The organism is Carboxylicivirga sp. M1479 (genome assembly GCF_007097485.1).
GTDB lineage: Bacteria > Bacteroidota > Bacteroidia > Bacteroidales > Marinilabiliaceae > Carboxylicivirga.
Genome location: NZ_VKDE01000003.1, coordinates 115,343 through 228,381, shown reverse-complemented (window position 1 = coordinate 228,381; position 113,039 = coordinate 115,343). Strand labels below are relative to the sequence as shown.

Sequence of the window (113,039 nt, the reverse complement as noted above, 5' to 3'; positions counted from 1 at the left end):
TGACCTTGATTATAGGGCTTGAAATTGATTTGTTTCATGCTTTTAAGATACTAAATATCAGGCACATGAACAAACTAACTCAGCTGTAATCAATTGATTATGAACGAAAAAAGAGGGAATCCGTTTTTGGACACCCTCATGATATACCTTTTAATAACAACCACAAAGTGGTTGAATCTTAAATGCAATTGCCGTGTACCGAATGGCTTTCAATCATGACATTTATTGTTTCTCACAACAAGCATTCAGTAGCAGACTGATACTTTTTAGGCAAAATGAGCTTTTAATTAGGCAAAATGCCACATAATTCATCTGTTTTTCTTAAAATTACTTTTTGATTGCCTAACTCAAATAATTTAATGTTAATAAACAGTTCAATAGAACGACTTCTTAAGTCTGTTTTAATAGCATGCTTGCTATTAAACTCATGGAATATTGGCGCACAATCACGTGTAGTTGGTGCTTTACCCGATTCATCAATTATATTACAGCATATTTTTATTACCGATGCCCAATTGATCGACAGCCTGATGACTAATGTTGATTCATTGAAAAGTCCCAGTAACATTTCTTTGGCAGAAGCCATGTTTAATCCGGATATTAAACTTATACATGGTGATACGATCAAACTAAAAACAGTTGAGGTTGGTGAACAATATAATTTCATAGAGCGTGACTCATCGAAAATTGTTGATATACACCCCCAGGATTCACCAGACCACAAAGGCTTTACTCTCACAGCCGATGATGGTAATTCAAAAATAACCTTTAAAGGATCAATTCGTCTTAATGGGGCTTACGATTTCAATGGTCTCTCCCATCGAGATCATTTTCAAACCTACAACATTCCTGTGGGTGATGAGGGCCAAGGTGCCCGGTTTTTCATGAGTGGAAATCAAACAAGATTTGGCTTCGAAGCATCTAAAAAAACCGACTTAGGCCCCGTTTCCATACGCCTTGAAAGCGATTTCCTTGGACCATTGTATACCTATCGCATTCGCCATGTTTATGGATCGTTCATGGATGTACTGGCAGGCCAAACATGGTCGGTATTTGGTGATCCTACTTCCATTCCTTGGACCGTTGATTTGGAGGGGCCAAACAGCTCTTTAAGTGAGCGAACAGTTCAGGTAAGATACAGCCGATTAATTAATCAAAATACACGATGGACCATCTCCATTGAATCTCCTCAGCTAGATTTAACAGCCCCGGATAGTCTGCAGGTTACTTTACAGGATTTTCCGGATATTGCGACTCGATTTAAACGACTAACAAACTGGGGACACGTGCAAGTGGCGATGATCTTCAGAAGCATGGCCTACAACACCGACCAAAGTGGATCTTTGGGTTTTGGCGCATTATTGAGTGGTCGATATGAATTTGACGACAATCAGGAACTCCTCTTTCAGGCAGTTGGAGGCAAGGGGATCGCACGCTACATAGGTTCTGTAAACGGGAATGGTTTAGATGTAGTGTACAATCCGATTGAAAACACCTATGATCCCTTAGAGTTATACGGCGGATTTATTTCCTACGGAATCGATTGGAATGATAAGATATTCTCCTATTTCACACCCGGACTTACTTATATGCCACCATATAGCTATCAACCTGATGATACCTTTGTTTTCAGCGGATACTTCTCAGGAAATGTTTTCTGGAATGTCAACCCTGGTATTCGTGTAGGAGGCGAATATTCATTTGGATCACGCATTAACAAGGATGACCAGAAAGGGATCGCCAATCGCATATCGTTCATTGTTTATTACGATTTTTAGATGAATTGCTTTGTTCCGTTCACATCTTCTTTCGATAAGGATCTGTTACCTACTCAACTTACAGATCCGTTTGACAGCAAGGTAAACCCACTTGCTTCGGAAGCAGCCGATAAATTACACAAATTCTTACCCGATAGTACTAAAATGAAAAGTGGTAAGATGTATGGAGTCTTGGTTGTTTATAATTCAAAAAATGAATTGGGTTACCTGGCTGCCTATTCGGGGAATGAATCTAAAAATGATGCAGCCATCAATTTTGTACCACAAGTTTTTGACATTACGAATCCAAATGGTTTCTTCAGATTGGAAGAACAGAAATTAAACTTCATTAATCAGTCCATTAAAAAGCTGACTAGTGCACCTGAATTACAAGCTCTTCAGGAGCAGCTGACAAAGGTAAAGCACGAATCATTAGAGCAGCTTCAAGGTGCCAAAAACAAATTAAAACAGTCTAAAGCAGCAAGAAATAAAAAAAGAGCATCTACCAACGATCAACAAATACTCGATCAGCTTATTAAAGAAAGCCAGACAGAGAAAAGCATTTACAACACTCTAAAAAAAGAATTTAAAGGAAAAATCAAGGAACTGGAAGAGCTAATTGGAGCTTTTCAATCACAAGTGAAAGAACTCAAAAACAAACGCAAAACGAAATCGGCACAAATACAGCAACAACTTTTTGATAGCTATATATTCAGTAATAGTGCGCAAGAAACGAAAAGTGCTATGCAGATTTTCAAAGCCCTAAAAGTAAAGGTACCACCCGCAGGTACAGGTGATTGTTCAGCTCCCAAATTGTTAAACTACGCCTTTAATAATAACCTACAGCCAGTTGCTTTAGCCGAGTTTTGGTGGGGACCATCTCCAAAAACCGAAATACGCAAGCATGGTAATTTTTATCCTCCTTGCAAAAGCAAATGCGAACCCCTCTTAAATTTTATGCTCCAAGGGCTTATTGCAAAAAAAGAAGTCTCTAAACAAAACGACTTACACATTTCCATTCTATACAACGACGACACCTTGGCTATTATCAATAAACCCGCTGGACTACTATCTGTTCCAGGTAAGGAGCTTGAGGAATCGGTGCTCACACAAATGCAAAAGCACTTTACCAAAACAAGTGGGCCTCTAATTGTGCACCGTTTGGACATGGCCACCTCTGGCATAATGATTATTCCCAAAACAAAAGAAGCTCACGAGCATATCCAAAAACAGTTTTTAGCAAAAACAGTAAAAAAGCGTTACATAGCCATACTCAGTGGTCGTCTCAACGAACAAGAAGGTACAATTACACTTCCTTTACGTGTTGATTTGGATGACCGTCCTCGACAGTTAGTTTGTTATAAACATGGTAAAGAGGCCATCACGCATTATAAAGTAATAAACAAAAATGACCTCTTTACACGAATTCACTTCTACCCACAAACAGGGCGTACGCATCAATTACGCTTACATGCAGCGCACCCGATGGGACTTAATACACCAATTGTAGGTGATCCTTTGTATGGTCATACTGATAAGCGCCTCATGCTACATGCCGAACACATCGAGTTTACACACCCGACAAGCCACCAAAGCCTTTCATTTTATTGTGCCCCTGACTTTTAAATCTCCTTTACACCATTTTGTTAAAAACAGTTAGACAATTAGTCGTCACTGTTAAAGTATGTTAGCTCCAATACAATGGCATTATACTTGTATTTCCAAACACAGTATTAACAATTTAAATTAAGAGATATGAGTGATAGAATGAAACTTTTCGTACAAACTTATGGCATTGAAACACCTCTAGAATTGGATGACAACCCTTTTGTTGGTTTAGATGTCGAAGAAATTGGTCAAATAGAAAAACAGTTGCGAAATGAGAACATTCTAAACAACTCGTTTTAAACAAACAATAACATAGTCAGATAATAAGGGGATGCGAAGGCATCCCTTTTTTTGGTACCCAACAATTGGTAACTAGCATGTAGATCGATCAAATAAACTAAGCTGAACAATATTGCACTTATTATTGTAATATTAGCAATAACACCTATTACGTAATAGTACGAACCAATGGCAGAATAGAATAAATCATTAAACCGTTTTAAAATAACGCTATCATTATCGACTATCCGGAAGAAATACTTTGTAACTTACTATCATATAACACATATCTAGATTTTATCGTTCCACAACCCCAAATTCACTAAAAATGAAACCAAGCTATTATTACCTTACATTATTTATTGTCCTCATTACATCCTCAGCATGCGATCATGAACCCACCAAAACATCTAAAGACCCCCTACCATCGTGGAATGAAGGGCCAGTGAAAACATCCATCATACAATTTGTGAAATCCTCGACTCAGCTCACCAACAAAAATTTTATAGAAATAGAAGATCGAATTGCCACTTTTGATAACGATGGTAATTTGTGGTCGGAACAACCCTATTACTTTCAATTAAAATTTGCTATTGATCGCATTATAAACCTGGCTGACCAGCACCCTGAATGGGAAAAGAAATATCCATACAGAGCGGTATTGGAAAATGACATGGATAAACTCATTAGTTTTGGCGAACATGGTTTATTAGAGCTAGTGATGGCTACCCATACAGGCATGAGTACACAAGAATTTAATCATTCGGTTCAGGAATGGCTGCGTAGCAATACGCATCCGCGATTTAAAGTACCGTATAACGAGCTCGTTTATCAGCCCATGTTAGAGCTCATCACCTACCTACAGGCAAATCAATACAAAACATTTATTGTATCTGGAGGTGGTGTTGATTTTATGAGAGTATGGACAGAAGAAGCATACAACATACCGCCCGATCGAGTAATTGGCAGTAGCTTAAAAGCTGAATTTGTGATCGAGAATGGTGAAGTACTAATCAAGAAATTGCCCGCCATTAACTTCATCGACGATAAAGAAGGTAAACCAATAGGGATACATCAATACATTGGCAAGAAACCTGTTTTTGCCTCAGGTAATTCCGATGGCGACCTACAGATGCTTCAATACGCCGCCTCGGGCAATAAGCCAAGTTTTATGCTGTACCTACACCATACCGATTCGATTAGAGAGTGGGCTTATGACCGTGACTCACATATTGGTCGATTGGATAAAGGTTTGGACATGGCCCATAAAGAAGGTTGGGCGGTTATTGACATGGCCAAAGACTGGAAAGTTATCTATCCGTTTCAACTTAAAAAATAAATAATTCATACAGCACTTATGAATACTCTTGACGAAATTAAAAAACTGCAACAACGGATTAACGAGTCCATTATAGGGCAAGCAGATGTTGTTCAAAAAATATTGGTGGTGTTTTTAGCAGATGGCAATTTGTTACTGGAAGGACTCCCCGGACTGGCGAAAACAAGGGCCATCAAAAGCCTTTCAAAAGAACTAAAAGCAAGCTTATCGCGCATCCAGTTCACACCCGATTTATTGCCATCTGACATCACAGGAACAGAAATTTTTCAGCCCGAACTGGAAAATCCCTTTGTTTTTAAGCAAGGGCCAATCTTTGCCAACCTGGTATTGGCCGATGAGATAAACAGAGCACCTGCCAAAGTACAGGCGGCACTGCTCGAAGCAATGGAAGAGCGGCAGGTTACAGTAGCAGGCAAAACTTATCAAATGGAAGATTTGTTCTTGGTGATGGCGACACAAAACCCTGTTGAGCAAGAGGGAACATACCCCTTGCCTGAAGCCCAAATGGATCGTTTTCTAATGAAAATACTGATGGACTATCCAGATAGCGAATCAGAAGAGAAAATATTGGAACTGGTGAGTGCTGAAAGTCGTGGTGAATTTGTCTCGAATGAACCAATATCCCAAGATGTAATTTTTAAAGCACGTGAAGAGATTAGGCAAATTGAGGTTTCAAAAGCGACTCGCAAATACATTGTTGATCTTATTAATGCAACACGAAATGCACATAAATACAGCGATAATCTAAAAACATGGATTGACTATGGTGCGAGCCCAAGAGGAACGATTGCACTTGAAAAATGTGCGCGCGTAATCGCTTGGTTTCATCAACGTAACTATGTAGAACCCGATGATGTGCGAGAAATCATCCATGAGGTGCTGCGTCATCGTTTAATATTAAGTTACGAAGCCAATGCACAACGCATTAGTGCCGACCAGGTAATTGACGAACTACTAAAATCTGTTGCTGTACTTTAAAACATTCAAATGAACCAGTATCCGAAAGAAATAGCCACCAGCCTTGACGAGCTCATGCGTTTGGAGATGCTGCTCAGCGACTTCAGCTTATTACCGCGACAGGCCGTTCATAGTGTTCTGTCGGGTAAGCATGCCTCAAAACTGAGAGGTCGAGGTCTGGACTTTTCGGAAGTACGAAAATATGTGTATGGCGATGATATACGAAACATTGACTGGAAAGTAACAGCTCGAACCAGACAAACCCACACAAAGGTATTTAACGAAGAAAAGGAAAGACCATGTTTTGTGATTCTTGATCAAAGCTCATCGATGTTTTTTGCTTCAGTAGGTTCGGTTAAGTCGGTAGTAGCGGCACAACTGGCTGCCATAAGTGGCTTTAAAGTGCTGAAAGCAGGTGATCGTATTGGTGGTTTGGTTTTTGACGACGATAGTTTTGAAACCATTCAGCCAAAGAGAAGTCGAAAAAACCTGATGCACTTGCTCGAAACAATAGTCATAAAAAATAAAGCATTGCCACAACGACAAAGGGTTCGCCATAAACAAGACATTATTAATAAGGTGCTGTTTAAAGCCAAAAATGTGATTACTCACGATTACGTGGTGGTGGTCATTAGCGATTTCCAACACACCAATGCGCAAGGCATGAAATACCTTAGCTCCATTGCGCAGCACAACGATGTGATAGCCATAATGGTTAATGATAAAATGGAGCAAAAATTACCCGACGTGCCCATATCTGTTTCAGATGGAGAGTACCAGGTAATGGTGAAAAACAAAGAAAAAACACTTCGGAAATTTGAAGATTCAGCAACAGATCAACGCACAAATACCATTGATTACTTCATGAAATACAACATCCCTTTTATGGAGTTTAACACTCACGAGTCATTAATAGAACAAATTAAAAGTGCATTTGGCAAATGATAAACTCTTCAACAACAAACAAGATTGGCGAACTGATGGAGCCAGCTCCTATCCCATTTACTTTAGCTGCCCCAGGCTGGATCAGCTTGCTGTTGTTGGTGCTTTTTATCATTGCGTGCCTGCTTTTCTATAAATTATACCAATACAAGAAAAACAAATATCGCAGAATAGCCATTAAAGAACTCAATGCTCTAAACCTGGAACAATCCCCTTTCAATAAAAATATTTATACCACAGTATCTGTCCTGAAAAGAGTGGCACTTGGTGCATATGGCAGAAAGGGAGCAGTCCTAGATAATGGTACAGAATTTATGAACTACCTCAACTCCAAAACCAAAACAAAGGCCTTTTCAAAGGATGCAGAATTATTCTTTACTAAATACTTATACATCGAAGACGACAGAAAAATACCCTTACAGAATTTAAAACAATTTCATGCCGAGAGTATAAACTGGATAAACAATCATCATGTTTGAATTTGCTAATCAATGGGCTTTTTGGCTCTTACCCTTGCCACTTCTGGCATACTGGTTACTTCCACCAGTGCATTGGCGTGCAGAAGCTTTGATGGTGCCTTTTATCAAACAAGCAGCTGAAGCTACAGGTGATAAATTACGTAAGCGTGCCTGGATTTCGAAGCGTAATTTACTTCAATGGATTATGCTTTTGTTGGTATGGATAGCTTTTATCATCGCCTTTGCAAGACCACAAATTGTGGGGAAGCCAGAAATGAAAGTTAAAACAGCTCGCAGCTTTGTGATTGCTGCTGACATTTCGTTTAGCATGGCCAATCGCGACTGGGTGGTTGAAGGTGAGCGTTACACCCGATGGGAAGGCGTTAAACAAGTATTGGGTGATTTTATAAAAACCCGTGATGGTGATCGTTTAGCTTTAATATTTTTTGGCACCAATGCCTACGTGCAAACTCCCTTAACAACCGAACTAGGCGTTGTTAGTTGGTTTCTAGACGAAACAGATGTTGGTATGGCTGGTCAGATGACCAGTGTGGGAAAAGCCATAGGAATGAGCATGAACCTTTTTGAACAAGACACCATTGAAAATAAGGTGATGCTGTTACTAACCGATGGGCAGGATGGTGGTAAGGGAATAACACCTATTGATGCAGCCTACTTGGCCAAGAGCGACAGCATAAAAATATACACTTTAGGGATAGGCGACCCCACTGCATCAGGCTCAGACCTTGATGAAGTCACATTAAAAAAGATTAGCCAGATTACCGGGGGGAAATACTTTCAGGCCATGGATCAAAAACAGCTAAAGCAAGTCAGTACAGAGTTAGATGCACTGGAACCCATGGAATTTGAGGAAGAGGACTACAAACCCATTACGCACCTCTACTTCTACCCCTTAATAATAGCCATCATGCTTTCCTTTTTGTTGCTAGCCATTCGTATTGTTTCATCCTTATTTAAAAGAGAATAGTATGAATTGGATAGATATCAATACCGAACTTTTTCATTTTATACGCCCACAATGGCTATGGCTTTTTGTACCGCTAGTCATACTCCTTATGTTGCTATGGTTAGGGGGCAAAGACAAACAAAAGTGGAAGCAAAGTATCGCACCTCATCTGCTACCTTACATGCTTGCAAAAAGAAAGCGCCTGGCCTTGATTGCACCTCTAATTGCTTTTACACTGACTACATCACTAATGATAATAGCCGTTGCTGGCCCAACTTGGAAGAAAGTAGAAGTACCAGGAGCCAAGAGCGAGGCCATTCTTCTGATTGCGCTCGACCTGTCGCCATCGATGCTTACCGAGGATGTATCCCCCAACCGTTTGGAGAGGGCCAAATACAAAATACAGGATTTATTTGATGCGAACCCGGGTTCTAAAATAGGATTGATTGCCTTTTCAGGAACAGCGCACCCAGTTGTTACACCTTGCAATGACTATGAACTAATCAATTATCAGCTTAAAGCATTAATACCACAGATAATGCCGCTGCAGGGCACCAACTACAAACATTGTCTGGCGTTAGCCGATACTATTTTAAGCCGAACAGAAGCCCCAAGTACTCTTCTCTTGGTAAGCGATAACATCGAAAAAGAACAAGCTGATCTCTTGATTCAATTTGCTGATGACACCAAAAATAATATTGAAATAATGGCCATGGCATCCATACAAGGCGGCAAGATTCCGGGTCTTCGGAAAGGCACATTTTTTAAAGAGAATGGTGAAACGGTGATATCACGTTTAAATCAAACCGAACTATTTCGATTGCAAAAACACCCAAAGATAAACGTTAACCCATTAACACTAGGGAATGATGATGTTGAAGCAATGGTTAAAAAAAAAAAAAAAAAAAAATCTGGAATACCGTGGCTTGAATGAAGACAGTGAAGAAGAGTGGCTAGAAATGGGCTTTCCACTGCTGTGGGTAGCCTTGCTCATTTTAGTATTGTGGTTTCGAAAAGGTTGGATGATCCANCCCAAAGATAAACGTTAACCCATTAACACTAGGGAATGATGATGTTGAAGCAATGGTTAAAAAAAAAAAAAAAAAAAAATCTGGAATACCGTGGCTTGAATGAAGACAGTGAAGAAGAGTGGCTAGAAATGGGCTTTCCACTGCTGTGGGTAGCCTTGCTCATTTTAGTATTGTGGTTTCGAAAAGGTTGGATGATCCAGTGGTGCATGGCATTGTTCTTCTTATCATCGTGCAACAGTGAAATACACACTTGGGACGATTTATGGTACACTAAAAACTACCAAGGTCAACAGGCGATGACTAATGAACAATACTTTAAAGCATCTGAAAAATTTGAATCCTATCCACACAAAGGTATTGCTTTATATAAAGCGGGTGACTTTGAAGCTGCCATTGAAGTATTTAAGCAAGATACTAACCTGGTATCCTTATATAATTTAAGCCTTGCCTATGCCGCTACGGGTCAAAACCAACAAGCCTCTGAAGCTTTACTACTGGCCCAAGAACTTGATCCAACAAATGATTTGATAAAGCGTGCTCAACAAAAAAACAATAGGGTACTGGCGCAGATCGACTCCATTAATAAACTACAACCCGACTCAGCCATCAGCCTTAATAAAAAGAAAGAAAAAGCAGAGAATCTAGAAGAGCTCAGAGCTAAAAGTAAGGATGAAGAATTAACATCGGATACCGAGGTAAAAGAACTACCCAAGGATGGTAAGCGGGTGACTGATGAACAGGAAACAGGCATTAGAAAGGCTGATGAGATGGAGGCCCCGCCTGAGGATTTTCAAGCTCAGAAAGCGCAAAATGCACAAAATATCTTATTGCGGGAAATTTCTGCCGAGCCGTCGGAATTTTTAAAACGTCGCTTTGAGTACCAAAGAAAAAAATACTTTCCTAACGAAGAACAAGCTAAACAACTATGGTAAAATACGCATTGATAGTTAGTCTTCTAATGGTCTCTTTTGTTAGCAAAGGACAAAACATCAATGCCTTTGCCGTGGCAAAAAGCAACAGGCAGAATGTACTGGTTGAACAAGGCTTAAAAGTAACAGTAACTGTTTACACCAGTACCTGGTTTACGCAACCTCTGCAAATTGAGAACTTGCAAATGGAGGGTGCATTTGTGCAATCATTCAAGCAAACACTTAGTTCAATTCGCTATGTGAACAATAAGAAATATGCCTCTTTAGAATTCTATTACATTGTGTTTCCATACAAGGACGGAGAGATGGAGTTTCCCGCTCTCAATATTATAACCGAAACACCTGCAGAGGGTGATTACAAAGGTCAGCGGGTTACTTTATCAACCAAGCCTTTTAAAATTAAGGTGAAACCAATACCCAAAAACACTGATACCAAACAGTGGTTGGTGGCTAAGAATGCCAGCATCGAAAGCAGGTGGAACAACAAGTTGGATGAGTTAAAAGTGGGTGATGTATTGCAACGTACCATTACCACCCGAGCCCAAGGCACCTTACCATCCTTTATTGAGGAACCACAGCTTGGCGAGGTTGAATTTGGTAATATTTATACTTCTGCACCTAAATACTACGATGAGCGTAATAGCAAGTCGGTCAATGGCAGACGGGTGGACAAGTACTCCTATTTACTTGAGCAGAAGGGTAACTTTACCATACCTGAAATAGAGTTAAGCTGGTACAACCCTTATGTTGGCAAGTTTTACAAGCGTAGCGTTCCAGCTGTGGACATTAGTATATTGCCCAACCCCGACATGGCCAATCTTACTAGCTTAAGAGATTCGCTTAATGCCCTGAATCCCACTCTATCGGAAGAATTATCAACGGCCACATCAGAACCCAACTACAAAAAATGGGGTTTAATTGGTTTTGCCTCCTTACTAGGTTTATTGGCTTTATACATTTTAATCAAAGTAATAGTAAGACTTGTCTCTTCCATCAAAAAACGTCGCATGGCGTACCGTCATAGTGAAGCTTATTTTTTCCGCCAGTTAATGCATCAGAAAAATGAAACAGCTGTTCTTACTACCATTTATCGTTGGTTGGATAACACGGCATTTATTGGCACAAAAACATTAAGAGCTTTTGCCGCAAAAAATAATGTGCTAAAGAACTCCTTATCTGCACTTAAGAAAAATAGATTCTCAAAAGAAACACAACAATCACTGTCGTTAAAACAAATAAAAGCGGAAAGTAAAAAACAAAGGCAAAAGCTAATTGACAGTGGTAATAAAAAGCACGACAAGAGAGGTGCTCTATTAAAGGATATCAACCCTTAGGATTATATTTTTAAAACTGAGCGTTATTTACCCAATTATCCACTCGTCGGCCTCTAGGGAATGCTATATCCACACTCTTGAATCCGATATTTACCCGATTGGGCGCTTCCTTAAGCCGATTGACTACATTATCCAGTCCGTTGATTTCATTTTTACAGCCAATTGGCGGGTTTTTCTGCCTATTGAGAAACTTATTTGGCTTGTTGAGATACATATTTAATCGATTGACGCATTTTATTGCTACAAAAGATAAGGTAATAACCCGATGGACTGCTCCGGCAGGCTTGGGGGATAATAAAATCAAGGGTTCTAGATCGAAGTTAATTTGGATTGGCATCATTTTAAAAAAAAGAGCCCACTTGCTAAACCAAACAAGCAGACTCACAAACGCCAATACCAAACCTATTCTTTTATTTAGCCTTTTAACCCGAGTTCGACATAAAATTTATTGCTCAGATCGCTTATAAATATTAAGTTTCAAGGACTATTTGTGAAGGCATAGCGGGCTATGTCGAACGAATATGACGTAGAAAATCGATGTTTATAAGTGGATACATTCACCTTTTCATTAAATAATCGATCTACTGCTCTAAATTTAATCGCCATAGTTTACTATGCCTCAAAAATTTAGATTGCATATCAATCACTTAATGAAATCTGAGCTGTTAAATTTTAATCGAACTCAGGGTTTTAGTAACTGTTCCAATTCCTTTTTAAGTTTAGGATCTGATGGACGGCGCGAAAAAGCATTATGTATTGTGCCATCCTTATTGATAATGATGTAACGTGGTACACCACGCAACATGTAATCCTTGGCCACCGAGGCTTTAAACCCTTGTGGCGTATTAAGCTGAACTCCGCACAACTGATGCTCTTCTACATAAGCTTTCCACTTCTCCACCTCCTTTTTCTGATCGATGGATAGGGTGATAAACACCATGTCATCGTCATGCAACTCTTGCTCTAACTTTTTTAAATAGGGCATTTCGCTTTTACAAGGTGCGCAACCCAAAAACCAAATATCAAGTAACACAACATTGCCCTTAAAATCGCTCAACTGACGCTTTTCACCAGCAGGCGTATACCCTTCAAAGTTGGCGGCCACACTTCCTTTAGCTATGCTGGCATACTTTTTCTTCAAAGGGTCAAAGTGATCTAAAATTTCCTTACACATAACTCTGGCACCCTCAGTTTTAACTTGCTGAAGCGCCCACTCACCAATCGCATCAATATTATCACGATAATCGTGGTCCAGTAAAAACTCTAAAGAAGAAATAACATAAGCCTCTCGAACTTGCTCTTGCTTTATCTTTTCACAATGTTGATAAATATAGTCATCCACGGTAGCATCAATAAGTCCTTCTTGCTCCATGCGATGAAAAATTGTTCGCAAGGCAGTGTACCAACCTGGTACATTCAGCACCTCTGCCGACTTTACCTCAAATCGCTTTAAAAAAGCATAATAATCGTCACACAAAGCATGTTTCTCATCACCAAACATATCGTTCATACTTGGCGCATTAATTAAATTGTAGTTGTGAGATAGCAACAGACGTTGCTTTTCAAGTTCTTTAAATGACTGGGGCAGCTTCGCTTGCTTTAAGGCCTTGAGTTCATCCCGATAGTTGGCTTGCTCGGCCTCTAACCAATCAGCTGAAAAAGCAGTACTCTCATTTTTCCTTGCTTCCCTTTCTCTGTTCAGGTAAGTACAAATATCAGCGCTTACTCCGTCAAACGAAAATTGATCACCGCTCAAACGAACAGTCAGTGACTCGCCTCGTCGCAAGAATAACTTAGTTGTCTTTCTCTGGGGTGTTAAGGCATGCATGTATGGTGCAAAGTCATCATTAAAACTAATACTTGTATCCGTTAAGGTTGAGATGGTAGCGATTTTTTTTGGCGATCCTATTTTGCTTTTCGACAACATAAAGGATTCAACTGTGGGCTTATCAAAAACAAAGTTAATTGTGGTGGTTTGATTTTGTGAAAAAGCAAGCATAGCCCATGCCAACAAAACAATGGTTGTTAATATCTTATGCATTTGTATCTTTTTTTCAATGTTGTCCTAAATATTTCTATCAATTGGGCTATTCGCCCAAACCCAACTTACTTTTTTAGCTTGATCTAAAAAACTAAGGAAAAAAGATCAAGGCTACTTTTTAAATTACTTTCTTATTTATCTCAAGCTCAAGTGCGGCCGAGTGATTTCCGAATCAAGTTCGGAACTTCTCGGTCTTACTATAGCTTTCGAGAAAACTAAAGTTATTTAAAAGAGAGGCCATAAGGCATGATGCTTAAAAGAACCCCAGTTTCTAGTTAACACTAATAATATACTTAATTTCAATCAGTTCGATTCATATCAATGAAATCGTTTAGGACGCTATTGTTTTTTTTAAACAATTAATTAATCAACTCTTTCAGTCGACTCACTGGTATCATTTCCTTGATCGTGTTCTGGTATATTTTACCTTCCTGATCGTAGTAAATATTCTGTGTGCCAGCCACTACACCAACCACATTACCACAAACATCCATAATGGGTGCACCGCTTGAACCTTTGGCAAACTCTGCTGAAATAGACTGACGAATTTTGCTCGATCCTGGCTTTATGTATTTGCGATTAATATGCCCTTGTGTATAGGTATAAAAACGATGATCGGGGTGACTTATGAGGTTGATGGCCTCGCCACAGCCCAACTCATTACCCAAGGCCAAAGGGTTTAATTTTTTGCCTTTGGTATCAATTTTAAAGATGGCCAAATCGTCGTGCTTGCTGGCAGCCAATACCTCCGTTACTGGGTACATGTTCTGCTCATAATCCATCACATAAAAAGTAATGTAATCATTTGGTTTTGTTGGATCGTAAGATTTAAAAACATGATAATTTGTTACACATATTCCATCTTCTGAAATGGCAAAGGCAGAGGCTGAGCTGATATGATCTTCGGGACAATGTCCACATTTATACATCTTACCAATCATCAAAACACCATTTCTAAAAGTATTATAAAAAGGATAGCCCATCACCTTTTGCATAGATTCCTCTTCCAGGGGCACCTCGCAATGTTTGCTGCTGAGTTGCTTTTTATAGGTATCAGCATCAACGCCCCCATTTTCGCGATACTCAGCCGAGGCCATGCTTTCAAACAACTTCAAACGTTCGTTATCATTAATGGCTTCTTCGGGCGTATACTTTGTTGTTTCTACTTTGGGCGACTTTTGCTGTTGGTGACTTGTTTGACAGGCTGCCAATGCAACATACAAACCTATGAACAATAACTGTTTAGTCATCTTATAAATATTCATCAATTAATTCTTTTAGTTGTGGGTCCGATGGTCGGGGAGCATTTACACTTAATATCTTCCCCTCTTTATCAAATAGCATAAAGCGAGGCACTCCAGAGATTTCGTAATTGTAAATTATATCAGATTCAAAGGCATAATCAGCCAATAATTGAATACCACCTAAATGTTTTTCTATGATAAAAGAAAGCCATTTCTCCCGGTCTTTTTTCTTGTCGATGGAAACACTAATGAAAACAATTTCATCATTGCCCTTATAGGTATTCATAAGTAATTCAAGATGTGGAATTTGAGCTTTGCATGGGGCGCACCAGGTGGCCCAAACATCAACCAAAACCAGTTTACCCTTGTAATCGGATAAAGCATGCATTTTACCCTCTGCATCAGGATAGGTAAAATCAAAGGCGTCGGCACCATGAGCAAACTTCATCACCTCGGCTTGGTATACCTTTAGTTGTTGGCGCTGCACATCGGTCACTATCAGACTGCCATATTGGGTCATTAGCTTATCAAAATACTTTCCTGATATGCGTTGACCAATAATATGGCTGGTTAAATACCGGCCTTTCAGCGTATCATTATCATAGGTGTCGATACTAAATTTTAAATAATCATCTACATCTGCTTTGTTCCAATAAGCAATAAAGCCCGGATACATACTCGAAGCCATAGCTCCTTCTTTGACCTTGAGAATATCAGCCGATGTGTGTTTTCTATCGATAATCTCTTGCAGGTACTTATTCTGCTTTAATACTTGATGAACTTCGGTAGGCACCATTGTAAAGGTGCGCATCCAGTACATATCAAAATCCAGTTGAGCCCTCAATTGCATCAAGTGCTTTAAAGTTCCATCCTTTGTATTTAAACCGTTGACGTAGGTTTGTAAAGCATCGTAATAGGCCTTCACAAGTCCCTCCACATGTTCCACCTCTCTTGTTTTTTGCCATGCTCCATCGAGCACTTCTTTACGTGTCAGGGTCCACTGTTCCTGGTAGGCCAAAGCATCTTGATTGGGCAATGAAGCCGGCACAATCTTTTTATCCCTAATGCTTAGTTTGGCTTTCTGACCGGCTTGCAGGTAAAACTCATCAAACACCGATTTAACATTTGCAGAAGAGCCCAAAGAATAAAAGCCTGTTGATGCATCCTTAATGGTAAACGAAAAGGTACTGTCTGAATCAAACTCAATGAATTCATGCAAAACCAATGCTCCTTCCTGAACTATAAAAAGACCAATACCTTTTGAGCCATCAAATGAACTAACCTTTCCCTCAATTTTAACTTGAGCTTGCATTGAGAAGCTCAGGTAAAGAATGCTTAATGAAAATAATACCTTTTTAAAACACATATAGCACAATTAATAAAGCTGCCTGAAAGTATCTTTGAGCAACGATTACTTTCAGACAGTTTAGATTATTACAAATATTTTTTAATCAACTCATTGGCCTTCTCATCGGAAGGACGAGGTGCGTCGGTTGACACAATGTTACCATCCATATCGATTAGCATAAAACGAGGTATGGCATTGATGCGATAGGCCTCGGCCACATCGGATGCAAAAGCCTTATCGGCCATTAGTTGCACTCCCTGAAGATTCTCTTCCTTTACAAAATCTTTCCATTTTTGCTGATCCTTCATTTTATCAACCGAGATACTTAAGAATGTGACTGGCTGGCCATGGTATTTCTTTTCCAGCTCTTTTAAAGCTGGTATTTGAGATTTACAGGGTCCACACCAGGTAGCCCACACATCAATGTAAACCAAGTTTCCTTTATAATCGGATAACTTGTGCTCCTTACCATTCACATCTTTACCAGCAAAATCAAAAGCTGGTGATCCTTTTTCAAAATCGCGAATGGTCATCTCAAAGGCTTTCAACTCATCCTTTAGATAAGGAGTGCTTAAAAATGGTTCAACCATTGCTTTATAAGCCACATAAGCATCATCGTAAGTTCTGAACTTGCTGACGTTATTAAGCGCATAATACCCTTTTAATAAGTCATTGGGAATATTTTCCATCGCTGCCTTGTTCCAATCAGTTGGCTTATCAGGCAATGACATAACGGCAAACATCGAATATAAACGTACATAATCGTATCCGTTTGGCAATTCTAACAGACGCGCCGATTGCGGTGATTTCTCGTTTAATAGTGTTTCGTAATATTCAGCATAATCCTTACGCTCAGGATGCTTGCCACGAGGTGTATAAATAAAGGTAAGCGCCGATGCATTCATATCTGTTTCAACAAGTAGCTTCATCAATTCGTCAAAGTTGGCATCGCCTGTATTAATCTTTGCTTTAAATGCAGCTGTTTCATCAACATATTTGGGTAAAAGAGGGAAGAAACTAGTGTAGTCAGCCATATTATAACTAAAACCATGAGAGTATGAAAACACAGTATCTACCTTTGTATTCCACTCAGATAAGACATCATTTTTGACACTGTTGCTTGCTAATAACTCATAGGTTCCATCACTAATTTTCACATCTAATTCAACACCATCCTCCAGGTAAAGGCGCTTTAGGTCATGGTCTTTTTTAACACTACGCAAGGCTTTATCCCACACAACATTTAACACATACAAGCCAGCTTTATCAACTGGGTAATTAAAGCCAAAGCGCCCATCGGCACTAATTGTTGTTACCGCCACTTTGGCCGTTTCACCATGTTCTACCTTACACAGGTGTATTTCTTTTCCTTCTTTCTCGCCAATAAACTGACCATTTATTAGGGCATAATTCGATTCTTTTGTGACACACGATGTTAACATTAAGGCAAACAAAGCCACAGCTGTTATGAACTTCATACAGTTACGTTTTAAATATAGGTTGTAAGAAAAGAGCTGATAGCAGAATACTACCAGCTCATAAATAGTATTATTTCTTTACTTCTAAGTCAATAATTTTACCACACACATGTTCGTATTGAGTTGCTATAGAGCCATCAAGATTGACAAAATAAATAGAGCCATTGTTAAGACCCGAATTGTCGTAGGTGCCAACAACAAATTTATCGTCATACTTTGTCCATCCCTCCTGAGTATAATCAAGGTACAGGTAAGAGATATTTTGCCCTGCAGGTAATTCGGCAATCAATGCCGGTGCATCTGCTGGCGCATCATAGTTATATCGGTAAATTTTATTCTCCGATGAAAAATAGAAATATCGTTCGGAGTTGGAATTTACAAACATGGTCTCGTCGGTAATTAATTCAGGTGCCGAAAATACATTTGTTCGTGTTAAAGTATAGGCATTTGTCCATGTTGAGAAATCTAATGCTGCATGCAAAACCACCTCATTTACTACACCATTATTGTCTGTGATAATAAAATGAGTACTAACACCTCCCTGATACATATGTCCACCTGGTTCTGGAGCCATAAAATGACACTTACCTGGTAGTAATAATGGTTCACCATCAATTTCTACTTTATTGATTGCTCCCCAAGAACCAAGCGCATATAGATCACCCGGATCGGTACCATGTAGATAGGCCAAAGCCATCCCCATTTCATCCACATAATCGACATCATCCATCACATCGGGCACGTCAATACCTATATAAGGTTTATAATCACCATAGACTCTTCCGCCTGTGAAATAGTATTTATTATTAACAATTGTAAAAATATCATCACGGGCAGCAAAGTAATTAACAACCATGGACTCTCCAGTATTTTCCTCATGAAAACATTTAAGGGCTGGCCATTTATAATCCATGTTATCAAAATTCATAACCGCACCATAATCCGGCCCATCACTTGTGAACATTACCAAATCAGTTGTAATCCCACTTCTTACACTTTCCATGCAATATGGCTGACCTACTAAGGGCATGCCAGTTAAGGTTTCGTATAAATTATCAATTGTTTTACCATTGTCTCTTACCAAAAACAACTCACTGTTCATATCTTTTTCACATAAAAAGAAGTAACCGTATTGATAAGCATTTTGAACACGTAGCTCAAAATCGTGCGTATAGACAACGCCGGTATTTTTATTCGTTACCTTAAATATGCCGAACAAATCTTTATAAGGTATGGTGTGATCAGCGACGAACTCTAGATTTTTATCCTGAGAAATAATAATTTCGAAATTATCTCGATCACGTGACTCATCGTTATATTCCCAATGGCTCAAACTCCATTCGTATTCATAATCGGCATCAGTCTCGTGCTTAAAGTCTATAACAGGATTTATTATTAGCACATCTTCAAACTTTGTCATGCTATATGATTCTTCAATGCCTGTAATGCCTTGTACTTCATTCAAGTCAAGGTACTCGTAATTGCCTTCATCTTGCAAACAACCACCAAGAGCCATAAGAACAATTGCAGCAAATAATATATATGTCTTCATCTTATTGTTTTTAAAGTTAACGGTATTCAAAATACAAGCGATTACCTTCTTCGTCGTAGGTCGGATTATTTTCGAACCACATGCGTGTTTCTTTAACATAAACATCGCCAGCCGCATAAGGATCAGGAAACCAATTAGGTCCGTCAACACCTGCTATTTCAATGTACTTTTTACACTTTTTCCAATGATAAGGACCAGCATAGTAATGCAGATAATTACCCTCCCAAAATGGAGGAGGAACAAGCAAGTTATCGGTTATGTTTAAGATAAAATGCTGTTGTCCACTAAGTCCTTCTTTAAAATCACCTGATTCATCCAGCTTTATCACCAATCGGCACGTTTTCTCACGTAAACTTTCGTCGCGTTTAAGCACAAGCTCAAAATTGGTTTCCGTTTCATTAGCTGGAAAAACATATTGTGTGCCTAGCGCTTCGTAATGCACTCCCGATTCAGCTGTTGTTTCATCAAGCACTTCACTCACCATATAACTACGGTCGTTAGGACTGGCCACCCCCATTAACTTTAACTTTACCTTAAGCAGTGCCGTATTTGCATCATTAGGCAAAAACATAAAATTAAGATAAAGACTATCAGGCTCTTCATAGGGAAGCTTAAAGTTGAGCGCATTGTATTCGGTATCATATAACATGGGTTCGTTTTCCTCGCACGAAAACAGAACACAAGCCATACACATTGCTAGTATATATTTATATAATTTCATTTTTCTCATCATTTAATTGGTTACACGACCACCAAACTGTATTTCGTTGGCTGGAAATGGCAAGGTATATTTAGCATCGTCCATTGGCAGGTTACTACCATCTGCACCCACTAAAACTGGAAAATTCATACGCTTGTAGAAAAAGAACAATTGTCCTTCGCCATAAAACTCACGCTCATACTCCCTTGACAACTCATCCATAAACGTGACCTCATCAATGGCTTCGTCAAGTACTGAAGTACGACGCTCAGTTTTCATCTCGTTGATTACACGTATGCCATCAACAAGATTTGTTTTGGCCTTGCTCTCGGCAAGAATCAAATACATCTCAGACAATTTAATAAGCGGTAGCACCGGATCCTGATAGCGTTTTGCTTCTTCGTCATCCTTAGGTCGGTTGTATTTTGTCATGAACCGCTTGTCGCCATCCATTGTAGAAACAACTTCAAACCAATATTTAAATCGTATATCATCTCCTTCGTACCAGCTTGCGCTTCGATCAGAACAAATCAGCTCATTAGGGTTGTTAGCATCTGTATGTGCAAAATAATTGCGCGATGTTTCTCCAACTTTTGTGTGATACAAACCCATTATAAGTTCAGGATAAAACACAAAATCTAAATTGCCTAGAATATCACTAGGATTCATCCACTTAAAACGCGCCGATTGAATCACTTCATCAGCATACAAGGCTGCATTGACATAATCTTGTTGATACAGATGCACTCGTGCTAATAAGCCAACGACCGCATAATAATTTAAGTGATTTTCTCGATACGATTCGTTGTCATCAGACGGGTTCATCACCTCATCATCGGCCAACAATTCATAGGCTTTCATCAAGTCATCCTCCACCAAACTCAATGCTTCAATTGTAGTTGATTGCTCTGTTAACTCGATTTTAAATTCATCAACATAAGGAATACCTAAAAACTCAGGATCGCTAATTAAGGGGGCGTTAAACATACGAATCAGGTCGAAATGCAACATCGCCCTAATGGCCAATGCTTCACCTTTGATATAATTGTAATTGTTACCCGAAAATTTAGAGGCATCATCTTCTTCAATAAACTGAATGATATTATTGCAATTGGCAATAACGTTGTAAGCCTTATCCCATACCCCTGAAATAGAATTCTCACTTGCTTCAGCTTCGTAATTATGAAATACCAAATCGATATAACTATGTCCGGTTGGTATATAATAGTTTTGCGCCAAAACATCTAAAAGACTCATGCTTAGCTTATCGCCATACAAATTATTATCACCTAACATTAAATACACACCATTTAATGCATCGTGGTACCCTTCTTCAGATTGGAACAACTCTATTTGATCCACTTCTGATTTTGGTTGAACATCCATCCAATCTTCACATGAAGTTAATGTAAGAACCAAGGCTGTAAATACTATTAATATTTTATTTTTCATGGTCTCCTAATTAAAAATTGGTTTGTAATGAGAATGACACTGAACGGGCAAATGGGTACGACAATCCGCGCTCCATTTTCACTGTTGATATTCTGAATATGTCATTCATATAAACAGATAACTTCATATGGCGAAGACCTATATTTTGCACCAAATTCTGGTTTAAAGTATAGGACACTCTAGCGGAAGCTAGCGACAAAGTGTTTTCATCTTCAACAAATCGAGACGATGCACGAGTAATAGATCTGTCTGCAATGCTTTTATATGGCTTCACATCACCTTCTTGAGTCCAACGCTGCTCTAACACTCTTCTGTCCACATTATTATACAGGTTCGCATTTTCAACACGATCAATAATTGTGTTATTATAAATTTGCCCACCCAAACGGTAGTTAAAAGATAAATTGAAACTGAAGTTGCCTATATCGGTATTGGTTCCAAAGTAACCCTCATACTTAGGCTGGGCTTCACCCACGACTACTTGATCACGAGCATCCCAAGTCATGGTGCTGTTACCGTTACGATCTAAGAAAACCTCTTTACCCGAAACCGGATCAATACCTAATGATCGTACGGCGTAAATCGCATAAATAGATTCACCTTCGTTAAACTGTAAAACTGGAGCTGCGCTAATCATATTGGCCGAATCACCTTCCCGATAAATATTTGATTCTCCACTAGAATCAATCTGATCAGCTACTTCCTTATTCTGGTTCTCAGCTGCTGCTTTGTTATACTCTTTTAGAGCATCTGAAATTTGCTGTATTTCATTAATATTGTGCCTCATATTAGCAAACAAATTCACAAAAATACGACGCTCACTATTTTTATAAACAGTACCACTTAAGTTAACTTCGATCCCTTTATTGAGCACATCGCCCATGTTAGAAGTAAAACTTGAAAAACCGATGGATGGAGCAATAGACACCTGTGTTAATAAATCCTTGGTAGTATCGTAATAATAGTTACCCGACAGCATTAATCGACTATTGAATAAAGCAATATCAATACCTGCATTGCGCTTCATTGTTGTTTGCCATCTCAAATCCTCATTACCCAATGCTTTGATATTTGCACCGTTATTAAAGCGATAATGACGATCGGTAATATATTGATAGGTAGTTAAGGCCTGATAAGCATAGAAGTTATCACCACCTGTTTCACCCACATTCGCCCTCAAACGCACCTCATTGACTTTTGCATTGTCCTTAAAAAACGCTTCGTTGTGAATGTTCCAGCCAATACCTGCTGACCAAAAAGGAGCAGTACGTTGATTCTTTCCAAACTTAGACGAACCATCGATACGTAATGAAGCATCGGCTAAAAAACGATTATCGAAATTATAATTCAAATTAGAGAAAGCACCTGCTAAGCGACTTGTTTCTTCGAATCCACCAGGCGTACTACCTTCTTTAAACTGAGCACCAAAACTAACATGACTCAAGCGATCATTGGCAAAACCTTCAGCCGTGTAATCTTCAAAATCAATGGTTTGCTCTTGGATATTACCGCCAATAACAGCGTTTACAAAGTGTTTGTTTATTTGCTTAAAATAGCTCAACACTAGGTTACCATCTAACAAAAACATCTCTTGATCTCCTACGTAATAGCTTCCTCGCAAGTTAAAATCTTCTTCTGGTGTATTCAAAAACTCAATTGAGTTAGGCGATTTAAAGGTTTCCGACTTATCATTCTGCAACTGAAAAGACACATTACCTTTTAAGCGTAATCCTTCCAAGAGCATCCAGTCAATAGAGAAATTATTGGTCACATTGGTGTATTTACTTCCATTTTCGTTAGATAAATACGTAGCGTCGTAAAGACCTGAATATTGCTCTGGTGTACCATAGTCATCGTTGGTACGTAAAGTCTGGTAATATCGTCCACTCTCATCCTTTAACTTATAGTAAGGGTTCAAACGAGCATAATCAGAAAAATTACCATAAGGTGATTCCGGAGCATCCACACGTGTTACCGTTAAGTGATTTTTAAAGGTCACATTTTTAAAACGATACGAAAGCATACTACCAAGTGCATAACGTTTTCTACCCGATCCTTTCATTACCCCTTTTTCGTCGTTATAATTTCCTTCAAGTGCATAACGGATAACATCATCACCACCTTCAAGAAATAAGGAGTGTTTGTGCGAAAAACTATTTTCAACAGGTTGTGCAATCCAATCGGTGTTAACTCCTGAACGAACAGCTTGGAGGTTTTGATTGTATAATTGATCAAAACGAACTTGCTCATTGTAACTATCACCTGCAGGCTTTTCTGAAGTATAAAGCCCCGCCAAACGTTCAGCCTCAAGTTTTTCTGCAGCGTCTAACAGTTCATAATCCGACAAGTCAGGAGCCGATACCGTTCCATCGAAAGTGTAATTAACGCGTAGCTTCCCTTTTTCAGGTGCTTTGGTTTCAATTACCACCACTCCGTTAGCTGCACGAGAACCATAAATTGCGGTGGCACTCGCATCTTTCAAAATAGTGACCCCAGCAATACGGTTAATATCTAAATCGTATATTTTTTCAATACTCACCTCAAAACCATCTAAAATAAAGGTTGGTTGATTAGGGTTGCTACGGATCTCACTTTCACTTAAACCAGGGAAACTGGCTTTACCTCGCACTTCAATTTCAGGCATACGGTTAGGATTAGATCCAAACTCGTTATTCTCCATAATTTTAAACGATGGGTCAAATACCTGAATGGCCTGTAACACATTTGTATTACTAACTTCTTGCAACTTATCTGCGCTAATTGTGGTAGCTGCACCTGTAAAGCTCTCTTTTGTTTGATTATAATAACCGGTAACCACCACATCACCAATCTCACTCACTTCGGTTTGCAGGGTAACGTTAATTTCCGTTTTACCATCGAGTGCCACCTCTTGATCAACAAAACCAATAAAAGTGTACTTCAGAGTAACCTTAAGATCAGGAACACGCAATTCGTAAGTACCATCGGCACTTGTAATGGTTCCTGTATTGTAATCCAATACAATAATGTTAACACCTGGAACAGGCAGTCCTTGCTCATCAAGCACCTTTCCTTTAACTATTATGGGTTGTTGCTGTATGGCTCTTTGAGCCGGTTTAATAATTATTACCTCATCGCGCACTTCCCATGATAGTCCACTATTGTTTAAACAGGTATTTAAAACTGTTTCAACCGTCACTCCTTCAGCGTCAATTGACACCTGGTCAAGCTCTAAAATCTCTTCATCGTTATAGATAAAGGTAAATTCGCTTTGGTGACTTATGGCTTTGAGCACCTCTTTAACAGAAGCATTCTTTAGCTCCAGCTTCAGCTTAGTCGATTGACTATAGCTTGACGCTGACACTTGCCATAATAACATGAACATCATAAGAAATGATAGTTTCATAATTTTGTAGATTTTGGGTGTACCCCTCCCATCAGGGCACATTAATTCCCGATTTTTTTTCATAGATTTGTAATTGAAGTTATACATACTTGTAACAACTAGCTTGTTACATTTAACAGGAGGTGCTGCAACACTTCCTGTTTTTTTTTATTGATACCGTTCTACTTTAACGGTTGATTCCTGTATATTAAATTGTACTTTTTCGGTTAAGGCTAACATCTCTAATATCTCACTTAAATTCTCATAGCGTTTAATGTCTACACTAAAGTGAAGCTTGCGAATTGCTTGATCGTTATAAACCACATCAACACCGTACCACCGGCTTAAATCGCTCATTATATGAACTAGCTCAGAGCCATCATACACAAAACGACCTTCTTTCCATGCAAGGTATGGATACACATCAACATCACTAAGTTCAACTTCACCATTGTTAACTTGGTAATTGAGTAGTTGTCCCGGCTCCATCAAACGCTCTTTGCCCGATTGAGTATGCCACAATACACTTCCCTCAACTAACACCGATTGATAGCTAGCATCATCAGGGTATGCTCTCACATTAAACTCAGTACCCAATACTTGAATGGCATTGTCATTTGGCAAACTCACTATAAATGGTCTATTCACATCCTTGGCCACTTCAAAAAACACTTCGCCCTCGGCATATACCTCTCGCGTTTCACTGTCAAATGGCTGTTTAAATTTCACCCTACTACCGGCATTCATCCACACTTTTGTTCCATCGGCAAATATAAACTGGTACTCGGCCCGGTTGGGCACCACCACTTCCATCTCCTGAGGCTCAACATTCTTTCGTAGCTTGTATGCTAACTTCCCTTGTGCTATGGTAGCTAAGTGAGTTCCGCTGTTCTTAAGCTCTTGACTGGTGGTATCTGACAGGTGTATTTCTTGCTGTTTATCGATTTTTAAGATGGCGTTAAATTGACCCGGTGATACCGTCTCTACCTTAGCCAATATTAAAGAGCGATCGTTAGGCACCAACACATAAAAAATACTGCTAACAATCAGTCCTAATACTAAAACAGCTGCTACGCGGATAAGTACCTGCCCTAAAGAAATTCTCTTTTTCTTTTGCACCTTGTCGAGTAATGCTGACCAAACCTTATCTTCCTCGAAATTTTTATAAATCTGATAGTCCGCAAAAGCATTGTCGGATTGCTCAAATTGTTGCATAAAAAGTTCGTTACTCTCACTGGCCTTACGCCATGTATCGAGTTCCTGCATCTCACTTTCAGAGGCTTGCCCCTTCAGGTATTTTGCTACTATTTTTGACAGTGTGGAGTTATCCATTTTTTCATCTTCTTACATTATTGACACTTTAAAAATAAAATGGTGTCAGAAAAAGATGAAAAAAATCAGATGTTAAGAATAATAATCAAGGACATGAGGTGTTTTAGCTCATTGCGAAGAATGCCACGAGCCTTTTTCTTGTGCGCTTTTACCATGTCAACAGTTATGCCCAAACGATCGGCAATCTCTTTTTCTCGTAGTTGAGTTAAATAACTTAGTTCAAATATTTCCCGTGTTTTTTCAGGCAACTGTTCTAAACTTTCGCTGAGCTCTTTAAATACTTCGGCTTTAATAATGGCATGTTGCACATCATCTTCCCAATAGTCTTTATCCTTTTCGTGATGTACATATTGCTGACGCACCTTATTACCTCTTATTTGGTTTAAACAACGGGTGCGAACCATGGAGTACATGTAAGCCGGTAATTTTTCAGGCTCTCTAATCTGTAAGTCTTTTTCCCAGATATGAACAAATACATCCTGCACCAGATCTTCTGCTGCGCTTGTGTCTCTCAAGTATTCATAGGCAAATAAACACAGCCCTTTGAAGTAATGCTGATAAATCACCCTATACGATGCTATATCATTACCATCCAAAAATTTAACAATCGTGGTATTTATCTCTCCTGACTTCAAATAGCTACAATTTTCCCCAAGCCTACCGCATTCTAAAACGATGATGCGGTGCGTCAAAAATAGTTTTTTTAAGGAGTATTACAAATTCAGTTAAAACAACAAGATTAAAATTGATAGATATTAAGGTGTTTTTATTACAAGCAAGCTCAAATAAACACTAAAATATTACGTATTGAATTATGTTGTTGCGGTGGTTGTTATAAATAATAGAGAACAAGGTCAGTCTTTCATCGTATAACTACATGTTTACTTTCATTATACGGTACTTCCAAAATGAGACCACTATGCACCTTGCCAAGAATTATCCAACACATATCAAGTAGATAACAAAAATAAAACCTAAATAAACTTGTGTTTAATCCCCGTTGTATTCATCTTTATATAATTCGTTGCTACTAACAGAAAACTTACTCATCAAATCTGGTTTTCATTCTTTGCTCTTTTGCATCTGTGCACTCCTTTTTGATAGCAATGATCACGAAAAACATAAATATGACACTTAACAAACTGCTTGGAATAATAGTGTTACTTATTTTCCCCTCGCTCACTGCTATTTCTCAAGGTGACACTTCACCAAAACTTAAGCTGGGTGGAGCTATTCGCTTTAATTACAATTTATCAGATTGGAAAGATGAACAGGTGACACGAGGTGGCGATTTTGGCTATGATGTTTTTAGGCTCAATGCCAGTGGCAGTTATCAAAAACTAGGTTTTAATGCTGAATATCGCTTCTACTCACCAAGTTTTGGTGGCCATATGCTTAAGCAAGGTTGGATAGAATATATACACAATCAACAATCATCTATCCAATTGGGACTGCAACAGGTACCCTTTGGTTTACAACCCTACAATTCAAATAATTGGTTCTTCAGCATAGCCTACTATGTTGGTTTAGAAGACGACCATGATATGGGAATAAAATGGATAAAATCATTTGATCAGCTACAGCTACATGCAGCTTTCTATAAAAATGCCGAAGAACTCAATTTCGATAACGCATCGGCTATTTCGCCCAACCGTTATTCATACGATGTAGCAGGAAGAAACAAAGAAGTTAATCAGGGAAACATTAAACTCAGTTATAACATCGGGGAGCAGAAATACTCTAGCATAGAAATTTCAGCCATGTACGGTGGTTTATACAACATCATCACGAGCGAAATGGGCAGTCATTCAGCTTCAGCATTGGGCTATCGTTATAATGGTAAAAGGTGGGGACTGAAACTACAAGCTATCACATTTAACAAAAATCCCAATGACTCAGCACAATACAAAGACATCATTGAAATGGCAGCATACGGATCTTCTTATAAAGTAGCAGCTAAGGGGCAAGTATTAAGCTCTTCCGTTTCCTACCAACTACCTATAAAGAGTAGTTTGATTGATCAAATACTATTGTACAATGATTTTTCGTGGTTTAGAAAAACAAAGAATGGGTTTAATGATTCGTACATGAATGTATTAGGATGCATGATAGCAACTGGCCCAATATATACATACATTGACTCAGCTTGGGGAAAGAACCATTCCTGGTTAGGGCCAGAATGGTCCAATGCTTTTGCCGAAGGTACAGACAATGCCCAATGGCATATGCGATTTAATATAAATATTGGTTACTATTTTTAAGATATACAACGATGGATCAAGGATATAAAAGAAGCGATAGAAAAACATTCTTAGGCATAAAAGCCAATGGACCAGTATTTATTACATCATTATTAGTGATTTCAGTCTTGGTGATAACTACCTTACTGGTAGGCAAGCCAATGGAGAAATATTTTTCACAGATACAAACAGCGGTAGCCAATAATGTAGGTTGGTTCTTTATATTGGTGGTGAATGTTCTCTTATTATTTGCCTTGTTTTTAGGCTTTAGTAAGTTTGGTAAAATTCGATTAGGAGGTAAAGATGCTAAGCCCGACTTCTCAAATAAAGGCTGGTTTGCCATGCTTTTTAGTGCGGGCATGGGCATCGGTTTACTTTTTTGGAGTGTTGCGGAACCTATTTTCCATTTTAATGGAAACCCTTTAATTGATAATTCTGATAAAGCAGAGTCAGCAAAAACAGCAATGGGCATAACCTTTCTTCACTGGGGCGTACATGCCTGGGCCATTTATGCCATAGTTGGTGTTGCCTTGGCTTTTTTTACGTTCAACAAAAAACTACCACTAACCATCCGCTCTATTTTCCACCCTCTCCTTGGGAATAAAATTTATGGACCCATTGGCGACACCATAGATATTATATCGGTAATTGCCACCATTTTTGGATTAGCTACTTCCTTGGGCTTTGGTGTTCAACAGGTAAATGCAGGACTTAGCTACCTGTTTAACTTTGAACTGACGACAACCGTTCAAATCGTGTTAATAGTAGTCATTACACTAATGGCAACTTTATCGTTAGTATTGGGCTTAGATAAAGGCATACGACGATTAAGTGAATGGAACATGAGCTTTGCTCTGATACTGCTCTTATTTGTAATTGTAGTAGGCCCTACCGTTTTTATTTTTAAGTCATTTGTCCAAAACATTGGCCATTACCTTAACGAGTTTTTCGAATTGAGTTTCTGGACCGAATCCTACAAAGGCGTTAAAGAAGTGAAGCACTGGCAAAACTCATGGACCGTGTTCTATTGGGCATGGTGGATAGCCTGGTCACCTTTCGTTGGTATTTTTATAGCTCGTATTTCCAAAGGGCGCACGATAAAAGAGTTTATTTTGGGAGTATTGCTAGTACCAACCCTATTAACTTTTATATGGATGTCTGTTTTTGGCGGTAGCGCTCTGTACCAGGAACTTATGGGCAATACAGTTATTACAGAAGCAGTCAATGATAATGTTGCTACGGCCATTTATAAACTGCTGGAACAATACCCCTACTCCTTTCTTTCATCATTGTTAGCAGTTATTATTGTAGCTAGTTTCTTTATCACTTCATCCGACTCTGGCTCCATGGTGGTTGACATGCTCACTTCTGGAGGACGACATGATGCCCCCGTGGGACAAAAGGTATTTTGGGCTTCGATGGAAGGAACAGTTGCGGGTATTTTATTAATTGGAGGCGGCTTAACAGCCCTACAAACGGCATCGATATTAACGGGCTTGCCATTTGCTCTGCTATTAATCGTGTTGTGTTTTAGCTTTTACAAATCGCTCAACTCCTATTACGATGAGCACTACCGAAAAAAATAAAAATGATTAAGAATTGTAGCAAATAAAAAAGGTGATTTTCGTTTGACGAAAATCACCTTTTTGAAGAGAGGTTCCTGGCGGACTCGAACCGCCGTACCTGGTTTTGCAGACCAGTGCCTAACCGCTCGGCCAAGGAACCATTGTCTTTCGGGATGCAAAATAAGCAATAAATTTATTGCTGAGCAAATTTTTATTTCTTCTTTTGCCCATATAATTTCAAGCAATCGGGACAAATACAACCATTGTATTTCTCTCCCAACACTTTAAGATTTTCAGAATTTATTGAATAATCCATACACCAACAGGGTGTTTTTGCATTTGAATGGCAAAAAAACGCTGTTCCGCACCGAGGACACTCTTTTGTAATGACACCTACTACTTCCATTTTATCGGCTAAACGTTACACTCACACATTTCATCTGACCACCCATAGGAGGGTTCATCTTTGATACTTTTACCGTAGCTTTTAACAACTCAGGGAACTTTTGGTAAATACCATCGATGATACGCTTATTTAAATGCTCCAACAAATGTGAGGTTTGCATTATTTGCTCACGCACTATTTCATATACGCTCACATAATTTAAGGCATCACTAATATCATCGGTTTCAGCCGCCACTGTACAATCCGTTTCCAGTGTCACTTTTACCAAAAAACGATTACCCACAACCTGCTCCTCTTTAAAACATCCGTGATAAGCATAAAATTCCATTTCTTCTAGCTCAATCACGCCTACCATTTGCTTTTGGTCCATCACTTAATTGTTTTTTTGGCGAAATTAATCTTTTATCACTGAATCATCAGATTTTTAAGTCGAAAAACACTTACTTTTGTACTTGATGTGCACACATCCTAAAAAAAGTAAGTACAATAAAGATATAATATTAAAGCAGATGGAATTGAACGAAACGCCAAAAACGAATTTCATTCATCAGGAGATTGATAAGGATTTAAGTGAAAATAAAAACGGCGGTGCTGTATTAACACGCTTCCCTCCAGAACCAAATGGATATTTACATATTGGACATGCTAAATCCATCTGCCTGAACTTTGGCCTTGGAAAACATTACAATGGAGGTACCAACCTGCGTTTTGATGACACTAACCCTACCAAAGAAGATACAGAATATGTTGATTCGATAAAGGAAGATGTAAATTGGTTAGGTTTTCAGTGGAAAGATGAACCTAAGTTTACCTCAGACTATTTTGAGCAATTATATCAATGGGCTGTTTTATTTATTAAAAACGGTAAAGCCTATGTTGATGACCAAAGTGCTGAAGAAATAGCTTCACAAAAAGGTACACCAACCACTCCAGGACAGGAAAGTCCGTTTCGTAACCGCAGCGCTGAAGAAAACTTGGACTTATTTGAGCGCATGCGTAAGGGTGAGTTTCAAAATGGAGAACGTGTATTGCGTGCTAAAATTGATATGGCGTCGCCTAACATGCACCTGCGCGATCCTTTGATGTACCGTATTATTCATGCTCATCATCACCGTACAGGTAACGAATGGTGCATTTATCCAATGTACGATTTTGCTCACGGACAAGGTGATTTTAAAGAAGGTATTACTCACTCGGTTTGTACACTTGAATTTGAGGTACACCGACCTTTATACAACTGGTTTTTGGAGCAGATATTGGAATTCCAACCAGAACTCAAAGAACTAGCTCGTCCTCGTCAGATTGAATTTGCCCGCTTAAACCTCAACTACACCGTGATGAGTAAGCGTAAGTTACTTCAATTGGTGGAGCAGGATTATGTAGCAGGATGGGACGACCCACGCATGCCAACCATATCAGGTTATCGTCGCAGAGGTTACACACCTGAGTCGATTCGCAAGTTTGCCGACCAGATAGGTGTTGCCAAACGTGAAAACGTTATTGATGTGGCTTTACTTGAGCACTGCGTTCGTGAAGATTTAAATAAACGTGCTCCGCGTGTATATGCTGTATTGAATCCTGTTAAGGTAATCATCACGAACTTCCCGGAGGGGCAGGTTGAATGGATGGAAGCCATTAACAACCCAGAGGACGAAAGCATGGGTAGCCGTAAATTACCATTTAGTCGCGAAATTTACATTGAACGTGATGACTTTATGGAGAATGCACCACGCAAGTTCTTCCGTATGGATGTGGGACGTGAGGTGCGCCTTAAGAACGCCTACATTGTAAAATGTGAAGACATTAAGAAAGATGAGAACGGTGAAATATCAGAAATTTACTGTACCTACGACCCTGACACAAAAAGTGGCATGGAAGGTAGTAACCGCAAGGTCAAAGGTACTCTTCACTGGGTTAGTATTGAGCATGCCAAAACAGTACAGGTAAAACAATACGATCGTTTATTTATGGACGAAGCACCTGATGGACATAAGGACAAAGATTTTCTTGAGTTCTTAAATCCTAGCTCATTATCGATTATTAATACGGGCTTTATTGAGCCTAACTACAAAGATGCGAGCGCCAATTTTGATGATGGCATTGACCGTTACCAATTTCAACGCTTGGGTTATTTCTGTGTAGATAAGGACACGACTGGTGATCAGGTAATATTTAACCGCACCGTAACATTGAAAGACTCTTGGGCTAAGAAAAAGAAGTAGTCTAAAGCTTAAAATACATGACTAAAAAATCCCGCACCTGTTATGATGCGGGATTTTTTCAATATACCATCGCGCATCAAAGCAAATATTATGGATAAGCCACTTGTATCAGTAATTATTCCATGCTATAATGTGGAATTATATATTGAAGACTGTTTAAACTCCTGTTTAAATCAAACACACAGTAATATCGAGATAATCTGCATCGATAATAACTGTGACGACAAGACCATTTCCATTATTTCAGCTTTTCAAAAGGCTTATCCTCACATTACTTTACTTAAAGAATCAAAGCAAGGTCCTGCTGCTGCCAGAAATAAAGGCATAAAACATGCAAGGGGTGAATGGATACAATTTTTAGATGCAGACGACCTCCTATTTCCCAATAAAATAGAGCATCAATTAGAAAAATCGGTCGATAATGCAGCATTTGTTGCAGGGAGCTGTATATCTCAAAAAACAGATGGCGAAACCTACACACATCCGGTTAGCAATAAACATTTAATCTATAGTTTATATTTCCAATGGCTTGGCAATACTTGTTCCAACTTATACAATGCCAAAACAATTAACAAAACAGTGTTGCAGGATGATAGTTTGCCATTTAGCGAAGAAACAGACTTCATGTTTCAGCTCGTTCAAATAAATGATAAGGTGATTGTTGATGATGAACCTTTAACCATTATACGAGAAAGAAGCACAGGTTCGATTAACAAAGGCGATAAAGCTAACAAATATAAAGGCTATATAGAGGTAAGACTAAAGTTAAGCCAATATCTACAAGTCAATCAACCTGAGTTTTACCACTTAAACAAAACAAAGTTCGATGCCCACATTTTTTCATACATACGCGGATTGGCCCATTATGATTTAAATATGGCGAATATGTATAGACTACAACTAAATATTTCAGCGCCTCCAACATCAACAGTAAAAGAGAAATTATATGCCTTAAGTTTTAAACTATGTGGATTTAAAACGACAGAAACGATGTTAAGCGTCTTAAAATACCTTTTATCCGCTTTTAAAAAGCAGCCATAATTCTTCCCTTATAGTATGCCATAAATCTGGCCGCTTTCCACCCAAATAACTTAGATATGGCACCTACAAACCGACCACTTACACCATACAAAAAATCGCTTCCGCCATTTTCAACACAGCGCTTCATGGCCTCAGAACTCAACTTTCGATGCATTGGATAATAAGCCATTGCATAAAACTTATATTGCGTTGCTATGGCCAGCCTGGCTTCTTTTGAATCACTTTTTTCAAATAGGTATTTCTGCTTTAACTCCGTACTTCTTAGGTTGCTTAAGAACTGCTTCTTACCCATTTTGGCCGATTGATTGTGTCCGTTTACAAAATGGCGATAATAACAATGTACATTCTTGGCCAGAATAATTTCAGAAGCATTTAAACACACTCGTGCAAAAAACTCACCATCTGCATCTTTACACAGCTTCTCATTCCACAGTCCATATTGTTCTATTAACGATCGATTAAGCAACCAGGCATGGCAAGGTATCATTCCAATAAAACCTTGTGCTCCCCATATTGCCGTAAACAACTCCACTGGTTTGCTGGTAGAAAATAAATATGAATCGTTGCAAAACTTCTTATTGATTCCCTCATAAAAGTGAATTGTAGAACAAATAGATGCTGAGTTTGAGCTCTGTGAAATTAATTTAACCTGCGCCTCTATTTTTTGAGAGGACAGTAAATCATCTGCATCTAAGAATTGAATAAATTCACCTGTCGACTGTTTAAATGCAATATTACGTGCAGCTTCCGCACCCTTATGATTCACTTTAATGACTTTTATCCGCTTGTCGTCAATTGACTCTATAATTCGAAGACTGTCATCTGTTGAGCCATCATCTACAACAATAATCTCAAGATTATTATACGTTTGACTAATAAGCGATTTTAGACAATCCCCAACATATAACTCTGCATTATACACGGGAATTATTACCGACACCAGTGGCTGCTTATCTTGATAATTCTGTGACATAAAAAAGCTGTTTGATATACAATATTACACAAATTGCATCATCAAACAGCTCTAAAAAATTTTTATGATCGTTTACCCTATATTCTCAACGGCTGCTTTTACACGCTGTATGGTTTCTTCTCTACCAATCATTTCTGCAATAGTCATAAGATCGGGGCCAAATCCACCTCCGACAAGAGCAAGTCGAAAAGCATTCATCACCAAACCAAAGCCTAATTCTTTGGCTTCAATTTGAGCAGCTATAGTTGCCTTTATATCATCAGCTTTCCAATTCTCTACCTTATCTAATTCTGGAGTTAACTCAGTCATAAAAGCAGGAACATCACCTTTCCAGCGTTTCTTCACAACTTTTGGATCGTATGTAGATGGTGCTTCAAAAAAGAAGGCTGTTTGCTCCCATAATTCACTCACAAAGTTAACACGCTCCTTAACCATGGCAACTGCCTCTTGAACAAAACCATTTCCTATTTCATGACCACGTTCTTTAAGCTCAACTTGAAAAAGAGTAGCTAACTCGGCATCCTCTTTACGAATCAAGTGCTGTTGGTTAAACCACTTGGCTTTATCAGGGTCAAAACGAGCTCCTGATTTATTAACACGCTCTATCGTGAATAGCTGTATCAACTCATCCATTGAAAAAAGCTCTTGCTCAGTACCAGGATTCCATCCTAGAAGAGCTAATAAATTTACAACCGCCTCTGGGAAATAGCCACTCTCGCGATAACCCATTGCAATACCATCTTCCAACTGCCAGTTTAATGGAAACACAGGGAATCCACCCTTATCACCATCTCGCTTCGATAACTTACCTTTACCAGTAGGCTTTAGAATCAATGGCAAGTGAGCAAATTGCGGCATGGTATCTTCCCATCCTAATCCGCGATACAACAATATATGTAAAGGCACCGATGGCAACCACTCTTCACCACGAATAACGTGTGATATCTCCATCAAATGATCATCAACAATATTAGCCAAATGATAAGTAGGTAAGTTGTCGGCACTTTTGTACAGAACCTTATCATCTAAAGTAGCAGTATTAAATGTTACCGAGCCACGTACCATATCGTTCGTCTGCACCTCTGTGTTCTCAGGCATTTTAAAACGGATAACCCAAGGCTCACCAGCATCCATACGTTGTTTTACCTCATCGTCGGATAGAGCTAATGAATTTTTTAGGCCATTACGCGTATGCATGTCGTATGAAAAAGGCACTTTCTCCGCTTCTGCCTTTGCGCGCAAAGCATCCAACTCGCTTGGCGTGTCAAAAGCATAATAGGCCCACCCCGTTTCAACCAGTTGATCGGCATATTTCTTATAAATCTCGCGACGCTCACTTTGCTTGTAAGGACCAAATTCACCACCTTGCTTAACACCTTCATCGATGGGCATACCCAACCACTCCATGCTCTCGTTTATGTACTCCTCGGCTCCTTCTACAAAACGCGTTGAATCGGTATCTTCTATGCGAAGAATAAAATCACCACCATGCTTTTTGGCAAACAAGTAGTTAAACAGAGCGGTACGAACACCACCAATGTGTAAGGGTCCGGTAGGACTTGGTGCAAAGCGCACACGTACTTTACGAGTTGTCATATCTAGTTATTTTTTTTTGCAAAGATAGTTTTTAAAAGTTGAATTGCTTAGATGCTAATTTGATGAATCAGGAATTTTACTTTAAAAAGCAAATAAGCTCTATAAGCTTATACTTGCGGCCTTCTTATTCCAACTTTAATTACAGTATCTCAATTAACAATATTGTCCTGAAAGGACATTACTTGACCATCGCAGAAGACGATTATTCATACATTATTCTTATCAGGTCTAATAAAAAGACAAGATAAAATTCACTAGCTATATCAATTTAAAAACCAGACTAATAAAGCATTGCAATAGAAATCATCATGCACATTAACAAAAGAAGAGCTTACCTCAAAAAGGCAAGCTCTCCCATCACTCTTGAAAAACTAAAATTAAATTTACATATGGTGCTCTAATTAAAACCCCAAACTCTTTTTCACACTAACAAGGAGTATATAATCATAACGTTCTACCTCCACAACCACCTTTTTCACACCTGTTTGCTTTTCTATTTCTTAATAACCTTGATAGTTACTTGTTCATCATTTCCCACTACAGTCAACATATATAATCCAGATGTCAGGTCTGCTACATCAATTTTATAAGAAGATAGGTTGTTTGCTTTATGGCTAAACAACAATTCTCCATTGATTGAATACAGCTTTATTTCAAGGTCTTTTTGCAGCTTGTCAAACTCAACCTTTACATAGTCATTGGCAGGAATTGGATATACTTGTAAGGTACCAGATCGCAACTCAACAATAGCATTATCTCCAACACTTAAAAACTCTGACATTTCTGTACAGCCATTCTGTGTAATCATAACCGCATAAATACCATCTTCCGAAGGATAAAATACAGATTCTGTTTGTCCTTCAAGATTAACAAAATCACTTCCATCAACTAGAACCCATTGAAAGCTTGCATTACTTGCTTTAGCTATCAACTCTGATTCCGTATCATCAACTTCAGTATCCACTTTTACAACCGTCAAATCCAGATTAATAATCGAATCACAAGCAGACGCAGACTCTACTGTATGAGTATAAAGACCCGCTTCGCTAATTTTTTGACCGCCAAATTGAATTTCCTCACCATAGCATATTGATAAAAGTGAATCTTTTACAACAACACTTAACAGCTCACCTTCTTCCGTTTGGTCAGACTTTATGCCCAATCTTTCTACCTGACCATAATACCTACCAGCTGTTAAATTCTCAAACACATAAGAATAAGCGTCACGATTTACCTGAGCGATTAATTCATGCTGATCATTTTTTAAGGTAAATGTCTGTAAGCCGTCAAAATTAGAAACCAACTCAATGGAAGCTGAAGGACAGTCGTGCATCAGGTTCATAGTAGCAAGAGGTTTTGGATCAGAAATCGAGCTAAGGACCACATCATCAATAAACCAGTTATCACCTTTGTTATTTTTGTTCACAAAAGCAAGGTAAACCTGCTGATTATCGAATTGACTTAAGTCAACATTTTTCACGCTATGAGTCGTTGTAAAATCCAATTCAGTCCATGAGTCCACTTCAACAAAATCGTCATGATTGCTTTGTGATTTTGTTGATACCATAATATGATAGCTTGAATTAAAATCGCTGGCACTACTCTGTTTCTGACTAAATGTTAATTTCGAACCATTACCCAGGTTGATAAGCGGTGTAATCAACCAGTCTTCGGCTGATTGACCATTCTCTACCTCTTCATTTCTAACAAAGGCCTCACTGGTTTGCTCATCCGGCGTGTATAACTTCCATCCTTGTTGCTCACCAAGTCCGTTTTTACCTGACATAATGGCCCAACATTCCGACGGGAATACTTCTCCATTAAAATCTTCTGTGAAGACCAGATCGTAGCTTGCACATGTGGTCATTGCGACATCAGTGACACCAGGTGAATAGCTACCATCTTCGTGCAAAGACCAAATTTTGAAATACTGGATGGTATTGGCTGGCAATTCATCAAGAATAAAGTCAGTTAATAATCCCTTTGCTATCACTTCTCCACCACCTAATAATTCATCACCGACCTGATAAGTGGTACTGTGTTGTGGCTCGCCAAACTCACCAGTAGCTGACCATGCTAATAGTACATTTTCGCCAAGCTGGTTTAGTTTCCAGGAAAGGTGGATTTCCGATTTTGAAATCCCATTGGCGTCAAAAACGATGGGATTAAACAGATTATCAATATTAAATGCACAAATACGCGTCGCCTTCATGCTCTCATAATATTCGGCAGCAAACCAAAAGGTAGATTCATCCGTCGGATCGACACTCATAGAAGCATAATCACCCCATCGATTACCTGTCTTCTGCGACATTTGACCTTCCCACACAACAGTTTCTCTTATATCCAGTATACCAGATGCTCTTAGATTTTCTTCACCTGTTTGCCCGCAATATCTGATTCCCGGATGGAGTTGATCACCTGAAATATTATATCCTAAGGCAATATTATGGTTTTTATCCATGGCTATACTCGGAATCCACCTATTATTCTCGTCAGGAGCATAGGTACTTTGCTGCCTAAGCTCCCACTCTCCGGAGGCTTTTCGCAGTTCATACCACCGAAGTCCAGCATGATCCTGACCATTAACATCAACTGTATGGGCACAAACCACACTCTGGTGGTCACCAAAATTACGATATTGAGCTCTGTACATCAATATGTGTGAAATAGCATCCACCTTATTATCGGTATCTTTCTGTGAAATATTAGACCATGTGGAACCAAAGTTACTGTCAAAAGGTTGAACCTTTAGTTCCTGTACTTTTTGGAAAGAGGCCGTTCTGGTATCGCTCCAATCGATATTCAGCTCATAAATCCATAGGGCATCGGTCTTATTTTCCCAGGCATCATCACAAATGGTAATAAACTGTCCCGGTTCTCTTTCAGGTGCTAAGATTCCATCATTGTCAAGAGGCATCAGGCAATGAAAACCACTTCGAGGTCTTTCGGCATTAACAAATCCAACCATTCGCGGATCGGCTTCACCCGCTAACATGGCATCACGTTCAAATACATAAATATCATTCCCGTCCTCATTGTTGGTGGCCATATAATAACCATCGCGCCACACACCAAACTTCATATAGTCCGGCTCATCAGCCACATCAAACGACCAGGTGTACCATTCAGCAGTCGGGTCATTAGTGGCAGAAACACCAACCAACATAAAATCATTACTGCCTTTTATTGAAAACTCAGCAACAAACCATCGATCGGCATGTTCATCATAAAGCACAATCGGATCCCCATCATCATAACTGGCTCCCTCAAGACCTTCAAATAAAACACTAAGGCTTGTTGAAGGCACTACCACTTCACCTAATTTACTATAGATGGCAAAGGATGCATTAACAGACTGCAGATAGTGATTGGGACCGGCTGCACCGATACAATCAGACGGGCTACGGCTTGTTTTCTGACCAGCAAAATTTGTATTGATGCCTTTTAATTTACTGGCACCTCGTTGACCCATTTGACGCTGCACCACAGGATCACCATTTTGAGGCAAAGCGGTTTCAGCAAAAGGATAGGTGCCTTGTTTAAATTGCAGGTTAAAAACTCCGTTAGGTGTTGCCTTTTCATCGGTTGGTACAACACCTGTTTTAAGCGTGCGTAATGGTTGACTCTTTTTAAAATCAACTGCTTTAATAATAATATTCGGACCATTACCTTTTACTTCTATACTATCATTGAATGCAGCATGGACAGTGATGTGCATAAAAGATAAAATAAATACAAGCAATGATGTCATGGCATTAAATCTAACTTTCATAAGTATACTATTAGAATAACTTCACTATTTAATCTCAATTATAAAACTTCGATGCTATTGTCACAATACAGCAAACACTTTAGTATATAGAAATACTAAAGTGTTTACAGGCTATCGGTCTTTTATCTTAATAACATCATTTCACTTTAACCATTTTACTATAATTATAGCTTTCCCCGTCAATATTTAACTTTAACAGATAAATGCCATTATCAAAAGCAGATGTATTAATAGAATGTAAACCATTTCCATTGATTTGTTCTTGTAGAATCAATCTACCAGTTACATCATAAATTGTTAACACAACATTCTCCCCTCCTTGGCTATCCACATAAAGCAGATCATTGAATGGGTTCGGATAAATATTTATTAATCGCCTTACATCCATTTCCGAAATACCAACGTGTCCTTTGAAGAATATAGTGTAGGTTCTGCTATTACTACCATCGGCTGATACAACTTTTATCTCTGCCGTTAAAGCCTCAAATCCACTCGCAAGGTTGGTTGGTTCTCTCAGTTCAACAACAGCATTGGGATTTTGTGCCAAAACATCAATGGCTGGAAACACACTACCATTAATATCCACGTAATAGATAAACTGTTCTGGGTTGAACTTATCAATCAATACACCATCCAGCTTAAGCTCGGAAAGCAAAGCATTACCTGTGCCTAATACATCAATTATAATCGGCACCGAAAGCTTTGATTTTGCAGGATCATTAGAGGTGATATTCAAAGTAGTCTGATAGATGCCATGCTCAAGAAAAAATGGTGAAATACTCAACTTAAATTCGCTTGATTCACCTGGAATAACCGGTGTACTTCCTGAAACAAGTTCAACAACAGCCCATTCCAACGTTCCGGTCATTTTAATATTATCAATGGCCCAACCGGACGATTGCACACCTCTATCATCAGCATGAAAGGCCAGCTTAACTTTCTGTCCGACAAATTGCCTCAAGCTAATTGTTTCTGTTACCCACTCTTCATTTCCTTCAGGCTGATAAATCGGCATCCATGTTTCTCCATTGTTTAATGATATTTCAACAGTCGCAAGCATACTATTGGCACCTGTATAGTAACTGTCAAATTCCAGCGTCACATCAGTTAAATTATCTAATGATACTTCGGGTGTAATCAAATAATCCCTACGTCCATAACTGGTTTGGCCACTATTATGGTCATTAACTGAGGCATAGACACCGTCATGTTCAGGAATAATGAATCCATCACTTGAGGCGTCATCACTTAAAATCCACCCTTGACTATCATCGTCATTTTGTGTTTCCCAGCCTGTAGAAAACTCGGTACTCAAAAATGAATCTGAAAACAATTCCGTCTGAAGAGATAAAGGATTTACCAAGTTATTATTGATATCGTAGATGATAGGACTTACCGAAAAATCAAGATGCAATTCATCAGCACCTGAATTGCTTACTGTAAATACAAATTCCTCGCTCTCATCTTGTGGTACAACAGCACTCATATCGTTATTGACAACATCTATAACAGGAGGGTTAACAATACTGGCAGAAATGGCTATGTTTGTGACATCAACTCCCTGGTTAGTATATAACCCAACTGTACTGCTTAGTTCTTTAACATCATTTGACAGACAGCTAAGATCTATTTGCGCAGAATCGCCAGGCATAATATATATTGGAAGACGATTATTAACTGATAAGTCTGTGTTTGAAAGTTCTAAAGATTCAACAACCAACAATCCTTCGACATTAGAATCATTATAAATATTAAATGACTTTGTTGTCTCATGACCTGCATATAATTTTCCTAAATCAACACTTTGAGGAGCAATCAATGATGCTGAGTCTCCATAGATAAATATTTCAACAGGCACTTTTGCCTCACTTTGGAAAGGATCATTCGTATTGAGAACGAAGTTAGCCGTATACTTACCATCCGGCACATCTTCATTAATATTGTATACTACCTGAATATCCAAACTGGCACCAGAAGCCAAAGTTAACTGAGTCGTGTTAAATGAAATATTACCAGTGCCCAATCCTGTATATGTTGTGAGTTCATAAGAAGGATCGATTATTAAGTCCCTTTGTCCTTCATTTAAAACATTCAATGCAAAGGTATGTATATTACCATTCTGACGATTTATTGAATGTATTTCCCCTTTTGCTAACACCATAACCGGCGCTTCCTGAGCAACAACGGATATGACATTTGAAATTTCTGATCGATTACCGTAATAATCCTTTGCTACAATTGCAATAAAATATTTTTTACCAGGATACAAACCATTTAAATTTATCTCTTCTCTCTCACCAGCAGGTAAAGCATGTCTCATTTTAAACTCTTGTGCCTGATGAAAATTATCAGCAGTGATCGGATCTTCCGAATAACGAAGCTCGTAATAACTGACAGAACCTTCGTTACCTGCACCTCGTCCTGGTGCTGTCCACTGAAGATCCATGCTTACCGGTCCAATATTTGAAGCACTAAGATCAGTCACCTGGTTAGGAATCAAATTATCATTTTCCAACTCCATTAAGGCGTGAAAAGTATTAAGACGACCCGTTCCAATCAAGCCTTTATAGTCTTCATTAAGGTGCTCAATTGAATCTGCAGAATTTCTAAGCCTTGTCCATACTTCATTTGGTGTAATCTTATTTTTATATTTTGATACGATTAAAGCAGCAGCTCCAGAAACCTGCGGACATGCCATGGATGTACCATCCATAAAAGAATATGTTGTCTCTCCTAAAGTACTGAGTATTCTGGAACCTGGTGCAATAATATCAACCCAATGCCCATAGTTTGAAAACCTGGTAATTTTATCTTCTGAATCACTCGCACCAACGGCACGTACCCTATGATAACAGCCAGGATAATAATCATCATAGTCACCATTATTACCGGCTGCAAAAAATACAATACCGCCCTGCATCGGACCTACCGGTCGGTCATTCTCATCATAACCAGCATTATCAATAAAATAATCAATCGCATCCAGCACAACCTGTTCAGCAACACCAGGATAGGTATAACCCCAGGAGTTTTGAGCGATAACAGCTCCATTATCAGCAGCATAAATAAATACATTTGCCTTTTCGGTTGCACCTGTAGAAGAACGGTCTGAAAAAATGGCACAACTCATTATTCTAGCACCATCGCCCTGACCACTGCCACCGGCAATACCAGCAATGCCAGTTTCATTATTAGTGACGGCACCAATTGTACCGGCAACATGGGTACCATGCCTCTGCATATCCGGGGTTAATTTCCCTGAGCCTGTCACAAAATTATAACCATTAATATCGTCTACATAACCATTGTTATCATCGTCAATATTATTACCCGGTATTTCCCCCTTATTTATCCATAAATTTGCTTTTAAATCAACCTGGCTTGTATCAACTCCCCCATCAATAACAGCAACAATAACATCACTATCACCCGTTTCCAACGACCAGGCGTTAAGCGCATAGGTATCTGCACCACCATTAATAGCAGGCTCATTGTTATTGTAAACAAAATACTGATCTTTAAGCTTTGGATCATTTGGGAAATTAAGTGCAGTTGCATCGGTAGACTTCAGCTCTCTGCGATTAAGTCCGTTATAGAATTCTACTTCATAAACAGGTTCTGCATTCTGTACTTCACTGGTTTCATTATAGGCATTAAGTACATTCTCAATATCTATATCTTCGGCATATTCCAATTCGTACCATAAATGTAAACCATGGCGTCGATGCTTCGCTTCAAATCTACCGGCATTTGGGAAAATGCGCTTCATTTTCACCACCTTATACTCATGGGCCAAATTATCTATTTCATTAAGTCCGGTCGCCACAGTACCCGACTTTAATGTTTGAATACTCATCCCCTTAAGGGAATTATCCATATGCTGTCCAAACTTTATCCTTACTTGTCCTGTTTTATAACCCTTAAGGTTTTGCGCAAGCACTGAATCACCTAATAGCAACATAACAGTTGCCATTAAAATCAGTTTAACATAGCGCTTAATAAATTGTATCATATTATTTGGATTGAAATATTTACGTTTTTCACCTTTCTACCAATGCCTATCGGCATTACCCTGCTATTTATTAATGATAAGCTTCTCAATAGCAACACTATTATCCTTCTTCACCGTCAGTATGTACGATCCATTACGAAGGGTTGACAGGTTAAGCACAAACAAGTCTGAATCCGCTTCTTCCTTAATTATCATTTTTCCATCCATACTAATCACCTGTATTTCGGCTCCATAAGCATTTTCAACAGTAATCACACCTTCAGAAGGATTAGGGTATACCTTAAGACCAGCCCATATATCATCTACCCCTGTTTTATTATCAATATCAAATTCCAACTTCACAATATCAGATTCTCCCTTTTGATAGGAGGTTGAAACACCTATTTCGTGGGGCCCTTTCGGAATGTACAAAAGCTTATGTTCCAATTCTGTTAAGCCACTCACAACTGGCACCTCCATATCATCAAGGTATAAGTTGTAGGTCTTCATCATCTTGGTTCTGCCTCGTTTCTCAATGTTCGGACGAATAGCAAACACTCCGTTCCGATCAGGATTATCAAGAGCTTCAGATAATTCTTTTATCTCACCTCCTAATAAGATATGAGCAAGGCCTTCTCCTTTATGTGGGCCATTTGTATCAAGCCCTACCAGGTTGGTAATCCTATTAACCGATGGATAAGCAGTAACCATGGCATAAAAAACACTGTCAAATGGCACAGGAGTTTCAAATTCGACATTTACAAATCGACTGGCTGGTATTTTAAATCCATTACTTCTTCCCAGCAACTGCAAATCCTTATCAAGAATCTCTACAACGACCTCTTCAAATGTACCATTATAGTTATGGCCATATAAATCCAGGTCACTAATATATCCCGAATAACCGATTTCATATTTATTACCGATTGCCATGTCCCATCCTGGGAATAGACCAAGTCCTGTTTCATAGGTATCATTATCCAATACTACCTGCTTTTTATCCCATCTAACACCCAGTTCACCCTGATTGGTTTTTTCTGTAATATCAAATCCAACAGGTGCTGATAGTAACTGATTGATTGTGGCATTCAGGTAAGTCTGTGGAGTATTGAGAATAATATCCTCCTCGTTATATGCGCTAAAATCACCGCCAGTATTAACTTCCATTTGGTAAGTTCCCTTGATTACAGTAGGGAAAGTGGCATAACCATCTTCTTGCACATAAGCCAAATACTGATGTATGCGCAGGCTATCGTTGTTGCTTAAGACAACTTCGGCTCCTTCGGCATTAGCACCATCTGTATTGACTAACACAGTAACTTCCGTATCTGTACCAACGCGAATAGGATTCGAAAAAGTATACTCCGAAATCCCATTGGCATATAATGTTTTAACGGCATAGGTATAAACACCATCTTCGGTAGTCTCATCAGGCCATCCAAAAGCATCGTAGGAAGCAAGGCCACTTTGCATAGTAATGGTTGATGAATTTAACATCTCCCAATTCTGCACATTATCCATATCACTTAATAAACCGCGATAAATATTATAGCCCTTAATTCCATCACCTTGTTCAGCCGAACTAACATTTTCAGAAAGCATGAGTGGTGAAACACACAGGGCAGTATTAAGGGCTTTAAAACCATCTCTCATAGTGCCGGCATAGGCATTCTGAAACGAACCATCTTCATCCTGAGCAAGACCAAAGGTAGGAGCCGTATTTCTATGCCAGTGAACCATTAGGTAAAAATCAGAATCATAACTAACAGGAGGCATATCAACGAAAATCTCGGTATGCGAAGGCAATCTAAATGGCTCACTAACGGCAATCACATTAAAATCTGCATCCAGCATTTCAAGTGTAACAGGTGGGTTTTCAAGATAAATATTAGTAGTAAAACCAAGAATATAGGCACCAATAAGCGTACCGGGCTTATTAACGGAGACCAGACTACCAGCCCATTTATGCGTAGAATCTGGAACTGCGTCGTACACTGACTCAAGGGTTCCATTATGATAGACAGGATCCTCGGTTAAGGCATTACTGTAGGAGGTCCAGGTAATGGAACTTTCACCTCTTTCTATATCCACATCTGCCATAACTGCAACAGGAATTTCAATTTTATTCAGTGTGATATCCTGACTTATATCAGCTGTGGAAATTAAATAACTATTATTACCATAGGAATCATAATTAACCTTGGTCGCTCTTAATTCATAAGTTTCTCCAATAACAATCCCGTCAAAACTGACCATCCCTTCATGATTTGTTTTAGCACTGTATGATACAATGCCATTTAGCGTTACATGAGCCAAATCGATCGCCTCGCCATTATTATCCTTAACGTTAACAGTTAAACTACCATATTTTGTATTTAAGAAAAATTTAGTATTCGGGTAAAATGTACCAGGAGTACCTGCATTAATACCAAGGTCTATTTCTGTAGCTGAAGCGGCATAACGACTAACCTGACCTGATGTGCCCAGTGTGGTTACAAAATTTTGCTGAGTAGAAAGGTTAGAAGCATTTGTCTTTATAGACAATACAATATTACCACCTTCATACATAAAAGAATTAACAAATGGGATATACAGCTCTCCCTCACCAGCATATGACTTAACAGTACCATTAAAAACGGCTGTCAGTTCTTTTTCATCTATCCAACCGGCATCCAATTGTGTATTAGCTGTATAGCCTACTTTTACCTCGCAGGCAACATCAGCAACATCAGCAATAAAGTTTTTAGGAAAAGAAACACCACTGATTGAGCCGTGGCTAGTAAATATCGCTTCAGGATAAATGATCTGAACTACGGAATATTGCTTTGACAGGTTCATGGGCAGTGAGCCTTGCACAAGTACACCATCTCCTGCGGTGTCGCTAAATGTACCCAGTTCTTGAATACTAATGTCGACTGAAGCTGTGGCATCATTTAGTGTATTAACATCTCCTTCAATATTGACTTTGGCGTATACCTCGACTTGTTCGACATACTTGAAGGTATACTTTAAAGAAATGGTATCGGTTTGACCAATTAATAACGGACTACCAGAGTAGGATTGAAGAGGGATATCCGGATTTCCTTTTCGGTATAATTCTATGTAATAATCGAAAGCGTTCAGATCAGAACCACTATTGTTGCGTATCACAATGTCAAGCATTGTTTCCTCTTGCACGCTCGTATAAGGCGCTGTTAATATCTTCACTGCTTCAACATCAGGATTATTAACCTGAACAGCTGTATTTCCGTTGACACTTTTTAGTTTAGCAAACTTAGAGCCTGTTGTTACATCCTTCTCCACAAAAATGTAATTAGCTCTCTGTCCATTGAGTTCATGGGTCTTTAAGGCTTGTTCCTGCCCTTTTAACCCGGCAAAAATGAACAATAAAACTAATACGCTAATGATATTTTTTAAATACTGCATATTTATATTTCTCTTTTTAAAAGCACATACAAAATCAATTGGCTTATTAAGCCTTATAATTTGTTTCGTTTTTGATTGGGTGTTATTAAACAATAATTTCATATGTCTTTTACTTTTTTGATGCTCCTGTTTATTGCCACTTAAAAGCTACACTATGCTTCTATTTGTTGTTTACTGGCCTGATTTAAGTAATATCAGGGACTACAACAGCCCCTGATACTAATCTATGATTACTTATTATGAACAATTCTCTTCACTGCTGAATTACCTTTTCCATCAGTAATCTGGAAAAAATAAATACCTTGAACTAAATCACCATACTTAATAATCTGTCGGTCTGAAGTTACGTTTTGAGTGAATACTATTTCACCAAGCATATTGACGACTCTTAACATACAGTTAGCAGAATTTTCAATCGTCACTATTCCTTTTGCTGGATTAGGAAAAATAGTGACAGCAGATAATGTGCTTTCAATATTAGTTGCAAGAATATCAAAGTTCCTTTCAATATTAACTTCACCGACGTACAACTGAGTCGTATATTCCGACTCACCACTTGCGGTAATACTAACATCATAGGTTTCGTTCATCGTCACTCCAGTCAATGTATAAGTACCAGTAAAATCAGTGGTATATGTATGTGTCGTTCCAACAAGTGTAATGGTAGCTCCCCATATCGGTGCTCCTCCCTTGGTAATAACACCTGATATATCGGCAGTGACAACTGCCATCGTATAGTTGGCACCTGCAATGTCATCACCTCCTACTTGGTAATTTGGCTCAACAATATTTTCATATCCAATAGCGGTCACGGATAATTCGTATGCCTCATTGGCAATGACACGAATGCTATAATGACCATTAACATCTGTTGTTGAAGTAAAAGTTTCTGCACCGGCCAGACGAACAATTGCACCTTCAATACCATTTGTACCATCGGTAATAGTACCTGATACATTAGTCATCGGACGTTGAATAAAGAAATTAGCATTGGGTAAGAAATTATATACAGTGCCGGTTACCGCTGTATAATCAAATGCAGCCGCATCACCATAGTTAATAACAAAATCTCCGCTTCCATCTTGAGCATAACTTGTACCCACAAAATTTTGAGTACCTAAAGCAGCTCCTCCTTCACGGCGAACAGATACTACCAGATTCGATGTATTATTATATACAAATGGTGTTGTGAATGGAATGAATAATTCACCAGTCCCTGCTTCAGCACTTAATGTGCCGTTAAACACCTGCACAAAGGCTGTTTCATCAATAAACTCAGGCGTGTCAAAATTATAAGTACTGTTTGCCGTTGTTCCAATTTTCACAATATAATTAGTAGCTACTTCTTCCTCTGTAAACTTAGTGAAGAAGGATACACCGTTGATGGTTCCATTCACATTAACTTTATCAAAACCATAAATCATTTGTACAATTGAGTACTCTGAATTTGATTTAACAGGTGCATTAATGTTTTCATCTGTTCCTGTTCCAACTGTCACTTCCTGTATCCCTTCAGGAAATACATCAATAGCTACCACATCAGTAGCATTATTGCTATTATCACCATCTCCTGCAATATTCACCTTTGCATATACCTCTACTTTTTCGGCTGTAGTAAATGTATGTGAAAGCCTTAATGTAGTGCTTGACAAGTGAGTCAAGGCCGTTCCATCAACCGTTTGTAATAAAACATCTTCAGTGACACCTTTCTGATATAGCTCTACTGTGTATGCTGCATCAGCCACATCCTGTTTACCCATATTACGAATAGCCACATCGATGTTGACTGGAGCGTTGGCAGCACCATACACAGGAGCACTAATATCACTTGCCTTCATATTAACATCGTGGAAGAATAACTTAGGACCTACAATTCTGTCGTAATAGTCGCCACCTTCTTGTGCTACAAATTTGATGCGGTATTGTCCTTCAATAAGACTTCTTGTTTCAAAATCAATGAAAGAAACTTCCAAACGTATATAGGCGTTGTATGGGAAGTTTGGCTCTTCAATAACCAAACGTCGCCAATCATTTTCTGCAAACTCATAAAATACAGACACGCTCCTCATACCGTTTTTAGCATCAAATATCAATTTAGATGTTGTTTTGATATCCAATACTGGTGTAATAAGTGCAGAACCTTGTTCTCTTAAGAAACAAGAATAATTGAGGGTTGCTTCTTCATAGAAACGCTCAATGCCAAAGCCTTCTATCTGCCATAAGTCGGCAGGAAATTCAGCACTTTCGAAATTTTCATAAAGGTTATCGGCACCATACACCAGCTCAATATGTGTTAATTGATTATTTGTATTATCATCATCATCTGCTAACCTAACCTTAATCTCATATTCTTTTTCAGTTGAAGGCATCCAGCTAAATGATATAGTAGTAGCTTCTCCATTAGCAAGGTTTCCTGTAGCTTTTGTTTCTATATCAACATTATCTACACTTAAAATGACATTTTTATCTTGCGCTAAAGTACCATCATTTCTTATGACTGCATTAATTGTTTTTTGTTCTTCACTGATCGTAATATCATCACCTAATGTTAGCGATTCAACTTTAAAATCATCTTGTGATGGAGTTAGATTAGTAATCTCAGCTTCGAAACCGGGCTTACCACCAGTATCCGCTGTAAACTTAACTGTTAGAACCCCTTCTGAATTGCTTGCGATAAACTTGTCATAAGCAATTAATTCTGCCCTTGTAGCTGGACCTCCAGTCCAAACCTTTCCTATTAGAGGAGCACCTTCATTTAATCCATCAAAAACTTCTATGGATGAACTCGCCCAATAATCGGCCAATGTAAAATTTAATTTTACTTTATCTGTAGAAACTACAGGCTTTATAGTAGCCGTCCAACTTTGATACTTTGAATGATCTCCATCAACACCTCCATCATCTGTTAAAATACCTGATGAAGCAACGAGAGGATTAGCTCCTGCATCATAATCTGATATAAGGTATATATCCTGAGCAACGGCACTGGATAGACTAAAACACAGCAAGGCAACCAAAGCATAAATCACGTAAAATTTCTTTTTCATAGTATTTACTTTTAGTGAATAAATAAGGAAGGGGATTTACTCCCTTCCTTATTATTACGGTTTAATTATTTTAGATTGACAAGGCGCTTAACTCTTGTATATCCATAAGCATCAGTGAAATGCATGAAGTATACTCCTTCAGCACAAGAGCTTAGGTTGATCTCTCCTCTGTCAGATACTTTACGTTTTAAAACAACCACTCCCGACATATTAAAGACTTCGACATTACATGCTCCGGCATTTTCGATATACACCATACCTTTTGCAGGATTTGGGTAGACTTTAATTTTATCAAGCTGAGTATCCTCTACTCCTGTTTTCTTGGTAAACAATATTGAATAGGTATTGCTGGTCAACTTATCCTGAGCCAATACGTGTATATTAACATATTCCTCAGTATCACCTCCGGTAATAGTTACTGTCGCGCCTTCATAATCCTTAGCAATTGCTGTCACTGTTGGATACACATTTACATGATCATCAACACCTATAATGTAATTAAACTTGTCAGGTGCAAATCCTGTATACTTAACGCCATCAAGACTAAACGATTCGAGTGTGGCATCACTTTTAGAACCATCAAATTCAACCGTTATCGCAGCGATATCTGATTCGCCCCACAGATTAACCTGCGAGACCCCGAGTGTATATTGCTGCGCATTGATATTATCAAACGAGAATCCTTTTCCAATAAGGTCAGAATAATAAGGTATTGACATATCATCCTGATAAACATGATAGGTTTCAATAGTAGACTTCAGCATTGTCTTGGGCTTAGGTTCTGTGGCCCTTATGCTGGCCTCATGCTCCAAGAATACAGGTGCCAGGTATTCAACACCTTCTCTATCGTGGTCAGTCGTTATTGATTTTAATGAGTTTGATTTTAGATCCTCGGCTCCACTAAGCGCGATTGGTCGTATTAAGAATGCACCGCTTCGGCCTCCAACAGAACCGAACTCCTTAAAGAAATTCATTTCATCTTTAACCACTGCAGCTTCATTCTCATGAGCTAATGAACCATTTGCATCTAATGCCAGCAATGCCGTTGGCTTGATAAAATCGTCCCAACTAACCATCACATAGTAGGTATCGTATACCTTTATATTAGGTATACTGACAGTTGTCCAACCGTTTAACGAAAGTTCAAACGATGCACTCTCGGCTAGTAACTCATGTTGTGCATTGTATATGCGTGCAGTAACTTTATTACCTGATAGAGTATATAAATGCTCATAACTATATACCAACAACTCTTTAATGACTATTGGGGTATCTGTGTGATATCTATTACCAAACTCACCAATATTGCCCGGCAAGAAAAAGAAACCGTACTCAACGGATCCATCATCATATTGAATGGTATCAGAAGGGTAACTTTCCCACATTAAGTCAATACTATTATTGCTACTAACCTTCGCATCAACATTAACCGGAGCATAAAGGGCGTTTTCAAGCGTAACATCCTTAATAAACGTCCCTTCACTTACGTTTAAGTCTATATTTTCAATGTATTTAACGCAATTAGGATGTGTCACCTCCAATTTGAAACTACCTCGCCACAAGTTCGTTCTTAGTTGTGAACTTGCACCATTAAGAACAACACTTTCTCCATTAAAAATGTCGATTCTTGTTAATTTCACCATTGTAGCTTCATTTAACATTTTATCAGGAAGAGTTACATTAATTTCAAGCTCACGGCTCATATCCTTTCCTACGACATTAGACTTTCGCTTAAAGCTCTGATGACCAGTATTGAATTTGCTTTCTATCGCATAACGATAACTTCCCCGGGATAAATTGTTCCACTCGGTATCCACATAAAAGGTATCCGTTAAATTCTCAGCGACTAATGTCCATAATTCCGGATTATTAATATGCTCGTTGGAGAAACGATATAAAGTATAGCTATCAACCTCACCAGCTTTTAGTTGAGCAGCTGATTTAAGCATCGTTTGCTGAACGAGGCTTTTATTTTCAGTTGATGGAAGAAAATCATAGCTAAGGCTGCCATAGTTGTAGCCATTGGCCCTCACCATAAAATTTTCATTTGGCGTTTTTAAGTCTAGTTCAAGTGGAAAGAAATGACCAATAAATTCACGATCATCAACATTCGCACTTAAATAGTTTGATTTCTTCTGAAATGGATATTCTTCGGTATTCTGACATTTTCCAAGGCCTAAGAAACCAGCACAATTAAATCCTACAAAAAATCCATTTTCGGCATAGACGGCCGTTTCAAGAGTAAACTTATTCCAATCGTTTTTAATAACATTAATTGAGTCAGACTCATATAATATATTATCCTTATCTGGAGCCCCAATACTATTTAATCCAAGGATAAATATTTTCAACGATTCTGTTCTTTTCGAATCATATAAATAAAACTCGATATCTGTAATTAATGCTTCATTCTTAAAAGCATTTCCAATTAAGGCCTTATCTGAGGATGTATACCCGATGTAGTTCGGCTCATCATGAAGCAGGCCTGAATCGTACCTGAAATAATGTGCTAACGCCGGTTTGGGTGAAGTCCAGTTAATATTCATGTCTTCTCCGGTAGCAGCAACGCTAGCTTTAACTTCGGCATTATGCCCCGTAATCTCTGTTAACTGAATATCTCCAAGATTAATAGCAGCATCTTCAATTGCTATTGTATCATAGTAATCTTCATATCCATATTTTTCAATGCGAAGTACATATGGTTGCGTACTACTATATGCTTTTATATTTGAAGTATCACTATCATCAAAAAACACCCCATCAACACCGGTACTTCCGGTGTATAAATCGTAACCATTTAAAGTAATTAAAGCTTCATTAATCGGTTGATTGCGAAAATCCACAAGGCGACCTATTACTTCATACTTTGGCCTTTGATGCATTATTAAGTCAACGTTCTGATAGTAATTACCTGCAACAAATACATCATTGCTTAAATCACTATAACCAAACTTAATAGCATTAAACGTAGTGGGGCCTTCATTAAGGTAATCAAACTGATAAAATCCACTTTCGTCACTTATTGCTTTTATAGTTGAAGCTCGTTCCGTAATCTTAACACCTTCTATAGCCACTCCTTCTACATCAGTCACTTTGCCATCTACGACGCCTAATCCTTCTTTATTAAAAAAGAAGGTAGCATCCATATAATAACTTAAAAAGTGTTGCTGATAGGTCGTTTCATTAGGGTTCCAAACCAATTTGCCACTTGGTGGATTATAAGGATCAGCATCTTCATAACGGGCCAGGTAACTAACACTTCTATTGGCTCGTTCCGGTGTATGGCTTACTTTATATTCCGTTAAACCACTGTACCATGATTTAACCATCTGTTTATGAAGCATAAATACAAGGTTTTTACCAGTGTATTGATAAGGCTCTTTAAACGGAACACGTATAGTTTGCTTACCTGGTTGAAAATCGATACTATCACTTTCGTATACTAATGTCAATTCCGAAGCCGGAATCATACCATCTTCAAGACTTTCTTTTTCCGTCTCTCCAATCCAGACTTTAAATTTCTGACCAGGAACAAAACCATCCACATCCACTTCAAAATTCATTTCATAAATCTCAGTTTTACCAAAACTCAATTCATCGGGGAAATAAATACCTTGTGCCAAATTCACCATGAAATTAAAATTCATCGGATAATAAACATCCGACTCATCCTCTCCTCCATTAACCTCATACCCCTCTAAATTACCATCATACACATTAACTGGCACTATCTCGGATAGGTTATTTTCTGGTTGCTCATCACCAGTCAATAAAATCTTAAAGAAGATATCATAGGCTCCCTCTACAGTGGGATGCCAGATAAAATCAACACTTACTTTACTCAGTATATCAATGGCTTCGCCAGGCATTTCTTTGATCGGCACATCCGGACTATTGGCATCAAATAACTGTATGGTATAATCACTATAACCAACAGGTAAACCAAGATTCTCAATGGTCAGGGTAAAGACATTATCCTTATCCAAGGCCAGCGCATTATCAGCCTCTAATGAGGCTATCAATAGATCAGCATCAGAAATAAACAGTTTTGGCCCTTCTATCTTGTCAAGGTATGCCATATTACCTTTGCTAACAAAGCCAATATAATGCTTACCAACTATTGAATCCGGAAAGTTAATTGAATATCTCTTGAACCTATCTTGCGGATAAGCCCCTAGAAGATCCCACTCTTCAAATTCGATTTCCTCAAGTAGTGACCAATTTTCTTTATCTTTAGAAATAACAATTGGCATCGAAGAATTTCCATAAGAATGCGAACGACCATAAAAGGTAATGCTGTCCATCCCTCCGGCCTGTATATCAAGGGCTGGTGTTATTAATGTATCTACATAATCGGTGTAAACAGTCATTAATAAGTTATAGCGATCATAAGAAAATGCTTCAGGGTAATCATCATATCCTAGCCTCCAGTTATTTAACACCTCTTCAAACGGTATATCATTCTCACTGAAGGTCCAATGATTCCCGGGAAAATCTTCTATAGTGGTGTGTTCCCAGCCCTGGTATAAATGGCCGCGCGGGTATACAGTTGATCGTAATACAATCGTAGAGTCGCCATCAACAGGGATATCTGTAATCAATTTTACATTGGTATAATAGTCACCACGTGCAGATGGTGTAAAACTAATGGGAATACTCTCTGTCTGGCCGGGAGCTAACGTTATATTACCGCCATCGTATGCATACTCATCCTGTAACTCATCAAACTCCAGCCCATTGATGGTTACTGCTGTATTACCAAGGTTTTTTAAATCAAACGAATGCTGCTTTGTTGTTTCTGTAGGTATTTCACCAATATCTGAAAAATAAACAATGTCTAATTTTTCAGGTGTATATTGTAATATAGGCCTTGCAGGGATATCCTCAAACTCAATGCGGACATCTGGTCTGCTATTCCATGGTCTCCCGCCCTCTTCATGTGTTCCAAAGGGTCTTGGAGAAACACCAAAATCTCTGAAAGATAATAAGGGACCAAGATCATTTTCCCCCGTTGCTGTGAGGTAAAAATAGGAAGGTACAATATTAATCTGATCATTATCTACCCATGCAATTACTAAATTATCGGTGTTATTGTATTCAAAGGGGTAGGTTAAATCAATCTTTAACCATCCAGTTGGTGTGGATGTGGATATCTCACCCTTAAATACACGCGTGAAATTTTCAGCAGGCAAAAGCCCCCTCTCAAGCTCAGTAGCTTTGGTGTGGCCCATATATATTTCAGTAGTATTCGACCAGTTTTCCTCACCAACTACATAATAATATAAACTCTTAATCCGTTTATTTCTTACGTTAATTTCACTTTGAAAATAAATGGTTTGAGATAGCGTACAATCAGAATGCTGGTTTAATGGTATCATCCCGTTGCTCCAACCTGAAAATTCACCAATTTCCACAAACGTACTTGTACCTTTTAATTGGGGCGGCACTGCAGCCGGTTCACCCTGATAAATCTTCGGTATAGGTTCTTCCTCTAATGAAGAATAAAAATCATAGTCCGTAGATTGAGCATTAGCGACAAGCCCTAATAGTATAAATACAGAGATTGTACTAAATAAATATTTTAATATTAATTTGCTCATAGAATTTGCAATTAGTTTATCTTACTTGATATAATCACTTTAAGCCCATAAATTTTTCACGCTTAATGTTTGATAAGTAAAAAATTTATAGGTCTTAAAGCATGTGTATGTATGACTTATACAACTTGATAAATCATCCCTTAATAAATGGTGATATTTATATCAACACTTTCTTCAGTCTTATTCCCAGAAAGATCACTGGCGATAAAAGTAATGGTGTAACTACCGGAAAGGCAAATAGGCACAGCTTCTCCGAACAATTGAATATCCTCTCTCATGGCTGATGTTAGCTCTTCAGCACTAAATAAAATAGCATCGCCCCTATTAACAGCCTCCCAAGGGCTTTCAAGTCCTTTTAATCCGGCACTTTTCTCTGCCCCATTATAGCTTAGTATTATCTCACAATCTTTTAAAGCTTCATTGTCAAAAAATTGACCTGTAAACAATACCGACTTACCGAAAGTAAACGAATCACCATCTACAGGTTTAATAATTTCCACTATTGGTGCTTCACTATCTCTTTCTTCTTTACCACATGCAACCATTACAATTGCCAATAGCATTAGGACTGATAATTTTGATATAATCTTATACATGACTTCTATATTTATATTTTTTTTACTCTACGATTAATTGTTGCTTTATTGATTTTAGCTGACTCTCCAAAAGATTAAGCGTTGAAGGAAAAACATTGGTCATTTCAGATGCCAAACCAGATTCTGCTCCCGTATACAACTCCCAATTACTTTTAAACACGGCATCATACACTTGCATAGAGTCAGGACTGAAAAACCAGTAATCCAAATCTTCAATACTTCCAAAACAACTGTTAATTTCACCAATCCCATCAGCTCCAAAACCAGGATTATAAAAGCTACCAATATACATGGTGTCGCCCTCCAAGTTTTCATTAATGATAAATGCTTGCTTAGGAATGCTACAGATTGCCAGCTCATTATCAAAATGTATTTCAATGGGCAGAATTTCAAAATCGATTGATTTTTGAAACATACCTTCAAGGTAAGCCTCCCAGGCTTCGGCTCCATAACTCCATAAATTATTAACCAAAATCGTTGTATCTAAACTACCTGCATCTGTTCTTAAGAAGGATTTGTTATTTCCGAAGAAATAGGACGATTCCTCTACATCATATTGCCCCATAAAGGCATTATGAGAGAAGTCACAAAACTTCATCAGCTCCAATGTGTACTCGTTATCAAAATCAGCAAGATCATCTTCCTGTGGTGCAATGGTAAAAGTTGCGTAGGTGCCTGCCTCAGTAACCCCTTCAAAAAGGCCACGAACAGTAAATTCGCCTAATACCTCTCCTGCTGGAATCGTTACCAAATCATCTACTATCTCATATTCTCGCCCTTCTATTGCTTCATCTAAAGTTTGTGCCCTAACTACTTCAATCGAATAATGACGATCATATTCAACGGCTGAGGTAGTACCAATACTGATAGGCATTTCAGGGTTATTGTCCCTCACTGACAGCTCACCCCACGGAGTAATAAAGTGAACTAAACTAGGACCATCATATACCGTTGTTTCTGTCTCTTTACAGGACGTCAGCATGAGAATAATACCCAAGAATATTGTCAATTTATTTTTATATCTATTCATCATCGTTAAATCCATTTTAATTTTCATAGCCTTCGTTTTGCTCAATCTCACTGTTTCCATTTAGCTCGCTGGTTGGGATTGGCCATATCCAGCGGAAATCACCCGTAGCTATTCTAAGATCATTGGCAGCGGATGTATTCTCCTGTGGAACACGCTCAAAGCCCAAACCTGAGCGCTTTAAATCGTGGTAGTAAAAGCCTTCATAAATCAGCTCTTTAATGCGCTCTTCAGCAATTAATTCTTTTAAATCATCACCTTTTTCAATAACACCAGGATTAGGATAAAGACGATAATCAAGAAGGGAATTCAAGGCAATGGCAGCATCTTTATCCATATCTTTCATGGCATAGGCTTCGGCACGAATAAGATACATCTCTGCCAGTCGCATTGGTTTCGGCATATTTAAACCAGCCCTAAATGGTGGTAATTCCGGATTATAAGGGAACTTATTAACAAGATAACCACTCCAGCCAAATGCAGTGGCAGATTCTTTAAAATAAGTATAAAACCTTATGTCCGTCACCTGATTATATAGATTCAATAACCAGTTAGCTGGAATATAATCCGGGTATGGCAGACTCGTTTCATAATTTCTGTTTAAGAAGTTGTAACCCGGTGCATCACCTTTATCGGTATCAGTGTATCCTACCTTCCAAATAATCTCATTCCCCGAATCATGGGTCCACATATTAATAAAGGCATTGCCACCTAGAAGTCTACAACCACTATTGTTAATCACGTCTTCTGAATAATTAATAGCCCCATCGTAATCTCTCATATCAAGTGAGATACGCGCCAATAAACCGTTGGCAAAATGCCTGGTAAAGAACTCTGTATCTGATTGAGGATTATTTGGCAATAGCTCAACAGCTGCTTCCAAATCACTCTTGATAGCTGCATAAACGGTGCTTACAGCATCACGCGTTGGCTGACTAATAACATTTTCAGTCATATAAGGCACACCTAAATCAGTAGCGGCCGTATTAAGGTCATAGGCCTTGGCAAAGAACTTGACCAGGTTATAATGAAATAAGGCCCTTCCTACTAAGGCTTCTCCTTTAATACGCTCAAGATTGGCTTTCTCACCTTCGATACCATCAATGTTATTGATAATCTTGTTGGTCAGGTAAATACCACTATAGTGGTTACCCCACAAACCACCTATCTCACCAATACCCGGCTGTATGTTCCAGGCATACATGTTTCCCATCTGATTTGAAAAGTCAGATGTAGCGAGTGTGGCATCGGTCATTATATCAGTTAACACCGTCAGGGTTTTACCATAGGATGAGCCTGACTTAAACGTTGAGTACATGCCATACAGAAGTGTTTGCGCATCATCCTCATCCTTAAGTATTTCACTTTCTTCGGTACTACTATGCGGTTTTAAATCGAAGAAATCTTCGCACGAAACCAGCACTAGTGACGCAAATAACAGGTGTATTATAAATATCTTCTTCATTTCTACTTCTTTTTCTCTTATTAAAATCCTAAATCAATACCGAACATGATTTTCCTTGCATGCGGGTACATATTTACTTCTGCAACACCATAATATTCAGGATCAATACCCGAATAACCAGTCCACGTTAACAGATTCTGCCCTTGAGCATAAATGCGAGCATTTCTAAATACTTTTGTTCGCTTTAACAACTTAGAATTAAAGCTGTAGGCCAGTGTTAAATTCTTTAAGCGCAAAAACGATGCATCTTCAAGTAAACGCGTATCAAACTGATTATCCTGATACTTTGGATGTGGATTAACGGCGACATCGCCAGGTTCCTGCCAATAGTTAAGCATTTCTGCTGTTTGATTATAGGCGGCAAACATACCCTGTGATTCAATAAAATAACGGGTGTTATTGATTAACCACTTATCAGCCATCCAGGTAAAAAAGGCGCTTAATTGAAGATTCCTGTAGCTTAAAGTACCGGTAAAACCTCCTTGTAAAGGAGGTAGGTAACTTTTTCCTTCCTGAACAACCCGATAGCTATCACTGTACATATTGCTGACTTCCCCATCAGCCGTATACCAGAGTCCTTTGCCTGTTGAAGCATCTACACCAGCCCATTCTGTCATGTAGTAGGTGCCCCTGCGCTCACCCTCTTTGATAATCGTATTGCCCTGGTCTATCTTATCCGTATCACCATAAAGCTCAATAATGTTGCTGACGTTATAGGCCATGTTGGCATTGACATTAAATCTAAAGTCTTGTGTAGACAAAAGAGTCGCATCCACTTCAACTTCAACACCACTATTACTTAAGGATCCTGCATTCTCCATACGGCCACCAACACCACTTGTTAAAGAGTAGGGGATAAAGAATAACATGTCACTCGTTGTTTCCCGGTAAAAATCAGCTTTTAGCCTATATTTACGAAAGAAACTCATTTCAAAAGCCACATTAGCTTTCAACACTTTTTCCCAGGTCAGATCGTCGTTAGCATACTGTGAAAAAACAGCGGCACCATTATTTAAATAGGAACCATAAGAGTATAATCCCTGATGGGTATAATTACCAATATTATAGTTACCTGTTTCTCCTATACTCGCCCTTATTTTTAACTGGTCGATCCAATCAATGCCTTTAATAAAGCTTTCTTCCTGCATATTCCATCCAAGCCCAAAAGACCAGAAAGTACCCCAGCGATTGTTTTTACCAAAACGCGATGAACCATCTCGGCGAATAGAAACATCAACCAGGTATTTATACTTGTAATTGTAAGCGGTATTGGCAAAGAACGAAGCGACGGTATAATCTGAATAGCCACCTCCCCAGCTTCCTGCTTCACTGGCCACACTTAAAACAGATAATTTTTCGGACGGTACATTATAGGCTGAAACACTAAAACTCTGCGAATTATTGACGATAGCTTCCTGACCTATGAGAAAGTTAAAGTCATGAACATCATTTAGGTTGAGCTTATAGTTCAAGGTATTGGTGGGTGTTAATCGGAAGTTTCGTGACATGCTCCTGCTGACTTCTCCATTATAGGCAGCTCCCCATTCTGATTCGGGACTTAAGAAGCCATCAGCGGTGCCATCGGAGAAATCGACCCCCCAGTTTGTTTTAAACTTTAAATTTTCAGCTAAATCAACATCTAAAAACAGACCGCCTACTATCTTGAAACGATCGTTAGAATCATCGTTTAACATGAGCTGCTCAATAGGGTTGGCCCAGGGAAGTCCCTCCTGGTTAAAGCTACCATCCACATTGTAAGCCCGTAGATACGGGTTTAACAAGCGTGCGGAGAAAATGGGGTTATAAACATTGGTTCCTGAGGAAACGGTATGATTAAAAGTTTCGTAGCCTAAAGTGAAATTCACACCCAAATTAACCTTATCTGATAACTTGTTATCAAGATTTAACCTGAAGGTATAACGCTCAAAATCACTTCTGTATTGAATGCCTTCCTCACTATAATAACCACCTGAAACATAAAATTTACTTCTTTCATTCCCCCCACGTGCCGAAAGCTCATGAGACTGTGTAACGGCATCACGTAATACCACATCCAACCAGTTGGTATTGACCTTGAGCCGGTCAAACTTTTCTTTGTCAGTATAATCCTGTAATCCTAGCTCTTCTTCATATTGAATTTTTTGAGCCGAACTCATCATGTCAAAATTATCGTTGGCAATTTGATTGGAACCATACTGCCCTCGATATTGAATCATGGCTCTTTCTGAATCTTTTCCACGCTTGGTAGTAATAACAATTACACCGTTAGATGCCCTACTTCCATATAATGAAGTAGCTGTCGCATCCTTTAATATGGACATATTCTCAATATCATTTTGATTTAAGGCACTAAACTGTCCTGCTGTAATAGGTATGCCATCCATTATATAAAGAGGGCTATTCCCAGAGCTTAACGAGCTCAATCCTCTAATACGCACAGTTGCCGGAGCTCCTGGCGCGCCTGAAGAACCCACACTCAGCACACCGGGAGCATTACCCTGTAGTATTTGATCAAAGCTGGCAACAGGCACCTGCTCTATTTTCTTAGCATCTACTACTTCCACCGATCCGGTATAAGTACCCTTCTTTTTAATGCCATAGCCAGTTACGACCACCTCATCAAGGTCTGTTGCTTCTGTTTTTAATACAATATTTAAGCTTGTTTGTCCTGCTAACTTAACCTCCTGTGGCTCAAAACCAATGAAAGAAAAGACCAAAACATCAGCACTTTTGGGTACAGTGATATTATAGCTACCATCAACCATGGTAATGGTACCTACACTGGTCCCTTTTATATAAACGGTTACACCGGGAATCGCTTCCCCTTTTTCATCAAGCACGCTACCTCTTACTGTTATTTCCTTTTCTTCCTGCTGATCAACAAGCATAACGGACTTAAGTGCAGGCGCTTTACGCTGAATAACGTAAACACCATTTTTGAGCTCAAAGGTCAATTCTTTGTCAGCTAATAGTTCATTCAGTACTTCTTCAATTTCTCCTTCTGCATCAACATTAATATTCGAAAACATCTCTACATCTTCGTTACTAAATGCAAACACAAAATCAGTTTTTGACTGAATTTTCCAAAACAACTCAGCTAAAGTAATGTTCCTCTCCTTGAGCTTCAACTTACTACCCTGCGAGTGTACACTTGCAGATACCTGCAGCATACCGATTAATAATAACACAAGAGACAGTTTCATGATCCTGTACAGTTTTAACATCTTTCTTCCCTCAAGAAAGACAGTTTCTCTATTTTTCTTCATATTTTTGAAAATGATTTTTTAACGAATGAGCTGAGTACCAATCAGCTTATGACTTACAGGGGATACTACCAATATCCCCTGTTTTTATATGTTTTTTTATATCTCTGTTTCTTGGTCTATCGATTTAATGACAATGTTATTTTCGAATCTTTCAAATTTTACACGATTAGTGGCTTCAAGTATTTCTAACATTTCTCCAATCGAATCATAACGTTTGGTATACAATGAAAAGCGTTTGTCTTTCATCGTTTCATTCTGATAGAAGATGTTTAGTTGATACCACCTTGATAAATCTTTCATAATGGTTTCCAGCAGAGCATTCTTGTAGACAAATTCACCATTTTTCCAGGCTGAGAATATATCAGCATCCACTTTACTAATGGCTATTTCCTGACTATTCCCCTTAATGACCGCTTGCTGATCAGGCAATAAAATAACGCTCTGGTGCATAGCATCCAAAGCAATACTCCCCTCAACAAGTGTAATCACATCTGATGATTCATCTTCGTAACAACGAACGTTAAACTCAGTACCTAATACTTTTACTCGTTTGTCGTTAAAATGCACAAAAAATGATTTTTCTGTATCTTTCGCCACTTCGAAAAACACCTCCCCTTTTACGTATACTTCACGAGTGTTCTCAACAAATCGTTCTGGATAGCGCAATTGCGATTCAGCATTCATCCACACCTTGGTACCATCTTCAAGAGTCAGATAAAACTCACGTCCACGTGAAGTTACCATGGTGTTGTACCGCAGCTCTTCTGCATATTTACTATCTACTGACGAGTAATCGGCTCCCATGGAATCCAACTTAATGTGCGTTCCTGATTGTAATACATCAATCAAGGTATCTGCACTTGCAATTTCCACAGTACTACCATCATATAAGGTCAGTATCGCTTTAGCTTCACCTGGCTTCACCTTATAACCTTCAACATATTCCCCCTGCAGGTCTGCATCATCGCTTAATATGTAGACACTAAAAAACAACACAAGCGGAACTAATACAGCTACCGCATAAGACAACCACCGTCCTATCTTCCGTTGTGGTCGTATATGCTTCTCAATCTTTCCCCAGGCATCTGCAGCATCAAATTGATCGTTCAGTAAACTCTGCTGAATAAGGTTCTGCTTGTTAATTATTCTATCATACAGCCGTTGATGACCATCATCCTTTAACCATTCTTCCAGCACCTGCCGATCGCCATTAGACAATTCTCCACGAAATTGGCTTATGATTAATTTTGATATTTTTTCATTGTTTACAGGCATTCAATTAACATTGTTTATCCCCATAACACGGAGGTCGATAATGTGGGTGACATTTTTTTTAATTTTTTTTACAAAAATTCACTTATTCAATTCTCAGATATAATTAACTTATTATAATTCAAACAAATTAAAAATTAACTACGAGCTTATCCGAGCAATAGTATTAAAGCCAATGCATACCACCTAGTTGTTCACGCAAAGTTTTATATGCTCTTTTTTTCAATGTTTTAATTGTATTAACTGACACGCTTAACTCCTCAGCTACCTCTAAATTTGTTAATCCATTCATCGAATGAATAACAACCTCACGTGCTTGCGGTGATAAACGCTTAATTGCGTTATGAACCTCAGCATATACTGTTGCTTCAATTTCATATTCATCGTCAGTAGCATTGCACTTTATGTCGGGCGATAGTTCTTTAGTATGCTCCTTGACTTTTGCGTTGCGAATATGATTTAAACAGCTATTGCGAACAGAAGTAAATAAATAACTACGTAATGCTCCGAAGTTGGAAAATTTTGCATGACTATTCCATAATATCACAAATACTTCCTGTACAACATCTGAACTGTTGACAGTATCTTCAAGGTACTTGTACGCGAATGAACAAAGAGGTGTATAAAACTCTTCAAATATCTCTTTGAAAGCACTTTTATTGCCCAATTGCACATTTTGTATAGTCCTGGAAAAATGATTCACTTAAAGTATATTTCACCAAAAATTTACATTCTAAACAAGAACACCAACATAATAGCATCTAAGAATCTATTCATTAACTTTTATATTATTTTGACTTTATTTGAAGCCGTTTTTTGACTTGACCGACACTTATTGTTAACATATCTTTATCTCAATTTTATTATTTCCTAGTTCACTATTAACCGCGCAAATGTACAATCTACAGAAAGCTCACAACGACAAGGAAAACCATGTTTTTGCAACCAACTTCAATACATAGTAATGGAAGTGTAGTTTTACATTGTCTAGTTTAAGTTGATTCCATTTGAGCCTTATATCAAGTTTCTCTACGTTAGAACTATGACTTTGCTGATGGCTTCCTTCAGATTTGGAGTCACCTCCAACACCCTTGCCAATTGCTAGTTCTTCCTGCCAACTAGGCGAACTCAAGAACATTTCATCTTGATAGCACGTCACCATGCCCGACATACTAAAAAAAGAAGAGCTTACCTCAAAAAGGCAAGCTCTTCCATCACTTCTGAAAAACTAAAGTTTAATTAACATATGATGCTTCAATTAAAAACTCCAAACTCTTTTTTACACTAACCAAGGGCTCATAACTATAACGCTCCACCTCTACTATTATCTCTTTCATACCTGCTTTCTTTTTCAACTTAAACACAGATTCAAAATCCATCTTTCCACTTTCACCAAGCTCTTTTTCATCCTTGACGTGCCACAGTTCAAAACGCCCAGGATAGTTCTCGAAATATTGAGCGGCCTCTTTGCCACCCACCATTATCCAATACAGGTCTAATTGAAACATCACCTTTTCAGGATCCGTATTTTTTAGCATGTAATCGTATCGAATATGGCCATCTACTTCGCCAAACTCCTTATCGTGATTGTGATATCCAAAACGAATACCTTTGGCATTGCACTTATCGCCCACTTGATTAAAGTAATCGCAATAACGTTTGAGGTCTGCCAGTGAGCCATATCCTTTTTTATCCATAAATGGCTGAACAAGGTACGTAACACCTGCTTTAGCGTGCGCTTCAATACATTCGTCCCACCACGCCATAACTGTGTCCCAATCCTCTTTTTCGGGTAATGCTTTACCACAGTGCGATGCGGTAAATTGCAAGCCATTAGCGTTCAACAGTTTTTTGAAATCCTGTGGCTCCATACCGTAGAATTTACCATCGGCATAACCTGCTGCCTCAATAAAGGTGTAGCCCATATTACCCAATTGCTTAATGGTACCATCTGCATCCGTTTTCATGTTATCACGAACCGACCACAATTGAATTCCAATGTTCTTTTTCACCTCTTGAGCTCTTATATTGATTGTAGGCATTGAAACCAATAGAATGCCTAAGACTAAAGCAAAACGCATCATAACTCCTTTATTTTAATATTTCTGAACCACACATCATCACCATGATCCTGAAGACCAATGTATCCCTCTGAAGCCACATCGGCCCATGTTGGGTTAAGCGATGGAAACTTACTACCTGCCACCAACTTGTTCCACTCCGGTGTCCACAGGTGGTATTCAACCACTGTTTCTCCATTTTGGATGTGCCATACAGAACCTTTGTAAACCTTAATCTCTACCGTATTCCACTCTCCAGCTGTCTTAGCGTTTTGAGGCACAGCGGGGTACAAATCGTACAATGAACCAGCTTGACGATTGCCAGCAATTCCCGCCTTGGCATCAGGATGTTTTTCATTGTCCAGCACTTGCATTTCCGGTGCTGTCTTCCAGATATAATCCAGTGAGTCGCTCTCCTGACCTAAATAAAATATACCAGAGTTTCCTCCTTCAGATATTTTCCACTCAAGTTTCAAGTGAAAATTCCCAAACATCTTATCGCCATAAATAATATCGCCACGGTCTTTTCCTCCCGCTTCACCACGTCCCGAACCAGGACAATGGATTGTTCCATCTTCAGTTATATCCCATCCATCAGGAAATGTAGTTTTGCCATAATTACGCCAACCATCAGACGTTTTGCCATCAAACAACAACTGCCATCCATCGGCTTTCTCTTCTTTACTTAGTGTATTTATCTCTTGTGATTTATCACAGCACGATGACATCACCGCTAACATTAATCCAACTATTAATAGGTATTTCATATTATTGCTTTTAAGATTCATATTAACAAAACTAAACCTCCCCACCTGTCGGCACCCAGCTTATAAAGAAGGGGAATTATGGCACTACTCTCCTCCTTTTCAAGGAGGAGTACCTCGCTTTAAGCGAGGGGAGGTGGTTGTTTCACTATATTAAGCAGGCATTTCGGGTAAAGTCCAGCCGTCGCGGTACTTATGCTTGATAAGCTCCTGGGCAAAGGCATTGGCATTAACGGGCTTGGTCCATTCTTTATCAAAAGTAGGATGCCCATCGTGAATTTTAAAACCATCACTGATGACTGTTTTAATCGTTTCATCATCGCCAATGTTCGTAAAACGCATATTCTCGCCATCCCATTCGAGCTCTTTATTAAGTGACTGCAAACGCACGGCCAACACCCCCATAACCACCATCTCATTAAATGGACCTGCCTCACTAAATGGAGATAAGGTTTCTGTACGCGAACCAGGTGTCTCTTTACAAGCTCTTACCCAATCCATTTCATGACTTATGCTGATGCGTGGTTCTGATTTAGGAACATCAGGCACACGACCAGATAGCAACCAAGGGTCGCGACCGTAACATCCGCATACCAAAGTATCTTTTGAACCATGAAAGAGTACTCCTCCACCTTGATTATTCATGTCCTTTCCTGCAGGCCAGCCATCAGGCTTCAATGGTTGTAAACCACCATCGTACCAATGCACTTCCACTTCAGGCATGGCTACTTTAGCAAGTGCCTTACGCTTTGGAAATACCAATCGCACTTTTTGTGCAACAGGCGCTGCATCAGTCAACAATAACGAAGAGCTACCCTGTGCCTTAGTAGGATATCCCAGTTTAAGACCTTTAAAAACAGGGTGCAAGATATGACATGCCATATCGCCCAATGCTCCGGTACCGAAATCCCACCAGCCACGAAAGTTCCATGGTGTATAAATCTCATTAAATGGTCGCATTTTAGCTGGACCAACAAATAAATCCCAATTGAAAGTATCCGGAATAGGCTGCTCCTCTGTTGGCCTGTTTAAGCCCTGTGGCCATATTGGACGATCGGTAAACGCTTCTACTTTACGTATCTCACCAATCTCGCCATTCTGAATCCATTCAGTTGTTAAAGCCACCCCTTCACCAGATGCACCCTGGTTACCCATTTGAGTAGCCACCTGATGTTTAGCGGCTAATTTCGTTAGCAAGCGCGATTCATAAACCGTGTGTGTTAAAGGCTTTTCAACATATACGTGTTTACCCATGGTGATGGCTGTAGCTGCAATAATGGCATGGGTATGATCAGCTGTTGCCACCACAACGCCATCAATATCATCACCCATTTCGTCAAACATTTGGCGCCAGTCCCAATACTGCTTGGCCTTTGGAAAGTAGGCAAAGCATGATTTAGCATATTTCCAATCCACATCGCAAAGTGCTACTATGTTCTCACTTTCCATAGCTTTTAGTACACCAAAACCTCTTCCGCCAACGCCAACGCCAGCAATATTTAACTTGTCATTTTTTGATTTTTTACGTTTTTGTGCTGCTGCCATAGAAGGCATCATTACCAAACCGGCTGTAGCTATTCCTGCGTTGGCTAAAAATTGACGCCGATCCATTTCAAGCCGTTTTTTGTTATTGTTCATGTTTTAAAATTAAGGGTGATTAATAATCGGGTTTATAGGGTACTTATATAATCTGTTCTTTTTCAGCATCCCAGTAGACTTTTCGGTTTTCGCGATAAGCAATGGTTGCCATGTGTGCAGTTATGGCCTCTTCAAAGGCCTGATCGATATCACAGCTCGGTTGCTTGTTAGCTCTAATTCCATCTAACCATTCTTTTATATGCAGATGAGCTGTATTAACTCGTTTACCCTGTACATGGGTGTATAGTAAACCACGACTGGCAAAATATTGCTCTGTGGCCGACGTGGTGCCATCCAAAGTATTTCGTCCTGGTTCATAGGTAATCATCGGCTCATCTGGCTTTATTAATCCAGCATTAAGCTGTTTTCTGTATTGGGTCGATTGACTATCAGGATATATCTCCAGTTTATTTTCCATCCTCATGGTGCCATCGTGACCCATTATTACCTTTCCACGATAATTATCGTTGGCCAAAGATGCACTGTAAATCAATGTTAATTCACGATCAGGATATTCAAACACCGACTGAAACACATCTGGCACCTCACGCCCATCTTTGTAATAATAAATACCGCCAGAAGCAACGGCCGAGTGAGGAATTCCCAATTGCAACACCTGGTTGATGGCATCGTATTCATGGGTTAGTAAATCGCCTCCCAGGCCAGTACCGTAATCCCACCAGCATCTCCAACGGAAAAAGCGTTCGGCACTAAACGGATGATCATTCGTTGGCTCCACAAACTGTTGCCAATCTATTGTTTTTTCATTCGCCTGGTGATGAATGGGGTACACCCAAGCTCCATTGGGATCATTACGGTTGGTACAAACCTCAATCAACGATATCTTGCCCAGAATATTTCTATCGATCAATTGCTTGGCCTTGTTAAAGCTGGCGGTTTGGCGGCCTTGATGCCCCAGTTGAAATACAACACCTGAGGTCTTTACCGCCTCTCTTAGTGCAAAAGCTTCATCAGCTGTCCGGGTTAATCCTTTCTCTATGTAAATATGCTTTCCTGCTTTGGCGGCATCAATGCCCATTTGTGCATGCCAGTGGTCGGGCGTAGCAATAATAACGGCATCTATATCATCCGATTTTAGTAAGTCGCGGTAGTTTTTATAACGCTTTACCTGAGGTGATACTTCATCAATGACGGTAGCCTTAACTGCATTACTGGCAGAGAACATGGCCTCCTCGGCATGTACATCAAAAATATCGCAAACGCCCCTTATTTCAATATTTAAATCATCCTGAGCCATATAATCACCAAAACGCGTATCGGTTTTATTGCTTAAAGACTGATCGTGCCAATGCTTTACCTTATTGGGATGAGCAAAACCTGCCGCTTCGAGCAAATATCTGCCACGGCCACCTGCTCCAATGATTCCTAATCGAATGGTATGACCACCTTTGGATGATAGCCTATCGGGTTCATCGTAAAGGTTCAAACCCAAGTCGTCAGCTATGTTATATTTTTGTTGCTTCTGATGTTCTATCTTTTTTAAAACCCCATATCCCAAAGCACCTAGTACAGGTACAGTTGCTAATGTTTTAACAACATCTCTTCTTGTGAATTTCTTCGCATCATCACCCATCACTAACCTTTTTTGTAAAATATGAAACGATCAAGACCAATAACCCGACTGGTGGGGAATAGGTACAACACAAAAAGCACACTGATGAATATCAAATTCTTATCGACCCACAGTGTATTTTCATTGGAAAGAAGCACTTCATTGACATGAATTAAGGGTGGGTGTGCCAAATAATACAAGCTAATAAGGAGAACTCCCATTAGTGAAGAAAAACGGCCTAACAAACCTAGAACATGCGCCAAACCAATGGCAATTAGACCCCATATATTAAGTAGATTAATTACATCTACTAGCGCCGAGTTATCGGCAATACCAATAAAGAAATCACTTAAGAATCCCTGTGAGCTTTTTAAATAGCCAAATGATGACCAGTGAGGGCTGAACAACTTAGCCAGCCCCTCGTAGAGCAGGTACCAACCAAGAAGAATGCGAAGCGCAACCATGGAATACAATTGCGGTGCACTTAGCTGCTTAGGAAAATTCATCATACATTATATATTTCTAATTATTTTATTCAAAATCACCAGAAAACTCAATGCAAACAAATACTATTCAATCAAATACCTGTACAATACAGATTCTTTGAACACAAATTACAACCTCACGCTATCTTCTCATTCCAACCTTAACTCTTTCTAAAATAATATGTTTGTAAGTTACCTTAATTTAAACTTGACTCCAATTTACAAAAACAGAACAATTATCTGTTGACTACCTAATCAACAGATAATTTAATCGTTTTCTTAATCTGGTTAGATGCTGTTCCGATCATAAGTTGATAGCTTCCTTTTTCCAAATTCCAATCTCCCTTGGTTTCATCATAAAAGGCAAAGGTGTTGACAGGAACGGTGATCTCTACCTGCTTACTCTCTTCTGCATTCAAATTCACCTTTTTAAAAGCCTTTAGCTCCTTAACAGGTCGCATCACCGATGAATTTTCATCATGAACATACACTTGAATGACTTCAGCACCATCAACATCTCCAACATTACTGATTTGAACAGTCAATTTTATCTCATCATCAGCACCATAAACTGTTTTATCAGTTGTTGCTTCATTAATCTTAAAGGAGGTATATGACAAACCATAACCAAAGGCATACAGAGGTTTGATCTTTTTTGTATCGTGCCAACGGTATCCCACTAAAATATCTTCTTTATACACCTGCTTTTCGCCATCTCCAGGATATGACAATTCATCAAAAGCATGGGCTCCATTATCTTCAAGACTTACAGGAAAAGTAAATGGCAGTTTACCTGATGGATTGATATCACCCGAAAGCACATCGGCCAAAGCATAACCTGTTTCACTACCCAGGTACCACGCCTGCACAATGGCTTTAGCTTTTGATTGCCAAGGCATGGCCACAGCATTTCCACTCACTAAAATGACTGCAACATTTTTATTTACAGCCATTAGCTCACTCAATAACTCATCTTGTCCAAAAGGTAAATTTAAACCCTCACGATCGCCGTTTTCACAGTCTTGCTCATGGTTTTTATTTAAGCCACCAACAAACAAAACAATATCTGCCTGCTGTGCTACTTTTACAGCGGCCTGCTTTAATGAATCGGCATCTAGCTCAGATGGGATAACTCTTCCGTATTGCGATGGCCCCGATGCGTAACCCATTGAATGGATGATGTTGGCATTTACAAAGCGCTCTTGCAAACCTTGTAGGGGCGAAATTTCATGTACCGTTTTTAATTCCGATGAACCACCTCCAACGGTCATCATACGGGTTGCATTCTCTCCTATCACAGCAATGGTTTGCTTCGTATCAGGATTTAATGGAAAAAAGTTTTTGTTATTCTTTAATAAAACGATGCCCTCTTGAGCTACCTCACGAGCAACTGCAAAATGTTCTTCATTGGCTTTTCTGCCAAACGGACGCGACTTATCCATGTTGGTGCGATACATTAAACGAAGGATTCGGCGCACTTTATCATCCACAACACTTTCATCGATTTCACCACTTTTAATCATCTCTAAAAACGGTTTGGCCAAATAATAATGATCATAGGCATTTTCGGTAGATGACGTTAAACCATCTGTTCCCGTTCCCATTTCAATATCTAAACCATAAAGAGCAGCCTCTTTTGTATCATGTGCACTACCCCAATCGGTAACCACCACACCATCAAATTCCCAATCGCTCTTTAATATATCGTTCATCAGCACTTTGTGATGACTCGTATGTTGACCATTGTACTTATTGTAAGCACCCATAATTGACCATACACCTCCCTCTTGAACAGCTGCTTTAAAGGCTGGAAGATAAATTTCATGTAAAGCCCTATCGCTAACGTTAACATCAATATGGGCTCTCCATACTTCCTGGTTATTGAGCACATAATGCTTTACACATGCCGCCACACCATTGGTTTGAACGCCCTGGATATATGGCACACACATAATAGAGGCGAGATAAGGATCCTCACCCATGTATTCGAAATTACGACCGTTAAGTGGTGTTCGATAAATGTTAACACCCGGTCCCAATAAAATATCTTTTTTACGATAACGTGCTTCTTCCCCTACTGCAACGCCATATTTATAAGCCAATTCGGGATTAAAAGTTGATGCCAAACACGTTAATGCAGGAAAAGCAGTACACGAATCATTGGTCCAGCCAGCATGATTCCAGCTATCCCATTCAATTTCTGCCCGCACACCATGCGGACCATCCGACATCCATATTTCTGGTATTCCCAATCGTTCTACTCCAGGAGAGCTAAACTTTGATTGAGCATGACACATCTTCACTTTTTCTTCAAGTGTTAGTTGCTTGATTATGTCATCAATCGCTGATTCAACATCGACATTGGTATTTTGTGCCGATAAACTTAGGGTGCTAATAAAAAGCGCAAACGTTAAGAAGTACTTCATCTGTAATTAATTGAAAAGGTATAGGGTCGAAGATATGCAATAGTGTACAAAATACACTAAATAGATTCTTAATAATTCTTAAATAGGCAGAGAATTATTATTTTAACACTTAAGAAGCGTATAAAAATTGAGTTCGGCATAAAAAGGAATCTGCGATAATTCTTTTAATAAGCCTTAATTTCCGGTGCGACTATGAGACTTAATAGTCTCTACCGAACTCAATTTTTAAATTTATTTTAATTCAAATTCACTCGTTAAACCTTCTACAGAACTCGTTCCAACCATTACACCAAAGTCACCAGGTTCAACAACAAACTCCCCTTGCCCATTATAAAAACCAAGCTCTTTCTCACTCAAGGTAAAAACAACTTTATACGTTTGTGATGGCTCTAAACTAATTTTTTCAAACCCTTTCAACTCTTTTACAGGACGAACAACACTGGCTACTTTATCGTGCAGGTACAATTGCACTACTTCTTCACCTACTCTATCACCACTGTTTGTCACCACTACACTCACCTCAACTTTACGCCCTTCCAGAACGTTAATGTTTAAATCTGTGTAGTCAAATTTCGTATAGCTTAAACCGTAACCAAATGGATACAATGGCTTTTCGCTTTCATCCATATAGTGGGGCCAAAATACTTCGGTTTTAGGACCAGGACGACCAGAACTATATTGATTGTAATAAATAGGCACCTGACCTACATGGCGAGGAAAAGTCATTGGCAGTTTACCTGCCGGATTGTACTCACCAAACAGTACCTGCGCAACAGCATGACCCGTTTGAGTTCCCAACTGCCATGCCTCAACGATGGCAGGCACATGTTCATCGGCCCAGGTAATTGTTAATGGACGACCATTCATCAACACCAAAACGATGTTTTTATTCACTTTATAAACCGCTTCCAACAACTCTTGCTGAACGCCAGGTAAACCAAGATTGGCTCTTCCACGTCCTTCGCCACTGTGCAAGCCATGCTCACCCAATACCATTACAACAACTTCTGATTGTTTTGCTAAGGCTATCGCTTCTTTAAAGCCCGATTTGTCCGTTGTGTTAATCTCTAACTCAACAGGAAAAGCTGTTGGACCAGTTACTAACTCGGCACCTTCGGCATATTTATAATTAACACCGTAAGCATCCAATCCTTCCAGTACCGAGATAGCTGTATTATCTTCACCAGCCATACGCCAGTTACCCAAAGGACTATCCTTGTCATCTGCCAAAGTACCAATTACAGCAATCTTTTTTTGCTCCTTTGCAAGTGGAAGAACATTATTTTCATTCTTTAAAAGTACGATCGACCTTTTCGCCATATCCAAAGCTGCCGCCATATGATCAGCATGATAAATCAATTCTTTCTCACGCGTTTCATCACAATATTTAAAAGGATCATCGAACAGGCCTAGTTCATACTTTACCCTTAATACACGCTTTACAGCCTCATCAATGGTTGACTCTTTTACTTTACCAGCTTCAACTAATTTCACCAAGTGCTTAATGTTAGCGTACGACTCCATGTCCATATCAGAACCTCCGTTAGTAGCCAATTCAGCCACATGCTCCAAGTCTTTAGCATAACCATGGGCAATCATTTCAGCACCACTACTCCAGTCGGAAATAACGAAACCATCGAAGCCCCACTCACCTTTTAGTATGTCGCGCTGCAAGAATTTATTAGCCGTAGCAGGTATCCCGTTGATGATATTAAAGGAGTTCATAAATGTTTTTACATCCGCCTCGTCAATAGCTGCTTTAAACGGAGGAAAAATAACGTTGTGCAAAGTTACTGTTCCTACATCAACCGTATTATAATCCATGCCCGCTTCGGCAAATCCATACCCAGCAAAATGCTTAGCGCAGGCAGCAATGGTATTATGCGCACTCAAGTCATCGCCCTGAAATCCGTTTATACGTGCCACACCAATGCGTGAACCTAAGTATGTGTCTTCGCCAGCGCCTTCCATTACACGTCCCCAGCGTGCATCACGCGATATATCAACCATGGGAGCAAATGTCCAGTTGATGCCTTCTGCCGATGCCTCAATGGCCGCTATACGAGCAGATTTCTCAATGGCTTCCAAATCCCAAGAGGCCGCCTCTGCCAATGGAATTGGCGATAATGTTTTGTGACCATGAATAACGTCGAACCCAAATATCATGGGAATACCCAGCCTTGAGCTATCTACTGCTAAAGATTGCATTTTTCGAACTTCATTAGCACCACGCACGTTCAACATGGATCCTACCCAACCACTCTTTATGTGCTCATATTTATTTTTAGCATCACCTTCCGCAGGAGCAGGCCCGGTTACATCGTAAAAACCATTATACTGATTCATCTGACCAACCTTTTCTTCAAGCGTCATTTGAGCCAGTAAATTCTCTACTTTTACGTCAATCTCATCCTTACCACTTGGTTGTGAATCACAAGCCAATAAGAATAATTGGCAGCAAACCAATAACATCAAGAATCGTCCTTTATTCATTGTTCTATATTTTAGTTTATTCATTCACTATTTTTGATACACCCTTACATAATCAACCAGCATCTCGCAAGGAAAAATATCATCATCGACACCGTGCTTACCACCCCAATTACCGCCTACAGCGAGGTTTAAGAGTAGGTGAAAGCGTTTATCGAAAGGCCACTGTGCCGAAGTTGCCTGCTCTTCCTTTCTAAAAACAAACACTTTTTCATGATCCAGGAAAAAGCTGCATTTATTCTTCGTCCACTCAACACTGTACACATGAAATTCATGTTCGGCATTTGGCATGTAAACAGCCTTTGCTTTATGCGTTCCCTTTAAATGGTTGTAGGCGTCGGTATGAACGGTGAAATACACAGAATCTGGCTCATAACCAACATGCTCCATTATATCTATCTCACCACTTGCAGGCCACCCTCCATACTTCCAATCAGTTGGTAACATCCAAATGGCTGGCCAGGCACCTTTGCCTCCAGCTACTTTAGCTTTCACTTCAATACGGCCATATAACCAATCTCCTTTTCCTTTACTAATCAATCGCGCCGAGGTGTAAGGCTGATTAAATCCATCCTCTACACGAGCAGTAATGTGCAGGAGGCCATCCCTTACCTTTGCATTTTCCATCCGATTGGCCGTATAATGCTGTAATTCGTTATTACCCCACTGCCAAGCATTTCCCTCTGTGTCATAACTCCATTTTGTTGAATCAGGTAAGCCATCCACATCAAACTCATCGCTCCACACCAGCTCATAGCCTTTTTGGCTATTGCAGCTTGCCACCATGAAAATTAAAAGCAAAAAAGATATATACCTCATAACTTACTATTTGAGTTACATTAACGCCAACAACTGACTAACTAAAAGAACCAAAAACTCCATGTCGTTTAGATCATGAATGAAATGTTAGCATTTGAAATGTGCTTTTCAAACAAGCGCCTTACTTCGTTAAGTAATTGACTTGTCTATCGTTTAACCAAGCTAACAACATGTATGAGTTTTTGGCCTTAAAAAGAGCTCACGCCCTTGCTGAAAAGCACATTCTCATTTTTTTATTCCAATTGATACACCCGCACATACTCCACTTCCATGGTAGCTGGGAATATTATATCATCAACACCATTAACGCCACCATAATTACCTCCAACAGCAATATTTAAGAGGAAATAAAAAGGCTTATCGAAAGGCCAATTTTCTTCGGTAGCTTCATTTGGTTTCCTATATGTTAAGATCACGTTTTCGACATCATCACGATAAAAACGCAAAAAGCTTTCAGTCCAAATAACACCATAGTTATGAAACTCTTCTTCAGCCGTTTCTAAAGCCAAATGTCCTGAACCAATTGCATTACCTTGAGCATGATTATTACTTTCAATATGAATAGAGCTGGATGTTGTGTTAGGATCCCAGCTCACATATTCCATGATGTCCATTTCTCCGCACAAGGGCCAAGATGTACCATTTTGTATCGACTCACCCAACATCCAGATTGCCGGCCAAACACCAGGCCCTTTGTCTGCCGGCATTTTAGCACGCACTTCATAAATACCATAAGTAAATGCTGCTGTTGAATTTAAGCGAGCTGAAGTATAGTCACCTACTTTTTGTCCCTCACCAATTTTCTCAGCGATAATTTTTAATGTACCATCTGACACTTCAACGTTATCTCCATCGGTGTAATTTTGCCATTCGGCATTACCCCAACCGTGTTGACCTGTTTCAGATGACCATTTATCTCCTGATAAATTACTTCCATCGAACTCGTCATTCCAAACCATGGTGTAATGCGATAAAAACTCAGCATCATCTTCATCAACCGGAATTGTTTGCGACATGATTTTTTCATAATCTCCTGCCAACACTTTCAAGCCCACATTATAATCACCTTCGAATGGGTAGTATACCTCTACTCCTTGTCCATCATCCAGAAATTCCTGACCTTTAATTATCCAGATAGCATTATTGAAATTACCAGTTGTAGTATTATCTAGACGGTAAGTATTGGTTTTGCCTTCTATTTGCTCAAGAGAAATGGCAGCAGTAAACACATCTTGATCGATGCTTATCTGTTTCGTTATTTTCTTGTTATCCGCTAAGTCAGATGCACTTCCCCATATAGTTAAAGTCACTTCAAAAGTTCCTTTTTCGGGATAAAAACTTTGTTGACTTGAGTTAGTGATAGGTTCACGATCTGTGCGATCGCCATTACCATAATCCCATCTCCAGAAATAATGATCCCCTTGTGTGGTATTTTCAAACACTATTACGTTAGCATCATTTGGATGTTGACTAAATTCAAAATTGGGCACATATGAACTTTGTGGGTCATCATTACTACACCCACACAAACCAACTATTAACACTAAAACGGCAAACCTAAATACTGTTTGTATCATTGTTTTATTGAATTGTAATACGATTAATATGAGAGTTTAAACGCCTTAAGATTTGAACCGCCAGATTCAAACTTTATCCTCAACACGGTTTTACCCTTAGGCATCTTTATATTCTTTATCAATGTGCTTTCCCATTTCGATTCATCTTTTGTTGATGGCAATACAATATTGGAGGCTACAATATCTCCATTAACGCTAACTGAGATAGCTCCGCTCTCTGCAGAGGCCGATGACAATAACTCCATCGTATATTTTTTAGCCTCTTCACTATTCAAAGTATATTGCAACCACTCTCCCGCTTCAGTCCATCCCACATAATACCCATCCTCACTTTTGCCAATATCCACACCATCATTTCGGTATTGATTACCCGTATTCCACTTCGACCATTTAGTAGCACCTTCGTGAATATTTTCCGACAAATTATCTTTATAGGCAAAGCCCTCTTTACCCAAATCATAATCTACACATTGAATCCAATCGCCGCAAAGGTGCGTTTTATAAGCCTGGGTATGTTGACTGTTATCGCCACCATTGAGAGCGAAAATAACATCTGGAGCAATGGTACAGTTCTCAATCATATGCGCTTTGGCATAGTCCATTACAGCCTCATAAGTCTTATCAGCTGACAATGGCTCGTTACCTTCTTTCCACGAATCTAATAATTCGTAATAATTTTCATTGGTGTTTACTTTTAATACATTGTTTAGGCGACTCTTTTTTACGGGCCACCACGACCAACCAATGTGATTTTTTTCAAATAATTCTATTGCCTCAGCAAACCAGTGATTAGAATTTTCACCCGATTCACTCATCCATAAAGGCATGTTGTATTGCTCGCGCATATCAAGCGCCCATTGAATAGAATTTTGGTGATTGCTATTCCAGTATTTATGAAAGGTTAATACCGTATTAGTATCCAAAGTACTTAATGGATGATTCTCAAAACCGTTATAATTATTTCCCCAACAGTTGCCGGATATGTATATTATATGCTGTTGGTCTACTTGTCTTATTGCTTCCGTTAATCGCTGATGCAAATCCCACAAGGGTTTGTTCGTTTTGCAATTGCAGCCATTTTGATTCTGGGTATTTCCATCCACATCCCAGTTGGTTTCATTAATTACATCATAACCACCTACCCAAGGTGAATCTTTATAGCGTTCTGCTATCTTAACCCAAAGGGCAACTAACTTATCCTGGTTATCAACACTCTCCCACAAGGAAGGCAGAGAAGGATCGTAATCACTGATATTGGCATCTTTTCCTTGTCCACCAGGGGCACCATGCATATCCAAAATAACATACATTTGGTTGGCTTCGCACCACGAAACCAGTTCATCCAACATATTAAAACCTTCGTCTAGCCAGGTAGCACTGAGTGTACCATCAGCATTTCTAATCTCTTGTTCTATAGGAAGTGTAAACCATTTATAATGCAGGGCTGGTCGAACAGCATTAAAGCCCCATGCTTTCATTGAGTCCACGTCAGTCTTTGTAAAATGATGCTCTAACCAAAAGTCATAAAACTCATTGGTTTTATCCGTTCCCATTGTTTCATTTAACTTCTCTCTGAATTGCGTATGTGTATTGATACCTGCGTCGGTAGATTGCATCATATATCCCTCTTGTATCATCCAATTACCAGTACCGATACTGCGGATAATAAAAGGTCCCTCTTCATTAACGATTTGCGTATCATCGACGCGCAAAAAACCTTGTGATTGAACGGGCAATACAATCCTAAGAACTAGTAAAAAAACAAGAACTACTCGTATCATTTGGGAAGATAAATTAGAAAAAAAATAAAGGGACTTTACTTTTGCTGTAAAGCCCCTTTATCAGCAATCAATTGTTAATTAAATCTATTGTTGTGGCACAAATACCCATGTCCAACCTGTTGCCCAGGCAGCATTAGGTACGTGTAATACCATTTTATCAGCAGTTAGTTCAACGATATCAAACACTCCTGCATTACCACCACCTTCCATTGAACCTAGCAAATTAGCAGGTCCTTCAATAGTGATTTTAGAGTAGTCTCCGTTAAATTTAAATTTACTGCCAGTTACTGGTTCTCCAGCTGCATCGGCATAGTAGGTATAGTTGGCATTACCTGACACATCAAAAACCATTTTACCTGCTGCATCGGCTGGCGGACAACACTCACCACCGGCGTTCCACCATACACCCCATGGGTTTGTTGGGTCAGACATAAACCACCAAAGACCTCCATCAGGTGCAGGTCCTCCATCAAAAACCCAGGTTTTACCAGCAAGATCATCACCCACCAAATAATAATAGGCATCAGGCAAACGTTCGTCTAACTGAGTAATTTCTACAGAAACTGTTTTTTGAACATATTCCGTTTCTGCCGGATTATTATTGGGCATATACGGTGTAGTGGCATAGTAGGTAAATTCATGCGTTCCAGTGAACGGAAATACTACCTCTACACGATCGGTATGTTTAACATCAAGGATATAATCCCAATAACCAATCACACCTTCAGTCTGCATTTGAATAGATAACTTATTACCGCCATTGGTTGCTTGCACAACTGCCAACTCAATGTTATCCGGATCAAAGCTATTGCTTAGAACATCTCTATCTTCAATGGGCTCACATGCTGAAAAGACTAACAGGAATGCCATCGTGATCAAACCTAATATTTTGCTAATTTTCATTTGACTAGATTTTAAAATTTACACTTGATTACCATCCTGGGTTGGCCTCATATACACCATTCGACAACCTAACTTCCGACTCCGGAATAGGCACTAAACCTTTGGTTTCGTTACGATAGCTAACACTATAAGAAGCATCAACACCTGAATTATTTACATTGGCTTCAACACCAAAATAATTTTTCCCAGTTTCAACATCACCCCAGCGAACCAAATCAAACCAACGAACACCTTCAAAAGCAAACTCATACATACGTTCGGTTTTAAGATTATCAATGTTGTAGTCTACCGGATCCAATCCTAAACGACCACGCACTGCATTAATACCAGCATTCGTTTCAGTTAATTCTGAGTGCATAAGCAAAACATCAGAGAAACGTAAGTAATAGAAATCTTGAGCTGCCCACAACTGCATTGGATCACCATGAACCATATTAAATAAATAGTAGAACATACCTTTCACACCATCGGCACCATTATGCTGAATAGTCGTATATTTCTTATTCACTAAACCAGTATTGTGGTCTCCTTTACCAATTCCCCAGCCATCTACACCTTGATCCGCATCTTTTGAATTCAAATCAATTACAGACCCTACTTTTCGTGGATCTTCTTCTGGCCATGTATCGTAGAATACATTGTGTACAGTACCCCAGCCCCAACCTTGTCCGAAAGGAACCATTGAGTGATCACGTATACCAAAGAACAATGGCACACGGTTATTAAACTTCTGACCTGTACCGTTATCAAAACCCCAGTCTCCCAGTCCAAAACGCATGGCAAACATCACCTCATTATTACCTGTTCCAATAGTTGAGTTAGGTCCATCCTGACCAACCCACTCTAAACCTTCAGCTTCAGCCCAAGGTAAAACAGGGTGCGTTCCTTCAGGATCAAAATCTCTTGCGTTTTGATTCACATGTGCATAAGGCCACAAATTTCTAAAATCACCTGCCAAAGCATAACCACTTCTATCGCGAATATCTTCCAAATGCGTAATCACCTCAGCTTTAGATATACTACCACCATCATATAAAGGCAATGCATCGGTAGCCTGCTTTTCAATATTGGTCATATAACCCGTATAAAATAAATAAGCACGAGCGATATAAGCCTTAGCAACCCAAACATTAGCATGCCCATAAGTATCTAAAGTATAGTCTCCAGAATTCTTTTCAGGCAGCAGATCAGCAGCTGCTTGGAAATCCGATGCTATAAAAGCCCATGTTTCAGATAAAGTAGAACGAGCTACCATACGATCGGCATCTGTAGTAGGAATAATTGGCATTCCACCGAAAAAGCGGGCTGCACGGAACATTAGGAATCCACGCATAAAATAGGCCTCTCCTAAAGTATTATTCTTGAACTCCTCTGCCTCTGCTGCTGTTTCAAAATATTGTGAAAAATCTCCTTCAAGCACTGACTCAATAACAGCATTAGCTCTACTAACACCATTATAGGTTTCTTTCCATAAATCACCATAAGTATCTTCCTGAGGATCAAGGAAACGATCGACATCTTTCGCACTCTTATCATCAGGACCACCGCCACCGAGCATTACATCACTCATCAGGTTGGCAGCCACATGTTCGTTACTATGTGGACTAGTCACAAACAAGGCATTGTAAACCCCATTCATGGCCTCCTCGATATCCGTTGGATTTCTGTAGAAAGTATCTAAGTTTTTCTCGTAAAGATTATCGGTATTTAAATGATCATCACAACTACTGATGAGAACCATAACACCAACAACCATTGTATATATTATTCTTTTCATAATTCGATTCTTTATTTTTATAAGAAACAATGTGATACAATTAGAATGTTACATTAACACCAAACATTACTGTACGTGGCAATGGATACAAACCTAAATCAACACCTGAAGACCATGCATCTGGGCCATAACCAACCTCAGGATCCATACCGTCGTATTTTGTAAATGTATAAAGGTTGTTGACAGACATGTATACTTTAGCTGCCTTCATCCATTCGATATCTCTGATTAAACGATCGAATTTATAACCTACAGTTAAATTGTTAATTCGCAGATAATCTGCATCGTGCATGTAAATATCCGATATCAAATTCGTATTGGCATTACTATTATAGGTTAATCGTGGTAAACGATTAGAAGTACCTTCTCCGTGCCAGCGACCAAATATTTGTGTTGTGTAGTTTTGATCCAACTGATCGGCAAACGAACGATACGATTGCATAACCTGCTGACCAAATTTACCTGCTAAAGTAGTGTTGACAAATACCCCTTTATACTCTGCATTAAGCTGAATACCCAATTCGAAATCAGGAAGAGGAGAACCTAGCATCACTCTATCATCATCATTGATAACACCATCACCATTTTGGTCAACAAAGTTCACATCACCTGGTTGGCGTGGAGTATCAGCCTCAGTTTCGACAACGATAGGTGCACCGTCTGCATTCACATAGTTGTCAACATCTGTTTGGTTTTGGAAAATTCCATTTGTTTCATATCCATAGAAGAAACCGATTGGATTACCAATTTGAACACGAGCAATATCAGAGGTTCCTTGTGACAATACAGAACCAGAGCCAAAAATAATACCTTCGGCATTGGCCAGTTTAGTTACGGTGTTTTTATTGTAAGCACCAGTAACTGTTGCTCCATATTTGAAATCACCCACATTATCATTCCAGGTTAACATTAATTCAAAACCTTTATTCTCAACATCACCACCATTAATAAATGGAGCGCCAGCACCAAAGGTTCCTAAAATAGGTGCATCAACTAACCAATCTTTGGTTGTTTTCATGTACCAGTCAAAAGTAAAACCTAAACGTGAGTCTAACCAACGCGTATCAAAACCAATATTAATTTGTTCCGATGTTTCCCAAGTTACATCCGGGTTCGGTACATTGGCAGGAACTGCCGCTTGTTGGGGCACGTCTTTATTAGGACCGAAATAATAACCTTGATCTTTATAAGCTATATTAGAACTATAGACGAAATTACGGATATCCTGATTACCATTTTGTCCCCAACTTGCACGTAGCTTACCATACGTTAGAAAGTCAAAGTCTTGCATAAATGATTCTTCCGTAAAATTCCAACCTGCTGATACAGAAGGGAAGTAACCCCAACGATTGTCTTCAGCGAAATTAGAAGAACCATCTGCACGCATAGTAAAGTCGGCCATATACTTTTCATTAAAGTTATATGATAAACGTCCCATATACGACATTAAACCACCACCTTGTGCAGCCCAATCCTTACCCCATGTTCCTATTTCAGAAACTTGTTCAGGATTTTTTGTATTATCAATGTAAGCATACTTTGGATCACCAAAAAGTGTATTTCTCTTTGATCCACCTACATTCATATTCAATACATCTTCAACCATCTCCGTACCTACTAAGGCAGTAAAGCGATGACTATCAATATTGAAATCATAAGTCGCAGTGTTTGTCCAGGTATAACGCGTACCTTGATACATATCTTGTTGCGCTCCATCAACAGTATTTTGATACTGCGTTGCTAATTCATAAGTTGGTGACCATGAGCGACTGTTGCCGAACCATGCGTCAACACCAAAAGAAGAACGAATCTTTAACTTATCAATTGGTTCGAGTATAGCATAAACATTACCTACAATGTTATTGCCTTTGCCCCAGTTATAATTATGACGGTAATACATGGTTGCAATAGGGTTATGCTGCCCCATAGAGATACCTTCCAGAGTTGGTGCAAAACCACCTGTTCTATGGTTAATATCTTCATTATACCAATTTACAGGCATCAGTGGATTAGTAACCAATGCATTATGCAGATCATTCCAATATATATTCCCTGTTGCCACAGAGCGATTCTCAATATTGGTATAGGTGAAATTTTCTCCTACCGTCAGTAAATTACCGCTATTCCTCTTCAAAACAACAAACTCAGTGTTCAATCGTCCTGTTATACGCTTATAACCGGCATCTGTAATATCACCACCAAGCATACCTGTCTGGTCAAAATAGGAGAATCCTGCCGAATATGTTACATCTTCTGAAGCACCTGTAATATTAACCGAGTGACTTTCAATAGGTGCATTCTCCTGAGTCATTTCGTCAATCCAGTTCGTACCTTTCCAACCATTTTGAAGTTGATCCCATACATCTTGGCCATACTCTGTTCCTAAACTACCAGGAAAAGTTTCACCCATATAGGTATTGCCATTCACAATCTTGTCTTGCCAGTCGAATGGTGCCAATCGCTCATTTGAGCGAGCCTCATCCATAATGTACATATACTCTTGAGCATTAAGCACAGGTAAAGTTTTATATACATTTTGTACACCATAATACCCGTCATAAGAGACTGTAGCCTTCTGGCCTTTTTTACCTTTTCTTGTAGTTACTAAAATAACTCCATTGGCTGCACGTGAACCATAAATTGCAGCCGATGCTGCATCCTTTAACACATCAATGGATTCGATATCTGACGGGTTCAAATAATCAATACCACCACCAACAGCTACTCCATCAACAATATATAATGGTGAAGCATTTTCAATTGTACCTGCTCCACGAATAGTTACACGTGTTCCTGCTCCAGGAGCACCATTACTTCTTGTAATATTAACACCAGCAGCAAGACCTTGTAATGCTTCCATAGCACTACCGGTATTCAATTCCGCTAAGGCTTCACCTTTAACATTTGCATTAGCTCCGGTTACCAAGGCTTTTTTCTGCACTCCATAACCAACAACAACTACCTCATCTAGATCGGTAGCATCTTCTTCAAGAGCTATATTAATGGTTTCTGATGTAACCGTTACCTCTTGTGGAACCATACCAATAAATGAAAAAACCAACACATCGCCTTGGCTTGACATTAATTGAAATTGTCCATCAACATTTGTTACAGTTCCGGTAGTTGTACCTTTAACAACCACACTAACACCTGGCAATGGTAAACCATCAGCGGCGTCTGTTACCGTACCTGTAACAGTTAGATTTTGCGCCTGACTTGTTAAAGCCAGTAAAAAGAGAAAAATCCCTAGTACATGTTTCATAATAAATGGATTTTAAATTATTTGTTGGCACAAACCTAAATCCAATTGTTAACGAATACTAATTAACAACACTCACAAAACACTCACAAAACTACACTTACCACCTCATTTTAACCTCACGCAATAAATTACAATTACCTGCATATCAACTTATTATATTTTTCATTTTTCACATAAACAACAAACAAAACACCTCACTTTAGCCAATAGTTGAAAATTACATTCAATAAGCATTTTTTAACACTTAGAAGCCAAAAGGGAAATCCCACCGAATGGCTCATAGATTTGAATTATGACGATTATATTACGAAACAAACCTTAATTTCGATTGCAGATCACAAAGCTCTTAATTTACATTCGACGTTGATCATAGTAATTTCAAAATTTATGAAGACTCACATTGAAACACACTTGGTATGGCTTTGTAATGAAAAGGACGATTTCTTGAAGATTGCAAAACAAAGAGATCCAGTTTTGACCTACAATCTATAAAGTTAATAGTAATTGTGCCTTTTAATACGCCCCCTCAACACGGCAATTCGTACTTAAGATTCTACCACTTTGTGGTTGTTATTAAAAAGATATATATCATACCCCCTGCATCCCTTGCAGGTTTATTAATATTAGATCCTTTTCAGGATTTATCACCAACAACCACAGCGTGGTTGAATAAGAATAACCCCAGATAAAATCTGGGGCAAATTAAAATTCTCAATTATAGAATCCTAAAGGGATTGCCGTAGTACCCTCAACAAGCAGCTAACACAATCAACTGTGTATACAAATAAAATTATAGGAACTTGAAAGGGAGGTGACGACCATTAATCCATTCATAGAACAACACTAAATTTCTCCAATATACTTTGACAGGTCATCTCCCTGAAGTAAACCCAGTTTTTGCCTAAGCTTATAGCGATTATTCTCAACGGAGCGAGTGCTAATATTCATCAATGAAGCAATTTCTTTTGAAGCCATGCCCATTCTTATATAGGCGCATAACTTTTTATCTCTATCATTTAAATCGTTATGCTCTTCTACCAATCGATTTAAGAAAGTTAAATGCACTTTCTCAAACTGAGATTCAAACATCTGCCAATTGCTTTCATTGTCAATATCCTTTCCAATTTTTCGCACCAGATTATCAATCTTGCGATCTGACTCATCAGGAGATTTAATGCGTTTAATACGCTTAAGCTGGCTTTGCAGTTCGCTTAGAAGGTCGTTTTTTTGAATGATGTGTACTGTTAAGCCGGCTAACTCCTGCTCTTTAAACTTCATCTCACTACGCAATTTATCATTACGCATTTTAATCACCTCTTTCTCTGCCCTTAAAGCATCATTGGTCAATTGCTCTTCTTTTTCTTGAAAATGCTTACGAGCCTTGAGTTTTTCCTTTTGCTTACTAACTTCTATCCGCCTGTTAAAGGTATAAGAAACAACTCCTGCAATTAATAGAATAAGAACCAAGTAGGCTATTTTGGCATACATATGACGATGCCATGGGGGCAGCACTTCAAAGGAGAAAACGAGTGGCTTTGATTGCACCCCGTAGCGATTCCGGGCTTTAACTGTAAAGTCATAAGTCCCTTCCCTTAATTTAGTAAACTGCCTACTTGCGGCTCTACTCCACTCACTATACTTTTCATCAACAGAAGACATGTGTGTCGAATACTCCATCTCTTTATCTCCATAGAATGCGGCGGCATATTCAAACTCAAATAAGTTGTTTCGGAATGTATAACTCGGCACTTCTAATTGAGGATTATCATCATTGCTTGTTTGATGAAAAACATATGGAACACTATCACTTCGCCCTGTAAAAGATCTTAGGTGGACCTTAAATGGGATTCGAAAATTATAATAGTCTTTCATCACATAATGTGCAAAGCCATCCTCTATTCCAAAAAACACATTCTCCCGATCATAAACAAAAACCGATTCAAAACTGGTTACCAGTTTTCTTTCCAGGGGAATAAAGGGAAGGGTTATTTTTTTGTAGGTACCATCTTCCAAATACCTTAACACCTCAACAAAATCGGTATAAAGCAACCATAAGTTTTTATATTGATCTTCCTGGATAGTAGACGGAAAAACTCTTGTTGAAAAAAAATGATCCAATGCTTCATAGGGCTCTATATCACCATCAGCTCCAACGGTAAACAAACCAGCACTACCCACTATCACCATGCGCTTGTGAAATTTACTAACCGTAAGAGAACTGCTACCCGAAAAATCACTCATGGCATAGGTATGCACTTGGTCAACACGGCTGTAATCCTGAGAGAAATCCAAACAAAAAATCCCCTTATAACCATGCGACACCCATAAGCGCCCCTGCTCATCCCATTGCATAAACCGAGAGGATTCATTAAACCCATCTATATGCTGCTTAAACACCCATTTTCCATTAATGTTTTCGAAAAGAATTAAGCCATTATAAGTGCCTGAAATTAAAAAATTCTCTTCTCCCACCACGGGTAAGAAATTCCAAACTCCATTGACAGACGATGGAGTTATTAGCTTCCCTTCGTCGCCATCGACAGCATAAACACCATTGTTATGACCACATAACAATTGACCTCCCGCTTGAAATAAGCTCCAAACCTGCCCATCGGTTCCTTTAACACGAGTAAAGTCATCCCTATCTTTTAGCGGATTATTAAAACCCTCATCATCAATTTTAAATAAAGCCTGGTTGGTACCAAAATACCAATCGTTCCTATAACGTTCTTGTACATAGCCTGTGCCTAAATTATAATAGCCTGTAAGAAATGAAACGTTGCTATTCAAACTAACACGAGCAATACCGTTATCTAAGCCACACCAAACTCCACCTTCTTTATCCACAAATACACTTAGTACGGTATTATTCACTAAGCCTTTGTCCTTATCAATTGCCATAACTAAATGACCATTATTATCCACCACAATTAAGCCATTCTGAATGGTTCCAAACAACAATAAGTCATCATTATATCGGGCACCACAAAACACATTGGCTTTTTTAAGCAATTGATTAACATCTTCGCGCCAAGGCTTTACCTGGTTCAAATCCCAAACAAAACACCCATCATTCATTGTACTTATTAACAACTCCCTATTTGAAAGAGATATAATTGAAGTCACATTCTTCTCGGCAAAAAAATCACCTCCTGAAATAGGATAAACATCCTTCCCACGCACCTCCATCAGTCCCTCTTGCTCATCATCCACCAAAAGCATTTCGTTCACCAAAAAACAAGTCGTAAACCGGGAAATACTAGGAATAGTTTTAATCACCTTATCGTCCTTCAAAAGCACCAATGCCGCTTCGGTATGAATAACAACCAAATCGCCCCATTCATGAACGGTCCAAACGTCACCCAAATCTTTAACCTCATCAGTACTAACTAAGGAACTATAGGAAAATTGATGCAGGGAATCATATTCAAAATACCCAAAATCGTTATGGGTACCTATGTAAATTCGTTCCCCAATGCATTTTACACTACGAACAACCCCAGTTCCCATTTCACGGTGGCTTAGCCACTGCGAACCATCATACTCCACCAATCCATCATTATTAGCAAAATACATCAAATCGCTTTCGCTTTGAGATATTTTCCAATTTTGAGTGGCCGCACCATACTGACGGCGGTTAAAATATTCAATTTCGGGAATACCGAGCTTTTGAGCGTAGACATCTACAATAGAAATACTTGACAGGCAAATTAGTACGAACCAGAATAATAGATAATTCCTCATAGTGCAATAATGGTAATGACAATTCTAAAATAGGAAAAATAGCCTCGTAAACAAAAAGCGACTCTGTATCGGAAGATAGTCTTGCTTAGCACGAATACGGATGTCATCGCTTAGAGCTATGAAATCCGTAAGCAGACCCAATACTGGCGAATTTGAATTTAATATGTATTAATACACACCCAGTTCCCCTATGCTTGTTGCATACTCAATTCCCCTATGTGCATTATTGGCATCTTTCTCAATACCCCCTGACAAACCTATAATGCGGATTCCTTTAGTAGTTATCGACTCAAATTCAATGTAATAATCCTGATATGCAGGTTTTAGCCATTGCGAATTATCAATATTCAAATCAGGAGACATGGTAAATTTCTCTAACTTCACCCATTTGCCATTTTTAAGGTACTCCACGTCGAAGGTTGTAAACCAGCCATAAAACTCATTTGGCTTACCGTTATTATAAATCAAACTTGAAATAAGTTGCTCATCCTGCCATGTGTAGCCATAGTAATCGATTTCACGCCTTTGATTCCCCTTTAAACTCATGTAACTTGTGCCAACATCTCCATCGCGTATTACCGCAATTTGATCATCAATGGAATTTTGATTAAACACCATACCATTTGCTCCATAAGCCATATTTTCAGCCAGGACATGTAATTCAACATCAATGCGTCTTTCCTGAAGCTTATCGCGCGCGATGATGGCAAAACGGTATACCCCCGATTCAGTTGGTGTACCAAGCAATGCATTATCAGTTAATTGAATTCCATCTGGTAATTGTCCATCAATAGTAATATCTATATCTGCATCCTTTCGACCTGTATGAATGGGATAATAAAAATACTCTGATTTCTTTAAAGGCATTTTTGGTATGGCATTTAACTCAAATGGGGCTGAAAAAACAGCCTTAGTTGGTACTGAATAAAAAGCTTCACCATCCTTTTCAAACCTTTGACCTCCATGCGCAAGAATAATCTTTTCTCCTTGTACGGCTGTTCGTTTCGACAACTCACGAATCGTAATATCTGAAAGTCCTTCGCGGGTAATCATTTTATAAGAATCATTAAATGGTAAATCCCAATCAACATCATCCAATGGAAACATTAGCTCTTTGGGTATACTCTCAAACCCATTCACAATACCTAATAATCCACACATTGTTGCCGCCTGATTATCAGCATCCATACCAAAAGCACATGCATAATCCAAGGTATTCTGAAAATCACCTTGCCCATAAAGCAGAGCCATAATACCAAGGGCACCATTTAGGGTTGCATCCACAGCAGCCCACGAATGCCGATTATAATCTTCAACTACATAATACTTTGCACATACATTTTTTCGTGCTTGCTGCCAATCGTTAGGGTATTGACCGTACTGATTTTTCACAAATTCAACCGCATTAACAAAATGACTCTTTGGCGACAGCGCCTGATTACCAATCTCAATCAAGCGATTTATATCTTTTTCGAAGAATGCAGCACTATACATGGCAGCGTAATGAAGCGTGGGCTCCAGACCAAAGTCATTACTTGTAATACGCGCAGCAAATTCTGACTTGGCAACAGCATAATCAACCATACCTGGTGCTGTAACAGCCCATATTTCATTAACCAGTTGCGGATCAATCTGAAACCATTCACTATTAAAATCTTTATGCCCCGTTATTGGTGGATAATGCCCTGCATGCATCAAGGTCACAGCCATTCGGTTCGCAAACCAAACGCGCTCCTTAACATGCGCCTTCCATGCTTCTGCCAAATGAAAATAAATGGGTTCTATTCCATTCTTTTCCATTTGAGTCAAATACATATATTCTATATCCGTATCATCGTCTGAATAAGCACCATTATGCTCTCTTAAATCGGCCAATGTAAAACCATAACCATAAGGAAATACATCAGGACCTGGTTCATCAATAAACGTAAACTCATAACCTAAACCATAGGTATTGCCAATGATTTGTCCAATCCAGGAGGCATACACAGCATTCTCATAATCCTTGACCTTAATTAATTGTGCATCATTATCGTTTTTTTCGTGCTTACAAGCAATAAAAACTAATGCTAATAACAGCATTGAAGAAAATCGCATCATGGTATTGAATTTAATAATGTTTAACAAATATTTTATTAGAACATCTTTATGCATTTAAAATCGATCAACACAAAAATGAAGCTCACTCCTTGAACCTTCTTTAATTGCTTATCAAAACTCACTAATAGCTATATATTATATCAGCATTTGTGAATCTAATTATGAGTCACACTTCATCATACTATAAACAATTAGACAAGAACTCAAATAGCTTATATCAGAAGTACACACCCAATATAGTACCCACACAAGGATAATACATTTATCACTTTTACAGTACTAATATGTAGTTTTAAACACCTCATATTTACCTCACTTTCACTCATCCTTACCTCATCACACCTTGTAGTAGGCTTAAAGAGAGACCGAGATATTGTAGGTTTACCGTTAGATGCAATAACAAACTTTAAATACAACAATATGCGAATAAGTATTTCAATTCTCTTAAGCTATTTACTAATGGCTTGCACACCTAACCAGAAAGCAGATAAAAATGAAGCACCTCAAACATTAACATACTCAATAAAAGGAAAGGTTGTTAATGTTTATGTCACAACTCAAGCGAACAACGATCGCTTATCACCTAAAAGCAAACTTAGTTTTAGCCAAGCAAGCCAACCTTTGGAATCGGAAGTAGCCATATTTGTCAATCCAAATAAACAGTTCCAGTCCTTCATCGGTATTGGAGGTGCCATCACCGATGCTTCAGCAGAAGTATACAACAAGCTATCTGCCAATAAGCAAAAAGCACTGATGAATGCCTACTATGGTAAAGGAGGAATTGATTACACCTTATTGCGAACAACCATTCACAGTTGCGACTTTGCAAGCGAAAGTTACACCTACATTGAAGAGGGAGATAAAGCACTGAATACCTTCTCCATAGAGCGGGATAAAAAAGAACGTATTCCCATGATTAAAGAAGCGATGGCACAAGCCAGCGATCCATTGCTATTTTATGTTAGTCCATGGAGTCCACCTGCATTTATGAAAGGCAAGAAACACATGCTACAAGGAGGAAAACTTTTACCTGAGTATTATCAATCGTGGGCCAGCTATTATGCAAAATTCATAAAAGCTTATGAGGCAGAGGGCATGCCAGTTTGGGGCTTAACCATACAGAATGAACCAATGGCTGTTCAAACATGGGAATCGTGCGTTTACACGGCCGAGGAAGAGCGTAATTTCCTGAAAAATTACTTAGGGCCAACTCTTGAAAAAGAAGGCTTAGGAGACAAAAACATTGTGGTGTGGGATCATAATCGTGATCTGATTCCCCATCGTGCCAACACCATCTTTGGTGACCCGGAGGCAGCAAAATATGCATGGGGAATAGGATTTCACTGGTATGAGCGTTGGGCTGGCGGTCAGTCAATGTGGCGCAATTTACGCAATGTCAAAGAGTCCTACCCAGATAAGCAATTACTTTTTACAGAAGGATGCATCGAAGCTTTTGACGAAACACAATACCAACGATGGTCCAATGCCGAACGCTATGGCACATCGATGATTAACGACTTCAACTGCGGAACAGCAGGTTGGACTGACTGGAATATCTTATTAGATCACACCGGCGGACCTAACCATGTGGGCAACTTCTGCTTTGCGCCCATCCATGCAGACACAAGAACGGATCAACTCATATTAACACCGTCGTACTATTATATTGGTCACTTCTCAAAGTTCATACGACCTGGTGCCAAACGAGTGAGTACAACAACTAGCCGTAGCCATATGAACAGCACTTCATTCCTTAATACCGATGGTTCGATGATAACGGTTGTGATGAATAATACTGAAGAAGCCATCACCTATCACTTAATGGTTGGTGATCAATCGACAACAATCGATATCCCCGCTCACAGTATTCAATCACTGGTTTATTAATCAGCAATTAATGTTGTCCTAATTATTTTTATCAATTGGGCTATCCGCCCAAACCGGACTTACTTTTTGTTCTTGATCACAAAAACTAAGGAAAAAAGATCAAGGCTACTTTTTAAATAACTTTCTTATTTATCTCAAGCTTAAGTGCGGCTGGGCGATCTTCGAACAAGTTCTCAGCTACCCAGTCTCTCTAAAGCTTTTGATTAAACGTAAGCTATTTAAAAGAGAGGCCACAATGCAAGGCTCGAAAGCACCCAAACCTAGAAAAACTACATATAAACAACTTAATTTTAATCAATTCAATTCATTTCAAAAAAATCATTTAGGACGCGATTGATAAGAAATTATCAATACAAACAGGAGAGCCGGTTATGCCGGCTCTTTTTTATTGAATCAACTCTACATAGACACTATTGCTCATTTCCTCCCCCATCCTATCGGTAAAAGCAAGCCAGAAATGATAATCCTGAACATTGTAATTACCATCAAATTGCCAGTAGTACTTTTCATCATTCCGCATTGCTCCAGTGAATAAAAAATCGGACGACAAATAAGTTTTATGACGCATCATCACCAACAAATTATCATACGGTGAACCCTCACCCTTAACATACTTCCATTTTATTACAATGCCATTCACACCCTTCTCACCACCTACCTGTTGCGGCTTCACCAAAGGACCTTTACACAAAAGCGCTGTCTGATAATTAATTTCCATTTCATCGGCAAAGCCACTGGTTCCATTCAATAAATTATATGATTTTGCCAGGTTATACGCTCGCTTCTCTGATTGTGGATCAACAAACGTTCTTTTCAATAAGCGTTTAAATGGGCGAAGAAAATCATTGACTAACTCCATCTTTTTACGCTGATTTAATTGCAAAGGCGTTTTGGCATCCTTGATACCATCGGGCTTTGATCGTACAAAAGTCTGGCCATCTCTTTCATAAAAGATTAAACCACCAATTTTACCTTTTAGTCCTTTAAATAAAGGATTATCGATACGTGCCATAACAATACTATTATTTAGCTGGTCAGGGTATGGTCATCACTAAGGCAAGCACTAGGGTAAACCGAAGCAACAATGAGCATACTACCAATTATTAACTAATTAAATTTATAGTTTATTCGTCCCATTGTCAATTCATATTCGTTTTTTATCAAAGTTCTATCGAAGATGATATGTATTTAAAACGTAGTTTATTCCTATTCAATAGTAAGTAGACTATAATAGGATACATATATGATATGTATATAAGCTACCAGAACATAAGCTTTAAGCTACTCTGAACCCGGGCTTGGGCAGCTCCATGATATTTGCAATGATTATCTGAGTTGAGACTAATTGGACTATACACATGGTTTGTAACACAACAATTGCAATGCATGCAACAGACGCCCAATGCAGATTATAAAATCTGGCATTTTTTGCAAATCAAACAGTTGTTGCCAACATTTTAAGTGATAATAAAGAGCACATACACATAACTCCAAAGTTATTTGCAATTATCCCAACAACGGCACGACCAGCACCTGATTTTTCATTCGCACAAAAACAGCTATGCATCTACTTTTACACTATACATTACAGTTCCACACTGCCTGGCAGTGCTCTTACAACAGTCCGTGTATTTAAAAAGTAATAACAGCTTAAAAGTTTGCATCATGATTTTACTTATTCTCATCTTAGTCAAACTACTATCACCAGAACTAGCATCTGCAAAAGTAGTCAACACGTCATTATGTAATACTAATGACAACAATTGGGCCTTTGTGAAAGAAAAAAACAAGATAAAATTATATGAGCGGTGGATTACACTAAATGATTCACAAGCAGTACGAGAGCGTAAAGGAGAACTACTCACTACCTGCTCGTTTGACCTTGTTGAAAAGTACCTACGTAACTGTAACACGGCTAGCGAGTGGTTTATTGGTATCAAGTCTATTGATTCTTTTTCTGATAGCTCCCATCATCTCCTACGCATTAATATAGAGCTTCCTTGGCCATTTACCAATCGTGAACTAATCGCCCGGTACAGCTTTTTCAAAACAGATAGTAAGCACAGTGTCATCAAAGTCATGAGTACTAACAACTATCATCAACAAAAAAAGCAAAACAAGCATTATGAAGCATCGTGGACCATTGAACGAATCAGTGATGAGCTAACGAAAATTACTTTTAAAACTTTTTCTAATGAGGCTCCTAAGTTCCCTCAGTGGATTCAAGAGCCTGTCATCAAAAAAGTATTTACGAACAACCTCTTACGATTAAAGAAGCGCCTATCTGAACTATAAAGTCATTAATAAATTAACCATGTTTGACAAAACAGCCATTATAACGGGGGCCACAAGTGGACTTGGTAAAGCATTTGCGACCCAACTTGCAAAAAGGAACTGGAACCTATTCTTGACTGGGAGAAAACAAAACCTATTGGAGACGATTAAGGAGGAACTGGAAGGAAGCTACGACACGCATATTGCCACTTTCAAGGCCGATTTATGCAATCAGGCAGAACTGCGATCACTAATCTCCTCAATTGATAAGCTCTCCAATGTTGATATGTTGATAAATAATGCTGGCTTTGGTAATAGAAGTGATTTCTACGAAGACTCTTTTGATAAGCAAAGTCAAATGCTTCAGGTTCACATTACAGCAGCCTCGCGGATTATACACACGGTAGTGCCTAAAATGAAAAAACAGAAAAGTGGTTCGATCATCAACGTCGCATCCTTATGCGCCTACCTCCCTGCACCGTTAAGTTATTTTTACTGTTCTAGCAAAGCTTTCATAGCCAATCTATCGGAATGTATGTTTATCGACTTACACCCGTATGGAATTAAAATTCAGGCACTTTGCCCAGGGTTTATCAACACCAGTTTTCATTCGCGTATGGGCTTAAATAAAAATCACTCAAACCTTGAATCCAAACTACTGTGGATGAGCGATAAAGAAGTTGTATCCTATAGTCTCAGACATCTAAAATCAAACAAAGTCATCTGCATTCCAGGGATAGTCAACAAACTCATCGTCATGCTGTCGCGTGTCATCCCGCGCCCCTTCTATTACAAACTAACTAGCTATCAGGCGAAGAAAATAAATTCTAGTAGCGCACAAGTATGCTAAGTTAAAATCTGCAATCGCAGAAGTGAATTACCTTACACAGGTTAAGATAAGTGATAAAAACACCGTTTATTTAGTAACTATACCTACACAATTTGAATTTCAAGTGGTACTATTGCGTTAGCTACCCTTTAAAAACATTGCCATCAACCATCAAATTTCGACAACTCATGTAGCTCTTTAAATTGTTTAACCTTGGCATGTAGCTTATTAAAAAAACGATTACGCTCTTTCTCGGCAACCTGACTTATGAGATTCGATTTCGATATTAATGTTTGATGAAGACTGGCCACGTTATGGCAAAAATTATCATTTGAAGATGCCAAAAGTCCAAGCACATTATATGTAATATGAGCACTAGACTTGTTATCTTCTGATATAAATATAGAGTTATCGTTCAGCACTATTTCATTTTCGTAAAGAGTGTATGAGTTTTTAAGACCGTGCGGCTCATGGCCATATAGAAACTTCATACCTAATTCAGCCTGTTTCTGATTATGATATAACCATAGCTCAATACTGTTGAGCAATTGAAGCAAGTCATCCTTAGTATCAAAATAACCTGACACCCAATGGTATTCAATTTGTCTCAACAAAATAGTGAATGTGTCCTCATTCCAAATCTCGACTGTTGGTATTTGCAATGAAAGGGCGGCTATTTTCCGACATTTCTCAACTACATCAGGATCCATTTTATCCAAACTAAATGTTTTTCCATCTAATTTCTTCGAATGAAACAATGTTTTCTCCCAAAAATAAAACTTAAAAGATGCAATCTCCGGAAACTGAAAATATTGAAAGATAGGAGGATCCTTAGCGGCATAAATAATTTGCTTCTTTTGTGCTTTACAAATTAGCTTTAACCTGGCATAAATAAAATCAATCCATTGATGCTTATCAAATTGTTCTGGAGCAACACAAAAATGTTGAAAGGTAAGCAAGTTAAGCTCATTTTTCATAAGTAACTCCAAAGGACACTGGAAGTGCTTAATCAGTATCAATGCCTCATCGAGGGTTAAGGCCTTTTCCAGGCGCAGTCTTCTATATGTACTGTCATAACTCAGTTCAAGTAGTTCCGACACTTCATGCACCAGGCTTAGATTTACAGGTAATTGTTGCTTAATGTAATTAAATAAGGCTTTCTGTATTTCACCCTTGTCATCCATTGGTTTAAGTTACACCAATAAATACCTATTTTCAATTCTCACGCCCCTTATTCAGGGAAGTTATCACCTAAGTTGTGAGCATAGCTATTGGTTCGAACTTAATTATTGTTACCTCCACTATAGTGACGCCCTGCTTTTCTTATTATATCATTCAACAGTGTAAGTTAAAAGCAGCAATATTATTTACCTAATTTCCATGTTGCTATCGTATGACTTATACCAAAAAAAGTCCGGGAACCCAAATCCCGGACTAACACTCATCCTAACCCTATTCACCCAGAAAAACTGGAAATATCGTTATTCTGTTTCTTCAACAACTACTTCATCACCTTCATTTTCATCTGCTTCTTCCTCTTTTCGAAGTTGAACAATTTCCGCAGAATCAATAGCAGCCTCAATATCCAAAAGCATAATAAAGTTATCATTTCGAAAAACAACACCTGCTATATAATCTGAATCGTAACCCTTACCAACTTCTGGTACCGACTGTATTTGTTCCTTGTCAATTTCAATCACATCAACCACCTTATCGGCCATAGCTCCAATCACCTGCTCTACGCCACCAATGGTGAGATTAAGAACCATCACAACATGCTTCTCATTCTCGGCATACTCCTCAAGATCAAATTTTTTGCGGGTATTAACAACAGGTATTACATTACCCCTAAAATTAACTACGCCCTGTATTGTTTCAGGTGCTTTTGGAAGGGCAGTGATCGCATGTTCTTCACTGGTTTCAATAATTTCCAATACTTTTTCGACACCTATTGCAAACAATTCACCTTTTAAGCGAAATGTTAAATATGAGTTTATCTTCTTCATGCTTATACGTTTTATTTTTTTCCTTTTCTTATATTGTTACTAGCCCTACAATAGCAGTTAGAGACATCTTGCTTTTGACTAGAGCACTGTAATTCTGTCCGCTATTTATCTAATTCACTCGCGTACCTTGTAATATACCATTAGTCATTACGTTGTGGCGTACTTTATTTTTAACACCAACATGCCTGTTGTTGATACTAAAAAAACTAATGGCATCCTCCAGTTCGCCTGCTTGCACCGATAATTCTTCTGAACTACTTGCCATTTCTTCTGATGAAGAAGCATTTCGCTGGGTTATTTGACTCAACTGCTGAATGGCAGCATTAACCTGATGAGCGCCTGCCTCCTGCTCTCTGCCCCCTGCAGCTATCTCTTCTACCAATTGCGAGGTTTTTTTAATTTCGGGCACGATCGCGTTTAACTTTTCTGTGGAGCTTTGAGTTAAAACCAAGCCTTGTTCGGCCAGTTCAACAATATCATTGGCTGCTTGCTGACTACGCTCGGCTAGCTTACGAACTTCACCTGCCACTACAGCAAATCCTCGACCTTCTTCTCCTGCGCGTGCTGCCTCAACAGCTGCATTAATCGCTAGCAAGTCTGTTTTTTCGGCAATTTCTACAACTATGCCAATACGTTTAACAATATCTTGTACCGCTTGCATACTTTCATTGGAAGCTTGTGCCACCAACTCGATGTCACCACTGGCTTTGAGTGCAATATCACGTGTCTTAACTGCATTTTCGGTGTTCTGCTGAATATTAGCAGTCATTTCTTCCATCGACGAAGACACCTCTTCGGCATTAGCAGCCTGTTCATTTACTCCGCTTGATATATTTTGTGAACCTGCACTTAATTGCTCACTTGCCTGAGCCACATTACCAGCACCTGTCTGAATGGTACCAACTACACCTTTTAGTGTTTCCTTCATACTGGATAAAGAAGCAGCCAGACGACCAATTTCATCCTTTTGTTGAATATCTACATCCTGGTTTAAATCACCTTTCGCAATGGCCTCACTCACCCCAGCCACTTTCTCTAATCCTTTAGCTATATTAGAACTTATCCAGCTATTAATTAAAACAAATATAATTATGCCAATTACCAGAATTATCGCCAATACACTTCTCATGGCTCTAATACTTACCAATAAATCATCCTTAAACACCAAGGCACACACATAAGCCTCAATTGAAGTCATATACTTCGAATACAACAAAACATCTTTATCATCCCAATTTGATTCAATGCGAGACTGCAAGTTCTCATCACTCACAAGATGAGTGAACAGTGTACTTTTCTCTATATTTTCGCCTTCCTTTTCGGGATGAATTATCAGCTGTCCGTTCTTATCAACAATAAATGGATATCCTGTATGAAAAAACTCTTTTTCAGAAAGAATTGATTTAAGCTCGCTTAACTCCTTTTCTTTAACACCCACATATAAAATCCCCTTCACCTGCCCATCTACTTTTATTGGATGATAGGCAGTCAGATACCATTCGCCTACGACAAAAGCGCGTCCGGTGAAGGTTCTTCCTTTAGTGATTGCTTTTGAAACAGGTGAATCATTATCAATATAGGTTCCAGTAGCTCGTTTTCCATCCTTAGCTTTTACATTGGTTGATATACGCACATAACCATCGTTAAATTGCTGAAAGATTGTGGCGGTTCCTCCTACCTGCTTTTGAATCGCATCAACTATAGCATTAGATTCTTGAATAATATCTCCATTGACAGTCCAGGACGGTAAACCGATTGTTTTAGACTGTTGAGTTGATTGGTTAAGCACTCGCATGCTTAAAATGTTTGACTCATCAATACTTATTTCTCCCAGATTTTTGAAATACGATTCTGCAAAGCTCATGCTTAACTGAACTTTTTCTTGGTTTTGAACCACTTCACGCTCAATCAGCTGTAAAATATCGGTCGTTTGCTCACCCATACGTATATCAGCCTCCTCATTCAACTCCCGTTCCTGAATTGATAAGATGATAATACCCATCACCAAAATCAATACAGTCATGGCTAAACTTAAGCTATAGTTAAGCTTCTTTCTGATTTTTATATTATTCAAAAAATCCATTTGCCGTTCTTTATACTAATTAATAACTACCGTAATCATCCAAATTCTCCTGTGACATTTCTAACTCAATAATTGGCTTTTGAGCAGGGCGTTTAAGGCTTGTTCCCATTGCTTGAGGAGCAACTTTATTCCTCCCCTTATGAGCACTCTGCTGGAACGTGACATTATCGATCTTAAAAAACTGAGTAGCACCTTCAAGCTCTGTTGCTTGAACAGCTAATTCTTCAGAGCTACCCGCCATTTCTTCAGATGATGAGGCATTTTGCTGTGTTATTTGACTTAATTGCTGAATGGCCGCATTCACCTGGTTAGCTCCTGTTTCCTGTTCCCTTCCCGCTGAAGCAATTTCATCAACTAATTGCGATGTTTTTTGAATTTCCGGCAAGATATCATTTAACATCTTAGTTGATTCTTCAGTAAGAATAAGTCCATTCTCGGCCAATTCAACAATTTCATTCGCTGCCGTTTGACTGCGTTCGGCAAGTTTTCTTACTTCGGCAGCTACAACCGCAAAACCTCTTCCTTCGTCGCCTGCACGCGCTGCTTCAACAGCGGCATTAATGGCTAGCAGGTCAGTTTTTTCAGCTATCTCAACCACCATATTTATTTTCTTAACAATGTCCTGCACTGCTTTCATGCTATCGTTTGACGCAGTAGCTACTTGCTCCATAGCATTGGTAGCATTTAAGGCTATCGTACGTGTTTGCAAGGCGTTCTCAGTATTCTGCTGTATGTTAGCTGTCATTTCCTCCATGGACGATGACACTTCCTCGGCACTTGCTGCCTGCTCACTAACGCCATTTGATATTTGCTGCGAACCAGAACTCAACTGATCACTGGCAGTAGAAACATTAGCGGCACCCGTTTTTATATTTCCAACAATCTCACGTAATTGCAGAATCATACCTTTCAGGCTATTAGCCAATTCACCTATTTCGTCTTCCTGATCAACATCAACTTTTGCTGTTAAATCGCCTTGGGCTACTCGTTTTGCAAAATCAACAGATGCTTTCAATGGGTTAACAATACTGTTGGATATGAAGTAAGCAAGAACAATTGAAACGATAATCATAATGATACTAGCTACAATAATACCATAGCGTGTTATTGAAGCTTCCTCTTTCATCACCTCATCGGTCATGATGTATTCTTTCGACTCTTCAGAAATTTCATGAAATAAATCACCCATCCTTTTGAGGTGAACCATGGTTTCATCCTGATAAATGGCATTTGCTTCTTGCATACCATTCAAACCATCACCTACATGTGAGGTAAAATCGTTGAGGTGTGCTAATACATCATTTGTATTTTTTAAAATAGTTGATTCAAAATAGGTCTTTGCTTGATTATTTTGTCCATTTTGCTGGTAATTTTCAGCTAATTTAACAGAACTATGCAACTCACGATGTGCTGTATTTATGGCATCAACTTTAGATTGTAAATGCGGGTTCTCACGCATAAACGCTTTAAATTCGTCAGACTCAAGCCACTTTCCAAACTTGCACTGAGTTGGATCCTTCTGAACATTAATTTGAGCACTATTATTAATAAAGATATCATCTTTTACCTGATGCATCCAATTAATATGTGCCATTTGTGCTTCCGTTAAGGTAAGCGCCATCTGCCAATCCATCTGCTCAAATACTTCATTTATCTTGATAGCTGATTGATGCAAATGTATATGTGGCTGTTCAAACTCATCAAATTTACTTTTTAACTGCGGTGTTAATTCCTCTGCGTGTCTTCTTCCCTCACCATAGTACCACTTACCAAATTTACATTGATGATGATCGGTTTGCACATGTAACTCATGAACTTCGTCATTGGTCAATAAATTACTAACGTCTTGCGCCCAAAGTAAGTGATCAACATAACGCTCGTCTAATTCTGCACGCAATTGATTACCTGCTATAACTACATCAGCATCAGCCACTATATCGCTTATTCCTTTGATAGACCAGCCTGCAGCAGCGATTAATAATATGACTATGACTCCAAATGAGACAAAGAATTTCTTCCCTAGTTTAATATTTTTCCATTTCATGGGGTATCGGATTTGTTGTTTTTAAAAGTTTGTTTTTTATGTATGTAAAATTCTGATATTAACAAGAATAAAACACCATACTTTTACCCTAAAAACAATAACCCAAAAGGGGGGTTTGCAACAAAGATTTACTATTAATTAAACACTTAGCGAATATAATTATCATCTACAGCATCAAATACGGCCTGTAGCATTGAGCAGTTTTTATGCTAATACAAAACAGTGTAACACCCATGCTCGCACAACACAACATCAAATAAATTCTGGTTACAATTGTAGGATTCCCTAGTGCATTGCTTACAATTTCACTAATCGATTATTCAATATCTTCTCCCATTATCTCTACAAGAATGTCATTTGTAATTCTAACAAGGTCAAATAACCACAATTTGCCGTCAATCAGATGGAGCACACCTAATCTGCTAATTCAATTTTTACCACCTTATTCAAAACAATTTTAGTAATCATATGGGCGGTATTACGGGAATCTGTTTTTTTAACAAGTATAGCACGACACCTTTCCACAGACTTTATGCTAATAGACAATCGCTCTGCTATTTGGCTGTTTGTATCACCCTGGCATATATATTGTAAAATACTTTTCTCTCTTTCACTTATTTCAGCATTATCAGTTTGTGCTGTATCATCATTTGACATTAAGTCACGTAACACATTCTGACAAAAGTAGACTCCTCCTTTGGACACTTCATTAATGGCTTTGAATAGTTCATCGAGGTTTACATCCTTATTCAAAAAGCCTTTAACACCGCTGCATATCATTTGGTGGTAGTCACTTTTATCACTTAATAAGGTTAGAGCAATAATTCGCAAATGGGGGTGCAGGATTAAGGCATTGGATATGGCCTCTTTTCCATCCATCACCGGCATTATCACATCCATAAGTACCACATCGGGTATATGATTCTTTAACTCAATTAAAAACTCCAAGCCGTTACTACATTCGAAAACAAGCTCCATGTCATCATGAGCGTTGATAATACTAACTATGCCTTTCCTAAAAAGTGGCTGATCCTCAACAACGGCGATTTTAATTTTTCTGTTCATCGTTTTGTATGTCATTTCGTTTAGCATTATTTTCGCTTATCTGATTACCTTGTTCCAATGCTGCTTGACGCCTGTTCTTAATTAGCTTTGCTTTCTGTTTCGCCAAATCTGTATTGGATTCCTTTTCCAAAGTCAATCGTTGCTTCATCCAATCATCGAAAATTATTTTTTCATGTTCATTTTCTGTTACAAACTGATGGTGCAAAAACTTTTCGTAAGACACAGCCTCATTTTGAAGGCGCATAAAGCGGTAATCGTAAGCACTTTTATTACTGATAAGCTTAAAAAGAACCGGAGCTGTTTCAATGATTATAAACAATAGGCTTATCAACCACTTAGCCATAAGCATGGATTTGTTTGAATGCCCTATTTCACTCAAAGCTAAGAGACGTGCTGCCAAGCCATTATTATCTTCGTTTTTATCGATTAGGGCTTGTAATCTTCTCTGGTACGCTTTCTGTGTTTCTTCAACCTTTAGTTCCAGCTGTTTAATTCTTTCCCTATCAACCTTATTCAAGGCTTCTGAATCTTTCGCATATGCTGTTGCTTGCTTAAGTAAGCGTTCATACTCTTGTTTCTTTTCTCTAAAAATAGGGCCACTACCTCGTTGACCTGAACCACCCGAACCATCTAACTCTTGCAGGTATAGCGCGTAAGCCCTTTCTGCTTTATCTTGCAACAAATCATGCTTTGCAATCCGCTGATTAATTTGTTCATTTAAGTCCTCTTTTTGACGACTTACACCCAAAAGTTGTACAGATTTTAAACTATCAACATGAATCTGTTGCTGGTTACTTAACATCAATATTTTTTGCTCAATGCTTGTTTCAATTTCTCTTTCAAAAAGTTTTAATTCAATGGGTGTTGCAATTACCAAGCCCAATACAATTGCCATTAACAAACGTGGCAGCACCTTTAAAAATCTGCTTAGTGGCTTTTGGCTTTCACTGAACTGCATAGTACTAATAATGTACCTATCCAAGTTAAATATGAGTGCGCCCCAAAAAACACCAAGCACACATGCTATACCAATGCTTTGAAAAGTTGTGTAAAAAGCATAACCTCCGGCTAATGCCGCCATTAGGGCTGTAAACAATACAGTGCCTCCAATGCCCACATACTTGTTTTTATCTATTTCAACCTGATGCAATAAACGCAGGTCGGCTCCTGAAGACCAAAGAATAAAATGATAAATACACTTAAAAAAAGCGCTCATGATTTTTTTTGGTAAATATCTTAAACAATTCAAAAGATGGTACAGCCCAAAACCACTATTCACGCCCCCCTTTTTGTACCGTTTTCTTATTCTTAAAACAAGACACCTCTTAGCGATCCAAAGTAAAACTCATTTTAATTTTGCAAAAATTATTGAACCTATAGAACTAAACAATAAAATATAATGAGCATATATTTTGCTTTTAGTATTCTATTATTTTTTTTGGATAGGTGTCAATTTAAAGTCACCTAGCAAAATATCATTCCTTCAATACTTCATATACACCGCTTACACTTAAGTGTGAACAATGCACTATCCAACAATTACACAAGCATAAGAAATTAATCATTTAGAAGGCTTACCCCCCCAATTCAACAACCCTTTTGTGGGGGAGCACAAACCCCCTTTTGTACAAATAAGACAGTTACAAATACCGTTTTTTACAAGTATTGTTCTAGCTACCATTGTAGTAAATTATTTTGCCTTCCCTCAGCATTGTATAACAGCAAAACACACCATTATGAAAAACAATTTATTGCAGTCATTTCTAAGCTTTCATTTAAAAAACGAATCGTTTGCACTTGGGGTTAATAGGGTACTTGAGATAATTGAAGTATCGGATGAGCAATCCATCACCTATTTACCCAAGTCCCCAGAAACAATTGAAGGAGTAGTCAACTTCAGAGGTCAGGTTATTCCGGTTGTTAACATGCGATTAAAATTTGACATGGAAGCTCACACTACCTCCGATAAGTATGTCATCATGGTATTGAACCTTAACATTAATGGTACTGAGCAAGTAATTGGTGCCATGGCCGATAAGGTAGTTGATGTGTTAGAGATAGCAGAGGAAGATATTCAGGATGTACCAGAAGTAGGACAAGGAATTAATTCGGAGTTTATTCAAGGACTTGTACATCGGGATAAGCAATTTATCATGTTACTCGACATTGAAAAGGCTATTAATAGTGAAGAAATTATTCAGCTAAAGGATAGCCTAGAAGAAGAAGAAGAAACAATACCAAATCAAATACATGTTTAATGGACCGCTCTCATTTTAATAATAGAGCCACAATGAATACTATGGCAATGCGAATGTTGCCATTATTGTTAGTATTCACCAGTTGTACTCAACTAGCCCTTTGCCAATTAGAAGATGCCTTTTCATTTGAGGCGTCGTACGTTAGCGATTACGTTAATAGTTCAAAAAGTGCTATTGAAAATGCCAACGCCTATATGGGCATGATTGATTTAGCTACCAGCTTTGATACCAAAGCTGCCAGGTTATGGTCAGGTGGAGAATTTTATTTTCACCTTGAAAACACTCACGGAGCAACGGCCTCGGCTGATTTGGTAGGTGATTTACAAGTATTTTCTAATATTGATAATGGCGACTACACCTATTTATATCAATTATGGTACAAACACACCTGGCGTCGTTTTTCTATAACAGTCGGCAATCACGACTTAAATTCAACATTTGTAGCCAGCGATTATGCTAGTGAGTATATTAACAGCTCATTTGGCATTATGCCATCCGTTTCAATGAATGTGATGGTCTCAATCTTTCCTAAGCCATGCCTTGGGTCAATCATAGAGTATCAATTATCGGATGCAACAAATATAAAAGCAGCTGTGTACGAGGGGGATCCTCTTTCACTCGATGATGAGCCCTACAATACCAGTTTTTCGATTAATAAGGATGGTGGGTATTTATCAATTGGGGAGTTTTCATATTCTGTTTCACTATTAGAGAAACTGGAAGGCACTTATCGAGTGGGAGGCTACTATCACAGTAACTATTTCATCGATATGGCGAAGCCGACCTTGGAACACAAAGGGAATTACGGCCTATATTTTATTGCCGACCAACTATTAAGTAAAATAACTACTGGTAGAAGTAGCCTTGGTATGTTTGTGAAATTTGGGCTGGCTCCAGAAGACAGAAATGAGTATCCGTTTTTTGCCGCGGCCGGACTAAACTTGTATGCACCCTTTAGCAAACGACAAGATGACTCCATTGGCTTAGCTCTGGCTTCTTTATCAATTAACAAGCAGTTAGTTGGCCATAACAAACCCTACCAACATAATTACGAGCAAGTAATCGAGTGTTTTTACAAAGCAACTATTAGCCAAAACATTGTCATACAGCCCGAGGTACAGTACATTATTAATCCGGGAGCCATGGCTAGTAACAATAACACAGCCATAGGGCTTATCAGAACGTATATCAACTTTTAGCACAAAACATATGAACGTAAAAAATTTAAAAATCAGTCAGCAATTGAGCATCAGCTTTGCAGTGGTGTTAATCATATTTGCTATAGCCAACCTTATACAAATAAATCGCTTAAACCAACTAGGCAATCTTCAGCATGAGGGCGCTCAACGCGCTGAAACAGCTATATTAGTCACAGAAATAGATGCCTTACCCTACCAATTTTATATGGTTATTGGTGATGCCATCATTCACAGAGAACTTGCTGAAGTGAAGCAAAAGTGGAGTGCCATAAAAGAAGAGGCTCGTATGGACTTTAATAATTTAAATGATTTTTTAGATACGGACACTGAACGACGTTTGTATAACGACGCTCAACAATCGAAGAATGCACTTATTAATTTGTTTGAAAATGAAATACTTCCCATACTCGAACAGGACATAACGGAAGAGTCAAATCAACGATTAATGGCTTTTGATGAGCGCATGGATCAATTAATTATAGATATATCTACACCTTTGCAACAGATACAATCATCCATGCTTCAAGAGAATGTTGAAGCAGATGAAATATACGATGCAACACAGGTCAGTTTAATTCAGCTGTCCATCATATTTTTGATTTCTGCCATACTACTTTCTATTGCTATCATTTTTTATATTACTAAAACAATTACGCAAACATTGGGTGGCGAACCACTCGAGTTGGATGAAATTGCTCAAAAAATGGCCAATGGTGATTTAACTATTGAAACATCAAATATTAGCCAACGCCAAGGGGTGATTAAAAATATGCTTCACATGGTTAATCAACTACGTGGTATTATTGGCAGCATAAGCAATGGAGCTGATAATATTTCTAGTGCCAGTCAACAATTAAGCTCCGGCGCACAAAGCATATCTTCGGGTGTTAGTGAGCAAGCCGCTTCTGCCGAAGAAGTATCATCATCGATGGAGGAAATGGCAGCCAACATTCAGCAGAATACCGAAAACGCCTTAAAAACGAGAACTATATCAACTAATGCAAGCGCTTCGATGCAAGCTTTAGTATCTGCCTCTGAAAACAGTGCTTCGGCAGTTAACGAAATTTATTCAAAAATAAATGTGGTGGTGCAAATTGCAGAAAAAACTGATTTATTAGCTATTAATGCAGCTGTAGAAGCTGCCAGAGCCGGTGAAGAAGGACGAGGTTTTGCGGTAGTAGCAGCAGAAGTAAGGAAGTTGGCTGAACGAAGTCAGTTAGCTGCAAGTGAAATTGTTGCCCTGGCCGAAAATGGCATGAAATTAACCAATGAATCAACCGAACAGTTAAAAAGTATTGTGCCTGATATTCAGCAAACGTCACAGTTAGTTGAAGAGATTGCTTCGGCCAGTCAGGAACAAGAAACAGGTGCTAACCAGGTTAATTCAGCGATACAGCAGTTGAGCATGGTAACACAACAAAATGCATCTTCTTCAGAAGAAATGGCAAGTAGCTCCGAAGAAATGTCTTCTCAGGCCACAGAACTGGAGGAGATCACCAGTTTCTTCACCATTGGCCATCGCAAACAAAAAAAGAATGTGCGCCAAAAGCCAAAGGCAAGTCAGGTAAACAACTCCCACTCTGTTGCTAGTAAAAATGGCACCAACACATTTGAATTATCTGACTTACAAGATACTCTTAAAGAATACGAAAATATGTAGTCCCTTTAATTCAACAGCGTCAGGCCTGTTATATAACCCAGGCTTGGCGCTGATTTTTATTTACCAATTTGTCTCATATTATACCACAACAAATACCTAGTGCTGGTAAATATGATTATCCAGTTCATCTTGCAATTTTTGTTTCTCAACTAACAACCAGGTGGTTTCGAGTAATAAGCCTACCTGCTCCACATCAAACAGATCATATTGCTCATCTTCTTTAGCAATCCACATAACCCCAACTACTTTTTCCTTATTTAAAATAGGAATAGAGGCTGAATAGATTAACTGATTGCTTTCTCCTTTAATTAGGTTATTCATTGAATCACCTAGTACAATCCTTTTCTCATGAGCAGACTGAACAACGCAAGCAACCTGTCCAATCTGCTGATCCTCGTTCTTGAGTACCAAAGGAACTTCTTCGGAATAATTATTCAATAAAAAGACATTTTTCTCCTGTGAGTATTCATATAAATAACCAAACTGGCTAGCTGTGTATTGAATAACCTGTTGAACAGCATAATCCAGTAAATCGTTAATAGAGTTTGGGTGATAATGAACAATGTTATCAAGCCCATTGAGACGCTGATTAACTTTTAAGAGCTCATTTTGCGCTTTAAACGATGCCGAGCGGTCAATAATAATGGTAAATATCAACTGACGATTCAAGGAATCAATAATGCTAAAGAACACGTCAACTTGTTTTACCGATGCGTCACTCATAATATGAGTGTAACGCATGCTCGATAACTCATGCTTTAATACACGTAAGAAGTCGGCCTGCACATCTTTGGAGTCATTGGTACATAGCTCAACAAATTTTTTATCATCCAACTCTGCTTCCGTCATTTGGTACATGACTTGAGCTGCTTTATTATGCTGTATTATTGCATTGGACTCGGGATCGATTAATAACATAGCCGTTTCACTATCATTAAAAATATTAGCGAAACGCTGCTCACTTTTATGTAACTCCTCTTCGGTTCTTTTTCGCTCCGACGTTTCGCGATACCAATCAATCGTTTGATCTAAAATACCAATATCATGCTGAATGTATTCAGTTGATTTATTGGCTACAAAAACTATCGACAAGACAATTTCCTCCCGAACTACAGGATAAAGCAGAGCCCTTTGAAACAAAGTTTCTTCTTGTACATCATTGGGGAACTCAAATGTTATGGCCTGCTTATTTAGCAAGCACTCGTTTATTTTATTTTTAAAATATTCCCCTAAAAACATTCCTGGCGTTTGCTGATCCAGTTTGTTGGCTACTTCACTTGAGTAGGTTTGAACCGTATTATAGAAAACGGCCTCTTTAAATGGAATCAAAAAACACATTTCACTCTTTGATAAAGCTTGTATGTCGTCCAATATTTTAATCAATAACTGCTCCAGCGATGAGTGCTCAAACACTTCAAGTATTTTCAACCTTCTTTCTGACAAACGGATTGTATTTTTTTGAAGAGATATATCCCGCATGGCAACCAAACGCATCTCTTTCCCCTTATAATAAATGTTGTTTGTCTCAATCTCAACATCAAAAATACTTCCATTGGAACGCAAAACTTCTGTTTCGAATTTACCAGAAAGATGCTTGGTCATATTGTTGATAGCAAGATCTTGATATTCTGGCAAAATTCGATCAAAAGGAATTGGGGTATTATATAATTCCTTTGGATCCGAGACATTCATTAAGCTTGCAAATGCCTTATTGCATTCTACTATATTACCCTTATAATGTATAAAAATAGCTTCACTGGAATATTCAGACAATAAGCGAAAGCGTTTTTCACTATTCTCAAGCGCTTCTCGGCTTGCTTTACGTTCTGTGATATCCATAATAATTCCACTTAAAAATATAGCATTATTATCATGGCGTTTTGTGGCCTTCCCTTTACATTGAACCCAAACCCAATGCCCCAAGCGATGCTGCATCCTATAATGGATATCAAACCCTTCAACATTATGATTCGAACAGCCAGCTTTTACAATCTCTGAGTCATCGGGATGCACGCGCGACAACCAAAACTCGTTTGTATTACCTAATTCCTCAATCGAATAACCGATCATAGCAGCCGCTATTGCATTCCGCTTGGCATAACCTGTTTCAACATTGACTTCAAACGTGCCCAGCGAGGCACTATTAATGATCAAATCAAGGTTCTCTTTTTCATAAAGTAGCTGGTGAGTTAGCTTATCTAGCTGTAAATTTTTATCAAGAAGCTCCTTATTTCGTTGGTCTAAAACTTTCGTTCTCTTTTTTACTTTCTCCTCTAGCTGCAAATTTAACTCATCAACGTGATTTCTGTAATTTGCAATTTTTAAATGCACGTTAATTCGCATTAATAATTCAGCTCCATTAACAGGCTTGGGCACATAATCAATAGCCCCACTTTTAAATGCTTTTACCTTATCAAATGATTCATTAAGCGCAGAAATAAAGATGATAGGTATTTGCTCAAACTCCTTTTGTACTTTTATAGCTTCACATGTTTGATAACCATTCAAACCTGGCATCATCACATCTAAAAGTATCAAGTCGGGCTTTATAACAGATAGTTTACGGAGTGCTTTCTCCCCTGAAGTAGCAATTGCAACCTGATACCCTGCTCGAAGAATTATTTCTTTTAGAATAGCAATGACCGATATCGTATCATCAACTATTAGTATTTTTTGTTTTGTCTTATCTACGTCCATGCGCTTGTAATTATTAATTGTCATTACACAACTCTACAATGCGATCGTCATCATAATTTTCAATGGCCTCAATCATATATTTTTTAAAAATAGCATACTGCGCTTCTTCCAAAGAAGCAACAATGGCTTCAATTTCAACAAAAGCACCTTCGTTTACTAATTGACATAGCTGATTTAAAGTTTCCCTTGAAGGATAAACCATTTCTTGCTTTTCCTTTTCTATTGTTTGTTGGCTACGAACCAATGAAATTGGTAGTAAACGTTCCATTTTACACAAAAGCACATATGGATCAATGGGTTTTGCCAAAAACTCATCACAATGATCAACAAATTCCTTACGACGGGCATCGTTGGTTAAGGTTGCTGATACTCCCAGAATTTTACTATTTGATGCGCTTTTGCCTAAGGCTTCAATAAAACCAAGTCCATCAACATCGGGCATCATAAAGTCAAGAATAACCAAGTCGGGCTGTTGTGCTTGAAACAGATCAAGAGCTGCCTGGCCATTAAGAGCCGTGCAAATTTCAAAATTTAAAGGAGTTAGCAAGTCAGACAGCATGTTTAAATTAATGGTGCTATCATCTACTAATAATATTTTTTGAGGGCTACCAGTATAAGCACTTATCGATGAATGGTTGGTTTCATTAAACGAATAATCTCGTTCAAAAACCATCGGCAAAACTACTTTAAAACAACTTCCTTGGTCTGATGTTTCTTCTAAATAAACTTCGCCCCCCATCAGCTCCACAATGCGCTGCGTAATGGGTAAACCCAAACCGGTACCTTCAACAAAATTTTTATCCCCTAAGCTCTGAGTAAAAGGTTCAAAAATTGCTTCAACATCCTTTTTAGCTATGCCTCTGCCAGTGTCTTGCACTTTTATCTCGATGGAACTCTCATTCTTAACTACATGGGTAATCTTAATGGTAACACCTCCTTTATAGGTATACTTAACGGCATTACTTAAAAGGTTTAATAATATTTGCTTTAAACGTCTGGCATCGGATTTCACTATCTGATTGGTTTCGAAGTAAGCCTCGTAATTCAAATACAAGCCTTTTTCTTCGGCCTTCACTTTGACAATATTAAGCGCTGTATCAATAACATCCGACAGGTTAAAATCTTCATTTTCGATCTTCGACATATTGACATCAATCTTACCAAAATCCAGAATTTCGTTAATCATCTCTAGGAGATGCTCGCCACTGGAGTAAATGGTTTTTAGGTGCTTTTTCTGTGGAATTGAAATATTACTTTGATTTTGAAGTATATGGGCATAACCCAAGATAGCATTTAAGGGTGTACGCAATTCGTGACTCATGTTGGCAATAAAATCACTTTTGGCATGACTGGCCTTTTCTGCCATCTCCTTTTGTACCTGCAGCTCCTTTGTACGACTATCAACCACCTCCTCAAGATTCTCCTTGCTTCTCTGCAACTCATAATTCACCTCCTTATAAAGTGAATTAAGCTCCTGATACTCATTCATCTGCTTCAAGAGTTGCGATTCAGCATCTTTCCGATCGGTTATTTCGATATGCATACCACTCATACGTAAGGGATTGCCTTTATCATCCCACTCAAGCACTTTGCCTTTTGATTGTACCCAAATCCAATGACCGTTTTTATGCTTTTGCCTGAATTCATCATCGTATAAGTCCGATTCGCCTTTAAAATGCTTTTCAAGTAGCTCTTTTGTTTGTTGCAAATCATCAGGATGGATAAACCGATTCCACGTTTGCTCATTAATTGGTTCCAACTCCTCTAAGGTATAACCAATTGTTTTTGCCCATTGTTGATTAACAACAAAGCTACCCGATTTAAGGCCCCAATCCCATGTACAAGCGTTTGTTCCTTCTAGTATCTGCTCATTTCGGTTTTTAACACTTAATAAGGCTCTCTGCGCCAAAACCTCAGATGTTATATCTCTAAAGACCGTTGCAAACATTCCTTTTTGAGGACTAAACACACTAACATCATAATATTGCTTATTAAGCTGTGATTTCCAAACCAGTTCA

71 protein-coding genes and 1 tRNA gene (1 of these 72 cut by a window edge) are annotated in these 113,039 nt (G+C 38.7%); 21 read left to right on the top strand and 51 right to left on the bottom strand.

All coding sequences use genetic code 11. The features are described from left to right. Positions 1-359: 359 nt before the first annotated feature. The 11 genes from FNN09_RS03730 to FNN09_RS03685 all read left to right on the top strand — a co-directional run bounded on the left by FNN09_RS03730 (position 360) and on the right by FNN09_RS03685 (position 11,601). The gene (locus FNN09_RS03730; protein WP_143300138.1) at positions 360-1,778 is read left to right on the top strand and encodes a DcaP family trimeric outer membrane transporter; all 1,419 of its coding nucleotides are present in this window, start codon (positions 360-362) and stop codon (positions 1,776-1,778) included. Then, a complete protein-coding gene (locus FNN09_RS03725) occupies positions 1,779-3,383 on the top strand; it encodes an RluA family pseudouridine synthase (RefSeq protein ID WP_143300137.1) in 1,605 nt (534 codons plus the stop codon). It abuts the gene before it with no gap. A 129-nt stretch (positions 3,384-3,512) separates the two neighbouring features. Further along, positions 3,513-3,665 carry a hypothetical protein gene (locus FNN09_RS21075; protein ID WP_185968849.1) on the top strand — a complete coding sequence of 51 codons (153 nt, stop codon included), beginning with the start codon at positions 3,513-3,515 and terminating at the stop codon, positions 3,663-3,665. 307 nt (positions 3,666-3,972) lie between these two features. Further along, positions 3,973-4,983, top strand: coding sequence for an HAD family phosphatase (locus tag FNN09_RS03720; protein WP_143300136.1), 1,011 nt, complete (start codon positions 3,973-3,975; stop codon positions 4,981-4,983). An 18-nt stretch (positions 4,984-5,001) separates the two neighbouring features. Further along, positions 5,002-5,961: a MoxR family ATPase gene (locus FNN09_RS03715; protein ID WP_143300135.1), complete on the top strand. Its 960-nt coding sequence runs from the start codon at positions 5,002-5,004 to the stop codon at positions 5,959-5,961. A 9-nt stretch (positions 5,962-5,970) separates the two neighbouring features. Then, positions 5,971-6,885 (top strand): DUF58 domain-containing protein, encoded by a 915-nt coding sequence (locus tag FNN09_RS03710; RefSeq protein ID WP_143300134.1) that lies wholly within the window; start codon positions 5,971-5,973, stop codon positions 6,883-6,885. Continuing rightward, entirely contained in the window at positions 6,882-7,361 is a 480-nt protein-coding gene (locus tag FNN09_RS03705; protein ID WP_143300133.1) for a DUF4381 domain-containing protein, read from the top strand. Before FNN09_RS03710 ends, FNN09_RS03705 begins: the two co-directional genes overlap by 4 nt. Next, complete coding sequence (locus FNN09_RS03700; RefSeq protein ID WP_143300132.1) at positions 7,354-8,328, top strand: VWA domain-containing protein; 975 nt, start codon at positions 7,354-7,356, stop codon at positions 8,326-8,328. Before FNN09_RS03705 ends, FNN09_RS03700 begins: the two co-directional genes overlap by 8 nt. 1 nt (position 8,329) lies before the next feature. After that, a complete protein-coding gene (locus tag FNN09_RS03695) occupies positions 8,330-9,241 on the top strand; it encodes a VWA domain-containing protein (RefSeq protein ID WP_143300131.1) in 912 nt (303 codons plus the stop codon). 135 nt (positions 9,242-9,376) lie between these two features. Continuing rightward, positions 9,377-10,270 carry a hypothetical protein gene (locus FNN09_RS03690; protein WP_185968848.1) on the top strand — a complete coding sequence of 298 codons (894 nt, stop codon included), beginning with the start codon at positions 9,377-9,379 and terminating at the stop codon, positions 10,268-10,270. Beyond that, positions 10,264-11,601 carry a BatD family protein gene (locus FNN09_RS03685; RefSeq protein ID WP_143300129.1) on the top strand — a complete coding sequence of 446 codons (1,338 nt, stop codon included), beginning with the start codon at positions 10,264-10,266 and terminating at the stop codon, positions 11,599-11,601. Before FNN09_RS03690 ends, FNN09_RS03685 begins: the two co-directional genes overlap by 7 nt. 682 nt (positions 11,602-12,283) lie before the next feature. On the opposite strand, the gene FNN09_RS03680 is transcribed toward FNN09_RS03685, so the two are convergent. From FNN09_RS03680 to FNN09_RS03635, 10 genes are all read right to left on the bottom strand, one after another. Further along, positions 12,284-13,642, bottom strand: a complete 1,359-nt coding sequence (locus FNN09_RS03680) for a TlpA disulfide reductase family protein (RefSeq protein ID WP_143300128.1) — start codon at positions 13,640-13,642, stop codon at positions 12,284-12,286. A gap of 359 nt (positions 13,643-14,001) precedes the next feature. After that, on the bottom strand, positions 14,002-14,907 hold the full coding sequence (locus tag FNN09_RS03675; RefSeq protein WP_143300127.1) for a serine protease: 906 nt from the start codon (positions 14,905-14,907) through the stop codon (positions 14,002-14,004). Next, positions 14,894-16,252 carry a TlpA disulfide reductase family protein gene (locus FNN09_RS03670; RefSeq protein WP_143300126.1) on the bottom strand — a complete coding sequence of 453 codons (1,359 nt, stop codon included), beginning with the start codon at positions 16,250-16,252 and terminating at the stop codon, positions 14,894-14,896. Before FNN09_RS03670 ends, FNN09_RS03675 begins: the two co-directional genes overlap by 14 nt. Before the next feature lie 68 nt (positions 16,253-16,320). Further along, complete coding sequence (locus FNN09_RS03665) at positions 16,321-17,712, bottom strand: TlpA disulfide reductase family protein (RefSeq protein ID WP_143300125.1); 1,392 nt, start codon at positions 17,710-17,712, stop codon at positions 16,321-16,323. A 70-nt stretch (positions 17,713-17,782) separates the two neighbouring features. Beyond that, a complete protein-coding gene (locus tag FNN09_RS03660; protein ID WP_185968847.1) occupies positions 17,783-19,264 on the bottom strand; it encodes a PKD-like family lipoprotein in 1,482 nt (493 codons plus the stop codon). Between the two features lie 16 nt (positions 19,265-19,280). Further along, on the bottom strand, positions 19,281-19,985 hold the full coding sequence (locus FNN09_RS03655; protein WP_185968846.1) for a DUF4843 domain-containing protein: 705 nt from the start codon (positions 19,983-19,985) through the stop codon (positions 19,281-19,283). A 12-nt stretch (positions 19,986-19,997) separates the two neighbouring features. Next, positions 19,998-21,416, bottom strand: coding sequence for a RagB/SusD family nutrient uptake outer membrane protein (locus FNN09_RS03650; RefSeq protein ID WP_143300122.1), 1,419 nt, complete (start codon positions 21,414-21,416; stop codon positions 19,998-20,000). 10 nt (positions 21,417-21,426) lie between these two features. Beyond that, a complete protein-coding gene (locus tag FNN09_RS03645; RefSeq protein WP_185968845.1) occupies positions 21,427-24,801 on the bottom strand; it encodes a SusC/RagA family TonB-linked outer membrane protein in 3,375 nt (1,124 codons plus the stop codon). 147 nt (positions 24,802-24,948) lie between these two features. Continuing rightward, positions 24,949-26,112, bottom strand: coding sequence for a FecR family protein (locus tag FNN09_RS03640; RefSeq protein WP_143300120.1), 1,164 nt, complete (start codon positions 26,110-26,112; stop codon positions 24,949-24,951). 65 nt (positions 26,113-26,177) lie between these two features. Further along, the gene (locus tag FNN09_RS03635) at positions 26,178-26,747 is read right to left on the bottom strand and encodes an RNA polymerase sigma-70 factor (RefSeq protein WP_185968844.1); all 570 of its coding nucleotides are present in this window, start codon (positions 26,745-26,747) and stop codon (positions 26,178-26,180) included. Between the two features lie 492 nt (positions 26,748-27,239). Here FNN09_RS03635 and FNN09_RS03630 point away from each other — a divergent pair, with 492 nt between their 5' ends. Together FNN09_RS03630 and FNN09_RS03625 are read left to right on the top strand one after the other, a co-directional pair. Continuing rightward, positions 27,240-28,373 (top strand): hypothetical protein, encoded by a 1,134-nt coding sequence (locus FNN09_RS03630; protein ID WP_143300118.1) that lies wholly within the window; start codon positions 27,240-27,242, stop codon positions 28,371-28,373. 11 nt (positions 28,374-28,384) lie between these two features. Next, positions 28,385-29,938: a BCCT family transporter gene (locus FNN09_RS03625; protein ID WP_143300117.1), complete on the top strand. Its 1,554-nt coding sequence runs from the start codon at positions 28,385-28,387 to the stop codon at positions 29,936-29,938. A gap of 68 nt (positions 29,939-30,006) precedes the next feature. Here FNN09_RS03625 and FNN09_RS03620 read toward each other — a convergent pair. From FNN09_RS03620 to folB, 3 genes are all read right to left on the bottom strand, one after another. Further along, a tRNA-Cys gene (locus tag FNN09_RS03620) sits at positions 30,007-30,077 on the bottom strand. A gap of 51 nt (positions 30,078-30,128) precedes the next feature. Then, the gene (locus FNN09_RS21555; protein ID WP_143300116.1) at positions 30,129-30,323 is read right to left on the bottom strand and encodes a cysteine-rich CWC family protein; all 195 of its coding nucleotides are present in this window, start codon (positions 30,321-30,323) and stop codon (positions 30,129-30,131) included. A 1-nt stretch (position 30,324) separates the two neighbouring features. Continuing rightward, entirely contained in the window at positions 30,325-30,693 is a 369-nt protein-coding gene (gene folB, locus FNN09_RS03610) for a dihydroneopterin aldolase (RefSeq protein WP_221932412.1), read from the bottom strand. Between the two features lie 139 nt (positions 30,694-30,832). On the opposite strand from folB, the gene FNN09_RS03605 reads away from it, so the two are divergent. Both FNN09_RS03605 and FNN09_RS03600 read left to right on the top strand, forming a co-directional pair. Further along, a complete protein-coding gene (locus FNN09_RS03605) occupies positions 30,833-32,545 on the top strand; it encodes a glutamine--tRNA ligase/YqeY domain fusion protein (protein WP_143300115.1) in 1,713 nt (570 codons plus the stop codon). A 90-nt stretch (positions 32,546-32,635) separates the two neighbouring features. After that, positions 32,636-33,586 (top strand): glycosyltransferase family 2 protein, encoded by a 951-nt coding sequence (locus FNN09_RS03600; RefSeq protein WP_185968843.1) that lies wholly within the window; start codon positions 32,636-32,638, stop codon positions 33,584-33,586. Here FNN09_RS03600 and FNN09_RS03595 read toward each other — a convergent pair. The 29 genes from FNN09_RS03595 to FNN09_RS03455 form a co-directional block, all read right to left on the bottom strand. Further along, the gene (locus tag FNN09_RS03595) at positions 33,570-34,559 is read right to left on the bottom strand and encodes a glycosyltransferase family 2 protein (protein WP_143300113.1); all 990 of its coding nucleotides are present in this window, start codon (positions 34,557-34,559) and stop codon (positions 33,570-33,572) included. The genes FNN09_RS03600 and FNN09_RS03595 overlap by 17 nt on opposite strands. Positions 34,560-34,631: 72 nt before the next feature. Beyond that, positions 34,632-36,155 carry a glutamate--tRNA ligase gene (gene gltX, locus FNN09_RS03590; RefSeq protein ID WP_143300112.1) on the bottom strand — a complete coding sequence of 508 codons (1,524 nt, stop codon included), beginning with the start codon at positions 36,153-36,155 and terminating at the stop codon, positions 34,632-34,634. Between the two features lie 493 nt (positions 36,156-36,648). Beyond that, positions 36,649-39,930: a T9SS-dependent choice-of-anchor J family protein gene (locus FNN09_RS03585; RefSeq protein WP_143300111.1), complete on the bottom strand. Its 3,282-nt coding sequence runs from the start codon at positions 39,928-39,930 to the stop codon at positions 36,649-36,651. Between the two features lie 136 nt (positions 39,931-40,066). After that, on the bottom strand, positions 40,067-43,942 hold the full coding sequence (locus tag FNN09_RS03580; protein ID WP_143300110.1) for a S8 family serine peptidase: 3,876 nt from the start codon (positions 43,940-43,942) through the stop codon (positions 40,067-40,069). Positions 43,943-44,005: 63 nt separating this feature from the next. Further along, a complete protein-coding gene (locus FNN09_RS03575; RefSeq protein ID WP_185968842.1) occupies positions 44,006-47,347 on the bottom strand; it encodes a T9SS type A sorting domain-containing protein in 3,342 nt (1,113 codons plus the stop codon). A gap of 230 nt (positions 47,348-47,577) precedes the next feature. After that, positions 47,578-50,394, bottom strand: coding sequence for a carboxypeptidase regulatory-like domain-containing protein (locus tag FNN09_RS03570; RefSeq protein ID WP_143300108.1), 2,817 nt, complete (start codon positions 50,392-50,394; stop codon positions 47,578-47,580). Positions 50,395-50,459: 65 nt separating this feature from the next. Then, positions 50,460-55,994, bottom strand: coding sequence for a T9SS type A sorting domain-containing protein (locus tag FNN09_RS03565; protein ID WP_143300107.1), 5,535 nt, complete (start codon positions 55,992-55,994; stop codon positions 50,460-50,462). A 140-nt stretch (positions 55,995-56,134) separates the two neighbouring features. Continuing rightward, positions 56,135-56,590, bottom strand: a complete 456-nt coding sequence (locus FNN09_RS03560) for a DUF4625 domain-containing protein (protein WP_143300106.1) — start codon at positions 56,588-56,590, stop codon at positions 56,135-56,137. A 22-nt stretch (positions 56,591-56,612) separates the two neighbouring features. Next, positions 56,613-57,647 (bottom strand): hypothetical protein, encoded by a 1,035-nt coding sequence (locus FNN09_RS03555; RefSeq protein WP_143300105.1) that lies wholly within the window; start codon positions 57,645-57,647, stop codon positions 56,613-56,615. Further along, positions 57,637-59,082 (bottom strand): RagB/SusD family nutrient uptake outer membrane protein, encoded by a 1,446-nt coding sequence (locus tag FNN09_RS03550; protein WP_143300104.1) that lies wholly within the window; start codon positions 59,080-59,082, stop codon positions 57,637-57,639. Before FNN09_RS03550 ends, FNN09_RS03555 begins: the two co-directional genes overlap by 11 nt. Positions 59,083-59,102: 20 nt before the next feature. Further along, entirely contained in the window at positions 59,103-62,285 is a 3,183-nt protein-coding gene (locus tag FNN09_RS03545; protein WP_185968841.1) for a TonB-dependent receptor, read from the bottom strand. A gap of 159 nt (positions 62,286-62,444) precedes the next feature. Beyond that, positions 62,445-63,623: a FecR family protein gene (locus tag FNN09_RS03540; protein ID WP_143300102.1), complete on the bottom strand. Its 1,179-nt coding sequence runs from the start codon at positions 63,621-63,623 to the stop codon at positions 62,445-62,447. A 163-nt stretch (positions 63,624-63,786) separates the two neighbouring features. Beyond that, positions 63,787-64,323, bottom strand: coding sequence for an RNA polymerase sigma factor (locus tag FNN09_RS03535; protein WP_143300101.1), 537 nt, complete (start codon positions 64,321-64,323; stop codon positions 63,787-63,789). A gap of 210 nt (positions 64,324-64,533) precedes the next feature. After that, the gene (locus FNN09_RS03530) at positions 64,534-64,782 is read right to left on the bottom strand and encodes a hypothetical protein (RefSeq protein ID WP_143300100.1); all 249 of its coding nucleotides are present in this window, start codon (positions 64,780-64,782) and stop codon (positions 64,534-64,536) included. Positions 64,783-64,855: 73 nt separating this feature from the next. Next, complete coding sequence (locus FNN09_RS03525; RefSeq protein WP_255433994.1) at positions 64,856-65,704, bottom strand: sugar phosphate isomerase/epimerase; 849 nt, start codon at positions 65,702-65,704, stop codon at positions 64,856-64,858. Further along, positions 65,701-66,447: a DUF1080 domain-containing protein gene (locus FNN09_RS03520; RefSeq protein ID WP_255433993.1), complete on the bottom strand. Its 747-nt coding sequence runs from the start codon at positions 66,445-66,447 to the stop codon at positions 65,701-65,703. Before FNN09_RS03520 ends, FNN09_RS03525 begins: the two co-directional genes overlap by 4 nt. A 150-nt stretch (positions 66,448-66,597) precedes the next feature. After that, a complete protein-coding gene (locus tag FNN09_RS03515; protein WP_221932411.1) occupies positions 66,598-68,082 on the bottom strand; it encodes a Gfo/Idh/MocA family oxidoreductase in 1,485 nt (494 codons plus the stop codon). A gap of 43 nt (positions 68,083-68,125) precedes the next feature. Continuing rightward, positions 68,126-69,676, bottom strand: a complete 1,551-nt coding sequence (locus FNN09_RS03510) for a Gfo/Idh/MocA family protein (RefSeq protein WP_143300098.1) — start codon at positions 69,674-69,676, stop codon at positions 68,126-68,128. Positions 69,677-69,678: 2 nt separating this feature from the next. Further along, positions 69,679-70,164, bottom strand: a complete 486-nt coding sequence (locus tag FNN09_RS03505; protein ID WP_143300097.1) for a DoxX family membrane protein — start codon at positions 70,162-70,164, stop codon at positions 69,679-69,681. 227 nt (positions 70,165-70,391) lie between these two features. Continuing rightward, the gene (locus FNN09_RS03500) at positions 70,392-72,566 is read right to left on the bottom strand and encodes a glycoside hydrolase family 3 protein (RefSeq protein WP_143300096.1); all 2,175 of its coding nucleotides are present in this window, start codon (positions 72,564-72,566) and stop codon (positions 70,392-70,394) included. Positions 72,567-72,797: 231 nt separating this feature from the next. Next, positions 72,798-75,059: a beta-glucosidase BglX gene (bglX, locus tag FNN09_RS03495; RefSeq protein ID WP_143300095.1), complete on the bottom strand. Its 2,262-nt coding sequence runs from the start codon at positions 75,057-75,059 to the stop codon at positions 72,798-72,800. 27 nt (positions 75,060-75,086) lie between these two features. Continuing rightward, entirely contained in the window at positions 75,087-75,875 is a 789-nt protein-coding gene (locus FNN09_RS03490) for a family 16 glycosylhydrolase (protein ID WP_143300094.1), read from the bottom strand. Positions 75,876-76,108: 233 nt separating this feature from the next. Continuing rightward, positions 76,109-77,452: a family 16 glycosylhydrolase gene (locus FNN09_RS21315; RefSeq protein ID WP_221932410.1), complete on the bottom strand. Its 1,344-nt coding sequence runs from the start codon at positions 77,450-77,452 to the stop codon at positions 76,109-76,111. A 23-nt stretch (positions 77,453-77,475) separates the two neighbouring features. Further along, a complete protein-coding gene (locus tag FNN09_RS03480; protein WP_143300093.1) occupies positions 77,476-79,233 on the bottom strand; it encodes a cellulase family glycosylhydrolase in 1,758 nt (585 codons plus the stop codon). An 84-nt stretch (positions 79,234-79,317) separates the two neighbouring features. Beyond that, a complete protein-coding gene (locus FNN09_RS03475; protein WP_143300092.1) occupies positions 79,318-80,136 on the bottom strand; it encodes a hypothetical protein in 819 nt (272 codons plus the stop codon). Between the two features lie 28 nt (positions 80,137-80,164). After that, entirely contained in the window at positions 80,165-81,913 is a 1,749-nt protein-coding gene (locus FNN09_RS03470) for a RagB/SusD family nutrient uptake outer membrane protein (protein WP_143300091.1), read from the bottom strand. Positions 81,914-81,953: 40 nt separating this feature from the next. Then, positions 81,954-85,175, bottom strand: coding sequence for a TonB-dependent receptor (locus tag FNN09_RS03465; protein WP_143300090.1), 3,222 nt, complete (start codon positions 85,173-85,175; stop codon positions 81,954-81,956). An 843-nt stretch (positions 85,176-86,018) separates the two neighbouring features. Beyond that, entirely contained in the window at positions 86,019-88,919 is a 2,901-nt protein-coding gene (locus tag FNN09_RS03460) for a LuxR C-terminal-related transcriptional regulator (protein WP_143300089.1), read from the bottom strand. A gap of 168 nt (positions 88,920-89,087) precedes the next feature. After that, entirely contained in the window at positions 89,088-91,019 is a 1,932-nt protein-coding gene (locus tag FNN09_RS03455) for an ADP-ribosylglycohydrolase family protein (RefSeq protein WP_185968840.1), read from the bottom strand. Positions 91,020-91,439: 420 nt separating this feature from the next. On the opposite strand from FNN09_RS03455, the gene FNN09_RS03450 reads away from it, so the two are divergent. Then, positions 91,440-92,906, top strand: a complete 1,467-nt coding sequence (locus tag FNN09_RS03450; RefSeq protein WP_143300087.1) for a glycoside hydrolase family 30 beta sandwich domain-containing protein — start codon at positions 91,440-91,442, stop codon at positions 92,904-92,906. Positions 92,907-93,291: 385 nt separating this feature from the next. On the opposite strand, the gene FNN09_RS03445 is transcribed toward FNN09_RS03450, so the two are convergent. Next, positions 93,292-93,918 carry a DUF6266 family protein gene (locus tag FNN09_RS03445; protein WP_143300086.1) on the bottom strand — a complete coding sequence of 209 codons (627 nt, stop codon included), beginning with the start codon at positions 93,916-93,918 and terminating at the stop codon, positions 93,292-93,294. 653 nt (positions 93,919-94,571) lie between these two features. Here FNN09_RS03445 and FNN09_RS03440 point away from each other — a divergent pair. Continuing rightward, a complete protein-coding gene (locus tag FNN09_RS03440) occupies positions 94,572-95,201 on the top strand; it encodes a hypothetical protein (protein WP_143300085.1) in 630 nt (209 codons plus the stop codon). A gap of 19 nt (positions 95,202-95,220) precedes the next feature. Continuing rightward, positions 95,221-96,030, top strand: coding sequence for an SDR family oxidoreductase (locus FNN09_RS03435; protein ID WP_143300084.1), 810 nt, complete (start codon positions 95,221-95,223; stop codon positions 96,028-96,030). A 143-nt stretch (positions 96,031-96,173) separates the two neighbouring features. On the opposite strand, the gene FNN09_RS03430 is transcribed toward FNN09_RS03435, so the two are convergent. From FNN09_RS03430 to FNN09_RS03405, 6 genes are all read right to left on the bottom strand, one after another. After that, a complete protein-coding gene (locus tag FNN09_RS03430; RefSeq protein WP_143300083.1) occupies positions 96,174-97,193 on the bottom strand; it encodes a hypothetical protein in 1,020 nt (339 codons plus the stop codon). Positions 97,194-97,490: 297 nt separating this feature from the next. Continuing rightward, positions 97,491-98,015 (bottom strand): chemotaxis protein CheW, encoded by a 525-nt coding sequence (locus tag FNN09_RS03425; protein ID WP_143300082.1) that lies wholly within the window; start codon positions 98,013-98,015, stop codon positions 97,491-97,493. Positions 98,016-98,124: 109 nt separating this feature from the next. Continuing rightward, complete coding sequence (locus tag FNN09_RS03420; protein WP_143300081.1) at positions 98,125-100,098, bottom strand: Cache 3/Cache 2 fusion domain-containing protein; 1,974 nt, start codon at positions 100,096-100,098, stop codon at positions 98,125-98,127. Between the two features lie 19 nt (positions 100,099-100,117). Then, the gene (locus FNN09_RS03415) at positions 100,118-102,142 is read right to left on the bottom strand and encodes a methyl-accepting chemotaxis protein (protein WP_143300080.1); all 2,025 of its coding nucleotides are present in this window, start codon (positions 102,140-102,142) and stop codon (positions 100,118-100,120) included. 414 nt (positions 102,143-102,556) lie between these two features. After that, positions 102,557-103,207: a response regulator transcription factor gene (locus tag FNN09_RS03410; RefSeq protein ID WP_185968839.1), complete on the bottom strand. Its 651-nt coding sequence runs from the start codon at positions 103,205-103,207 to the stop codon at positions 102,557-102,559. Next, on the bottom strand, positions 103,191-104,423 hold the full coding sequence (locus tag FNN09_RS03405) for a DUF4407 domain-containing protein (protein WP_143300078.1): 1,233 nt from the start codon (positions 104,421-104,423) through the stop codon (positions 103,191-103,193). The genes FNN09_RS03410 and FNN09_RS03405 overlap by 17 nt, the downstream gene beginning before the upstream one ends. Positions 104,424-104,943: 520 nt before the next feature. On the opposite strand from FNN09_RS03405, the gene FNN09_RS03400 reads away from it, so the two are divergent. From FNN09_RS03400 to FNN09_RS03390, 3 genes are read left to right on the top strand one after another with little or no spacing between them, the layout of a single operon-like run. Continuing rightward, positions 104,944-105,465: a chemotaxis protein CheW gene (locus tag FNN09_RS03400; RefSeq protein ID WP_143300077.1), complete on the top strand. Its 522-nt coding sequence runs from the start codon at positions 104,944-104,946 to the stop codon at positions 105,463-105,465. Between the two features lie 32 nt (positions 105,466-105,497). Beyond that, a complete protein-coding gene (locus tag FNN09_RS03395; protein ID WP_185968838.1) occupies positions 105,498-106,664 on the top strand; it encodes a carbohydrate porin in 1,167 nt (388 codons plus the stop codon). Positions 106,665-106,674: 10 nt separating this feature from the next. Further along, positions 106,675-108,324, top strand: coding sequence for a methyl-accepting chemotaxis protein (locus FNN09_RS03390; protein ID WP_143300075.1), 1,650 nt, complete (start codon positions 106,675-106,677; stop codon positions 108,322-108,324). Between the two features lie 96 nt (positions 108,325-108,420). Here the strand turns inward: FNN09_RS03390 and FNN09_RS03385 are convergent, their stop codons facing one another. Continuing rightward, the gene (locus tag FNN09_RS03385) at positions 108,421-111,021 is read right to left on the bottom strand and encodes a PAS domain S-box protein (protein WP_185968837.1); all 2,601 of its coding nucleotides are present in this window, start codon (positions 111,019-111,021) and stop codon (positions 108,421-108,423) included. A gap of 13 nt (positions 111,022-111,034) precedes the next feature. Next, on the bottom strand, positions 111,035-113,039 hold the final stretch of the coding sequence (locus FNN09_RS03380; protein WP_143300073.1) for a transporter substrate-binding protein. The gene runs 3,371 nt beyond the window's last position; the window shows 2,005 of its 5,376 coding nt (coding positions 3,372-5,376); the start codon falls outside the window, past its right edge; it ends in the stop codon at positions 111,035-111,037.

Excerpts from the sequence above, each read along its gene's own strand:
- FNN09_RS03730 (WP_143300138.1), top strand. The coding sequence starts at position 360 with ATGTTAATAAACAGTTCAATAGAACGACTTCTTAAGTCTGTTTTAATA.
- FNN09_RS03725 (WP_143300137.1), top strand. The coding sequence starts at position 1,779 with ATGAATTGCTTTGTTCCGTTCACATCTTCTTTCGATAAGGATCTGTTA.
- FNN09_RS21075 (WP_185968849.1), top strand. The coding sequence starts at position 3,513 with ATGAGTGATAGAATGAAACTTTTCGTACAAACTTATGGCATTGAAACA.
- FNN09_RS03720 (WP_143300136.1), top strand. The coding sequence starts at position 3,973 with ATGAAACCAAGCTATTATTACCTTACATTATTTATTGTCCTCATTACA.
- FNN09_RS03715 (WP_143300135.1), top strand. The coding sequence starts at position 5,002 with ATGAATACTCTTGACGAAATTAAAAAACTGCAACAACGGATTAACGAG.
- FNN09_RS03710 (WP_143300134.1), top strand. The coding sequence starts at position 5,971 with ATGAACCAGTATCCGAAAGAAATAGCCACCAGCCTTGACGAGCTCATG.
- FNN09_RS03705 (WP_143300133.1), top strand. The coding sequence starts at position 6,882 with ATGATAAACTCTTCAACAACAAACAAGATTGGCGAACTGATGGAGCCA.
- FNN09_RS03700 (WP_143300132.1), top strand. The coding sequence starts at position 7,354 with ATGTTTGAATTTGCTAATCAATGGGCTTTTTGGCTCTTACCCTTGCCA.
- FNN09_RS03695 (WP_143300131.1), top strand. The coding sequence starts at position 8,330 with ATGAATTGGATAGATATCAATACCGAACTTTTTCATTTTATACGCCCA.
- FNN09_RS03690 (WP_185968848.1), top strand. The coding sequence starts at position 9,377 with ATGATGTTGAAGCAATGGTTAAAAAAAAAAAAAAAAAAAAATCTGGAA.
- FNN09_RS03685 (WP_143300129.1), top strand. The coding sequence starts at position 10,264 with ATGGTAAAATACGCATTGATAGTTAGTCTTCTAATGGTCTCTTTTGTT.
- FNN09_RS03680 (WP_143300128.1), bottom strand. The coding sequence starts at position 13,642 with ATGCATAAGATATTAACAACCATTGTTTTGTTGGCATGGGCTATGCTT.
- FNN09_RS03675 (WP_143300127.1), bottom strand. The coding sequence starts at position 14,907 with ATGAATATTTATAAGATGACTAAACAGTTATTGTTCATAGGTTTGTAT.
- FNN09_RS03670 (WP_143300126.1), bottom strand. The coding sequence starts at position 16,252 with ATGTGTTTTAAAAAGGTATTATTTTCATTAAGCATTCTTTACCTGAGC.
- FNN09_RS03665 (WP_143300125.1), bottom strand. The coding sequence starts at position 17,712 with ATGAAGTTCATAACAGCTGTGGCTTTGTTTGCCTTAATGTTAACATCG.
- FNN09_RS03660 (WP_185968847.1), bottom strand. The coding sequence starts at position 19,264 with ATGAAGACATATATATTATTTGCTGCAATTGTTCTTATGGCTCTTGGT.
- FNN09_RS03655 (WP_185968846.1), bottom strand. The coding sequence starts at position 19,985 with ATGAAATTATATAAATATATACTAGCAATGTGTATGGCTTGTGTTCTG.
- FNN09_RS03650 (WP_143300122.1), bottom strand. The coding sequence starts at position 21,416 with ATGAAAAATAAAATATTAATAGTATTTACAGCCTTGGTTCTTACATTA.
- FNN09_RS03645 (WP_185968845.1), bottom strand. The coding sequence starts at position 24,801 with ATGAAACTATCATTTCTTATGATGTTCATGTTATTATGGCAAGTGTCA.
- FNN09_RS03640 (WP_143300120.1), bottom strand. The coding sequence starts at position 26,112 with ATGGATAACTCCACACTGTCAAAAATAGTAGCAAAATACCTGAAGGGG.
- FNN09_RS03630 (WP_143300118.1), top strand. The coding sequence starts at position 27,240 with ATGACACTTAACAAACTGCTTGGAATAATAGTGTTACTTATTTTCCCC.
- FNN09_RS03625 (WP_143300117.1), top strand. The coding sequence starts at position 28,385 with ATGGATCAAGGATATAAAAGAAGCGATAGAAAAACATTCTTAGGCATA.
- FNN09_RS21555 (WP_143300116.1), bottom strand. The coding sequence starts at position 30,323 with ATGGAAGTAGTAGGTGTCATTACAAAAGAGTGTCCTCGGTGCGGAACA.
- folB (WP_221932412.1), bottom strand. The coding sequence starts at position 30,693 with ATGGACCAAAAGCAAATGGTAGGCGTGATTGAGCTAGAAGAAATGGAA.
- FNN09_RS03605 (WP_143300115.1), top strand. The coding sequence starts at position 30,833 with ATGGAATTGAACGAAACGCCAAAAACGAATTTCATTCATCAGGAGATT.
- FNN09_RS03600 (WP_185968843.1), top strand. The coding sequence starts at position 32,636 with ATGGATAAGCCACTTGTATCAGTAATTATTCCATGCTATAATGTGGAA.
- FNN09_RS03595 (WP_143300113.1), bottom strand. The coding sequence starts at position 34,559 with ATGTCACAGAATTATCAAGATAAGCAGCCACTGGTGTCGGTAATAATT.
- gltX (WP_143300112.1), bottom strand. The coding sequence starts at position 36,155 with ATGACAACTCGTAAAGTACGTGTGCGCTTTGCACCAAGTCCTACCGGA.
- FNN09_RS03585 (WP_143300111.1), bottom strand. The coding sequence starts at position 39,930 with ATGAAAGTTAGATTTAATGCCATGACATCATTGCTTGTATTTATTTTA.
- FNN09_RS03580 (WP_143300110.1), bottom strand. The coding sequence starts at position 43,942 with ATGATACAATTTATTAAGCGCTATGTTAAACTGATTTTAATGGCAACT.
- FNN09_RS03575 (WP_185968842.1), bottom strand. The coding sequence starts at position 47,347 with ATGCAGTATTTAAAAAATATCATTAGCGTATTAGTTTTATTGTTCATT.
- FNN09_RS03570 (WP_143300108.1), bottom strand. The coding sequence starts at position 50,394 with ATGAAAAAGAAATTTTACGTGATTTATGCTTTGGTTGCCTTGCTGTGT.
- FNN09_RS03565 (WP_143300107.1), bottom strand. The coding sequence starts at position 55,994 with ATGAGCAAATTAATATTAAAATATTTATTTAGTACAATCTCTGTATTT.
- FNN09_RS03560 (WP_143300106.1), bottom strand. The coding sequence starts at position 56,590 with ATGTATAAGATTATATCAAAATTATCAGTCCTAATGCTATTGGCAATT.
- FNN09_RS03555 (WP_143300105.1), bottom strand. The coding sequence starts at position 57,647 with ATGAAAATTAAAATGGATTTAACGATGATGAATAGATATAAAAATAAA.
- FNN09_RS03550 (WP_143300104.1), bottom strand. The coding sequence starts at position 59,082 with ATGAAGAAGATATTTATAATACACCTGTTATTTGCGTCACTAGTGCTG.
- FNN09_RS03545 (WP_185968841.1), bottom strand. The coding sequence starts at position 62,285 with ATGAAACTGTCTCTTGTGTTATTATTAATCGGTATGCTGCAGGTATCT.
- FNN09_RS03540 (WP_143300102.1), bottom strand. The coding sequence starts at position 63,623 with ATGCCTGTAAACAATGAAAAAATATCAAAATTAATCATAAGCCAATTT.
- FNN09_RS03530 (WP_143300100.1), bottom strand. The coding sequence starts at position 64,782 with ATGGTGACGTGCTATCAAGATGAAATGTTCTTGAGTTCGCCTAGTTGG.
- FNN09_RS03525 (WP_255433994.1), bottom strand. The coding sequence starts at position 65,704 with ATGATGCGTTTTGCTTTAGTCTTAGGCATTCTATTGGTTTCAATGCCT.
- FNN09_RS03520 (WP_255433993.1), bottom strand. The coding sequence starts at position 66,447 with ATGAAATACCTATTAATAGTTGGATTAATGTTAGCGGTGATGTCATCG.
- FNN09_RS03515 (WP_221932411.1), bottom strand. The coding sequence starts at position 68,082 with ATGAACAATAACAAAAAACGGCTTGAAATGGATCGGCGTCAATTTTTA.
- FNN09_RS03510 (WP_143300098.1), bottom strand. The coding sequence starts at position 69,676 with ATGGGTGATGATGCGAAGAAATTCACAAGAAGAGATGTTGTTAAAACA.
- FNN09_RS03505 (WP_143300097.1), bottom strand. The coding sequence starts at position 70,164 with ATGATGAATTTTCCTAAGCAGCTAAGTGCACCGCAATTGTATTCCATG.
- FNN09_RS03500 (WP_143300096.1), bottom strand. The coding sequence starts at position 72,566 with ATGAAGTACTTCTTAACGTTTGCGCTTTTTATTAGCACCCTAAGTTTA.
- bglX (WP_143300095.1), bottom strand. The coding sequence starts at position 75,059 with ATGAATAAAGGACGATTCTTGATGTTATTGGTTTGCTGCCAATTATTC.
- FNN09_RS03490 (WP_143300094.1), bottom strand. The coding sequence starts at position 75,875 with ATGAGGTATATATCTTTTTTGCTTTTAATTTTCATGGTGGCAAGCTGC.
- FNN09_RS21315 (WP_221932410.1), bottom strand. The coding sequence starts at position 77,452 with ATGATACAAACAGTATTTAGGTTTGCCGTTTTAGTGTTAATAGTTGGT.
- FNN09_RS03480 (WP_143300093.1), bottom strand. The coding sequence starts at position 79,233 with ATGATACGAGTAGTTCTTGTTTTTTTACTAGTTCTTAGGATTGTATTG.
- FNN09_RS03475 (WP_143300092.1), bottom strand. The coding sequence starts at position 80,136 with ATGAAAATTAGCAAAATATTAGGTTTGATCACGATGGCATTCCTGTTA.
- FNN09_RS03470 (WP_143300091.1), bottom strand. The coding sequence starts at position 81,913 with ATGAAAAGAATAATATATACAATGGTTGTTGGTGTTATGGTTCTCATC.
- FNN09_RS03465 (WP_143300090.1), bottom strand. The coding sequence starts at position 85,175 with ATGAAACATGTACTAGGGATTTTTCTCTTTTTACTGGCTTTAACAAGT.
- FNN09_RS03460 (WP_143300089.1), bottom strand. The coding sequence starts at position 88,919 with ATGAGGAATTATCTATTATTCTGGTTCGTACTAATTTGCCTGTCAAGT.
- FNN09_RS03455 (WP_185968840.1), bottom strand. The coding sequence starts at position 91,019 with ATGATGCGATTTTCTTCAATGCTGTTATTAGCATTAGTTTTTATTGCT.
- FNN09_RS03450 (WP_143300087.1), top strand. The coding sequence starts at position 91,440 with ATGCGAATAAGTATTTCAATTCTCTTAAGCTATTTACTAATGGCTTGC.
- FNN09_RS03445 (WP_143300086.1), bottom strand. The coding sequence starts at position 93,918 with ATGGCACGTATCGATAATCCTTTATTTAAAGGACTAAAAGGTAAAATT.
- FNN09_RS03440 (WP_143300085.1), top strand. The coding sequence starts at position 94,572 with ATGATTTTACTTATTCTCATCTTAGTCAAACTACTATCACCAGAACTA.
- FNN09_RS03435 (WP_143300084.1), top strand. The coding sequence starts at position 95,221 with ATGTTTGACAAAACAGCCATTATAACGGGGGCCACAAGTGGACTTGGT.
- FNN09_RS03430 (WP_143300083.1), bottom strand. The coding sequence starts at position 97,193 with ATGGATGACAAGGGTGAAATACAGAAAGCCTTATTTAATTACATTAAG.
- FNN09_RS03425 (WP_143300082.1), bottom strand. The coding sequence starts at position 98,015 with ATGAAGAAGATAAACTCATATTTAACATTTCGCTTAAAAGGTGAATTG.
- FNN09_RS03420 (WP_143300081.1), bottom strand. The coding sequence starts at position 100,098 with ATGGATTTTTTGAATAATATAAAAATCAGAAAGAAGCTTAACTATAGC.
- FNN09_RS03415 (WP_143300080.1), bottom strand. The coding sequence starts at position 102,142 with ATGAAATGGAAAAATATTAAACTAGGGAAGAAATTCTTTGTCTCATTT.
- FNN09_RS03410 (WP_185968839.1), bottom strand. The coding sequence starts at position 103,207 with ATGAACAGAAAAATTAAAATCGCCGTTGTTGAGGATCAGCCACTTTTT.
- FNN09_RS03405 (WP_143300078.1), bottom strand. The coding sequence starts at position 104,423 with ATGAGCGCTTTTTTTAAGTGTATTTATCATTTTATTCTTTGGTCTTCA.
- FNN09_RS03400 (WP_143300077.1), top strand. The coding sequence starts at position 104,944 with ATGAAAAACAATTTATTGCAGTCATTTCTAAGCTTTCATTTAAAAAAC.
- FNN09_RS03395 (WP_185968838.1), top strand. The coding sequence starts at position 105,498 with ATGAATACTATGGCAATGCGAATGTTGCCATTATTGTTAGTATTCACC.
- FNN09_RS03390 (WP_143300075.1), top strand. The coding sequence starts at position 106,675 with ATGAACGTAAAAAATTTAAAAATCAGTCAGCAATTGAGCATCAGCTTT.
- FNN09_RS03385 (WP_185968837.1), bottom strand. The coding sequence starts at position 111,021 with ATGGACGTAGATAAGACAAAACAAAAAATACTAATAGTTGATGATACG.